Raw genomic sequence first — 115,343 nt, 5'->3', positions numbered from 1 at the left:
TGGTATGTTGAGGTAAAATTTCCTGCAAACGTGTAAACGTCAGCTGTTCATTTAAGCTAAAAATTGCACGTTGCTTTAGCGCACTGTCTTGAGGTTTTTCTCTATTTTCCAAGCCCTTAACCGCCATCAAGAGAAAGGAAATCAGTATCAAAACCCCAATCAAAATATAAATTGTCATTATTCAATCCTTAAAATCATTTTTATAGTTGTTTCGGCTTCATGCCAATTTTTTCATCAAATCAGTATATAACACGCTTTTTTATTTAAGCATTCAATTTATGAAACTACATGCAACACTCACAAAACCATCATAGAAACAGACGTTTTGTTTCACAAGCTAGCCTTTTGTCTAAGCGCTGTAGCATATAGCAGCGTGCTTTTTATCTTTGTATGTCTGTACTGTATAACATGCTTAAAAAACTATGCAATGCTTAAGCATTTCGATTGTCGAACAATTCCGATGAAATGAAAATACCTATAAAAAAGGACGCAGCAGCGCCCTTTGGTCAGTTCCGAATTAACTTAAGCTCTAGATTTTAGCTTAGATTTTTTCTGTGAAAATGGACGTTTTTCGCCTGTTTCACGAGGTGGCAAACCCGTGTGCTGAGTCAAAATCTGCCCTTTTTTCGGACGATTGCTGTTCTGACCACGGTTGCCAGTTTGACCTGTACGTTTTTGCGAATCACCCGCTACTGTTGAGTTTTTCTTACGTGCAGATTGATATTGCCCTTCTGTGCCTTGCGGTTGATAGGTCGGAATCAAATGCTGTTTAGAATTACCAATCAGATCGGCACGCCCCATTTCTTTTAAAGCTTCGCGTAGCAACGGCCAGTTATTCGGATCATGGTAACGCAAGAAAGCCTTATGCAAACGACGACGCTTTTCGCCTTTTACAATATCTACGTTTTCTGTATAACGCGCCACTTTAGCCAGTGGGTTTTTACCGGTGTAGTACATGGTTGAAGCCGTCGCCATTGGTGATGGATAGAAAGTTTGCACCTGATCGGCACGGAAACCATTCTTTTTCAGCCATAAGGCCAAATTCATCATGTCGTAGTCGGTGGTACCCGGATGCGCAGCAATAAAGTACGGAATCAAATATTGCTCTTTACCTGCTTCCTTACTGAAACGATCAAACATCTGTTTAAAGCGATCATAAGTTCCGATGCCCGGTTTCATCATCTTAGATAATGGACCTTTTTCGGTATGTTCAGGCGCAATTTTCAAATAACCGCCCACGTGATGCGTCACCAACTCACGAACATATTCAGGGTTCAACACCGCCAAGTCATAACGCAAGCCTGAACCAATCAGAATTTTCTTAATGCCTTTCAACTCACGCGCTTTGCGATACAACTGAGTTAATGGCGCATGGTCGGTATGTAAATTTTGGCATACGCCTGGGAATACACAGGATGGTTTACGGCAATTCTTTTCAATTTCTGGGTCTTTACAGTGCAAACGATACATATTGGCCGTTGGACCGCCCAAGTCTGAAATAATGCCTGTGAACCCAGGGGCAGTATCACGAATTTTTTCGACTTCACGCAAAATCGATTCTTCAGAACGGTTTTGAATAATCCGTCCCTCATGTTCGGTAATTGAACAGAATGTACAACCACCAAAACAACCACGCATGATATTGACCGAAAACTTGATCATGTCAAAGGCTGGGAAACGTGCATTACCATAAGCTGGATGCGGCAAACGTGCATACGGTAAATCGAACACATAGTCCATTTCTTCAGTGGTCAATGGAATAGGTGGTGCATTCAACCACACATCACGTTCACCATGCTTTTGTACCAACGCTCGGGCATTACCTGGGTTGGTTTCTAAATGCAGAATACGGTTAGCATGCGCATACAGCACAGGATCATTCACCACCTCCTCAAAAGATGGTAAACGAATCACTGCCAATTCACGTGGTGGCAATTTGTGTTTAATTGCTTTAGAAGCAGGCTGTAATTGAACAATCTGTGTATCTGCATCTAGCTGATCGCCTTCACGAACAATTGGATTGCTGACCAGATCTTTCTGGAAATTTTGATATTGCGCAAGATTGTTACCCTTATCTTTTTCAATCTCACAACCGTCTAAATCTTCGGTCATCACATAAGGGTTAATGATTGGATCGACGCGGCCTACGCTGTCTACATCATTAGATGCAATTTCAACAAATTGAGCTTTAGACGCACGGTTATGTTTATTGATAATAAATGCTGTACCACGTACATCTGTAATTTCGTGGATTTTTTCACCTTTAGCCAAACGGTGCATCACTTCAATAATCGAACGCTCACCATTGCCGTACATCAATAAGTCGGCTTTAGAATCCATTAAAATTGAGCGACGAACTTTATCCGACCAATAGTCATAATGTGCAATACGACGCAACGAGCCTTCAATCCCGCCCAGTAAAACAGGCACATCTGGAAAGGCTTCACGACAACGCTGACAGTACACCGTAGCCGCACGGTCAGGACGTTTATTCGGCTGATTGTCTGGTGAATAAGCATCATCAGAACGGATTTTACGGTCTGCGGTATAGCGGTTGATCATCGAGTCCATATTGCCTGCGGTGACACCCCAAGCAATGGTCGGCTTCCCTAAAACCCGAAAAGATTCCACATTGGTCCAGTCTGGTTGGGCAATAATCCCAACACGAAAGCCCTGCGCCTCAAGCACACGACCAATCACGCCCGATACAAAAGAGGGATGATCAATATAAGCATCACCACAAACTAAAATAAAATCACAGGCATCCCAACCCAGCTGATCCATTTCTTCGCGTGACATCGGCAAAAATGGCGCAGGCTCAAAACATGACGCCCAATATTTGTCATAATCAAACAACGCTTTGGGTGCGGTCTGAGCAGTATAAGCAGTAGACATGGCTGGCAATTCTCGGCTGGGAAATGGAAGATCAGAAGTCGATCAAAGATGAAAGCCGACTATTTTAGCATGAATTCCATTCATCTTGCTTGATTAAAAAACACACAAAATCAGCAAACTATTTTTATATCCTAAGTTTGTATCTAAATAAGAAAAGCATAAACGGCTACGCCGAAAGCAATAATCCTGAATGCTTATCGCAGCGCTGTTGGTTTAAGCTTTAAACGCCACGCACCATAAAGCGCCACACCCAAGACTGCAGTCATCACCCATGTCAGACCAGACCATCCCCATTGTTCCCAAATCAATCCGCTACCACTGCCGAGCAAACTCGAACCCATGTAGTAGCTAAATAAATATAATGATGATCCCACTGCACGATACTGCAGGGCTTGAATCGACACCCAACTACTGGCAGTAGAATGTGCAGCAAAAAAGGCAAAGGTAAATAACACTAAGGCAGCCAATACAACAGCTAAATGTGCAATCGACATCAACCACAATGCAATCAACATGAGGACAATCACCATAGGCAACACACGTTCACGCCCCATACGATTGCCCCAGCTTGCTGCACGCGGCGAACTATAAATACCCGCCAAATAGGCAATTGAAATCACCCCAATCCAAACTTGGGAAAGCTCAAATGGTTTAGCTAGTAAATAATAGCTGATGTAATTGAAAATACTAACGAAACAACCCATCAGCAAAAAGCCCTGTAAAAAAAGGATTCTTAATTTACGGTCTGCTAAATTGGCAACAAAAGCGTCTCTAAACCGCGAGAAGCGAATCGGATACGCTGTAAAGTTTTTCGATGAGGGCAGTAACATATAAAAGGTGATTGCAATCAGTAAATTCAAACCACCAATAATTAAGGTTGCCGCTTGCCAAGAAATAAAATCGACCAAGACCCCAGCAATTAGACGTCCACCCATGCCGCCAATGGCCGTACCCGAAATATACAACCCCATGGCAAAACCAATGTCTTGCTGTCGAATTTCTTCACCAATATAAGTCATAGCTACTGCAGCAACACCGCTCACAGCAATGCCAATAAAAATTCGTGTGGTTAAAAAGAATGACCAGATTGGAAGTAAAGCACTCAGAATTACTAAAATGGCAGCTAAAAATAAAGCCAAAACCATAATGGGTTTACGCCCAAAACGATCTGAAATAAAACCTGTGAAAAGCAAACCGATTGCCAAAGCTACAGTAGAAAATGACAATGGAAAACTACTTTGGGTCGGCGTAACCATAAAAAAATCGGCCAAAATTGGCATCATCGGTTGCACACAGTACAAAGTCGAAAAAGAAGCGAAACCCGCTAGAAACAACGAAAAAAGAATGGCTTTAAATGGCTTGGTACCATACTGAACATGAGATGCTACAGCTAAATCAGACATATTTACTCCAATCACGCGATCAGTATACGCCTGTTTATGCACAAAAATAAGCTCGGTATTTTATCGTTTGCTCAAAATCAGCGTCAGTATCATTCATCACTTTGTCAGTTTTTGCTTACATGCACTGAAGCAAAATGAGGCTAGGCAGTATTTTGAGCTTACGGTATTCTTTAAAGCATAAGGAGACAGGATGTTTCCCAAACTAAAAACAACAATAATAAGTTTGAGCACCAGGATCTTGAGGTACGACAGGAGTTATACCTAAACACGAAATACAAAGAACCCCTGTCAGGATGACGGGGGTTCTTTTTATCTGTATCTTGAATATATAACTTTATCTATCATCGCTTTCTATTTACACACCCCATAATCAAAAAGTCCCCAAACAAGGTTGAGGACTTTTGAACTTAGCACATTACAAGTTTAAGCTTTGGCAGCAACTGCTTTGCCTGCTTTAATTTGCTCAGCTTCATCTTCACTCATAATCAAGGCAACCGCAATTGCAGTGATCAACACTGGCAAACCTACTGCCATAAAGTTGAAGTGTGCAGGTAAATTCATACCCAATAAGCCGCCAATTAAAATTGGACCCACAATCGCACCCATACGACCAATGGCAGATGACCAGCCAATACCTGTTGAGCGTACCGCAAGTGGGTAATATTGTGCCACATAGCTATACAACAACATTTGTGAACCAATAGATGCTGCACCCGCCAAGAATACTAAGATGTAAAGTAAGAATTGATTAGATTGGAAGCCCATGAGGCTCATCACCAATGCACCCATGATTCCCAAGAACATCAATACAGGTTTTAAGTGGAAACGGTCTGCTAAAATACCACCACCCACGATACCAACGACTGCACCTACGTTCATCACCATCATGAACATTAAGCTGTTGTCCATAGAATAGCCTGCCGCCATCATCAGTTTTGGCAACCAGCTGCTGAGTGCATACATGGTTAATAGACAAGTAAAGAACGCTAACCAGAACAATAAAGTATTCACTGCACGACCGCGTTTGAACAAGCTCACCACGTTAGCAGCTTCAGGCACACCAACCTGATACAATTCAAAAGTGGTGTCTTGGGTAATTTTTAAATCTGGTGCTAAACGCGCTACGATTGGACGGGCTTGATCTTGCTTATTTTCTTTGACAATAAAGGTTAAAGATTCTGGCAAGAATTTCCAAATCACAGGCAATAAAAACAATGGGATACCTGCAATAAAGAACATGATTTCCCAGCCAAAACTTGGGGTAAACCATGAGCCAAGTAAGGCTGCCATTACACCACCTACAGCATAACCACTAAACATAGTAGTCACTAAGGTGCTACGCATGGTTTTAGGTGCATATTCAGAAGTTAAGGCCACAAGGTTTGGCATTACACCACCAATGCCTAAACCCGCCAAGAAACGTAAAATCGCAAACTCAGTTGGATTAGAGGCGAAGCCACCTGCAAAGGTTAAACCACTAAACAGAACGATACAGATCATGATGACTTTCTTACGACCAATTTTATCGGCTAAAGAACCAAAAATCATCGCGCCAAACATCATACCTGCCAATGCAGTACTCGCGAGCATCCCCGCCTGAACAGCACTCAAGCCCCACTCATCCATCAATAAGGGTAAAACGACCCCATTAATTGCCAAGTCATAGCCATCAAATAAAATGATCAATAGACACCATGCCACGACATTGAAATGAAATGGTTTGAATTTTGCGTGATCAATGACATCATTCACGTTAATTGCTTGATGTGTCATTCCTCACCTCCTGTGAGTTTGTGTTTCAGTAAGCTTAAATAGCAATTTTTACAGTGAAGACTTTCATTTTTATCAGTCATCCATGCCCACTTTTGCTATTTAAGTAGATTGTGTAACTTTCACACAAAACAAGAAAAATAAAAATTCAACATTAGTCTAAAACCTTTTATTAATTATGGATTTATTATTATTTTAAAAACAATAAAATGTGATTATTCCTCTTAATATTTTCTTTCCCACATAAAAAAACACCCTCAACGTTAGTTGAGGGTGTTTGAATAATGAGCTGGCGATGACTTACTCTCACATGGGTAACCCCACACTACCATCAGCGCGAAGAGGTTTCACTTCTGAGTTCGGGAAGGGATCAGGTGGTTCACTCTTGCTATTGTCGCCAGCACAACTGTTATGGACTTGTTCGGGTCTTAGTTACATTGCTTTTGCTTGATGCTTTTGCATGTAATGCCTTACTTGGTTCCAAATGAGTTATTAACAGGTTGGCTATTGGGTCTGAAGTTTATTGTTTAGCGTTTACTAAATCAAGTTTTTGTTTGATCGTTAGATCAATATGAAATCAATTGATGCTTTATATACAACTGTTTGGGTGTTGTATAGTCAAGCCTCACGAGCAATTAGTATTGGTCAGCTTCACATATCGCTATGCTTCCACATCCAACCTATCAACGTCGTAGTCTTCAACGGCTCTTTAGGAGGCATAAAGCCTCGGGGAAATCTTATCTTGAGGTAGGCTTCCCGCTTAGATGCTTTCAGCGGTTATCCCTTCCGAACATAGCTACCCGGCGATGCGACTGGCGTCACAACCGGTACACCAGAGGTTCGTCCACTCTGGTCCTCTCGTACTAGGAGCAGGTCCTCTCAAATTTCCAGCGCCCACGGTAGATAGGGACCGAACTGTCTCACGACGTTCTAAACCCAGCTCGCGTACCTCTTTAAATGGCGAACAGCCATACCCTTGGGACCTGCTTCAGCCCCAGGATGAGATGAGCCGACATCGAGGTGCCAAACACCGCCGTCGATATGAACTCTTGGGCGGTATCAGCCTGTTATCCCCAGAGTACCTTTTATCCGTTGAGCGATGGTACCTTCCATACAGAACCACCGGATCACTAAGACCTACTTTCGTACCTGCTCGACTTGTGGGTCTCGCAGTTAAGCGCGCTTTTGCCTTTATACTCTACGCGTGATTTCCGACCACGCTGAGCGCACCTTCGTACTCCTCCGTTACTCTTTAGGAGGAGACCGCCCCAGTCAAACTACCCACCAGACATGGTCCTCGTCCCGGATAACGGGACAGAGTTAGAACCTCAACATTACCAGGGTGGTATTTCAAGGACGGCTCCACTCGGACTAGCGTCCAAGTTTCAAAGCCTCCCACCTATCCTACACAAGTAAGGTCAAAGTTCAATGTCAAGCTGCAGTAAAGGTTCACGGGGTCTTTCCGTCTAGCCGCGGGTACACCGCATCTTCACGGCGAATTCGATTTCACTGAGCCTCTGCTGGAGACAGCGCCGCCATCATTATGCCATTCGTGCAGGTCGGAACTTACCCGACAAGGAATTTCGCTACCTTAGGACCGTTATAGTTACGGCCGCCGTTTACTGGGGCTTCGATCAAGAGCTTCGCTTACGCTAACCCCATCAATTAACCTTCCAGCACCGGGCAGGCATCACACCCTATACGTCCACTTTCGTGTTTGCAGAGTGCTATGTTTTTAATAAACAGTTGCAGCGGTACTGGTTTCTGAGGCTGTCAACCGCTCAGGGAGCAAGTCCCATCACCGTCAACAGCGTACCTTCTCCCGAAGTTACGGTACCATTTTGCCTAGTTCCTTCAGCAGAGTTCTCTCAAGCGCTTTGGTCTACTCGACCTGACCACCTGTGTCGGTTTCGGGTACGATTCCAGTGTAACTGAAGCTTAGAGACTTTTCCTGGAAGCAGGGTATCAGCCACTTCACTGTACAAGTACAGCTTGCTATCAGATCTCAGCATAGAGCACCCCGGATTTGCCTAAGATGCATGCCTACTTCCTTTCACCTGGACTACCAACGCCAGGCTGACTTAACCTTCTCCGTCCTCTCATCGCATTACACTGAAGTATTGGAATATTAACCAATTTCCCATCGACTACGCCTCTCTACTCGCCTTAGGGGTCGACTCACCCAGCCCCGATTAACGTTGGACTGGAACCCTTGGTCTTTCAGCGAACGGGTTTTTCACCCGTTTTGTCGTTACTCACGTCAGCATTCGCACTTCTGATACCTCCAGCATACTTCTCAATACACCTTCTTCGGCTTACAGAACGCTCCCCTACCACGCATAATAAATTATGCATCCGCAGCTTCGGCACATAGTTTTAGCCCCGTTACATCTTCCGCGCATACCGACTCGACTAGTGAGCTATTACGCTTTCTTTAAAGGGTGGCTGCTTCTAAGCCAACCTCCTAGCTGTCTATGCCTTCCCACATCGTTTCCCACTTAACTATGATTTTGGGTACTTTAGCTGGCGGTCTGGATTGTTTTCCTCTTGACTACGGACGTTAGCACCCGCAGTCTGTCTCCCGGATAGTACTCATTGGTATTCGGAGTTTGCATCGGTTTGGTAAGTCGGGATGACCCCTAGCCGAAACAGTGCTCTACCCCCAATGGTATTCGTCCGAGGCGCTACCTAAATAGCTTTCGGGGAGAACCAGCTATCACCGAGTTTGATTAGCCTTTCACCCCTATCCACAAGTCATCCCCTGGCTTTTCAACGACAGTGGGTTCGGTCCTCCAGTTAGTGTTACCCAACCTTCAACCTGCTCATGGATAGATCACCCGGTTTCGGGTCTATACCCAGCAACTATACGCCCTATTAAGACTCGATTTCTCTACGGCTCCCCTATTCGGTTAACCTCGCTACTGAATATAAGTCGCTGACCCATTATACAAAAGGTACGCAGTCACCGAACAAGTCGGCTCCCACTGCTTGTATGCATGCGGTTTCAGGATCTATTTCACTCCCCTCACAGGGGTTCTTTTCGCCTTTCCCTCACGGTACTGGTTCACTATCGGTCAGTCAGGAGTATTTAGCCTTGGAGGATGGTCCCCCCATATTCAGACAAGGTTTCACGTGCCTCGCCCTACTCGTCATCATTATGTGTGCCCTTTCGTGTACAGGACTATCACCCACTATGGTTGCACTTCCCAGAGCATTCCACTAAAACACACATAACTTAATGGGCTTTTCCCCTTTCGCTCGCCGCTACTGAGGGAATCTCAATTGATTTCTTTTCCTAAGGGTACTGAGATGTTTCACTTCCCCTCGTTCGCCTTGCAACACTATGTATTCATGTTGCAATACCTACCTTAAGGTAGGTGGGTTCCCCCATTCAGATATCTCCGGATCAAAGGATATTTGCCGCCTCCCCGGAGCTTTTCGCAGGCTATCACGTCTTTCTTCGCCTCTGACTGCCAAGGCATCCACCACATGCACTTAATTACTTGACTATACAACCCCAAACAGTCGTTAATCCCTACAAGTAGGATTAAGACAATTAAATAAATAATCTATGATCTATTTAATCTACAGTTCAAAGTCTCGTGCACTTAAGCACCGTACAGCTTCAATCTAAATTCATATACCAAAACGCTTGATTCAGTTAATTTGCTAGTGCTCATTTCAATTCGTAATTAAACCGTAACAACAAAGCATTACTGTCAATCTTAAATGAAATGAGTTGAACAATTTATTTCAGACTCAATTTTTGCCAATCTGTTAATGATTCACTGCATCCTCGTCGGACTGCAGTCAACTGTGATAAATCACAGAACTTAATAAACCACCAAATTTATTCATTCGATCTTTTATTAAGTTCTGCAATCTTTAGCTTATTCCCGCACTTAATAAGTACGTGGTGGAGACTAGGAGAGTCGAACTCCTGACCTCCTGCGTGCAAAGCAGGCGCTCTACCAACTAAGCTAAGTCCCCAGCTTATCATCTGTGATTCGATGTATCAGATTATAGCCTGCGCACTCACTCACGTTCGTTTGCCTTGCGCTTCGCCTTAAAGCAGTGCTTTAAGTCTTGCTCATGGTGGGTCTGACAAGACTTGAACTTGTGACCCCACGCTTATCAAGCGTGTGCTCTAACCAACTGAGCTACAGACCCTCAGATACATCAATGAAGAACAACTTGTTGTGGATTCTTACCAATCATCAATCTTTCGTTAAGGAGGTGATCCAGCCGCAGGTTCCCCTACGGCTACCTTGTTACGACTTCACCCCAGTCATCTACCACACCGTGGTAAGCGTCCTCCTTGCGGTTAGACTACCTACTTCTGGTGCAACAAACTCCCATGGTGTGACGGGCGGTGTGTACAAAGGCCGGGAACGTATTCACCGCGGCATTCTGATCCGCGATTACTAGCGATTCCGACTTCACGCAGTCGAGTTGCAGACTGCGATCCGGACTACGATCGGCTTTTTGAGATTAGCATCACATCGCTGTGTAGCAACCCTTTGTACCGACCATTGTAGCACGTGTGTAGCCCCTACCGTAAGAGTATGATGACTTGACGTCGTCCCCGCCTTCCTCCAGTTTGTCACTGGCAGTATCCTTAAAGTTCCCATCCGAAATGCTGGCAAGTAAGGAAAAGGGTTGCGCTCGTTGCGGGACTTAACCCAACATCTCACGACACGAGCTGACGACAGCCATGCAGCACCTGTATGTAGATTCCCGAAGGCACCAATCCATCTCTGGAAAGTCTCTACTATGTCAAAGCCAGGTAAGGTTCTTCGCGTTGCATCGAATTAAACCACATGCTCCACCGCTTGTGCGGTACCCCGTCAATTCATTTGAGTTTTAGTCTTGCGACCGTACTCCCCAGGCGGTCTACTTATCGCGTTAGCTGCGCCACTAAAGGATCAAATCCCCCAACGGCTAGTAGACATCGTTTACGGCATGGACTACCAGGGTATCTAATCCTGTTTGCTCCCCATGCTTTCGCACCTCAGTGTCAGTATTGGTACCAGATGGCTGCCTTCGCCATCGGTATTCCTCCAGATCTCTACGCATTTCACCGCTACACCTGGAATTCTACCATCCTCTCCCATACTCTAGCTAACCAGTATCGAATGCAATTCCCAAGTTAAGCTCGGGGATTTCACATTTGACTTAATTAACCACCTACGCGCGCTTTACGCCCAGTAAATCCGATTAACGCTCGCACCCTCTGTATTACCGCGGCTGCTGGCACAGAGTTAGCCGGTGCTTATTCTGCGAGTAACGTCCACTTATCCCAGGTATTAACCAGGTAAGCCTCCTCCTCGCTTAAAGTGCTTTACAACCAAAAAGGCCTTCTTCACACACGCGGCATGGCTGGATCAGGGTTCCCCCCATTGTCCAATATTCCCCACTGCTGCCTCCCGTAGGAGTCTACCGTGTCTCAGTCCCAGTGTGGCGGATCATCCTCTCAGACCCGCTACAGATCGTCGCCTTGGGTAGGCCTTTACCCCACCAACTAGCTAATCCGACTTAGGCTCATCTATTAGCGCAAGGTCACAAGTGATCCCCTGCTTTCTCCCGTAGGACGTATGCGGTATTAGCATCCCTTTCGGAATGTTGTCCCCCACTAATAGGCAGATTCCTAAGCTTTACTCACCCGTCCGCCGCTAGCTCAGTTACCGAAGTAACCTCGCCCGCTCGACTTGCATGTGTTAAGCCTGCCGCCAGCGTTCAATCTGAGCCATGATCAAACTCTTCAGTTAAAATCATTTTGAAGTTTTAATCTAAACTTCCAAATCTGGCTCATCAATTTTCTGACTTAAATTTCGCTCAAATAAACTTCGAGTAATTTAAACCAATCAATCAATGAAATAATTTCGATCAATCAATCAGTAAAAATCCACACAAGTTGTTCTTCATAATCTCTTAATGATCTTCTCAACGCTTCGTCAGCATCAAGCTAGGTCGGCTATATTACGCTTTATTTCTAAAGTGTCAACTGGTAATTTAAATTATTTTAAACTTACTTTCTAAAACCCAACCCAATCAATTTCAATCAAGTCATTGTTTTATCAGAAGTTTTAATCTGCATCACCGCCGATCGATGTGCATTATAGGACAATTATTTTAACGTGCAACACTTTTTTCAAAAGAAATATATCGGGTGTTTATTTTATAAACCCAAAAACATATAAGCTACTGTTTTATCTTATAAATTTATTTTAAGAAAAATCTACTTAATTTTTTAAAACACAAACCTCAAATATAACTCAATGTTTTATATATAATTATTCTTATAAAAAGCAAAAAGCAGAGCCGAAGCCCTGCTTTTGGTTTAAATAAAGTCCAAATTAGAACTTCATACTGATACGCGCCCAGTAGTTACGACCAATATTGTTAAATTGCTCATTCGCAGCAAAACCCAAACCTGCATTACCCATTTTGTTTAAATGCTCGCTATAAGTTTTATCTAGTACGTTATCAACACCCACAGACACATCAACACCTTTACTTAGGTTATAGCTGCCGTTTAAAGATAATATACCAAAACCACTACTCTCTTTCACATCATAGCCCACGATATTACCTTCACGTTCACTGATACGACTTTGACCATCCACCACACGTAATAATGCGCCTAAAGTATATTTATCCTGAACATAGCGCAGGTTTAAACGCCCTTCCAAAGGTGAAATTTGTGGTAACGGCGTATTGTTTGTGGTGTTTTCACCCCACGCATACATAGCACTCACATCTGCCTGTAAGGCATCAGTAAATTGATAACCTATACCAACTTCTGTACCTGCAATGGTGGCATCTACATTTCGCGTTTCAGCTTTATTGTTTTCATTGTACTTGGTCAAGATAAAATCTTGAACCAAACCTGCATAAGCCGATGCCCAAGAACTGAATGCGCCATGTTCATGTTGATAACCCAAATCAAGCTGAAGTGTTTTTTCAGTATCAATACTCTTAAAGGTATTGTCACTACCATTACCTTTAACAGGGCTAAACAATTCCCAATAATCCGGCATACGCTCTACATAACCCAAACCGACATACGTTTTGGCATCATGGTGCGGATGTTGATTTTCCAAACGAATAAAACCGCTTGGTAAGGTTTCTTTACGTTGTTGAGCCGTTTGTACTGCGTCTACTTCGACCTGATCAACACGCACACCTGTAACCAACTTATTATTATCGTTGAGTTGATAGCTCAACTCACCAAAACCACCATAAGACTGAAACTCCATATCTGTTTTAACAGGTGAGTTCATACCTGGCATGGTTGCAGAATACATCCCTTTGCCATGTTTATTATTCTGGCTATCCACACCGGTAATAAACTGCAACTTGTCCCATTCATGAGTGACGGCCATTCGGGCATTTAAAGTACGGCGAGTCACATTCATGGCAGATTTAGCTTCTACCAGCTCTTTAGTCATGTGGTGTTCTGCCATTCCCACTTTACGCAGACTATAATTGTCCATCACGTGATCATTAAAGCTATAGTTCACCTGTGCTTCAATTTTCTTAATCACATCGGTGATGTTTTTCTTTTCTACACGTAAACCCAAACTTTCGCGATCAAATTCAGAACCATCCATCATGCGGCCTGCATAAACCACTTCGGCATCACCACGACCACCTGTCAGCTCAAGCCAAGTATTTTCATCGGGTGTCCAACCTAAAGCGACATCGGCATTCCAACGCTCCCAATCCGAAGGAACAGTTGTACCATTGCCATCTTTATAGCTATCAGCCACAGAACGGTTAGCATTTAAACGAATATATTTCTGCGCATCGCCCGCGGCTGCTTCAATATTATGATCCAAACGACCAAATGAACCCATCAAAACACTGGCTTGCCCACGATAGTTTTGACCTTTACCAAATTGTTCAGGCTTACGCTCAAACAATACCGTTGCTGCCGAACCCGTGTTGGCATATTGCACAGTTTGCGGACCTTTAATCACGGTAATTTCATCAAAACTTTCTGGTGAAATATAAGAGGTTGGCGAATCCATACGGCTAGGACATGCGCCCAAGTTTTCAGAACCATCGGTTAAAATTTTAATACGTGAACCAAACATGCCACGGAAGGTCACATCACCATTGGTACCTGCACCACTGTTCACTGCACTAAAACCGACAATACTTTGTAAATAATCTGCACCATCTGTGGCTGGAATAGGCTGAATAGGTTGTTTTGGATTGGCACGTACCACCAGACCGTTGGCATCATTACCCTGCTGTGCAGTCGCAACAATTGGGGCAAGACTGTGCGCATTGGCAGTCAAAACGGTTTGATCGGCAAACGTACTTGCTGAATAGCAGGCAACACAAACTGCAGCCGCAACAGGCTGTAATAAAAATTTAGGCTGAGCCATTTTATTTCTCACTTAAAGCATAAATACAGTTAGGGTCAAAATAGACCCAAAAAAATCTTGAATTTATGCAAAGTGAGGCGGGGCACGTCCTTGCGGAAGTAAAAAGAGTTGCTGAAGTGCAAACCAAACGTGTTGAAAACGTTTTTGGAATGCCAAAAGGCGCACTTGAATACGATCAAGCACTTCTTTCAGCTCTAATTCAGGTGGTAGGACTAAATTGCCATATACCGTACAGTACTGACATTGATGTGAAGCATCGTGATGATGATGTTCGTTTTGTATCGTATCTTGTTGATCTGTTTGTAGATGTGAGCTATGCACATCATGATCCACAGCAGCCATTGTTTTGTGTGGCAATAAAAGTGCACGCGTGATGGTTTCACAGACTGGGGCAATTTGGTATTGCTCAGGCAGCAAAGGCTGTAAAAATACAGCAATCTGTAAAAAAACTGCAATAAATGAAAGCAGTAAACCACTACGCAACAACGAACGATCTATCCTGAATTTGTATGGCACAAGTATAACAAAGCCTAATCGAAATTGGGCCGATTTTTGGGCTTTGGTCTAAACTTGTGCCTCAAGCCTTCTTGATTGGTCTACGTTTTAACGCTTAACCGCGACTTTTTCTTTCTGGCGCTGACGCACTATTTTTTCAACTTTTTCGCGGGCGCGCTGACGTTTGAGCGGCGATAAATAATCGACAAATAATTTGCCATTTAAGTGATCCATTTCATGTTGAATACAAACAGCGAGAAGTTCATCCGCTTCTAGCGTAAAGGATTGACCCTCAAGGTTAATCGCTTCAATTTTTACGCGTGACGGACGCTCAACTTTGTCGTATATTTGAGGCACTGACAAACACCCTTCTTCATACGGTTGGGTCTCTTCAGTCAATGGGGTAACTTTGGGGTTAATGAAGACCATGGGTTGATCTTTATTTTCAGATAAATCCATGACTATCAGCTGAATATGATGATCGACCTGCGTTGCAGCCAGACCAATTCCGGGTGCGGCATACATCGTTTCAAACATATCTGCTGCAAGCTGACGAATCTCGTCGGTGACTTCTTCGACTGGTTTTGCAATGGTACGCAGACGGGGATCCGGGAAACTTAAAATAGGTAATAAGGCCATGGGACATCCTCACTTATGCCATTGATCAAAAAACCGAATGAAGGAATGCTTCATCAAAAAAATGTGTGTAAGATCGTTATTATAACGCAACTACATACATAATTTTAGGAATTATGATAATGAAAAAGGTTTTGACAGACACATCCTCTTTTCGTGTCTTGGGGTTTAAAAAGCAAGTTTTAGCACTCGCAGTATGTCTCACAGTGGGACTTAGTGCGATCAGTGTGGCTGAAGCAGCACCTGCACGAAACATCAATCCGCCTGCCTTAAAAGCCAGCGCACCAAATGTGTATGTGGTAAAAAAAGGCGATACCTTATGGGATATTTCCAAAAAATTCCTGAACAATCCATTACGTTGGCCTGAAATTTGGGCAAGTAACCGTCACGTAAAAAATCCTCACTGGATTTTCCCGGGTGACCGTTTATTGATGTGTACCTATGAAGGTCGTCCAATTATTGGTAAAGATGAAGGCGATGGTTGTGAAGGTATTATCCGTCGTTATGCAGGCAAGAGCACCAATTTACAACCACAAATTCGAGTGGAATCTTTAAATAATACCATTCCTGTGATTCCACTTGACTATATCAAACACTGGTTAGAGCGCAGCAGCATTATTGCCGCAAATGCGTTACAAGGTACACCGTATATTTTAGGTACTTCTGATCAGCGTGTTTTAGCCGCTAAAGGTCAAAGTGTGTATGCACGTGGTGCAGGTCTGGAAGTAGGTCAACGCTACGGGGTATATCGTGAAGGTGAGCCGTACATGCTAATCGATGCCAATGGTCAAAAATTCAATGCAGGCATTGAGCTCACCCAAGTTGCTGCAGGGATTGCAGTACGTGGCGAAAATGACATCACCACACTTGAATTGACCGATACCTACAATGCCGAAGTGCGTCGTGGTGATCGTGTCTTACCAATTTATGACCCAATGTTGCCAACCCTGTTCTATCCAACGCATGCTGAAAATGTCAGCGCAGGTGGGCAAGTGCTACGCGTGATGGGCTCGATTGGTACCGCAGCAAAACACAGTGTTGTGGCGATTGATCGCGGTACATTACATGGCGTGCAATCTGGTTATGTCTTTAGCGTAACGCAAAAAGGCGAAGTGGTCACCGACCCGAAAACCAAAGAGCGTGTTCAGCTTCCAGGCGAACGCATTGGCAATATCATGGTCTTCAAGAGCTTTGACCACATTAGCTATGCATATGTCTTAGACAGCGAATTGCCTATTAAAGTCGGTGCTAGCCTACAAGCACCGCGTATGGATGACTAAAACGGTTTGAGATGGTGATGTTGAATTCATTCAGCCCACAGCAAATCAACTCCATTTTATTGTGGTATTTGGTTCAACATTCATTGTCCAGTTTTTCCAAACTCGTACAACATTATGGTTCCGTGGCTGCCGCAGTGCAGCCCGAACACCTCCTCACGTGGTCAGATGTGCGCATTCATGCCAACCATCTACAACGTGCCAAAGAATATCTTAGCCCTACAGGGCAGCTTGCCTTTGAACAATGTCTGAATCAACTGCAACAGCAGTGCGATTTTGTTTTAACTCTGGATGATGCTGACTATCCGAATCAGTTACGCCCCTATACCAACAGGCCACCCATTTTATTTGGACAAGGCAATGCACAGGCTTTGTTGCAAGCGCAAATTGCAATTGTCGGCAGTCGTAAAGCCAGCCCGCATGGTCGACAAGTGGCTTATGATTTTGCTTACTATTTAAGTGAACAAGGGTTCTTTATCAATAGCGGTTTGGCACAAGGTATTGATGAGGCCGCGCATCAAGGCGCTTTGCAACATCAACGTACTATTGCAGTCATGGGCACAGGTTTGGACAGCACTTATCCAAGTGCACATCACAGCCTGCGCCAACAGATTGTGGAATGTGGTGGTGCCGTAATTACGGAGTTCTTACCGCACACCAAACCCTTACAGCAACATTTCCCACGACGCAACCGTATTGTCAGTGGACTCAGTTTAGGTGTGATAGTTGCTGAAGCCAGCTTAAATAGTGGCTCACTGATTACCGCAAAATTGGCAGCAGAGCAAGGCAAATTGATATTTGCCATTCCTGGACATATTTATAGTGAATTTCATCAAGGTTGCCATCAATTAATTCGTGAAGGTGCAATTTTGGTCGACCATCCTGAACAAGTGATTGAGGATTTAGCCCTGCCAACCCAATGGCAATATCAACAAAACCAAATTGTGACAAACCCCAATCAGGTCACAGCAGTATCGACAGAAACAGAATCTCCTAGACCACCAACTGAAACAGCGCTTCTAAGCACCACTACAAAAACAACCGATACAACTACGCCGCACATTCCCGAGCATTTATTGACGCTGTATCAACAACTGGATTGGGTCGGACAAAGCATCGACTACTTGGCACAGCAACTAAATTTAGATATTGCCACACTCACCAGCGCATTAATGGAACTGGAACTCATGGGCTTCTGTTTACAACAATCAGGTTTATATCTGCGTTGTCGTCCCCACAAATAAGGTTCACAATAAGCGCCTATTTTCACGTTTCTGTTTAGGTAAAACTCCCATGATTACAACCTCTGTCACCGAAGCCGCTGCATGTCTACTACAAGGACAGGTACTGGCCTATCCTACAGAGGCCGTTTGGGGATTGGGATGTGATCCATATAATCAACAGGCATTTTTGGAAATTCTACGCCTGAAACAGCGCCCGATTGAAAAAGGTGTGATTTTGCTGGCAGGACATCTATCACAAGTGGAGCATTTGCTGCAGGATTTAACCCCAGAAATGCGAGATCGCGTGATTGCATCATGGACGAATACTCATCCTACAGATCGAGCGACCACTTGGTTATTACCCAGCACAGCCGCAATTCCAGAGTGGATTACAGGTCAACACCCCAAAGTGGCAGTGCGCGTAACCAATCATCCTTTATGTATGGCGCTATGCCATGCCTTTGATGGCTTTATTGTATCGACCAGTGCCAATCCTGCGGGACTGGACCCTGCACGCTCTTTGCAAGAAGCAACACAATATTTCCAACAACAATTGCACTACTTAAATGGTGATTTAGGTTTAAGCCAGCAACCCAGCCGTATTTTAGATGCAGAGACTGGGACAGTGATTCGCGCCTAGCTTTAGACAAATTTTAGATAAAAAAAAGCTCAACCATATAGGGATGGTTGAGCATAAAAAGGATGTGTATAAAAACACATCCAGAGGGTTTGAAAATCTTGCTGTTAATGATAACTCACTGATTATGAAAAACAGTAGGTCATTTCCAGTACGTGAATTATGGAGTATTTTAGTCGACTATACAAATAGATTTTTCCTATTAATCCAAGACAAATATTCGATGAAAGATTCATCTTTTTTTCTTAACAATTTAAATTATCTTACTATTTTTACAATTATTTTAGAAAAATTAAAAAAACTGTCATAATTCATAACGCTCAATACTGAATAAATTTTGAATAAAAGGTATTTTAAATATACCTTTAACTGACCAGTAAATAATCCATTAGCTCAACTTTTTGCTTGAATTTGTACACGTGTCTTCATTTGCGCCAACACAATCCCCATTAAAATAATCAATCCACCGATACTGTGATAACTCCCCCACACTTCTGCCAACCAAAAATATGCAATAATGGCCGTAAAAACAGGCATCAAATTCATAAAAATACTGGTGCGATTGGGTCCTAAATATTGAACAGCTAACATCCATACCAAAGGCGCAATAATTGAAGGAAATATACCTGCATACAGCACACTTAAACCATTTTGACTATTTAAGTGATCTAAGCCGAACCATATAATAAATGGAAGATGATAAAGTAAGGCGAATATAATTTGCACATAAAGACTTAGCATGAGCGGCAATTTTAAATTCCATTTTTTTAAAAACACCCCATAAAAGGCGTAAAAAAATACCGCCAAAACCATGAGCATATCACCCGCATGCCCTGTCAGTTGACTGAGTTGACGTAAATCTCCTTGTGCAATTACATACAACAAGCCCAAAAATGAAATCATGCAGCCTAAAACAGCAAATCGTGTGGGAATCTCTTTTAAGATCAGCAACGAAACCAAGACCGTAAACATGGGAATAAATGCATTAATAATGCCCATATTAGTTGCAGTGGTGTAATTTGCTGCGGTATAGCTGAGACCTTGATACAGCACCAAACCAAATGCACTGAGCACTGCCAACTGTTTCAAATGGGGGCGAATCAACTCACGCTGCTGCCAAACTTTTGGCAATATCCATGGTGTCAAAATCAGAAAAGCAATCAACCAACGATAAAAACTGATACTGACGGGTGAAATATACGCTGCAACATAGCGCGTCACCGCAATATTTAACGACCAAATCAATACCGCAATCAATGGCAATAAAATTGCCCAAAATACGCCTTTATCTGACCGTATCATGTATTCATCATCCTTGTTGTACCAAGCAGCATAGCTGCTTTGAGACCTTTTTCTATAACTGATTTGTGATACAAAGTGTTAAAAAAGCCTAGCGTATATTTATGACACTTTTCTCTCAATTTATCCATCAATAAAACAAAATGCAGATACGAATGACATTTTTCTGCGCAATTTCAAGGCTACACAGGTCTTGGTCAATGCCGTAAATTTCTTTGCTTTAAAACTTGCTGTATCCAAAAATTACAGTTACAACAGTAGCGGTAAATACAAATTCTAGGAAGCAACTATGCGCACTTCAGTTTATGACATTGCAGTGAAGACCAATCAGGGTACGGAAACCACATTAAACCAGTATGCTGGAAAAGTGTTGTTGATCGTGAACGTGGCATCAAAATGTGGCTTGACTCCGCAATACGAGGGCTTACAGCAACTCTACGCAGCAAAACAAGCACAAGGCTTAGAAATTTTGGCCTTTCCATCGAATGACTTCTTGGCACAAGAACCTGGCAGCGATGCAGAAATTCAGGAATTTTGCTCACTGAATTATCAGGTGAATTTTCCATTGTTTGCCAAAATTCCAGTCGTGGGTGCAGAAAAGCATCCACTCTATACGGCTTTAACGCAAGCAATTCCTGAACGCATTGGTGAAGGCCCATGGTGGAAAGATTTGGTTGATTACGGCTTAACCCCAAATGAACCGCCTGAAGTGTTATGGAACTTTGAAAAGTTTTTGGTGAATAAACAAGGTGAAGTTGTAGCGCGTTTTGCCCCAGATTTAACTGCAGATGACCCACGCATTTTAGAAGCAATTGAGGCTGAACTGGCTAAATGATTTTTTTATTCAGTATGTGAATACAGTTCATATAGTCTTTAAGTCCATAATAATTCAGCCCCCCTTATCCTCTTGCGGAATATATTCCTCATCCTGAGCCATATATGGCGCAAGAGAAGGGACTAGCAATATCAATTCGACTTATTACTTATGATCATTTTTTCATTTATGAAAGGTGTTTAATACATAGGAGTTTCTTTAAAATTCCTATTTTTTGATTTAGACAAAAATTAAGATTTGTTATCGCTTTGCAACAATCTGTTTTTTATTCATATTTTAGTTTTATATTCATCTTCATTAACCACGCAAAATCTCATGAATATGAAAAATGTATCTTTGATGGCACGACTTCCTTTTGCATTATTGAGTTCTGCCTTTCTACTCAGCGCCTGTGATCAAATGAATACGCCACCACCCCATACAACAAACCAAGATGATTCAAACGTATCATCTAATATCACTGCAAATACAACTAGTCCCCCATTAAGCAGTGGCAATATGTTCTACATTGTGCGCGATGTGGCTGATCTACAGCTCAAAGCAGGTCAATATGTCGAACAACTGAATCAAACCAAGTCTGAGTTGCAAACCGCTGTAGATGCGCAAGATCCACAACAATTACAGATTGCAGCGACTCAATTACAGCAGCAATTACAAGGCTTTAATCAAACACTAAGCAGCCTAGACTTAAAAACACAAGAAATTGATACCATCCGTCAAAACCTATTGACGGCTAATCAGCAAGTTTTGGCTTCGCCATTTTTAAATGGACAAGTCGATTTAAGCAAGGTGGACTTTAAAAAACTGGAACAGCAAATTGGGAATATTCAAGCTGAAATTCTAAAACTGGCGGGGATGATTTTACAAGCTGAGTCGAATCAGCCAACTGAAACCAGCAATACAGCATCTTAAGCAAATATAAGACTTCAATTCCAAACAACATAAAAAAAGCCACTCTTTCGAGTGGCTTCTTTCAATCTTAAACCGACAATTAAAGTGCGCGGTTTTTGATTTTTCGGATGGTTTCCAACTGTGCAGCTGTTTCTGCCAAAGCAGCCAAAGCAGCAGCAGAGTCCAAGTCGCTCTTTTGATTTGCCAACAATTGTTCAGCGTGTTTACGCGCTTCAATAATTGCCGCTTCATCTAAGTTTTCTGCACGAACTGCAGTATCTGCAAGAATCGTAACAACATGCGGTTGAACTTCTAGAACGCCACCAGATACATAGATTAATTCTTCTGTACCATTTTCCAGCAGAACGCGGATTGCACCCGGCTGAAGCAAAGTTACCAGTGGTGCGTGACCCGGCATAATACCGAGTTCACCGCCAGCACCTTTTGCAATTAGCATAGTCACAGTGCCCGAGTACAAAGACTCTTTTACACTTACAACATCACATTGCATAGTCGCCATGAGAATCTCCTAAATTAGAGCTGCTAATTAAAGTTTCTCGGCTTTAGCAATCACTTCGTCAATACCACCAACCATATAGAACGCTTGTTCTGGGATATGATCGTATTCACCTGCTAGAAGACCTTTAAAGCCACGAATTGTGTCTTTAAGCGGTACAAGTTTACCAGGCGCGCCAGTAAATACTTCAGCTACGTGGAACGGTTGAGAGAAGAAACGTTGGATCTTACGTGCACGGTATACAGTAAGTTTGTCTTCTTCTGACAATTCGTCCATACCAAGAATTGCGATAATGTCTTTCAATTCTTTATAACGTTGAAGAACGTTTTGAACTGAACGAGCAATTTCGTAATGCTCAGTACCAACAACTAATGGATCTAACTGACGTGAAGTTGAGTCTAGTGGATCGATCGCAGGGTAAATACCTTGAGATGCAATGTCACGGCTCAATACTACAGTTGCGTCTAAGTGCGCGAACGTTGTAGCTGGTGATGGGTCAGTCAAGTCATCGGCAGGTACGTATACAGCTTGAATAGATGTAATCGAACCAGACTTAGTTGAAGTAATACGTTCTTGAAGAACACCCATCTCTTCTGCAAGTGTAGGCTGATAACCTACTGCAGATGGCATACGACCTAGAAGTGCTGATACTTCAGTACCTGCTAGTGTATAACGGTAGATGTTGTCTACGAACAATAATACGTCACGACCTTTACCGTTCTCATCTTTTTGATCACGGAAGTACTCAGCCATAGTCAAACCCGTTAACGCTACGCGTAAACGGTTACCAGGTGGCTCGTTCATCTGACCGTAGACCATTGCTACTTTGTCTAGAACGTTAGAGTCTTTCATTTCGTGATAGAAGTCGTTACCTTCACGAGTACGCTCACCAACACCAGCGAATACAGATAAACCTGAGTGCGCTTTAGCGATGTTGTTGATCAACTCCATCATGTTTACGGTTTTACCAACACCCGCACCACCGAACAGACCAACTTTACCACCTTTTGCGAACGGGCAAAGTAAGTCAATGACTTTAATACCAGTTTCTAAAAGGTCAGTAGAAGCCGCTTGTTCTGCATAAGATGGCGCTTGACGGTGAATTGGTAAACGCTCTTCAGTTGCAACTGGACCAGCTTCGTCGATAGGGCGACCAAGAACGTCCATAATACGACCAAGAGTCGCTGTACCTACAGGTACAGAGATTGGCGCGTTAGTGTTTGTTACGTTCAAACCACGCTTAAGGCCTTCAGTAGAACCCATTGCAATAGTACGAACTACGCCATCACCAAGTTGTTGCTGAACTTCTAATGTAGTTTCAGTACCGTCAACTTGGAGAGCGTCATAGATCTTAGGAACGCTGTTGCGTTCAAACTCGACGTCGATAACCGCGCCGATGATCTGAATGATACGACCGCCACTCATTGCTGTCTCCTCAATTCAAACTAATAATGTTAAACGGCAGCGGCACCACCAACGATTTCAGAAATTTCCTGAGTAATCGCGGCTTGACGCAGCTTGTTATAAATAAGTTGTAGGCTCTTGATCAGTTCACCTGCGTTATCTGTTGCAGCTTTCATTGCAACCATACGCGCAGACTGTTCACATGCGATGTTTTCAATCACACCTTGATAAACCATAGACTCGATGTAACGAACCAATAAACCATTTAACAGCTCTTCAGCTTCTGGTTCATAGATATAGTCCCAACCGTATTGACGGTTAAGGGTCTTGTTTTCTTCAGCAGCAGCTAAAGGAACAAGTTGTTCGATTTTTTGATTTTGAGTCATGGCATTGACAAAGCCGTTTGACACTAGATAAATACGATCTAACTCGCCTTTATCATAAGCATCCAACATCACTTGTACAGAACCAGCTAACTGTTCAAGACTCGGCGCATCACCAACCTGAGTTGTTGCACCAAGCACTTTACCGCCGTAGTTTTTAAAAAACGAAACCGCTTTTTGACCAATTAAAGCAAATTGAACTTCAATTGACTGCTCTTGTTGCTGCTGAACGTGTTTTACCACTTTCTTGAACAAGTTAATGTTCAAACCACCAGCAAGGCCACGATCTGAAGACACGATGATATAGCCAACGCGCTTAACTGGGCGTTCAACCATATAACGGTGTTTGTATTCAGGGTTCGCTTGTACCAAATGAGCAATTACACGGTGCATATTTTCGGCATACGGACGGCCTTGAGCCATGCGCTCTTGCGCACGACGCATCTTAGAAGCTGCTACCATCTGCATCGCTCGAGTAATCTTCTGCGTGCTTTTGATACTAGCTACTTTGGCGCGAATTTCTTTTAAATTTGCCATACGCTTAACCTAGTATTCGAAAGCCCTTTCAGGCTTCCGAAGGTTGATTCCGTGAACCAAACCCCTAACTAGCCAATGCTAAATTAGTAAGTTTGAGTCGCTTTAAAGCTTTCAATACCTGCTTTGATTGCAGCTTCGATGTCTTTGTTGAAATCACCAGTTTCATCGATTTGTTGCATTAACGCAGCGTGTTCTGAACGGAAGTAAGAGATTAACGCAGCATCAAAGTCTACGATTTTCTTCACTTCTACGTCAGCCATATAGCCTTCGTTAGATGCATAAACTGAAACAGCTTGGTCAGCAATTGAGTATGGCGCATATTGTTTCTGCTTCATTAACTCAGTTACACGTTGACCATGTTCAAGTTGCTTACGAGTTGCTTCGTCAAGGTCAGAAGCGAACTGAGCAAACGCTGCCAATTCACGGTATTGCGCCAAAGCGGTACGGATACCACCAGACAATTTTTTGATGATCTTAGTTTGAGCAGAACCACCAACACGCGATACAGAAATACCCGCGTTCACCGCAGGACGGATACCCGCGTTGAATAATGATGTTTCTAAGAAGATCTGACCATCTGTAATCGAAATTACGTTGGTTGGTACGAATGCAGATACGTCACCTGCTTGAGTTTCAATAATCGGCAATGCAGTTAAAGAACCAGTTTGACCTTTAACTTCACCGTTAGTGAATTTCTCAACGTAGTCAGCAGATACGCGAGAAGCACGCTCAAGTAGACGCGAGTGTAGATAGAACACGTCACCTGGATACGCTTCACGACCTGGTGGACGACGTAAAAGCAATGAAATTTGACGATACGCAACAGCTTGCTTAGACAAGTCATCATAAATGATAAGCGCGTCTTCACCACGGTCACGGAAGTATTCACCCATTGTACAGCCAGAGTACGGAGCAAGATACAACATTGCTGCTGGATCTGCCGCTGCTGCTGCAACAACAGTTGTATACGCCATAGCACCAGTTTCTTCTAGCTTGCGTACTACGTTAGCAATAGTCGATTGTTTTTGACCAATAGCTACGTATACACACTTAATGCCAGAGTTTTTCTGAGCGATGATCGCATCGATCGCCATTGCTGTTTTACCAGTTTGACGGTCACCAATGATCAACTCACGTTGACCACGGCCTACAGGGATCATGGTATCAACTGATTTATAACCAGTTTGTACAGGTTGATCCACTGATTGACGCCAAATTACGCCTGGTGCTACTTTTTCTACAGCATCAGTTAATTTTGCATCAATAGGGCCTTTACCATCAATTGGGTTACCCAAAGCATCTACTACACGGCCTAAAAGTTCTGGACCAACCGGAACTTCTAATACACGACCTGTGCAACGTGCTTTTTGACCTTCTTGAAGGCTTAAGTAGTTACCTAAAACAACGACGCCCACTGAATCCTGTTCTAGGTTCAGTGCCATACCAAATAAGCCGCCGTCGAATTCGATCATTTCACCGTACATTGCATCAGCAAGGCCGTGAATGCGCACAATACCGTCGGATACCATAACAATGGTACCTTCGTTTTTAGCGGTCGCGCTGGTGTCCAGATCGCCGATACGCTGTTTAATGAGCGCACTGATCTCGGATGGATTCAGTTGTTGCATTGCGCTATACCTCAATCTTTTATTAGTTCAGTCTTCGCAATTAAGCTAAAAGACGTGTCCGCATTTTTTCAAGCTTGTTAAGCGCAGAATCATCTATCACTTGGTCGCCTGCACGAATAACTACACCCGCAATTAACGCTGGGTTCACTTCTACAGAAACATTTACTGCTGCAGCGAAACGTTTTTCTAACGCTTGAGCAAGAATTTGTTCTTGGACAGAAGTCAATGGGAATGCTGATTCAATCACAACATCCACAGTATTGTTATTCTGTGATTTGAGCTGTTCGTATTCTGCTTGAATTTCAGGAAGTAAAGCCAAACGGTTATTTTCAGCAAGCAATGTCAAAAAGTTTGACACTGCTGCAGTTTGGTCTTCACCTAAAACTTTGGCAAAAATACTCACCTGCTCAGCAGGCGTAAGCTCAGGGCGATTTAAGTAAGCTGAAAATGCTTCGTCTTGCACCGCAGCACTGAGCAAGTTAAGTGCTGTTGACCAAGTGTCAGTTGCACCTTGCTCAGAAGCGTAAGCAAATGCTGCTTTAGCGTATGGGCGTGCCAACGTCAAGAGTTCAGCCATAATCTGCCTCTCTTAAAGTTTAGCAGCCAGCTGAGTCAGCATGGCATTGTGAGCTTCTGCGTCAACTTGCTGGCTAAGAATTTTCTCTGCACCAGTTACTGCAAGCGCAGCTACTTGTTGACGTAATTCTTCGCGAGCAGAATTGATTTCTGTATCAACAGCTTCTTTCGCTTGTTGACGAATACGCTCACCTTCAGCAGATGCTTGAGTACGCGCTTCTTCTACCAATTGTGCTGCACGACGATTCGCTTGTTCGATCAATTGAGCCGCTTGTGCTTTAGCTGCATCTAATTCAGCTTTCACTTGAGCTTGCGCATCGGCAAGATCAGCTTTGGCTTTTTCAGCTGCATTTAAGCCGTCAGCAATACGACGCTGACGCTCACTAATCGCATTGATTAGTGGTGGCCATACAAACTTCATGCAGAATGCGACGAAAATCGCAAATGCAATCGCTTGGCCAAACAATGTGAGGTTGATATTCATTGCAAATTCCTCAAATAGTGAATTTCGGAATTAAGCTGATTAACCTACAAATGGATTAGCGAAGATGAAGAACAAGCCAATACCAACACCGATCATAGGCACAGCATCAAGAAGACCCGCGATTAAGAACATACGAGTTTGAAGTTGTGGAGCCAATTCTGGTTGACGAGCAACAGCTTCAAGGAAGCGACCGCCTAAAAGACCAAAACCAATCGCAGTACCTAAAGCACCGAAAGCGATCAAGATAGCAGATGCAATTGCAACTAGACCTAAAGTGAGTTCCATGATAATTCCTCAGAGGTTAGGTTTTATACCAAATTAAGTTAAAAAATTGTGTGCCCAACCATCGGTTGACAGTTAGGCAGTACCATTAATGCTTTTCGCTTGCCATACTCATGTACACGATTGTCAACATCATGAAAATGAATGCTTGTAGCGTAATAATCAAAATGTGGAAAATCGCCCAAGGCACAGACAATGCCCACTGGATCCAGAACGGTAATAACGCGATAAGAATGAAGATTAACTCACCCGCATACATGTTACCGAATAGTCGTAGAGCCAATGAAACTGGTCGCGCCAAGAAAGTAGTCAATTCCAACAATAAGTTGAATGGAATTAAAAGCACTTTAGCAACTGGATTACTTGGGTTAAATGGGTTAAGTGCTAACTCACCAACGAAGCCGCCAATTCCTTTTTCACGAATACTATAGAAAATAATTAAGAAGAATACAGAAATAGACATACCTAAGGTAATGTTTGGATCTGTAGTCGGAACAATTTTAAAGTAAACCTGATGAGGATCTACACCCAGCATAGAAGCAATCGCCTGTTGAGCTACATAAGGAATAAAGTCAACAGGGATTAAGTCCATCAAGTTCATGAGGAAAATCCACACGAAAATGGTTAATGCTAGGGGTGCAATTAATCGAGACTTCCCGTGGAAGGTATCACGTACACTAGAATCCACAAACTCGATAATCACTTCAATTGCTGACTGGAATTTGCTAGGCACGCCCGCATTTGCAGCTTTCGCCACGATCCAGAACAAGAAACAGAAGATCAGACCAAGTCCAATAGACCAACCCATTGAATCCAAGTGAATAGCAGTGAACCCCATCTGTTGAGCTTCTTCAGCAGACTCAGCCAACTTCCATGAACCGTCTGGCATTTTGCCATAGGTCATATTGGTCAAGTGATGCTTGATATACTCGGTCGAAGTAAGGGCATGTTCTTCAGCAGCCATAAATCACACCTGGTCAATGTAAAAAAACTAATAGAATAAACGAACATCGCGTGCTGCTTGATATCTCGCCTATTCCTGAAAAACTTTTCAATTTTTGCTGCGTTTAGACTCGTTTTTGAATCGTGACACCCAAAATGGCGCAACCCACGACATGCTTTGAACGAGCATAAAACCACAAAACAATGCCACCGGGGATAACGGCTGTACATTGCTTAAAATTAAAATGAATCCTACGATCACGATTGCAAACTTACCGAGCATTCCTCTATACATGTTCGAAAGAACCTGTCTGGACGCTCGTGCACCTGCTGCTCGAAACGACTGCCATGAAAAATAACAACTTGCCAACCAACAAACACTCGCACCAAGTGCAGCGCTTAAGGCAGCCGTTGAGTCTTTCAAGACCCACGCTATCAGGGCTGAAACTGGAATCATAAATGCTTGTAAGAAGACCAAAGCTTTAGCTAATCGTCGGTCAATCAAGCGACTAGTTCGGCTCATTTTTTTATCCACTCACAGCATTAATGCTTGACAAGTTCAACTGATGATCGTTTTTTATCGCAGGCATTATAGAGTTAGCCCCCTGAACATGCAATCGTTTCCCGACCTTAGTCGTGATTTTTTGCATGTTAGTCTCGGAATTGTCATATTTCAATTTTGTTTAAAAAACGCATCATTTTCGTGCATTTAATACACAAGCCTTGGTTTGCTTGGCCAATTGCTGCCACGCTTGCACAAAATCATCTGCGCCGCGCATGCTTTCATCGACCTTTTGAAACACAATTGGATTCAATTTCATATACTGATTTTTACTGGCATGTCCTTCAGCAAGCAGGCACATTTTTGGATTTGGACGGTGATCGTTCAAATATTTGATTTGAGCAACTGTAGGGGCAATATGCGGATCATTGGTCAATGAACCTGCAAATTCTAAATTTAAGGTACGTTCTAAATATTGATAGGCATCGTGATAAGCCCAATATGGCTGTGCTGCGGTTTGAGTCTGAAATTGACTTGCACTTTTGAATAAGCTCTGCGCGAAGGCACGTGCGTTGTTCCAGTATGCATCGCGATGTTCAGGCATTTGCTGAGAACGCAACTCAGCAATAAAGAAGCCGATACGCACTGCATTGTTTGGATCGAGCCAGACATGACTGTCTACCGTATTTTTTAAGGCTGCGCCACGTTCTGAACGCTGCGGCAAAGTTTTCATAATCCCAGATTCTAATAAGGCAATCGCTTTAGGATTTTGATGTAATACACGTTCTAGCGGTGCTTCATGCGCTTTACCCAACCAAATAATTAAACCCGCATCTTGGATGATTTTTCGATGTGCAGGCGTGAGTGATACATCATGCCCTGTTTGATCTGCCAGTAATAACGTGGGTGTTTCGATATTTTTTGTGACTTTTTGGGCAATCAGATAGATAGGATGTGTAGACACCACCAAAGCCTGCGCCATGCTGACAGTACTGCACAACACCAATAAACAGAAACTAAATAAACGAAACATTGCGACATATCACGAAAAATCGATAAATGTTATAGTATAACAAATTTATAAAAATACCTATGTATAATCGAAACTGATTACGCTTCATGCTAAGATTTACTGTCGTTTTTCTTTTAAAGTTCAACTGGGGTGGCTATGAGCTTATGTTCGCACGAGCATCACAATGCATTACATGGCGTTCACGACCATCACAATGTTCATCAACGTCTTGTCGAAGCTGAGAGTTTATGCGCGGCAGCAGGTGCTCGCTTAACACCGCTACGTAAAGAAGTACTGGAACTCATTCTCAAGGCATCTGCACCAATGGGTGCTTATGATTTATTGGCGAAAATTAAAAGTGAGTCTGATCGTCCTGCAGCACCGCCAACGGTGTACCGTACTTTGGATTTTTTACTGGAAAAAGGACTAATTCACCGTTTGACTTCAATCAATGCCTATATTCCTTGCTGTCATCCACGTGAAGGACACCAAGCGGCTTTTTTGATCTGTACTGAATGTAAAGTCGTTAAAGAAGCTTCAGCGCAAGGTTTATTAGAGCAATTAGATCAGTTGGCAGCCTCTGACCGCTTTAGCCCGCATCACAGCATTATTGAGATTTCTGGAAAATGTCAGCAGTGCAACAGCAAATAACCACTGCACCGCTCATCGCCTTGCACAATATTCAGGTGCGAATAGATGAGCGCGATATTTTAAAAAATGTCGATTTTGAATTACATGCACGTGAAATTGTCACGCTAATTGGCCCCAATGGCGCAGGAAAATCGACTCTAATTAAAGTCTTGCTTGGCATTGTCAAACCAAATGCAGGCAAGCTCGTAAATGCTCGCAAATTGACCTTTTCTTATGTGCCGCAAAAGTTTAATCCTTCACACAGCTTGCCTTTAAGAGTGAAAGATTTACTGGCTTTAGAAAAATGCCCAGACGCAATTAAAGCAGAAATTATCCGCGATACTGGCATTGCCAAACTGCAAGATTCAAAAGTACAACAACTGTCTGGTGGTGAGCGGCAACGGGTGCTATTGGCACGCGCCTTATTACGTCAACCTGATGTTTTGGTACTGGATGAGCCGATGCAAGGACTAGATATTCAGTCCGAAGCTGAACTGTATGACTATGTGCGCAACTTACCGAGCAAATATGGCTGTGCGCTGTTGATGGTGTCGCATGATTTGCAATGGGTCATGCAAGGTACGCATCGTGTGGTATGTTTAAATAAACACATTTGCTGTAGCGGTTTGCCCGAAAATGTACAGCAACATCCTGAATACCAAGCTATTTTTGGAACCAATCGGGTGTTTTATCAACATCACCATGAACACTGCGCCCATGGCGATCATGCCGAGCCTTGTCAGCATGATTCACGTCCTCATATTCACCCTGAACCGGAAGCTTAACCCATGATGGATTGGCTACAATTGCTGTTACCTGCATGGATCATGGGCAGTTTATTGGTATTTTTGACCGCCCCACTTGGCTGTTTAATGCTGTGGCGACGCATGTCCTTTTTTGCCGATACGATGGCGCATGGCACTTTATTGGGTGTGGCAATTGCAGGCGCGTTAAGTTTACCTCTGTGGATGGGCGTGACATTCTTGGCATTATTATTGGTGGGTGTTTTGTGGATTTTACATGATCCACGGTTGCCGAATGATGCATTATTGGCGCTCTGCTCTGCGACCTTGCTCTGTTCAGGTTTGCTCTTTATTCAACATATTCCGAGTTTGCGTCCTGAGTTGCTGAGCTATTTATTTGGCGATTTACTCACCATTTCATGGGCAGATTTACCCGTATTTGCTTTGGTCATTATTGCAGCCTTAGCGGTACTCTATAAGTTTTGGCAGGCTCAAATTCAAATTGCAATTGACCCTGACATTGCAGTCAGTGAAGGTGTGAATGCACAATGGCAACGTCTGATTTTTATGTTGTTATTGGCATTATTTACAGTATTGGCTTTACGTGCAGTCGGCTCTTTATTGATGGGTGCATTGTTGGTGATTCCTGCCTTAACCGCACGTTTATTGGCTCACTCGCCTAAACAAATGGTGATTTGGGCGTTTATTGTGGCGCAAATTGCAGTCAGCGTAGGTTTATGGTCAAGTGCAGGCTTAAACATTTCAACAGGTTTAAGCATTGTGATGACTATGGCGATCATTTTTGCAGTAATTTTTAGCGTGCAAAAAGTCAGAAAGATAGCTTAGTTTTTCGTTAATGAATATCTATATTTTTGTATTGCAGCAATGAGCATTACGACCAAAAATGGCAGTATATACGCTATCCACAGTGCTATATCACTATGAATCACTTGCTGTAAAAGACTCAATTGCTGCTGACTTTCTGAAACAGCATTCCAATCTATCTTTTGTAGATAAAACATTGCATGAATGGCAATCAACAACACAGCCGTAATATTAATCAACACCACACTTTGCCACACCGTATGTTTAAAATAAGTTTGCAAGGCGGCAAATACAAAAGAAAAAATCAAATTGATACTCAAATGTGCCATCAAAGCAATTGGCCAAAACACGCTATCTACTGAAAACTGAATTGCTAATCCAATTGCAATTAAAGTTGAAAAACTTAAAAGCAACATGCTGATCCACCAATGTTGCCAATAAAGTGCTCGCGGAATACATTTTATTTTCAACGTATGTCTCAATCTATTTTTATAATTACAGCGTACACTTTTGTGTAATTGAAGACATTACTGATGCACCAAACTCAACAAAAACGCAGCACCTGCAAACAATGCAGCAAAAGTACGATTCATAAATTTTTGCTGCTTCGGTGATCTTAACAAACGCAAAACTTTTGCAGCCAAGCCCGTATAGCCCGCCATCACAATCAAATCAATACTAATCATGGTCAGTGCCATAATTGCATATTGCGTCCATTGCGGTTTAGATAAATCTAAAAATTGCGGTAAAACTGCCAATAAAAACACAATTGCTTTGGGATTGCTCATATTAACCAGAAAGCCGTACATCACCAATTTTCCAGCAGATTTGCGCGTCAACTCATGCTGAATTTCAATCGACTGTGCAGGCGCTGCCCATTGCAAATACGCCAGATACAACAAATACGCCACACCAAACCATTTCACAATCAGAAATGCCCAAGGCGTAGTGGCAAACAAAACCCCTGCCCCCGCAGCGACAATTGCAATTTGCAGCAATAATGCCAACTGCAAACCAATGGCATTCCAGTAGCCATGTCGAAAACCATAGTTCAAACCACTCGACATCGATGCTATTGCACCTGCGCCAGGTGAAACACTAATCACCCAACAGGCTAACATAAACGCTATCCAAACTTGATAAGACATATATCGCCGCTTTTCACAAGACAGCACATTATATGATATTTCACTTAATCTCATGACTAAAAACGTGGAATAAAAGTCGGGTTGAGGCTATTAAGCCTGCATACAATCAGGCACAATAAAGTCAACTTTATAGAAAACAACAAATTTTCAGGAGCTATACATGACTGCCCAATCAGTAATTTTGCCACTACCTTCAGATCATGCTCGCTTTCTTGTACTACGTTTAAAAGACTTAAGCATTGCTGAGTTAAAAGAAAAATTGGCTGACTTGTTTAGCACACGGGATCGTTTAATTACCCAACATCCACATGCCCAAATTAAAACTGGCGTCGCTTTTGGTCCTGAACTGTGGGCACAACTCTATGAGCAATCTCCAGATGGTTTTAAACAATTACAACCGATTCAAGGGGCGTACCCAATGCCTGTCGTGCCTGCCGATGTGATTATTCATCTCGCTAGTGCCCGTTCAGATATTTGCTTTGCGCTCAGTCAGGCCTTTTTTGAAGGGATTCAAGACAAAATTGAAGTCTTGGATGAACGGGTCTGTTTCCGTTATTTTGATGGACGCGACATGACGGGATTTATTGATGGTACCGAAAACCCACAATTTCCAGATGATCGTGCCGAAGTTGCACTTTTAGGGGAAGATGCAGGCGTGTTTGCCGATGGTTCTTTTATTTTTGCACAGCGCTATTGTCACGATTTAGAAAAATGGAAAAAGCTCAAAGTCGATGCCCAAGAACACGTGATTGGACGCACCAAACTGGAATCGATTGAATTAGACGAAGATGTACAACCTGAAAATTCGCACGTTTCACGTACAGTCGTTGAAGATGATGCAGGCGATGAAATGGAAATTTTGCGCCACTCTTTACCTTATGGTGATGGCAAGGGCGATCAGGGTTTATTCTTTATTGCTTATACCAAAGATTTGAGCATTATTGATGCCATGTTAGAACGTATGTTTGGTACTTCAGGTGATGGCATCCATGACCGTTTATTGCACTTTGTGACTGCTATGGATGGCGCATATTACTTTGCCCCAAGTGAGGAGCTACTAGAAGAAGTCTTAGAAGACTGATCTGTCATCAGTATGGAGTCGCATAATATCAGCGACTTCATACTATTTGCCTGTGTTTCACAAGCCTATCTATAAAAGCTGTTTCAGCAATATAATTTTTCAAATAAATAAGCCTCTACCTAAAATTTATCTTACATCCTCTTGGTCTTCATATAACTGAGCACTGATTCATCGGGGAAGTATTAACATTTGGTTCGATCCCGCTACGCATAAATATGCGCCATCAAAAGGCAAATAAGGATGAAATCAAACCTTCACTAACGCACTCTCCAATGCTGCTTAATGTTTTAATCCTTATTGGGCCTGTCTTTACCTGTGCTTACTGGATTTGTAAAAAGTCTGATTAAATTTTTGCGGCTTAAATAGGACAGCGCCAGATTAATGCATGCTTTGTAGAAGACAAAAGCATATTGATATTGCGATCAGCTACCAAAAAAGTAGAGATGGGCTGCATATATGCAAGGACTCTACAAGCTTTAAGTTCCTAGGTGAGGTGGGTATTACCCACCTAAGCCAGTACAGCAAAGAGTGAACTTTGCATGGTTATGCTCGTTGCTATTTTTATCGTGGCGCTATCTAACTTGGCAATTATCTAGAGCGTAAAATGAATAAAGCAATAAATGGAATTTGCATTTATCAGCTTGTTAAGCAGTGATTTTGATGATCCTCTCTCTAACTATTGATGATAAATCAACAAACATGACACATTACGTTACTCTGCAATAAAGACAATCTTTAACCACTATGCTACAACTGAGTTGTAACGTCAAAAAAGGGGATGTGAAGAAATTTATTGTTTTTTATCAAACTTTTTTTATTTTACTTGGTCATCTCAGCTTTCTACATAAAAGGGTCATCATTAAGTTTTAGCATAATAAAAGCATGCAAATGCCTTACATATATAACTGCTATTCGGGAGCGAACATGAATAACAGCCAAAATTATGTCAAACAAATTAAAAATGCTAAACGTGGAGGATACACGCCTACCATCGCCAAAGACATCAACAAACATAAGATTCAAAAAGCCATTCGCCTAATTGAACAATGGAGAACGCTCGCAAATGAACTTAAACCACAAATGCAACTGGATATGGCCTTTACCTTAGAGGAATGTGCACAAGATTTAGACCGCATCTTAAGAAGTAAATAATCGCTTTTTCACACTTTACTTCAAGTTATTATCTTCCTTGAGCCCACTCGCTGGGCTCATTTCCTAAACCTTCTGTGTAATTTCCTCATTTGTAATATGCAAAACACTGCATACAAACTCCACAAAAATGCTATAGCTTGCATTGAACGGTTACTTTTTAGCTTGCGCACAGGTAAAAATTCTGTAAAATTCTTTACACAACGCCGGCATAGCTCAGTTGGTAGAGCAACTGACTTGTAATCAGTAGGTCCACAGTTCGAATCCGTGTGCCGGCACCATATTCAACCTCATAAGTTTCTAATTTATGAGGTTTTTTGTTTATATACGTATATTTTATCTCACTCATTCTGCCCGAATAGCCAAAATTATTCAGGACTTGGTAGGTGAGATTTAAAGCCAATTATGAAAATCCAAACACTGAAAACCTTCATCATCTATCAGCCGATTACGATTGATTAAGCTTTTTCCGCACTCACCTGCACATATTTAACCCAACCATCTGCATAGAGCTTGGCGCATAAACGTGCAGTCATGGCAATTTTAAACCAATCTACATCTCGCGTTTGCACTCGATGCCTGAGATGCTGATTCACATAATCAGCAAAACCTGCTAGAACCTGGGCCGATAAATCTTCCACTTGAATCTGTTTAAATTCAAACTGTGCTAAGACTGCCCGAAGCTGACTTTCAGACATTAGATCTTTAAAATTGACATCGGCAGATTTTAATAAGGCACGATATTGCAACTGTTTGAACACATGCGTTGGCGCTTGCTCTGCCCAAATTAAATAATGAAAGCCCATACGTCCGTTTGAATTCAAAACTGCACTAACCTGACTTAAAAAGGAATTCAAATGACTGTGATATGCGGCATCGATACAAAACACCACATCAAAACGGGGTTGTGGAAAAAGTGCTTGTAAATTTAAAAATGAAGCAGCATGAATTTTAATATTTGAATTTAAATGTTGTCGAATCGACTGCACATGATGATCTTGTAGCTCAATAGCCTCAAGCTGTTGTACTTGATAGTGTTCTAACCAGTATTTAAGACTAGCACCTTGCCCACAGCCTAAATCCAACACAGCATCTTTTGAGTTTAAACAGACTGCTGCTGCCAAATGCGCGGCTAAATTTTGACATGCAGCAGGATAATCATATCCCACTGCATCTGACCAATAACCTAGATTGCTCCACGGCAATGCGGAAGTATCTCCCAAATATGCCGCATGAATGGCATATTTATGTTTTGGAAAATGCGGTCTTATTGCCTGTTGCCATTTCATACTGACTCAGTCTAATTCAGTAAAGATGAATAGACTTAATAACCTAATTGTGGCGCAACCTCAACTTGTGGTTTTAAATCAATAAACGGTAATGGCGCACCAAAAATTTCTGCAATATGCATGGCTGAGGTCACTGCAGATTCTAAAATAGGCAAACCATCACACGACCATGAACCACAGAAGAACACTTTACGATTGTCTTGATGATGCCGTTGCTGCAACTCTTTGTTTAATGCCACCGTCTTTGAATCCACTACAGCGCGGGTTAAAGTCACCGTTGAAATGATCTTTTTCGGATCAATTGGTGTGACTGGACGCCATGTTTGGAACACTGGAGATTTGCCGACCAACGTTGGTTCAATCGAGTTAAGCCATACCGTAAATTGCTGACGGGTAAATTTACGATCCATCATATAACTTAAAACTGACCAGTCTTTACGTTTTGGCGGCATCACCGTTTGATCGGTGTGAATCACCAAATCACCCTGCTCGAATTTGAATTGTTTAAGCAATTCAATATCTTCAGAAAATTGTTGATTATCTAAGAAGTCTTGAACTTTAGTGGTTGGCGTTGCAATTACCACACGGTCAAATGTTTGCGACTGACCTGCAGAATTTTCAACAACCACACCATCTTCTTTTTGATGAACGCGAGTGATCGCTGCACCACTTTCAATATTAATGCCTTCAATCAACTTATCAACTAATGCGGGCGTGCCACCTTGTAAACGCAATAACGCATCACCATCAGTTAATTGGCGTAAAAACACCAATAATGGTTTTGCTGGCCATTCGCCAATGGTCTTAGGATCACAAGTACAAATGGTATAAAGCACTGGCATCACTGCACCATGCCAAAACACTTCTTCAATCTCGTTGCGGTTGATAAATTCCGCAAGGGTGATGTCTTGGTTCTTGGATTTAAAAAATTTAGCAATAGCTGTTTTTAACTGCAACATGCCTTTCACTAAACGCCAGCCGTATTGCTGAATTCCTTTACGGTTGTTAATGATGGGAAAATTACCAATACGAGTACGACTTGTGGTCAACCAAGTTTCGGTTCGGTCTTCAAATAACCAGCTGCACGCCATATAAGTACGCACAGGATAAGTTTTAATGCCTAAATGTGTGGCCAAGCTGAGGGTGTTTTTCCACAAATGTGGATTCATGACCCGTAACGGCGCATCAATTAAACCATCTTCAAATTCGATGCTATGACTGTCCATTCCACGACCAGGCAGCGCCTCAAAAATTGTAATGTTATGCCCTGCATCTTTAAGAATTCTTGCGGTAGCCAGTCCAGCCATACCACTACCGATCACTGCGATATCCAAACCGATCATCCATCTTTTTACATACTTTATGAAATTATGAACCATGCCTAAGAAAAATGAGCTATTAAAAACTACCAGATTGTGTACTTTTCACAGAGAAACAACACAAAGAACATTGGCTATATGATTACATTTTTTAACAATCAGTAGCTGCTTAAATAAGCCTTAGAATTTATTCATATTATTTCCTTAATTCCATAAATAGTGTTCTAAACCATATAGATAAATTAACCATTTATATAATTTTCGTTTTACAAATAAATCTCTAAACGCTATGATAGTAGGCACAAAATTAATAACTAAATCACAAATAATTATCATAAAGAATATGATCAATCCGCTAAAACTAGAAATTTGACAGCGCCAGAATAACAAAAGCCTCAGTCGGGACATCGACATGAGGCTTTTTTCTTGGCTAAGATTTTTTAAAGCTTAACCCGCTTGATGTTGAACGGGAATTTCACCGAACTTATCTTGATTAAAATCTTCAAAAGCTTGAATGATTTCCTGCTTGGTATTCATGACAAATGGACCATAGCCTTGAATAGGTTCATTTAGTGGCTTGCCTGTCAGCACTAAAAATTGCGTATCTTGCAGTGCTTCAAGCTGAATTAACGCTTCGCCATCTTGAGCAAACAAGACCACTGAATGATCTTGCACAAGTTGGCTGCCATTGACTTGCACTTCACCCGCCAACACCACCAATAAAGTATTGTGATCTACAGGTACAAGCAGCGCTTGGGTCTGTGTAGCTTTCAATTGCCCATCCCAAACATTGACAGGGCTAAAGGTGCTGGCAGGTCCAGATTGCTCGATGTACTGACCTGCAATAATGCGTAAATGCCCCGCCTGATTTTCAAACTCAATTTTTGGAATATGTTGAGATTCAATGGCTTGATAGCGTGGAGTCGTCATTTTATCCGCGGCAGGCAAATTGACCCAAAGCTGTACCATTTCAAACAATCCACCTTGTGCTGCATAGTCTTTGGAATGAAACTCCTCATGCACCACACCAGCACCTGCTGTCATCCACTGCACATCACCTGTTTTGATGGTGCCACCACCGCCTGCCGAATCTTTATGCGTCACTTCGCCTTGATAGGCAATCGTTACCGTTTCAAAACCACGGTGTGGATGTGAACCCACACCATGCTGTGCCGTAGTTGCATCAAAATGATACGGCGCTGCATAATCCAAGAGTAAAAATGGACTGATCGCCTGACCTAAACGGTCATAAGAAAATAGATTCTTAACGGGAAAGCCATCGCCCACCCAATGCATGTTTTGGTTGCGATATAAACCGATTATTTTTTTCATGTGTTACACCTATTGCTAGGGGAGTAGATGCATTGATCTTAATCGTTCATCACACCCCAACCTAGTGCAAATTCGGCATACAGCATTGCAAGAATAGAATACTCGTTCCGAAACTGAGGCTACACATGCTCAAACACATCATGGACATAAAAAATCCAGAAACGAAGTTCTGGATTTTTAAAATTGAGTGTAATGATTCGATTAGATTTTACCGACCAAATCAATAGATGGTGCTAGGGTTGCATCGCCTTCTTTCCACTTGGCAGGGCAAACTTCGCCAGGGTGTGCATGCACATATTGCGCTGCTTTCACTTTACGCAACAATTCTTGCGCATCACGACCAATACCGCCTGCATTAATTTCTACAATTTGGATTTTACCTTCAGGGTCAATCACGAATGTACCACGATCTGCCAAACCTTCTGCTTCAATCAGCACGTCAAAGTTTTTAGCCAAGGTCCAAGTTGGGTCGCCAATCATTGGGTATTGAATTTTTTTGATTTCTTCTGAAGTGTCGTGCCATGCTTTATGGGTAAAATGCGTGTCTGTAGAAACTGAGTAAATTTCCACACCGATTTTTTGGAATTCAGCATATTGATCGGCCAAATCTGCAAGTTCAGTTGGGCACACAAAAGTGAAATCTGCAGGATAGAAAAACACCACTGACCATTTGCCAATAAAGTCTTGCTCAGATACTTCAATAAATTGACCATTGTGGTAAGCAGTTGCGTTAAATGCTTTGACTTGGGTATTGATTAAGCTCATGGATAATTCCTCATTTCATTTCAGGGATTGCTTATCTTGTGTAGCTAGAATACGAAAAACCAATTAATCGGTAAAACAGTGTTTTTTTATAAAAATAATCGGATTTATGAATCAATAATCCTATCATAGTATGAAATTTAATCGAGAAAATAGATATTTGCTGTATATCCGCATAAAAAAACCCTTTGTCGAAACAAAAGGTTTGGAGGATGATTTTCCATTTTAATCAAATGATTAGACTAAAATGGCAAATCATCATCTAAATCTGCTGGTGCAGTTGCGGGCGCAGCTTGTGGCTTCGGTGCAAAACCACTCGGGTTATTATTGGCATAGCCGCCACCCTGATTTTGGTTAAAACCGCCTTGATTTTGATTCGCATAACCTGTGGCTGGAGCTTGGTTATTGTTAAAACGTGGTTGAGCAAACCCACCATCTTGCTGGTCAGATTGTCCACGGTTCGAAGAATCGAGCATTTGCATTTGATCACCACGAATTTCAGTGGTGTAACGCTCTTGACCGTTTTGATCGGTCCACTGACGTGTACGCAATGAACCTTCAATATATACTTTAGAACCTTTGCGTAAATATTGCTGTGCAATCTCGCCTAAACGGTTATGTAAAACAATGCGATGCCACTCTGTTTGCTCTTTACGCTCACCTGTGTTTTTGTCTGTCCAGACATCACTGGTTGCGATAGAAAATTGAGTGAGAGAACCCCCATTTGGGAAAGTTTTTGTTTCAGGATCACGACCTAAAGTACCCACCAATATGACTTTATTTACACCACGCATTAGATGTTTTCTTCCTATTTGTTTCTATTATTTACTTTATAAGAGTTATGCTTAAATGGCTACCTCTTTCCCAAACAAGTGCGTTAATTGTTGTCGCGCAGCATCATCAATATGCTGTTTATCAACCTTTACATACGCCACTTGTTGGTCAGACATCACCACGACCTCTTCAATACCACGAATTGCCAATAACTGAGAAGTCCATTCATCTGTTTCTCGATTCTCAGGCAAGCGCAACACCAAAGACGAAAGATAGCGCGGCTGCGCCAATCCAAAACTAACAAGCAGCCAAATTATAGCAATCGCAGTCAAAATACTCCAACCCATTGCGGTGTGGTTGAGCATCAATAATTGCCCACCAATCATCCCACCAAAGAATGCTCCCAAAAACTGACTGCTCGCATTCACACCCATCGCGGTGGCTTTAGATTGAATTGGCGCAACCTTTGACAACCACGAAGGTAGTAACGCTTCCATAACGTTAAAAGCAATAAAGAATAAGCCCAAACCCAATAAAAGGATGTACTTCGATTCAAACCCAAAAATCAGCACCAACAGACCTAAAATAATACCTGCAATGGCGGTCAGGAAAATGCCACGCATTTTGCGATATTTTTCTGCCAAAACAATGCTTGGAAATGCCACGAACAGACTGACCAACAACAATGGCAAATACACCCAACCATGATGCTGCAAAGGAATATCGGCAAATTGGATTAATTGCGAAGGTACATAAATAAACATGGCAGTCAGCAATAAATGTAGGGTAAATACCGACACATGCAGGCGGTTTAAATCTCCCATTTTCAGGACTTGCTTTAACTGCGTGATGTAGCCTTGCTGAAAATTACGATGATGACGGGTGACTTTAGGCACCAATAACAGCATGAGAATTGCTGCTAGTCCCATTACTGTAGTCACCCAAAACAGCCCTGAAATACCAACCAGACCTGTCAGCCACGGCCCTAAACTAAAGGCCACCACAAAGGACATGCCAATACTCATACCCATCACCGCCATGGCTTTCATGCGGTTCTCTTCACGGGTCACATCGGCCAATAATGCCATCACCACAGCAGATACAGCGCCACCACCTGCAATGGCACGGCCAATAATCACGCCATAAATGGTGTCGGACATGGCAGCAATTGCACCACCTAAAGCAAACAGTAATAAGCCCAAAACCACCAATGGCTTACGGCTATAACGGTCTGCAATCAAGCTAAATGGAATTTGCAAAATGGCTTGAGTAAGTCCATAAACACCAACAGCAAGACCAATGAGTGCAGGAGTTGCGTATTGATATGACTGCCCTGCCACTGAAAATACAGGAATAATCATGAACAAACCCAACATGCGCAATGCAAAAATACTGCTTAAAGCAAAGGTCGAGCGGCGTTCTAAGGCATTCATCATATCAACCGACTAAAACTAAATAATTTTGAATTTGCAGATATCCTACAACATTCAGCTTAAGGATGCTGATTTTTCCAGATGTTTATTCCCCAAGCTTTCGATTTCAATAAAAAAGGGCACAACGTTGTGCACCCCAATTTGCATTTTATACGGTCTTAGTCACGGTATTCCTCTATGATTTCGCAACAATATAGTAACGGACATCTGCATAGACTTAACCCGCTTTTGCCTGACGCTTTTTAAATTGAATGGATGCAATCACTGCCCAAACAATAAAGGCAACACCAATTAGACCTGTCACCACTTCTGGCACATGCAAGCCTGTACCGCTGGCAATCATAATAAAGGCTAAAGCACCAATCGCGTAGTGCGCACCGTGTTCAAGGTAAATATAGGCATCCAAGGTGCCTTTATCGACCAAATAAATCGTCATCGAACGCACGAAAATTGCACCAATCGCCAAACCTAACATGATGATCACCACGTCAGAGGTGATTGCAAATGCACCAATGACGCCGTCAAAACTGAACGAGGCATCGAGTACTTCTAGATATAAAAATCCGCCAATACCTGCTTTCACCACGCCTGTTGGTACGCCATTTTCATCATGACGTACGGCATTGCCTTGTTCATCGACCTCTGGTTCACCGCCTAGCATGTGACTCAGCACTTGTACGCCAATATAAATCACGATGCCCCAAATACCCGCCATCGTGACCACAAGACGTTTATCTTCCACCACGTTTGCCGCCATGATTAACAACGTCACCAAGGCCAAAAATACCGACATGGCAGGTACGCTTGCCAGATTGCTCAAACGACGTTCCAACCATCTAAACCAGTGCGTGTCTTTTTCATCATCCAAGAAAAAGTTGAGGAAAACCATCAACAAGAATGCGCCACCAAATGCCGCAATTTCAGGGTGATGTGCCATCAGTTTAGCTGAATATTGCTTCGGATCATTCAATGCCAGTTGCACCACTTCCATCATGCCCATATCGGCGGTGACCGCCACAATGACCACAGGGAAAATTAAACGCATGCCAAAAACAGCAATGATAATCCCCACGGTTAAAAACAGCATTTTCCAGAAATGATCCCAACCGCGCAGCACCGACGCATTCACCACCGCATTATCAAACGACAACGACACTTCCATAATCGCCAAAATTGCGGTAATGGTTAGTGCGGTGAGCATGGTTTGCACACCTGCTTCTGGGCCATGGGTATAGCCCCAATATGCAGATAGCGCAAGACACACAATCGAAAATACGATTGAGAAACCAAAATGTTTCATCATGAGAAACGACCTATCACTATATTTTGATCTGAATTCTTCATCTGCCGAATTTGTACCAGCAACACAAAGTACAGTTTTATTAAGCTTTAACAGATGCAAAAATTCTGAAAGTTGAATTGCCCGAGTTTTAAATCGGATAAAAACTGAGAATGTAAAATTTTATGTTGCAATTATGACGCTTTTTTCTCAACTTCGGCAAAATTCTTCGTATGATTTTTGGTTTCCCGATCAGATACAGCGACAACCGTACTTTCCGTTCCCAAACTGCTATAGTGAAATGCAACGACATATAGGAATTTAGGATGCGCTTTTCTCAAGATGCTTGGCAACGTAACCTTGCCCTTTATCACAAGACGCTCGCGTTACCGTTTAATCAGGAATTGGCTCAAGGCACCTTGAGTAAAGCTGCCTTTGCGCATTATGTGATTCAAGATTCACATTACTTAATTGCTTACGGGCGCGCGCTGGCCGTCTGTGCAGCCAAAGCTTTTGATGCAGATGATATTATTCAGTTCGCAGATGCAGCCAAAATTGCAATTGTGGTGGAACGTACCTTACATGACAGCTTTATGCAGGAGTTTGATATTTCCAAACAGGAATTTGAAAACACTCCGCTGACTCTTGCCTGCCATCATTACACCTCTTATTTAGTCGCAACCGCATGGTCGGAAAGCTATCCTGTGGTATTGGCATCACTACTGCCATGTTTCTGGATTTATGCCGAAGTTGGTAAAGATATCGTCAATAACTCTGCACCGAATAATCCGTATCAGGCATGGGTCGATACCTATTCAGGCGAGGAGTTCCACACTGCAGTCAATAATGTGATTCAAACCATTGACCGTGTTGCTGCGCGCTGTGATGCCGATACACTTGAAAAAATGCACCACGCTTACACCAAAGCCGCAGAACTGGAATGGTTATTTTGGGACAGTGCCTATCATCAACGTCAGTGGCCAGGTTTAGATCAAGTTTAACTGCCGCCCTCACACACTGTATGGCGATCACTCCATACAGTGCGACAAGCCATGACCGATAAAGCATGAAAAATAACACTTGAACAATTTTCATGCGCTATCATATATAGGTTTTTCATTTGCAAAATATCGAGATTTTTTATGAGCCAAAGTCATATCCGTATTCGAGGTGCACGTACCCATAACCTAAAAAACGTGAACCTTGATATTCCACGCGATAAATTTGTGGTCATTACGGGTTTATCTGGTTCAGGAAAATCTTCACTGGCATTTGATACCCTCTATGCAGAAGGGCAACGTCGTTATGTCGAATCACTTTCTGCCTACGCACGCCAGTTTTTATCGCAAATGGAAAAACCTGAAGTCGATTCGATTGAAGGTCTAAGCCCTGCAATTGCTATTGAACAAAAATCGACCAGTCATAACCCGCGTTCAACCGTGGGGACCATTACCGAAATTTACGACTATTTGCGTTTACTGTATGCACGTGTTGGTACACCGTACTGCCCTGAACATGATTTACCGATGGTCGCGCAAACCGTTTCAGAAATGGTCGATGCTGTAAAAGCACTAGAAGAAGGCACTGCCTTAATGCTCCTCGCGCCAGTAATTCGTGAGCGTAAAGGCGAATACGTGCATCTGTTTGAGCAACTACAAAGTCAGGGTTTCGTACGCGCCCGAGTGGATGGCGAAGTCATGGATATTGACCCACCGCCAGAACTCGACAAAAAGAAAAAACATACCATTGAAGTGGTGGTAGACCGTTTTAAAGTCCGAGATGATTTGGGCAACCGTATTGCCGAAAGCTTTGAAACTGCGCTGCGTTTAGGTGGCGATTTAGCCATTTTATCGTGGATGAATGCGGAACAACCTGATCGTATTTTTTCAGCCAAGCACTCTTGCCCACAGTGTGACCGTGCCGTAGCAGAACTTGAACCACGCCTGTTCTCATTTAACAATCCTTTTGGCGCTTGTCCAACGTGTGATGGTTTGGGGACACGTAGCCATTTCAGTGCGGAAAAACTCATTCCAAACCCTGAACTGTCGATTAGTCAGGGCGCTATTCGCGGCTGGGACAGACAGCGTCCGTATTATTACAGCATGCTAGAAAAAGTCGCGGCACATTATGAACTGTCACTCGACACGGCATGGAGTCAGCTCGACAGCGCGACCCAAAAGAAATTTCTGTACGGTACTGGCAAAGACAAAATAGACCTGAGTTATACCGATGAACGTGGGCGCCACCATAAACGTGTGATTGCGTTTGAAGGTGTGTTGCCACATTTAGAACGTCGCTACCGTGAAACCGAAAGTAATTATGTGCGTGATGATTTGGCGCAGTATTTATCTAATGCGGCCTGTGATGCCTGCGGTGGTTCACGTTTAAATGAAATTTCCCGTAACGTTCGCGTGAAAGACAAAACCATTGCCCAAATCACTCAAATGTCAATTGGCGATGCCGAAGACTACTATCAAGGCTTAAATCTTGAAGGCGCCAAAGGTGAAGTCGCGGATAAAATCTTTAAAGAAATTCGTGAACGTCTGCACTTTTTAGTGTCGGTGGGTTTGAATTATTTGAGTCTGTCACGCTCTGCCGAAACTCTTTCGGGCGGTGAAGCACAGCGTATCCGCTTGGCATCTCAAATTGGTGCAGGGCTTATGGGCGTAATGTATGTGCTAGATGAACCTTCAATTGGCTTGCACCAACGTGACAATGACCGATTGCTAGAAACCCTAATTCGCTTACGTGACTTGGGCAACACGGTGTTGGTGGTAGAACATGATGAAGATGCGATTCGTGCCGCCGACCATATTATTGATATTGGTCCAGGCGCAGGTGTGCATGGTGGACATATTATTGCCGAAGGTACTTATGCAGAACTGGCCGAACATGCAGACTCACTCACAGGGCAGTATTTATCGGGTAAATTAAAAATTGAAGTGCCGAAAACACGTACTCAACCGCCACATCCTGAACAACAAATTAAACTCATGGGCGCAGCAGGACACAATCTAAAAAAAGTGGATCTCACTTTGTCTTTAGGCGTGATGACTTGTGTCACAGGCGTGTCAGGTTCAGGAAAATCCACCTTAATTAACCGCACTTTGTTGCCTTTGGCTGCAACTCAATTAAATGGTGCCACCACCTTAAACGCAGAAAAATTCGACTCGATTGATGGTTTGCAATATTTAGATAAAGTGGTGGATATTGACCAAAGCCCGATTGGGCGAACGCCACGCTCGAACCCAGCGACCTATACAGGTTTGTTCACTCCAATTCGTGAACTGTTTGCACAAACGCCCGAAGCCAAAGCACGTGGGTATGCAGCAGGACGCTTCTCCTTTAACGTCAAAGGGGGACGCTGCGAGGCCTGTGAGGGTGATGGCATGATTAAAGTTGCCATGCACTTCTTGCCAGATATGTACGTGCCTTGCGATGCCTGTCATGGTAAACGCTATAACCGCGAAACTTTGGAAGTCAGTTATAAAGGTCGCAATATTTCTGATGTTTTGGAAATGACCGTTGAAGATGCCATGCATTTCTTTGATGCCATTCCTGTGATTCATCGTCGTTTAGAAACCTTAAATCAGGTGGGCTTGGGTTATATTCGCCTTGGACAATCTGCCACGACGTTATCTGGTGGAGAAGCACAGCGCGTGAAACTTGCGCGTGAACTGGCCAAGCGAGATACAGGCAAAACCCTGTATGTACTGGATGAGCCGACCACTGGTTTGCATTTCCATGACATTGCCAAATTGCTCGATATCTTGCATGAGCTACGCAATAAGGGTAATACCATTGTGGTGATTGAACACAATCTAGATGTGATTAAAACTGCAGACTGGATTGTCGATTTAGGTCCTGAAGGCGGTGCAGGCGGTGGACAAATCATTGCCGAAGGTACACCTGAAGCTGTCGCAAAATCTAAAGTTTCGCACACGGCAAAATTCTTAAAACCAATGCTGAAAGGCTAAAACAGATGATTGCAGTTTTTGGCTCATTCAAATTTAAACCCAGATTCAGCGTAAGGTTGCGCTGAATCTTTCAAGCTAAGCTTTTTTCATTTCGGAAATACCAGAAAGCCTGTGATTGTGACTTAGTCACTAGCAACAGCATTGCGCCCAAGTGCTTTGGCTCTAAATAAATGTTTATCGGCCTTTTTGAACAAGCTACTCCATGATGCAGCACCCACCGCCACGCCCGCACTGACTGATATTTGAATATAATCATTTAGTTCTGGAATAAAAAATTCCTGATTCACAATATGACAGCGCAATTTATCTGCCAAATGTAGCGCCTCAGTGAATTCTATTTGCTCAATCAAAACCAAAAACTCATCGCCACCATAACGCACCACCAAGTCTGAAGCACGGACATGCGCCTTGAGCGTATCGGCAATACATTTTATAGCTTGGTCACCCACCACATGCCCGTAGGTATCGTTAATATGCTTGAATTTATCCACATCCAAAATAATCAGACCAGTTTTGGTCAATTTTTCAGGTCGATGTTCCAAATATTTGATGTATTCTTCAAGTGCCAAACGGTTGGAAACACCCGTTAAAACATCGGTATTGGCAATATTACGCAGCTGAAATTCTAAAATATCACGTTGCTCTAGGCGTTGTTTTAGTTTTTGAATGGCCTCCAAAAGTGTTACTTTGTCTGGATTTTGCGTACCATGAGCTTCATCATCATAAGCTGCCAAGCGCAAAATTTGGTTGCGTGCCTGAATTAAAGGAATAAATACCTTCGAACGCGCATAGACCATGGTAAAAATAGCAGCCATCAAAGAAATTAATGCGACCACCAAAGTTAAAACAAGTTTTTGCTGCGCTTTGATATAATCTTTTTTAGCTAAGTTCAAACTATAATCTAACAAGTAATTTTGTAAGTCGACCACGGTGCTAAATTTATTCACCATAACTTCGGTCAATTGTGTGCCTGTCAAAGAATAAGCTTCATCCTGTAAGCTCTGCTCCATCAGCTGCTTTACGATTGGAATCCCTTGATCTAAAAACTCAGTCTTTAAGCGATGATGTAAAGCTGTATATTCAGGCACTTTATGTGCTTCAGGCAAAATCGTATGCACCAAGTCCCATAAATGATAAGCTTGACGCTGGTTTTGTAAGGAGTTAGCTAAGTTTTCCGCGGGAATTTTTTCACCAAAAGTGATGGCAGCCATAATATTCGATGCGACTCGCCCAGCTTGATCACGCAATTCCGATAAAATAAAAATCACACTATAATAAGTTGATGCACGCGAATCTTTGCCCACAGAATCTAGCATCACATGCTTCAATACATACTGAGAACTATCCCAAGCAGCAAACATTTTCTGAATCGCATGATCCAATTGAGCTGAACTGCGAGAAGACTGAGGAGTTGCAGCATAAGCATCTACCGCATCACGTCCCTCTTTTAACGAAGATTTTAATTGAAGTGACAAATGCTGCGCATGCGGAATAAAACCCTTGCTTTTGAGTAGTTGAGTAGTTTCTTCGATTTGCTGATCAACATTAGCCCGATAGCGTTTTAATTCTTCAATATATTCTGCTCTTTTCTCGGGCGTACTCGACATGACTTGATTGGCTGGCGCACGCTCACGTGAAATATTATTGGTCAGCTCAGCTACATTACGCAAAACAGAAACTTCGATTAAAGCTCGCTCAGCTCTTTTATAACTTTGATAACTATTCACAATTGAAGGAACAGAAATAAAAAGTAATGACACGATAATAATGATCATCGAAATGCACAATCGCTGACTGATATGTTCTGAGCGCAACTTCATCATCATGCTAAGTTTCACCTACGTCATTATTACTGTGCAAAATCGTGAACTTGATCACCAAATCGGCGCCTATATTACATGAATACCCCTTAAAATACTTACCAAAAAGATAATTAATTCAGTTAGATTTTAGTTTAAACGGCAAATATGGCAGCTAAATTGGGCTAATATTTCAGACCTGTCTGACTCGATCAGCTCACTCAAGAAAACTTCCAAGCGCATACCCATGAGCCATTTGCTTAAAACGACAAATACAAAATAATGGTTCAACATGCAAAAAATATTTTACAGATGCAACATTTAGGTGCATAATGCACCTCATTAGGGCGAATTTAGTTTTTACTCAGCAGAAAACTAAATTTACCCGCATATTTGGCGCAAAATCCCAGTTTTTGAAAGAAAACTGGGATTTTTTTATGGGGTTTAATTTTTTACACAGATATATTGCACTGTATTGGTGCGGTAATAAAATGACACTGCTTTTTTAGTTGCAAAAAAAACCCAACCTTGGGGAAAGTTGGGCAGATAAAACGAAACATTTATGGAGAATTAGATCATACTACGAGATCAAGCAAGCTCAAGATTTGAAAGATAAATTACGAGATAAGTTACATAATTTTCAAACCTGACTTGAGTAGTAGGTCTTCATGCTGCAATTATGAAATAAATCACAGTTATTGTAAAGCTTAGCTAACTAGTCTGATTTATTTTTATACAAATATTAAAATTTAATGTGACTAAACTCACATTAATTCAAATATTCCACTCAAATTCAGTCTAAACAAGCCTTCTTTATTGCTTGTTTTTTACCCAAATATCATGATTTCACCCTAAAACAGGTGAATTTTTCCGTTATTCTTCACATTCCAAGAATTATTATTAAAGATAATTTCAATAAAACTGATCGATTAATCCAATTAATGCTTTGCTTATTATTTCTACTTTTGTTGCAAAAACGAACATATCGACTTGTTATCCATACAGTTTTTAGGTTGACAGCAAAAATTTTATTTGAATATTTTTTAAACAACAAAGTCAATTGGACTTAATTCTTAAATAAAGTCCTTTTAGTTCATTGACTTAATAATTTGTTACACTAAAATGATCAATGTTTCATCCATTTTTAACAAAACTGGTAACTATCATGAAAAAACTCGGTTTAGCCACTGCATTATTATTAGCCATGACCGGTGCTCAAGCGTACCAATTCGAAGTTCAAGGTCAATCTGAATACATCGACAATACAGTAAATGATAAGAATTTCACTGGCGCTGTTCAAGGTACTTACTACTTCAAAAATGTTGATGCGACTAAAGGTCCATTGGCTGAAGCTGCGTTCTTAAACCAAGCTTCTAACTTCTCTTTAGCATACAACTATGGTGAATACGATGTAGATGCTGTAGATGAAGATTTCGTATCTCATGTTTATGGTGCTAAAGCTGAAGCGTATGTACCAACACAATTGGTTCCTGTTTATGCTAGTGCAGCATATAGCCACACCATCACAGATGGTAAAGGCGGTCAAGACAATGACAATGGCGACCGTTATGCTTTAGAACTTGGTGCAGTTGTAGCGCCTAACTTCTTGGTTGCGGTAGGTTATACAAGCGTTGCAGATCAAGATTCTTATGACGCTTTCAATATCCTTAGTAATGGTGTTGCTAAAGCAGCGCTTGAGTCAGGCACAATCGATCAAGACCAAGATGCAATCACTGCACGTACAAAATATGTAGGCGCAATTGACGGCACCAATATGGCTGTTGGTTTTGAAGCAGGTCTTGTATATGGTGAAGATACTATGTACAACTTAAAAACTGATCTTTACTTAACACCAGCACTTAGCGTGGGTGCTTCTTATGCAGAAACAAGTGCTAATACTGATGTCGATTCTGCTTGGGGCGCGAACGTAAACTACTTCATCACTCCTGCAGTTGCTGTAGGTGCTAGCTATGTAAATGCGAATGCTGTTGGTGTAGCTCGTGACACTCAAACTGTTGGTGTAAACGCTAAATTCCGTTTCTAATTTCACATTAGATACTGAAGTTAAAAAAGACGCTCATCTGAGCGTCTTTTTTTATGCCTGAAATATTTCATGAAAAAATTGAACTGCTATTTCACTCAGATGAATCATCATGGTGATGATGCGGTAAATGGCGAATGTATTGCAATGCGATTAAACGTGACACGATCAATGCCAAATACATCACGCCACAGAACATTTGCAACATGGCAATCACCCGTGCTTCTGGGCTGATTGGTATAAGATCAGATAAGCCTGTCGCAGACTGCAAACTAAAACTTAAAAACAGTAAATCCAACCAGCTTTGTAAACCTGCAGCATTTGGGTTCTGAAAACTTTGCGGAATCAGAATCTGGCAAATGCTATATAAAAAGGCAAATCCCCAAGCGATTAAGGTAAACACCGCTGCCGCAGCAAACAACTCATCTTTGGTTAAGTAACGGTCATGGAACATATAGCGCAATAAACCATAAGCGGCACTAAAATATGCTGCCGCTTCACAGGCATGACTCATCACCAAAACAAGAGGATGACGCACACCCAATAAAATAAAGAACGAAAAGAACAAAGCTGCATAAACAAAACTGAGGCCTAAAACACTCAACATTGGCGTTTGTCGAATCACTTTGGCAATGAGCAGCAACACCAATACCCCCACCATCCAAGTGATGACTTTGTAGGGCATGTTGTGATGGGAAAAGAGTGAAAGTAGCAAAATCACAAACTGCAAAAACAACAGCCATGCTGAAGGCAAGACCTGAAACCTTTTCCAGACATTGTCTAATATGTACATATATCTGCTGCCTATTCTTTTTATATTGCATCCAACATAGCAGCTTATTTAGTCATGTAATGCAATCACTCTGTATCAAAATTGCATATCTCAATAACCGTATCCATAAATACTCAAAATATTTATCGGTATGCTTACCCTAGCCAACAGACAGACATAAAAAAAGTCCCATGACTGGGACTTTTTTATAGTGTTTCAGACCTTAGTGGTCAGATGCACCTGAGATACCAATACCAGTTTGTGAGCGTACGAACTGTGCATCGAATGCTTTACGTTCAGCTTGTGCTTGCGCAGAGTTGTCAGTGATAGAGAACAACCAGCAGCAGAAGAATGAAAGTGGCATTGCAAAGATCGCAGGACCATTGAATGGGTTGATTGGTGTGTCAGAAATTTGCAGCGTATCTACCCAAACTGCTTTAGACAATACAATCAAGGTTACTGCTGAAACTAAGCCTGCTACCCCACCAATCACTGCACCGCGAGTCGTTAAGCCTTTCCAGAACATAGACAATACAAGTACTGGGAAGTTGGCACATGCTGCTACAGAGAATGCTAAACCGACCATGAACGCAACGTTTTGTTTCTCGAAAAGAATACCCAAGATCATTGCGAAGATTGCTAAGCCTAAAGTTGCAATTTTAGACATGCGAAGTTCAGATTCAGGTGTCGTTTGACCTTTCTTGAATACGTTAGCATACAAGTCGTGAGAGATTGCTGAAGCACCAGACAATGTCAAACCAGCAACTACCGCAAGAATTGTTGCGAATGCTACTGCAGAAATGAAGCCCATGAACAAGTCACCGCCAACCGCATCAGACAAGTGCACCGCAGCCATGTTGTTACCACCAACAAGTTCTAACTTGCCAGTTACTGCCATTTTCGCAACATCAAGGAATTGTGGGTTGTTTGATACATAAAGGATCGCACCAAAACCAATGATGAAGGTTAATAGGTAGAAGTAACCAATGAAACCTGTTGCTACAACTACTGATTTACGTGCTTCTTTCGCGTCTTTTACTGTGAAGAAACGCATCAAGATGTGTGGTAAACCTGCTGTACCGAACATTAACGCCAGACCAAGTGAAATCGCATCAATTGGATTAGACGCTAATTTACCAGGACCCATAATGTTTGCAGCATCTGCCAAGCTCAAGTCATGTACTTTAGAGAAGACTTGGATCGATTGCTCGAACATGTTCGTGAAGCTGAAGCCCACACCTTTCATTACCATGAAGGCCATGAAAGTTGCACCTGAAAGTAACATCACCGCTTTGATGATCTGTACCCAAGTTGTTGCCAACATACCACCGAACATTACGTAAGCCATCATGAGTAGACCCACGATTACTACTGCCAGGTTGTAGTTCAAACCAAAGAGAAGTTTGATTAACTGACCCGCACCTACCATTTGTGCAATCAGATAGAACGCAACCACAACAAGCGAACTGAATGCTGCAAGGGTACGTACTGGCTTTTCAGATAAACGGAACGAGACCACGTCAGAAAGGTTATATTTCCCTAAGTTACGTAAACGTTCAGCAATCAAGAACAATACGATTGGCCAGCCCACCATGAAGCCCAGTGAGTATAGCAAGCCATCAAAGCCTGACATAAACACCATTGCAGAAATACCGAGGAACGATGCTGCTGACATATAGTCACCTGCAATCGCTAGACCATTTTGGAAACCAGAAATACCACCGCCTGCGGTATAGAAGTCCTTCGTGTTCGTGGTTTGCTTCGCTGCCCATTTAGTAATGAACAAAGTTGCGCCAACGAAAATCAAGAACATAATAATTGCTGGCCAGTTGGTTGGCTGCTGTTCTGCTGCACCTAAATCTGGTCCTGCAAATGCCATACCTGACATAAATACAGTAGACACAGCCAGTGCTTTCAATGAATTCCATTTCATCTTAGTGCGGTCCTTTCTCATGTGTAATTGCTTCAACTTCACGCATCGCTTCTTCATTCAATTGGTCAAGTTTGCTATTTGCAATTGATGCGTAAACCGCACATAAAATGAAAGATAAAACGATAATGCCCAGACCCAGTGGAATACCCCAAGTCGTCACACCGCCAGAAATTGAACTCAATAAAAATTCTTTGTTATAGCCCACTAAAAGCATAAAACCTACGTACACAAACAACATGATTGCTGTTAATGTCCAGCTTAGGTTACTTTTTCTGCGAACCATTTCTTTGAATTTTGGGTTTTGTAGAATACGTTCTACTTGTACCTCATCCATAACCTGCTCCTTAAAGCGCCCTGCCTTAGGCGCAAATTTTTAATTCGAATTATTTCGAACTTAAAATTAACAATGTTGAGCCTCATTTGCAATTTAGACTTTGGTCGCTAAAAAATGATCAACCTCAGCGCAAAGGCTATGGAATAGGCTATCATAGCCCTATTGTCGATACTTTTAAGGCATCATGAACAGCTGGCTCATTATGGGGGTTTTAGCCCTCTATATCGCATTACTTTTTATTTGTGCTTTCTATGGGGAAAAACATGCCAGTCGTTTAAGCTCACGTGGGCGCATGCTCATGTTCAGCTTAACTTTAGGGGTGTACTGTTCATCATGGACTTTTTATGGCGCAACGGGCGCAGCCGTTCGTGAAGGGATCATTTTTTTACCGATTTATTTAGGACCATTACTGTTTGTCGCTGTTGGTTATGATATTTGGCGACGTTTAGGTCGCGTACGACAACACCATGCCATTTCATCTATTGCTGACTTTGTTGCCGCACGTTATGGGAAAAGTGGACCTCTGGCATCACTGGTCACAATTTTGGCAGTGATTGCAATTATTCCTTATTTGGCTCTGCAATTACGTGCAATTGCGCTTAGTGCCGCAGTGATTTTGGATCAAAGCAATAATGTCGAAAGTACCACCAATGCGGTGTTATTCCTCACAGGTTTATTGGCTATTTTAGCGATGCTATTTGGTACCCGACAAATTGCCAATACCGAACAACACGGCGGTTTAATGCTCGCGGTTGCCTTTGAATCCTTTGTCAAATTATTTGCCCTTCTTGCTGTGGCTTTCTTCTTTATATTTGAAGCGCCCGACAATATTCACCAAATTGCCAATGATGTCTCTACTACCTTTCATGAAGTGCAGCTGTTTGGGGTGCCTGAAACCTTCTGGGTGCAAACCTTATTGGCGGCCTTAGCGATAATTTGTTTGCCGCGTCAGTTTCACGTTGCTGTGGTCGAACTGCGCGATGAAAAACATATTCGAGGTGCGCGTCGTTGGTTTGCCGTTTATCTGATTTTAACCACCATTGCGATTGTTCCCATTGCCAGTTGGGCTTTGCATGCAGCTCCGCAATATTTAGCCATCCCCGATGTGGCGGTATTGTCTTTACCACTTAGCTATAACCAGGACTGGCTGACGCTGTTAGCGTTCTTGGGGGGATTCTCCGCCTCGACAGGCATGCTGTTGGTATCTTCGGTAGCCCTGTCAATCATGCTAAGTAATGACCTGATCATGCCTGCCTTGTGGCGCATGGGCATTTTTTCACGCCATGACAAGCGTTTGCCTTTGGTGTTGAAAGTCACCCGACGCATTTGTATTTTAGCGGTGATGCTGCTTGGCTTCCTGTTCTTCAATTTCTTTAACGATATTGATCAGCTTTCTGTGTTTGGTTTGCTGGCCTTTAGTGCAGTGGCGCAATTCTCCCCTGCCCTGATTGGGGGGTTATATTGGCGTGGTGGCAGTAAACAGGGCGTTTATGCAGGCTTAATTGTTGGTTTTGCGATGTGGGCCTATACCCTGCTACTTCCGACTATTTTACGCAGCCTGCCAAGTCAGTTCAGCGAGTTTACCCGTGAATTTTTATTGCTGGGGCCTTTGGGCATCAACTGGTTACGCCCTGAAGCCTTGCTTGGCTTTGAATCTTTTGCACCGCTCACACACGGGGTCGTTTGGGCGCTCGGTTTAAATATATTGTTATACATTTGGGTGTCACGTATTTTTCGCCCAAGTGTGGCAGAACAAATTCAGGCCGAAAGTTTTTTTTATTATGAGACCAAACCTTTACCAACTCAGAACATGAGTAATGAGGTCAGCTATTCACATCAGGATGTCGCACGATTAAAAGTAGGCGATTTAATCACACTTGCAAAACGCATTACAGGCGAATCTCCAGCCAGACAAGCCTTTGAGCAGTTTAGTCAGCAAAATAATGTGGTGCTGAATGAAAACGCAAACGCCAATGGCATGTGGTGGCGTTTCACCGAACAATATTTGGCAGGCACCATTGGTGCGGCATCTGCGCGTACCTTACTCACCACCGCCATGGTCAATAATGGACTCGCTTTAGGGCAAGTTGCGAACATTCTTGACCAAGCCTCGCAATGGCAGCGCTTTAACCAAAACCTAATCATGACCATGATTGACCACATGACCCAAGGCGTGAGTGTGGTCGATGAAAATATGTGTTTGGTGGCATGGAATAATCAATACCTTAAATTATTTGATTATCCTAAAGATATTGTCTATGTCGGTTGCCCAATTGCCGACTTGATTCGCTATAACGCAGAACGGGGTGAATGTGGCCCGGGCTCGATTGAAGAACACGTGCGTAAGCGTATTCACTGGATGAAACTGGGCAGCGCACATGAATTTGAACGCATTCGTAAAGATGGTCGTGTGATTCAAATGCGTGGTAATCCAATTGAAGGTGGTGGTTTCGTGACCACCTTTGCCGATATTACCTCCTTCCGTGAAAACGAAGCGATACTTGAAGCACGGGTACAAGATCGCACGCAACAATTGGCCGATGCTTTGGCCGAGCAGCAATTGGCACGCGAACAAGCCGACAAAGCCAATATGTCCAAAAGCCGCTTTATTGCCGCTGCCAGTCATGACTTATTACAGCCGATGCATGCGGCACGCTTGTTCAGCACGGCTTTAGAACAAAGCATTCAATCCGATGAAGACCGTAAAACCTTACAGCAACTGGATCGTGCCTTGCATGGTGCAGAAAGTATGATTTCGGCCTTGCTGGATATTGCCCGTTTGGAAGGCGGTACGATTCAGCCGAAACGTCAGGCTTATCCATTACATGACTTACTGAGTGATTTAAGCTTGCAATTTAAATCTATTGCGGCACAACGTGGCATTGAATTTCGTGTGCATGATGTACAGTTCTGGATTGACACTGACCCGCAATGGATTCGTCGTATTATTCAAAACTTTGTCAGCAATGCGCTGCGCTATACCGCCAAAGGGCGTGTGGTGGTTGGGGTATTACGTTCTGCAGAACAACTACAACATATTCGGATTGGGGTGTGGGATACAGGTCCAGGTATTGCCGAAGAACAACGTATTAAACTGTTTCAGGAATTTGAGCGTTGTGGACATACTTCACCTTGGGGTGAGCAAGGTCTAGGTCTTGGATTGGCGATTGTGCATCGTATGACCCGTTTATTGAACTACCCTGTGCATGTCTATTCAGAATTGGGCAAAGGCTCATGCTTTATGATTGAAGTGCCGATTGTCGAAGCACCAAAAGTGGTGGCGGCACCTGTGCAAGTGGTGCCATTGAAATCCAAAGCCTACAAGATTTTATGTTTAGACAATGATGAAACCATTTTGGAAGGTATGGCGACTCTACTAAGTAAATGGGGCTATCATGTATTTAAAGCCACCGAACCTGAACAAGCAATTGAGTTGATTCAACGTGAGCATATTCAAGTTTGGTTAATCGATCAGCACTTAAATGACGATAAAATCGGTTTAGATTTCATTTTGGAACATCGTCAGGCTGATGTTCCTGTGGCGTTAATTACAGCAGACTCTGATCCAGAATTGCCACAGCGTTTAAAAGACCTCAATATCATCCTGCTGAAAAAACCGTTAAAACCAGCATCACTGCGCTCTTGGTTATCGGGTCTGAAAATTTCAGCCACTTGATTCAGCTATCTGGCTTTGGTTTAATTTTGGCGTTCATCTCTCAGAGATAAAACTGCGATGAGCGCACTAAACTAGTTACATTTTCTGGTTTGGTTACATTTAGCAGTCTGATGACAAGACTTCACTTTACATAGTGAAATATAGGTACAGTGAAAATCCAACACATGTGCTGTGAATATTGACAGTAATTGACCTGATCCGGCACATCAATTGACCAAAGCTTTCAAAAACACTCGGTTCTAATTCGATACAATTCACATTAAATATCATGATCAGATTCACTATGGCAAAGCCTTACGAAGTTGTAAGCAAATACACCCAAACTTGCTTACAATTTTTTTAATTGGCGATTTTATAAAGGCTTTTCCAAGCGGACTCGCTCTTATTAGACTTTAGTCTTATACACTCGTTGATGATCTACGCGCATAACTAAGTACAAGAAATGATCAGCGCGTTCATCTCTAAACCACATCCAAATAAAATGCTCGCCCCATCAGCGTTGATCGACCTATTTTCACGTTTTAGGAAGAATCTCATGAATACCGTGAACTCTGAACAGCAGCTTGCAGAACAAACACAGCAACTCCATCGTCAATATGGCGTGAATGCGATTTTGCCCGAAATTCATTGGGATCGTCTGTTTCAAAACAGCAAGCTCCAAGCTCCCCACCTACAAGCACTAAATACCCTGTATCAAACCGCAGTGCCCTTAGCCCTGCAAGTTTTTGAGGAACTCAATTTTGATGTGTTTCGTCCTGCCGCATATCAACCACAAGGTTTAGGTCTGTTTGACAAGCTTGCAGCACAAGAGCAGCAATTACTGGATGTTTTGGAACAAGAAGCAGAAGGCTTAGATCAAAGCACACGCCAACATATTTGGAGTATGTTATTACGTGGTGGTGCTGTATTGGTCTTTAAAGCATGGTTAGGCAAAGTCAAAACAGATGAAGCACAACTCGATACAGCTCAATTTGATGAATTGTCCGATTTACTGTTCATTAAAACCGCACCTTTTGAACTGGCCGAACGCTTAAAGGTCGATGCGCATGCACCCACTGAACATATTTTTCTACTGTATGGCAATGACGTATATTTAGACCGTTTTAATAGTCTTGAAACTGCAGCCTTATTTGTCGATTTAGGCGTGTACGATGCTGCGTTTTTAAGCCTGAGAGATGACCGCGTTGCGAAATACCTGATTAGACAAGGCTATGTCAGTGAGCAACAAATTGATGAGTTGCAATGTGCCTTAAATCCTTTGAATTGTGCCGATTTAAATCCAAAGCAGAACTATATTGCTTAAGGTCAGTTGAAGACTTAGATTCCAAATGATCACATCACACATCCATTACCGTTCCTAATAAAACAAGGCGTGCAATTGGCACGCCTTGTTTTTATTTGATTAACAATACGAATTGATTTTTGCTTAAAACGTCACACGCTTATAATCACGATATTCAGGCTTCCAGAAATTCGCTTCAATTGCCTGTTGTAAAGCTTCGTCATCTAACACAGGTGCAACGCCTGCATCCATTGCTGCTTTTGCCACCTTAAAAGCAATAAACTTAGAAACTTGCTGAATTTCATTTAAATCTGGCAACAAATCTGCATTCGGGTCTTTTAGCAATGGTGAACAATCTGCCAAAGCATTACTTGATGCAATGAGCATGCTATCAGTCACCCGCGTTGCACCTGCAGCAATCACGCCTAAACCAATGCCCGGGAAAATATAAGAGTTATTGCACTGCGAAATATTATAAATTTTGCCCTGATAATTCACTGGCTCAAATGGACTGCCTGTGGCAATCAGTGCCTTACCTTCCGTCCATTCCAAAATATCGGCAGGAAACGCTTCGACTTGTGAGGTTGGATTCGAAAGTGGCAATACAATTGGACGCTCGCAGTTGGCGGCCAAAGCTTGAATGATCTCTTGAGTAAATAAACCCGGTTGCCCAGACACGCCAATCAACACGGTTGGTTTAGCATGCTGAATCACATCCAATAATGAAATAATGCCTTCTGCATTGCCCCAACCTGTGACACGTTCCGTGCTTTGTGCCAGTTTGCTTTGGAAGTCGAGTAAGTTCGGCTGATTATCGGTAAACAAGCCATAACGGTCTACCATAAATATGCGAGCGCGCGCTTCAGCATCGCTTAGACCTTCGACCACCATTTGCGCCACAATTTGCTCGGCAATACCACAACCTGCCGAACCTGCGCCCAAAAAGGCAATGGTTTGATCTTTCAATTGTTTGCCTGCAGCCCGTGATGCTGCAATTAAACTGCCCACAGAAACTGCTGCCGTACCCTGAATATCATCATTAAAACAGCAAATTTGATCACGATATTTGTTTAATAACGGCATGGCATTTTTCTGAGCAAAATCTTCAAATTGAATTAAAGCCTTTGGCCAGCGACGTTTCACCGCATCAAGCACTTGATCAACAAATTGATAATATTCCTCACCATTGATACGCGGCTGATTCCAGCCCATATAAATTGGGTCATTCAGCAATTGTGGGTTATTGGTACCAACATCGAGGGTAATGGGCAAGGTATAGGCAGGGCTAATACCACCGCAAGCGGTATATAAAGACAGTTTCCCAATTGGAATGCCCATGCCACCAATGCCCTGATCACCCAGACCTAAAATACGCTCTCCATCTGTAATCACAATCACTTTGACATTCTTTTTATTGATGTTTTGCACAATATCGTCAATGTGGGCGCGGTCAGGGTACGAAATAAAAATACCACGATGACGGCGATAAATATCGGAAAAACGCTGACATGCCTCACCCACCGTTGGGGTATAAATAATCGGCATCATCTCACTCAAATGCTGCTCGATTAAGTGATAAAACAGGGTTTCATTGGTGTCTTGAATATTGCGTAAATAAATATGTTTGTTGATGGCATCACTAAAAGAACAATATTGCTGATAAGAACGCTGGGTTTGCTCTTCAATATTTTCAATTACATGCGGAATTAAACCATGCAGGTTAAAACGAGTACGTTCTTCTTCAGAAAATGCAGAACCTTTGTTTAATAAAGGCAGTTCTAAAAGGCTGTTGCCAGCATAGGGAATATATAAAGGACGTTTTTGCTGCAGATTTGCGGTGGTCATTGTTCATCTCATTTTAATCAGTTGCGAATGGCGCATGGATTGAGATACACCATCAGACATCTGACTAGCTTAGCTCCTTTTGCAGTAGAGGAGGCATTTAGAAGTTTGATAACCAAATCTGAATGATTTTTATTTCTGATAACCGTATGTTTTTGAGTACTACGTTCTTTGAATCAACCTAAACAGAGAACAGATCACGATTATTTCGGTGGCTGTAAAGGTGACATATCGACAATCAGGCTAGCGAATTTACGTACCATTGGCAAAACAAACAGCACCACTGGAAAAGCAAATGCCCAAGAAATCATCCAGTTATTGAACCAGAGTGCAAAAAAACCATCCATCCAGCCTAAATTACGAATCATATTGATAAAGGAAATGATGCCACTCATCAAACACGATAAAAAGAAAGGAATCACCACAGTGGTCCATTTCATAGGTAACTTGGGTACATTGCCAAAAATCATTGCACGTTGTTTCATGCCATCGCCTTTTGCCTGACGTTATTGGCGGATACTATGCCATGAATTGCTTAGAGAAAGGATGATTTTTCAGGCAATCTATTTCTTTAGATCCACCCACCGCAAAATTCGATAAAGCATACAATTGCATTCCCCTAAAGCCCCTGAAATTTGCTATATTTAGCGTTTTTCTGCACATCTATTTTTCGACTCAATATGAATACGGCAATACAAGCAGCGCTCGAGCATGCAGTGCAATCCCTTCAAGCTGAAGGTGTACTCCCATCTGACTGGAACAATACGAGTAATTTAACCCGTACCAAAGACCGCAGCCACGGCGATTTCGCATCGAATATTGCCATGATTGCCTCTAAAGCTGCGGGTATGAAGCCGCGCGATTTAGCCGAAAAAATTCTTGCTGCTCTGCCTGAAGTGGCGGATATCAGCAAAGCAGAAATTGCAGGCCCAGGTTTTATTAACTTCTTTTTAAATGCCGATCAACGTTTTAGCGTTTTAGATCAAATTCAAGCACAACAACAAAATTTTGGTCGCAGCCAAATCAATGCGCAAAAACGTATTCAGGTCGAATTCGTTTCTGCCAACCCAACTTCAAGCCTGCACGTAGGACATGGTCGTGGTGCGGCTTATGGCATGACCGTTGCTAACTTACTTGAAGCGACAGGTGCCAAAGTTGAGCGTGAATACTATGTCAACGACGCAGGCCGTCAAATGGATATTTTGGCGACTTCGACTTATTTACGTTATTTGGAACTGGCTGGACAAACTCTAGTTTTCCCGAAAAATGCTTACCAAGGTGACTATGTCAAAGACATTGCACAAAGCATTTTAAAACAAGATGGTGAACGCCACGTTCGCCCTGTTGCAGATGTATATCACAATGTACCTGAAGATGTGCAATATGCGGCAGAACCCGATGCCGATGGCAACAAAGTAGTGCTATCGGGCGATAAAGAAAAACACATTGATGGTTTGATCTTCAATTCACAAAACCTTTTGGGCAATGACTATCGCGTGTTCCACCAAGCGGCCTTGAACGCCATTTTGGCCGACATTAAAGATGACTTGGGCGAGTTTGGCGTGACCTTTAACCAATGGTTTAGCGAAGCATCATTGACTGAAAAAATTGATGAAGCCCTGCAAACCCTGGACCAACGTGGTTATCTGTACGAACAAGACGGCAATATCTGGTTTAAATCAACTGAATTTGGCGATGAAAAAGACCGTGTAGTGAAACGCCGTAATGGTCAAACCACTTACTTTGCTTCAGACATTGCTTATCACCTAAATAAATTACAACGTGGCTATACGGACCTAATTGATATCTGGGGTTCAGATCACCACGGTTATATTTCACGTGTAAAAGCGGCGATTGACGCGCTCGGCTATGACTCGAAAAAACTCACCGTGCTGTTGGTGCAGTTCGTGAGCCTATGGCGTGGCGGTGAGATGGTGCAAATGTCATCTCGCTCGGGTCAATACGTGACCTTACGTGACTTGCGTAAAGAAGTTGGTAACGATGCTGCGCGTTTCTATTATGTGATGCGTAAATCTGAACAACATATTGACTTTGACCTAGACTTAGCCGTTTCGCAAAGTAAAGACAATGCAGTGTACTACATTCAATATGCACATGCGCGTATTTGTCGTATGCTCGAAAAAGCGGCGGCATTACAGCTCAATTTTGATGCTGCCGAGGCACGTCAATTTGCTGCAAAACTTGAGCTAGATGCTGAAACTGAAATTTTAGCCAAATTGGCAGCCTACCCTGAAATTTTAGTGCGTGCTGCCAACAGCCACGAACCGCATCAGGTAGGTAACTACTTGAAAGAATTAGCTGCCTTGTTCCATGGTTGGTACAACGAGCATAAAGTGCTGAATGATGATACAGCCTTGACTCAGGCGCGTTTATTGCTTTCAGTTAACGTGCAACAAGTCTTGCGCAATGGCTTAGAGTTATTGGGCGTTTCTGCACCTGAAACGATGTAATTCACTGAGCAACACGTTGAGGGTCGTAAGACTGAAAATTGATGCTTGAGATCGTGATCTCAACACTGATGTGTTTCTCGCTTTGCAATGCTTGAACTTTGCAAAGCGATTCTTTATCTTGATCGTATGTTGCTTAAATTTATTCAGGCAACATACAAAATAAAGTGACCCAAAATAAGTTTCTGGTATTGATGACAATAAAGAGGTTTCCTCGTGTTTGGAAAAACGCAACGCGGTGTATCTGAGCGCCCCAATAAGCCCAAAAAACCACTGATTCCTGCGTGGTTAGGCACGCTCGTGGTCGTTTTAGTACTGTTGTGTTTTGCTGTGGGTTTAATGCTTTGGAGACCGTGGGCACCTGTGCAACCTAAGGGTCAAATCAGTTCAGAGCATTATCAAGAAGATACCAACAAAGACTATCGTTTTTACGATTTGCTACCTCAGCAACAGGTCACGCCTATTCCTGAGCAAGCGGTTCCTGAAACACAGCAACAAAAGAGCGTAGTTATTGTTGAAGCACCTGCTGCGATAGAAGCAACAGCTGCCAGTGAAGCCGATGTTGGTTTAACCGAAATGCCTGCTCCTGTGGTCAAAGCCAGCTATATTTTGCAAGTTCGCAGCTACACCGACCCAGATGCTGCCGATGCACGTCGTGCTGAAATTATTTTGAATGGTTTATCTGCTGATGTAGTGAAAAGTACCGACGGCGGCGAAACATGGTATCGTGTGATTTCAGGGCCTTATGACTCAGCAGAAGCAGCAGTGATTGCCCAGCAGACTCTGCAGCATAGTGGCATTGATTCGATTGTAGTGAAACGCTAAGCCTGGTGCGGTTATCAATAGATTAAAATCACTTAAAAAAGATACCACGGCATCTTTTTTAAAGGATACAAAATCTTATACGCATAAGAAACATCGCGAGTGTTGTTACAATAATTGCTGCTCACGTTCGCGTGCAGATTGAAATGCAGGACGCTTTTCTACACGTGCCAAATATGCTGCAATCTGTGGATAACGGTGCCCTGTACGACTTTGCAGTGCCTGAAGTGGGAAACTCATTTGAATATCAGCAAAAGAAAAATCGCCTGCAAAATAATCATGTTCGGACAGATAAGCTTCCAAATAGGCAATATGATCTTTTAAACGAGGTTGAATAAATCCTGCTTTAATACCTGCACTAATTTTGTTTGCTACTGGTCGAACTAACCATGGCACTTGCTGTGGCACTTTGGTCAATACCAACTGCATTACTAACAATGGCATTAATGAACCTTCGGCATAATGCATCCAGTATTGATAGGCTTGCTGTGCAGAAGTCTGCTGCGGTTGAAACTGCGCTTGCAAATCATAATGCTGCTGCAAGTATTCCAAAATTACTGCAGATTCTGCAATGGTCTGCTCTGCATCAGTTAAAATTGGCGCTTTACCCAATGGGTGAATCAGCTTCAATTCATTGGGCGCACTAAAATTGGGCTGACGGTGATAAAACTTGATATCATAGTCTAAGCCCAGCTCTTCAAGGGCCCATAAAATGCGGAAAGAGCGGGATTGATCAAGGTGGTGTAAAGTAATCATAAAACGTCCTATTTTGTTTTATTGCCTATGTTTTTGAGTGATTGTACGCTTATATTTGAATCAACATTATAAAAAAAGATCTGTCCTAGAGGGCTATTTGTAAGAGATGGATTCAACCTATGTTTAACCAAACTCAGTACGAGTCTCCATACTGCGTAAATGAGCCTCAACTTGAAATTTGCTAACATCTAATCTCTTATGCTGTGATTACATACGCAAGGTAATCATAGTGCAGGTGAGTAGAGCTCTACAAAGCAAATCATAGCAGCGGGACCTATATCAGGATCACCCAAAGACTCAGGCCCATCCACAATAAATTGATGCTGTCCGCTTTACAGTAGTTGACTTTGCTAGGCTGTCTCTAAACTGTGTAGCTGTACTTTTCCAATCTTTGTCAGCTGCTTTCCCTCTTTCAAACTACTTTACTAAAATTTATCCACTGGAGCGTAAAACCTCGTGGTTCAGCACGAGGATATAAGCGACTGGAGTAAACCATATTAACGACACGAAATGTCTTTTTAAATACTTGTACTATAGTCACTATTAAGAAAAATATTGTTAAAATAATTGGATGAAGACACTCAAATTACGCATAAAAGACAAACATTGCAAGGTGCTAAATCAGTTAGCATCCGAAGTAAATTTTGTCTGGAATTATGTCCTCTGTACACGACAAAAATAGATAACTCATTGAAATAATGTCACAATAATTGTTTTCTAACGACGAATACTATGACACATCTCAATGAGTTATATCTTATCTTAAACAAATCTCTAAAATGGAACAAGTCACATTTAAAGTGCTTTGCGCTCATCATGCTTGTGATTATTTTAAAGCAAACATGTAATCTTTCTTCTGCATCTAAAGCCTTGCCCATCAAGTGCTTACCACAATCATTTTATCGACGTATGCAGCGCTTCTTTGCAGGTCAGTATTTTGATTATCGTCAAATTTCTCAGTTGATTTTCAATATGTTTTCATTCGACCAAGTGCAACTGACTTTAGATAGAACCAATTGGAAATGGGGAAAACGAAATATTAATATCCTGATGCTCGCAATCGTTTATCGTGGAATAGCGATACCTATCCTTTGGACATTGCTTAATAAACGTGGAAATTCAGATACGAAAGAGCGTATTGCTTTGATTCAACGCTTTATAGCCATTTTTGGTAAAGACCGTATTGTGAATGTGTTCGCAGACAGAGAGTTTATCGGTGAGCAGTGGTTTACATGGTTAATTGAACAAGACATCAACTTCTGCATTCGTGTTAAAAAAACTTCATTGTCACCAATCATTTAGGAAAGAATCATAAAATTAGTGATTTATTTCGCCATCTTAAAGTTGGTCAAATTGAATGTCGTAAACGACGGATTTTGGTTGGTCGGGTGAAACTATATATAAGTGCACTACAGTTAGAAAATGGAGAGCTTTTACTCGTCGTTTCTCCTCAGTTTAATGCCAATGCTATTCAGGATTATGCATTACGCTGGGAAATTGAAACCTTATTCAGTTGTCTCAAAGGACGCGGGTTTAATCTTGAAAATACGCGCTTGACAGACCCTAGACGAGTGAAAAAATTGATTGCGGTGTTAGCTATAAGCTTCTGTTGGTGTTACTTAACGGGTGAATGGCAACATGATCAAAAAAAAGCGATAAAAATAAAGAAGCATGGACGACTCTCAATGAGTTTATTTCGCTATGGTTTAGACTATGTTCAAATGGCGATTCAGCGTTTAATTGGTTTTGGGAAAAAAGAAGAGTTTAAGGAAATTTTGGCAATTTTAAGAAAGCAGAATCCTGATAGGATAAGGGTTCTGTGAAATTTGTCGTGTACAGAGAATTATGTCAATGATTTGTGTTTTAAACATCTTCAAAGAAAACAACAATTCTTTTCAGCATACGATATTGCAAAATACACCAAAGGCACATCGAAAGAATGCAACTTGCACAGTCAAACTATTCAGGCAGTGACAGAAGAATTGGTCACAAGACGCAAGCAATTCAAAAAAGCAAAACTAAAATGGCGTGTCAGTAATAAAAAATCAGCTAGACGTTCATTAGGTTGGATACCGTTTAAAAAGGTTGCAATCAAATATGCTGATGGCTATGTTCAATATGGTAAACATCAATTTAAACTATGGGATAGTTACGGATTAAGTAAATACAATATCAAAACAGGCTCATTCGTAGAAGATAGTCGTGGACGTTGGTATGTTTGTCTTGTTATAGATTCACCAAAGCAAGCTAAGCCAACGTCAAGCAAAGCCATAGGTATTGATCTAGGTTTAAAAGATATTGCTACCTGTTCTGATGGTACAGTCATTTCAAATCCTAAGTTCTATCGCAAGTACGAACAGAAATTAGCTGCTGCTCAACGAGCAAAAAATAAAAAGCGTGTACGTGCATTACACGCTAAGATTGCAAACTGTCGTAAAGATCATTTGCATAAGGCAAGCACTATGCTTGTCAAAGACAATGCACTAATTGTTGTAGGTGACTTGAGTGCAAAAAAACTTGTAAAAACCAAGATGGCAAAGTCTGTTTTGGATACAGGGTTTTCTGCGCTAAAAACCATGCTCAAGTATAAATGCGAGAACGCAGGGGTATGGTATGAAGAGGTCAATGAAGCCTATACCACCCAGACTTGCTCGTGCTGTGGCTCACGCTATAGTAGTCCGAAAGGTAGAGCAGGACTTGGAATAAGAGAATGGCAGTGTGTGGAGTGCGGTACGCTCCATGATCGGGATGTAAATTCCGCACTGAATATTCTTGCGCTCGGACATGAGCGTCTAGCAGTAGGAATCTCCGTCCTTTAGGTCGGGGAGTATGTCAACTCGATGCCCGAATTCTTGCGGGAAAAGTCGGTGCTTCTAAACGTGGTCCGTCATAATCTGGAATTGAACCAAAACGCGGATCTTGATTGACCCATTGCTCCCGAGCAAGTTCTAATTCTTCATGGGTTCTTCCGACCAAATTCCACCATAACAAAATGTGCGACTCAAACGGCAAACCACCTAAAAGTAATAGCCGTGCACCTGCATGGACATGCAATTCAATTTCAGTCAACCCAGGTTCAAGCAGTAACATATTTTCATCGGTCAGTTCATGCCCATGCAATGTTGCTGTTCCGGCTAACATCATCAAACCATATTCAAATTTAGGATTGAGTGCTAAACAGGTTTTACTCGATATGCTTGCGCTAATATCCACCCCGAGCAAGTCACTATGCACGCGTACAGGTGATGTCGTCTTTAAAAATTCACCCACCAAAATGGTAAATTCCAAACCATCTTGGTGTACCACAGGCAAGTCAGGGTAATGGTCAAAGCGCGGTGCCATATTGCGCTGATCATCAGGTAATGCAATCCACAACTGAGCGGTATGCATACGGGTTTCAGTTTCAGGCGCAACTTCAGTATGCGAAATGCCATAACCTGCGGTCATTAAATTGACCTGTTTCGGACGAATCAGCTGCTTGGTGCCCAAACTATCGGTGTGCATGATTGTCCCTTCAATCATCCAAGTAAAGGTTTGCAGACCAATATGTGGATGTGGGCCAACATCTAAACCTTCACCTTGCGGAAAACTCACAGGGCCTGCATGATCTAGAAAACACCATGCGCCAATCATGCGTTTATGTCGACTCGGTAGGGCACGTTTGATTAAAGTCCCCTGTCCAATTTCAGCATTACGCAGCGGAAATTCCTGTATAAATTGCTTGACGTACTTGTCGCAATCGTCTGAATTGGAGAGCTCGGTATAGTTGCTATTGCTCATCCTGTGCTCCTTAAAGCTAAAGCTTTTGATTCTTTTACTATTAAATACGCTAAATTGATACTCAAGGGCAAGACCCTATTTGTTGCACAAGTACGTGTTAATCAAATAGATGACTGAATTGTCAGTTTTGACCGAAAATTTAAAAAAATGCAGAAAATACCCAAATTTAGGGAGGTCAATTTTTCAACATTTTGGGCATAATTTGGGTGTGAGTTGTTATTTTGGGTAAATCTCGTAATGTCTGTGAAAGCTCGAATGGGACAACAGTTTCATTCGAAAGTTTTAAGCGACCAAGAAGCTTCAGCCAAATTATTAAAAGTGACCGAATGCGATCTGGAAAACCGACAGGCAATTGAAACAGCATTGCAGCACCCGACTGCGCCTCTCCCACCAAAATTTGAACCCCACTTTGACCAATACCAATATTTACATCAACGTCGTTATTTACGTCAGGTCAATTACATTGGGCAAATGGTTTTCTTACTGTATTTCTTTGTCGATTATTTTGTGATTCCAGACGTCAGTCTGCTTTCAGGCATTATTCGTGTGTTTGCCGTAACTCTTGCATTGGTAGGTAATTATTTTTGCTTTAAATATGTCAAAGACATTCAGCTTTTAGATTTAATCTTACCCATCAGCGCCACACTGTGTTGCGGTGTCTGGTTTTATATTTTGTCGCAATCACACAGTCCATGGGTCGGCTACTATCTTTATGCTGCGGTTATTTTTGTGGTGATGGCCAATCTGTGTATTCAGGTACGTTTCCGACCTGCACTGTATAACTCATTGCTCATGAGTGTGCTGATTTTTCTAAGTGCCGTCTCCTTAACAACCCTACAAGATGCACTCATTTTTATGGTGGTCTATATCCCCATGTGGCTACTCAGTTTGTATATTAGCTGGAGCAATACCCTCAATGCGCGCCACCACTTTTTACGCAGTTTGCTGGATGACTGGAATTTCCATACCCTGCAAGCCTTAGCCCATACCGATGAACTGACACAACTGAATAACCGTCGGCAATTTGTGCACATGGCGGAACATAAAGTTCACAAATGGCCTAAATCGAATTCGAGCTGTTTATTGATGTTTGATGTAGATTTCTTTAAACACATTAATGATACCTATGGGCATGATGTTGGAGATCGGGTGCTGCAAAATATTGCTGAAATTGCACGTAAAGAAATGCGTCGTAAAGATATTTTGGCACGCTTTGGTGGCGAAGAGTTTATTGCTCTGCTCAGCGAAACCAGTTTAGATGAAGCAATGATGATTTCTGAGCGTTTAAGACAAAAAATTGCACAGCATCAAATGTGTATAGGCAATAAGTGCTTTAATTTCACCGTGTCGATTGGTGTATCGAGTTTAAAACCACAACAAACTGACTTACAACTGTTGATTAAGGAAGCCGACCTCGCACTTTACCAAGCCAAACAAAGCGGACGTAATTGCGTGATCAGTTATGATGTAGGAATGTCTGAGCCACCCGAACCGATTTTAAAAAAAGAAGTTAAATCCTGAATGATCTAATTGATATAAAAAATGAGCACATTACGTGCTCATTTTTTGGGTTTCTGGCTAGAGTGCGTTTAAAAGCGGTGCTTAACCCTGTTATCACATGGATCTTGCGCCTATTTTAAAAGCAGTGCTTCGTGAAGTCCCAACTGTCGCGGGCATCTTGCACCCATTTAAAAAGCCGTGCTTTAAAATGGGTTCATGGCGTAATTCAGGCACGAAGCAGTGCTTCGTGCCTGAATTACTCCCATTCAATTGTTGCAGGTGGTTTAGACGATACGTCGTAAGTCACACGTGAAACGTCTGCAATTTCATTCATGATACGGGTAGAGATTTTGTCGACTAAATCGTACGGTAAGTGTGCGAAACGTGCTGTCATAAAGTCCACTGTTTCTACGGCACGAAGTGCAATCACCCATGCATAACGACGACCATCACCCACGACACCCACAGATTTCACAGGCTGGAATACTGCAAATGCTTGTGCCGTTTTGTCATACCAACCACTTGCACGCAATTCCTGCATGAAAATGTCATCGGCTAAACGTAAAATGTCTGCATATTCTTTTTTCACCTCACCCAAAATACGCACGCCCAAACCTGGACCTGGGAATGGATGACGGTAAATCATGCTGTGTGGCAAGCCTAGAGTCGTGCCGAGTTTACGCACTTCATCTTTAAATAAATCACGTAAAGGTTCAACCAATTCAAAAGCTAAATCTTCTGGTAAACCGCCCACGTTGTGGTGTGATTTAATCACGTGTGCCTTGCCTTGTTTGCTGGCTGCAGATTCAATCACGTCTGGGTAAATCGTACCTTGTGCCAAGAATTTCACGCCATCGAGTTTACGTGCTTCTTCGGCGAAAACTTCAATAAATTCACGACCAATGATTTTACGTTTTTTCTCAGGATCAACTTCACCTGCCAACGCGCTCAAGAAGCGTTGTTCTGCATCGGCACGAATCACGCGAATACCCATGTTTTCTGCAAACATTTGCATCACTTGATCGCCTTCGTTCAAGCGTAATAAGCCGTTGTCTACAAACACACACGTTAATTGATCGCCAATGGCTTTATGCAACAATGCAGCAACCACAGAAGAGTCTACGCCACCAGACAAACCTAGCAATACTTTTTCATCGCCAATTTGCTGACGTAATTGTTCTACGCGCAGGTCGATGATGTGTTCTGGTGTCCATAAACCGCGACATCCACAAATTTGATGTACAAAGTTAGACAATAATTCTGCACCTTTAGCAGTGTGTGTCACTTCTGGGTGGAACTGAATGCCATAGAAACGTCGGGTTTCATCAGAAATCATTGCCACTGGGCAGCTTGGCGTGCTTGCAGTAATTTGGAAGCCTTCTGGAATGCGTGCCACTTTATCGCCATGGCTCATCCAAACATGCAATTGGTTTTCACGGTCTTGCAAGTTACCAATCAGTTTGTCACGTACCAAAATATCCACTTCGGCATAACCGAATTCATGCACTGTACCTGCTTCAACTTTACCGCCCAATTGTTCTGACATGGTCTGTAAACCATAGCAGATCCCCAATACAGGTACGCCTAAGTTAAATACAATTTCAGGTGCACGTGGACTACCCGCTTGGTGAACACTTTCAGGTCCACCCGATAAGATAATACCATTTGGATTAAATGCACGAATGTCTGCTTCCGACATATCGTAGGCATACATTTCAGAATATACGCCCGCTTCACGCACACGACGCGCGATAAGCTGACTATATTGCGAACCGAAATCCAGAATCAGGATACGATCTTCAGTAATTTGAGTATTGGTAGTCATGACAAACAACTATGAAAGGCAAACGAATTAAGCGCGCTATTCTAGCATTTTTCCACGCCTTGCGCACACTATTCAGACAATGCTGAATCTGGATATTTTTTTCTATAGATGATCCGCCCAAGTGAGATTGATCCTAGCCAAAATAATGGACAGCACGTCCCTCTAAAGATAACGTAACTTTAATCTTTGGAGATTCAAGAAATGGCTAAACGTTTTAGTCCTGAATTTAAACAGCAAGCGATTGATTATGCACTTTCAAACTCCCATGAACCTATAGCTGCAATCGCCCAGAAATTAGGTGTGGGTTATTCAACTTTAGACAAATGGATTCGTGAAGCCAATCCAGTAGGTTCAAGCAAACGTCAACTTTCACCAGAACAACAGCGGATCTTAGAATTAGAGAAAGAAGTCAAACAGCTCAGGGAAGCCAATGACATCTTAAAAAAAGCGCATGTGTACTTTCTGACAGATCATGCCAAGAAAAGTACACGGTAATTCAAGATCTGGATGTGAATGAAGTCACTGTATCTTCTGCCTGTCAATGCCTGGGTGTCAGCACTTCAGGCTATTATGCCTGGCGAAAACGCCAGGCCAATCCAGCGCAGAAATATAATGATTTAAAAGCCGTATATTGGCAGCATCATGCACGATTGGGTGCACCTTCATTGGTACATGACATGCATGATTTAGGTTACAGCATGAGCGAACGAACCGTTGGAAGAATGCTTAAAAAGCTTGGTTTATGTAGCAGGATTGCACGTAAATACAAGTATACGACTGATTCAAACCATCGTTTGCCTACAGCGCCTAACTTGTTGGATCGTCAATTTACGGTCAATGAACCCAATAAGATCTGGACAACGGATATTACCTATATCCGTACTAAGCAAGGTTGGCTGTATTTGTGTGTGATGCTGGATCTATTCAGCCGTCGTATTGTCGGTTGGCAAACCAGCCATCGAATAGACCGTCAATTGGTGTGTGATGCGTTTCATTATGCAATGGCTCGTCAGGGGTATCCAATGGGTGTCATGGTGCATTCGGACCAAGGCTCACAGTACTGTAGTCGTGATTTTAGGGCGCTATTATTGACGAATAACTGCGTTCAAAGTATGTCACGCAGGGGAAACTGTTGGGATAATGCAGTGACCGAAAGCTTCTTTCATACATTGAAAGGTCATGTGGTCCATGGCAGTGTGTTTGCCACTCGAAAAGAAGCGAATACAGTCTTGTTTGACTATATTGAGATTTATTACAATCGGGTCAGAAGGCATTCCGCAAACGGCTGGTTAAGCCCAGAAGCCTTTGAACAGAAATATTTTAAGAATTTAGAGGGATTTGTTGTCCACGATACTGTCTAGGATCAGATAAACTGTTGCATTTTTAGAACACAGCCAAGAATGTAATTAATTACTCCTAAATTCCTCTAATAATTATTTACTTTTTATACTGACTTTCAACGTCTAGACTGCTAGGATTTGAGCACACTTTCGCTTGTTTTTTCCCATGGAACTGATTGATTTTATCTTGCACGTCGATGAGCATTTGCTCGAATTCATCACCCAATATGGGGTATGGATTTACGCTATTTTATTCCTGATTATTTTTGTAGAAACAGGCTTGGTGGTTATGCCGTTTTTACCTGGCGATAGTTTATTGTTTGCGGCAGGCGCACTGGCTGCATCGACAGGAGTGATGGATCCTTGGATTTTGGGTATTTTACTGTTTACTGCTGCGGTACTGGGTGACACACTGAATTATCATATTGGTAAATATATCGGACCACGGGTTTTTGAACTGGAATCACGTTTTATCAATAAAAAACATTTGATCGAAACCCAAAAGTTTTTTGAGCGACACGGAGGAAAAACCATTATTTTTGCGCGTTTTGTGCCTTTTGCGCGTACCTTTGCACCCTTTGTAGCAGGTGCGGGCAGCATGAATTATAAATACTTCCTGACCTATAACGTGGTTGGCGCTTTTTGCTGGATCGCGTCGTTTATTACACTCGGTTATTTGTTTGGCAATATGCCAATTGTGAAAGACAATTTCACCTATTTAATTTTCGGCATTATTATTTTAAGTGTTTTGCCTGGGGTGATTGGTTTTATTCGCCAAAAACTCAAGAAAAAACCTGCTTAAGTTGTATAACTCTGTGGGCAAGCCTGTTGAACAGCGCTGCCCTCATCTATTCAAAACAAGTGAGATGATTGTTCAGCTCAGCAAATTGAGCTCTAAATCTTTAGAAAAAACGTGCTACGACAGGCAGCATGCATACCACCAACAGCAAAGCCGAGCCTTTATATAATAAATCTGCCGTTACTTTATTGGTTTCTAGCGCCAAAACAGCCCGCCCAAAAGACATCCAAAATAACGCTGTCGGCAATAAAACCAGACCGAATAAGAGATAGACCATGGCAAAATTGGTCGGGTTATCCCAAGTTTCTGTAGGAAAAATACCTGCAGCAAATAACAAGGCCTTCGGGTTTTTAAAAGTCGAAAAAAATAATTGTGCGGGGCGAATGGTAGAGTGTTTTTGACAATGTTGCTCTAAATGCGACTGCTTCCATAAATGAAAAGCCATCCAAAATACATAGCCTGCACTTAAAACATGCAGAATATCAATCAAGTAAGGCCAAGTTGGCGCACTCAAATGAATGAATAATGCCCACAAACTAATAGCATACATATAACCAAAAAGCTCTGCGGGAATCAGCAGACTGGTTTTGGCAATGCCCTGTTGATGCGCTGAACTCGCCAATAATGCATTGGTCGGTCCAGGAATCATCAAGACCGCGATCATTGCTAGGACAAAGAGCCAACTTTCAATCATAAACACCAGAGCATGCAAATCAAAAATAGGAGCACACCTTATATGAAAGCCATTGAAAATGACAAGTTTTTCTATCTGGCAGGACTGACCCAAGGGTGTAAATAGAACAGAAAATAAAATTAAGTTTTTGTTTTTAAAATATTAGATTGAGATCAACCTTGAATTATCTTGCTACATTTTTTAAGCAATGGTGCTGCACAAATGGCAGCACCACGGACGAAATATTCGCAAATCCTAAAATTTAAGATGTTACAGGTTTGGGCTTAACAATAATCGGGCAAGCTTTAAATTTTGCTGCTTGTACAATGGCTTCTTGTTCACCTAAAAGACGTGCCAGTTCTGTTCTTTTAGTATTGGATGACTGTCCCATATTGACTGAAACACTCGGTGCAACGCCCCAACCGCCACGGCTTCCCCAACCACCGCCTAAACCGATACCTACACCAACACCTGTACGTTTCGGCGCTTCGACACCGCTTTCAATATATTGCTGAATACGGTTATATTCGCTTTGTAATTGTTGGCAATTCAAAGCCTGATAATGTGTAGGCGACACATAGCTAGGTTTCACTGTGGTCGCACAAGCCCCCAGCAATAAACTACTTGCCGCGACAAGACCAATTGCAAATGTTTTCATGTCTACCTCTGTATCACGCTTGCTCAATTTCATTGAACAACGATTGATAGGCCTGCGTCAATTTATGATCTGTTGCCAAATGAATTAATGGCAAATTTTTATGATGTGATTCTTTCATCAACACCGAAGGCGGCAACATGCTATTCAAAACAGGTAAACCTTCATCTTTAAGTTGCTGCACCACTTCACGCGGTAACTTGGCCTGTGCTTGATATTGATTCACCACAATGCCTTCAATTTGCAAGTTTGCATTGTGGTCATCCTGAGTTTCCAAAACATTTTCAATCAAGCTTTGTAAGGCACGTTTAGAAAAGACATCACAGTCAAAAGGAATGAGCACCCGATCTGCCGCAATTAAGGCAGAGAGCGTAAAAAAGTTAAATGCAGGTGGGGTATCAATAAATACACGGTCATATTGATCGGACAATTGTTGCAAGGCATCGCGCAGTTTGTAAATTTTATGTTTCGATTCAAGTGCGTGTGCCAAACCGCCCAATTGCGGACTCGCAGGGATTACATCCAAATTTTTAAATGGCGATTGATGCACATAGGCTTCTAAACCTTTGCTGCGGTTTTTTAAAATTGAGCCTAAAGCATTGCCTAATAAGCCTTTGGATTGATTTGCACCCAACACTTCTTCAAAGTAATTTTCGATGTTGGGTTCAAGCGCAGGCTTGTCGGCAGAATAAGTGGCATCATCACCCAATAAATATTGGCTGGAGTTGGCTTGCGGGTCGAGGTCAATCACCAATGTTTTTAAACCCTGATGCGCACTGATTGCAGCCAAATTGACGGTAATACTGGATTTTCCAACACCACCTTTCTGATTAAACACCACACGTGTGCGCATTGTCGCCCCTCGTTGAATGACTTCAGTTCTTGTTATATGTTCAGTTTAACCGACCCGCTATGATTGTTGGCACATAGTGTCTAACAATCCTTAAACTTGCCCTAGCCAAAACTTGGTTTAAGCATAACCAAACCTAAAATGGCAATGAAAGCAATCAGGGCCAGTCCCCAGCCAACACGGCGCTGCACCAGCAAAATACGCTCATCTTTTTTATACGCTTTAATCAAAGAAGAAAGCATCACAAAAAATAAAATAATTTTGGCATAAAACCAAGCTTCGACCTGAAAATCCTTCAGAAATAAGGCAATGACTCCTGTCACCACAATCAGCGTGAGTGCCGAATGCTGCAAAGCTACAAAGACTTTCCATGCTTTAGGGTTTGGAGAGTGGTTCAATGTACCTTTAAATAAAGTCATGGCACGCACCACAATCACCAACAGCAACAAAGCCACTGCAGCAACGTGAATATTGTTCAGCATTGATAAATTTTCCATCTATAGCCTTCCCTTACGCATCTTTTGGTGCATGTGCACATTCAGGGCTTGACGTATCTTGGCCTTGCCACTCAGAGGCAACAAAGGCATGAATCGCAAGCGCATGAATTTTATTTGGCGCGAGTAGATCACCCACAGCGGCATAAATTTTTTGATGACGTTGTACCGAACGTAAGCCCTGAAAAACATCACTGACCATCACCACTTTAAAATGGGATTCTTTTCCTGGGAAATAACCGCCATGCCCTGCAGATTCATTCACAACTTCTAAATGACTTGGATTTAAAGCAGCTAAGCGTTGCAACAATTGTTGTTCTAAACTCATGATTGTATTTCCCAAAATGGTTTAAAGGCTGCCTAGCAGTATAACTGCGTTCTATACAATTCTCAGCACTTTGGCAGAATCATTCGTGCTTGGTGCTGTTACAGCGTGTTTTTCTACTTAAATTTGGCGATCTCATCGCCAGTTGTTCTAAAAAATGTCGTTTATTTATGCAATTAAGCTAATTTTTTGCATAAATGGATTGACCCTATTTTTGCATCATGTATTATACACCGCATGCGGGAATAGCTCAGTTGGTAGAGCACAACCTTGCCAAGGTTGGGGTCGCGAGTTCGAGTCTCGTTTCCCGCTCCAGATTCTAAAAGCCTCAGTTGAATGACTGGGGCTTTTTTATTGTTGTTTTATTCAATATTTTACTTCATAAGAAATTTTTATACTTAAAAAAGTAAGTTTACAAAAGTGCTCTTTCAAAACTGTGAACAAAAAACCGTGTAGATGATGCTCCAAAGTATCAATCATACAAGATAAAAAAAACTCCAAAACAAAAGATAGTATTAGCTACTACTAAGTGGCTTATGTTAAACAAGATCAGCTTGCCTAGATCCTAAATATTGATGCCGCGGAGCCTGTTAATAATTTCTGTCATTGCTTCTTAATAAAAAAGCAACTAATATGCTTCTTATACCACCAAAAAGCAATAAATATGTCTACACTAAATAAGTCTTTACTACAGCAAGTCAAAAAAAGACGAACCCTATTGGGTTTAAAGCAAGTTGATATGCAATCACGTACAGGCATTTCAAGACAGCAGTACCAAAAACTGGAAAGTCAAGGCAATCCTCGATTAGATACCTTAGAAATTATTGCGGCAGGACTAAATGCTCAACTGATGCTCATCCCAGATGATAAGGTTCATTTGATTAGACAATTATTGAATGATGAAATTAAAGTCACTATTGAAGATCAAGATGACTTAATGTCTAACCCATGGAAAGGTCTTCTCGGAGGAGAGTAATTAACTATAACTAAAAATATAGACAAATATTTGCATAAGTTCTCATTTTGTCTATGTCGATTCAGTAGTGGCAAGGTGGGTATTTATTAGAGATTTAAATGATTATCTTTTGTATTTTAGGTGAGTGTCTTGGTATATTAGCATCCATATCTATTGATTATCCAATCCCTTAACCTAGGCATGACTTTGTGAAATTAACACGCATTCATCACTGTAAAAACTTGAATGTGCAAAAGTACAAACAGCTTGAGAAACAAGCTGTTTTACTTGGTCGTATTCGTAGCGAGGTGTGGGCTAAATATGGTGCTATTTCAGGTTTGAATATCAGTGACAGAGCTATTCGTGATGCGTGGATGAAAGAAAGTCGTGACTTTGGTGTTTCTGCAAATGCGTGGAAAGAAACGCTACGTGATTGCATAGGTGATATTAAAGCCTATCGAGAAGCATCAAAAGACAAAGTAAAGCAGGCGATCCGAAAACGCACCTCCTGTAATAATGAACAAAAAAGACTATACACCTTGCTTAAAAAAGATGAATGGATGACTGATAATTTCCTCCATCGTCAAATGCGTAATCACTTTAAGCATGGTGTTAATCACACACATAATCAAATTATTGTTCGTGCGGATATGTGTAAAACTTTTGAGTTAAATGGTCAATGTTGGCTTAAAGTGCCGAGTCTAGTCCCTCGACAAACCATTAAAATTCCACTAAACACCACTGTTGATTTTGCGCCACAAGGCACACTTAGAATCATTCTAAAAAACGGTAATGTTGAAGTTCACTCAACTTATGATGCAGTTGAAACACAGGATTGTGGTCAGGAAACCGTAGGTGTTGATAAAGGTTATTCAGAAGCCTTTGTGGATTCTGATGGTGAAGTATATGGCAATGGTTTAGGTAAATTGATCTCAAGTGAATCAGACTACCTAAATCAAAAGTACAAACGTAGAAATAAGCTCAGAGCGATTTCTAAAGCCAAACCGCATAAGAAACAGAAAATTGAGTTAAATAATCTAGGTCGAAAAAAACTAGATAAGCGACAAGATACTCAAAAAGCAAAGCTCAAAACATTAATATTTACAGCAACTCACAAGTTGGTTGATAAAGCCAAAGTGATTGTTGCGGAAGATTTAACATCCCCAATTCAAAGTAAACGCAACTATGGCAAAAACACCAATAGACGCTTAAATACATGGGCTAAAGGTTTGTTAGCTAATGCCCTAACTTCTATATCTCACCGTAGAGGTTCTACGGTGCATCTAGTCAATTCTGCATATACTTCGCAAAGTGATTCTTTCTTGCATGGCCTTTTAATAGGTACACGTAAGGGAGATCGTTTTCACCGTTTCAATGGGGAAGTTGTGCAAGCTGATTGGAATGCTGCGAGAAACGTGCTTGCAAGATTAAACGACAATGAGATAAGTCGTTATACGCCTTACAAAACTGTAAAGCGTATATTGCAAGAACGGACTGACCGCTACAAGTCGGAACTGACCGACTCAGGCTCTAGTTACACGCTTGGCAACAAGACATTAACAGAGTGCGAATTAGTCCTTGACTATGTTTGAATACATTTTAAGGAACAGGAACCATGAATACTGTTGCAGTCCTGAAATTAACATTACATCACGTTGTCGTTGGATACTTGGCAGGATTTCAGAGCGGAAAAAATATTCTGGTTTTCACAGATTCTTTTCACTTGGATCAGCAACGTCCGACCTTGAGCTTGCTTACTTCCCCTTTATATCCTCAAGCGGATAAGATTTTAGAAAAGACCTATGTTACACATCAGCGCTTACACCCCTTGCTATCAAATCTGCTACCAGAAGGTGCATTACGCGAACTCATAGCACAAAGCCTCAAAATACATATAGACAATGAATTTCAGTTATTGGCAGCTTTAGGTCATGACTTACCTGGGGCACTGATTGCAACCCCAGTAGATCCAGAAGAAATCCCAGATGGAATAAAATTTAAGCTTCAGATCTCGAATCCAGATCAGATATTAAAACAAGAGATTCGGACAAATAATAAGTTTTCCTTGGCTGGCGTCCAAATGAAGTTTTCCATGAAAGCCAAAGATGGGCGTTTTACATTAGCACAGGCAACGGAATCCAGCCTACTCGGTGATTGGATTGTCAAAACTCCTTCTACCAGACATGCTTTTGTTCCGCTGAATGAATACTCTATGATGATCCTTGCCAAAATGGTCGGAATAGATATCCCAGAGATTCGTTTGGTAGATATGGCACTCTTACAAGACCTTCCACCATTAAATCTACCCCAAGAGCAATATGCTTTTGCAATTAAGAGATTCGATAGGCAGAGTACTGCTAATACTACAGAGCTTATTCATATTGAAGATTTTGCTCAGATCTTTGGTTCATATCCACACCAGAAATACAGCACCACAAATTATGAGCAGATCGGTAAGATCATTTATCACTATTCAGATAACAAAATTTTTGATATTCAGCAATTTGCCAGCCGTTTACTCGTCAATATTTTACTCGCCAATGGAGATGCACACTTAAAGAACTGGAGTATGATTTATCACGATAAAACAACGCCAAGATTATCCCCTGCATACGATATATTGATGACAAGTGTATATATTGAAAATGAGCGTCATTTCGCCTTAAATCTTGCCAAAAATAAAGATTGGTATTTAGCTGAGATGAAACACTTTGAACAATGGGCTGAAAAAGTCGGTGTTCCATGGCGTGTTATTGAAAAACAACGTAAGCGTCCGCTGAACACACCTTATGAATTCATCCTATAAGCCTTAATTTAGTCCCCACTTAAAAACAAGTGGGGACTAAAATTTATGACTACAAATCACCAGACATCCATCGCATCTCTTGCGAAAAAACGAAGAACATACAGTGCTGAATTTAAACAGCAGATCGTTCAGGCTTGTAAAGCACCGGACGTTTCAATTGCTTCAGTCGCTTTGCAACATGGATTGAATACAAATCTTGTATCCAAATGGATTCGCTTAATTGATGCTAAGCCAGGGAATGATCGCTCACCACTACCGAATAAACCTGCATTTATTGCCTTATCTTGCTCTGCACCATTAGATCCTACTCCTACTGACATGTTAACGGTTCAAATTACTTTACCCCACTCAAAAGCAGAAATTGGCTTGAAATGGCAAGTATCAGAAATATCTGCTTTAGCAGAATTACTCAAGGCACTTGCAACATGATCCGCATTGATGAAATCTGGCTTTCTACCCAACCTCTGGATATGCGAGCAGGGATGGATACGGTCATGGCGCAGATTATGAAAGCCTTTGGCTACATTAAACCGCATTGCGCCTACCTGTTCTGTAATAAACGTGGCCATCGCATGAAAGTGCTGGTACATGATGGACTGGGCATCTGGCTGTGTGCCCGGCGGTTGGAACAGGGCAAATTTCACTGGGCTAAAGTTCACCAGGGTGAAAGCGTAGCCCTCAGCCCGGAACAGTTACAGGCACTGATCCAGGGTTTGCCTTGGCAGCGCATTGGACGACAGCAAGTGGTCACAATGCTCTAAACTAGCTTGGTCCATTCTGCTATTCTCCAAATGTTGTATTTCATTCTTCTCATGACCTCAGGCATACTGCGGTCATGAATACGCTGCCTGATTTAAGCCAACTGACCCATGAACAACTGCTGGAATTTACCAGACAGTTGGCAATGCAGCATCAGTCTCTGGCACAATCAAATCAAGAATTAGAAAAATCAAACCAACAATTAGATACCAAAGTTCAGCATCTTGAAGTATCCAATCAGCAATTAGATGCTCAAGTTCAACATCTTTCCATTCTCAATCAAAAATACGAGCATGAACTTGCGCTGTTTAAAAAGCACAAATTCGGCAGTAAAAACGAACATCTCACTGCAAAACAAATCCACCTGTGGGATGAAGCGGTTGAAGAAGATATTGCCGCGGTTGATCTAGAACTGGAACGGCTGAATGCAGATAAAACCGATGCAGTGACACACAAAGCCAAAACCAATAAACCTAAACGTCGACCACTGCCAGATCATCTACACACCATCCGTATTGAGCATGAACCTGCATCAACCCAATGTGCTTGTGGCTGCCAACTTCGTCGTATCGGCGAAGATGTCAGTGAAAAACTGCATTTCAGACCGGCACAGTTCTATAAGGAACAGCATGTGCGTGGTAAATGGGTCTGTGATCAGTGTGACACCCTGACTCAGCAAGCGATGCCCGCCTATGTGATTGATAAAGGCATTGCTTCACCTGAACTGCTCAGCCATGTTTTGGTATCGAAATATGCCGATCATTTGCCGCTGTACCGTCAACGTCTGATCTATCAGCGGGCGGGAATCGAACTTTCTAGATCAACTTTATCTGACTGGATAGGTCGCTGCGGTGTAGAACTGGAACCTCTGGCCAATGCCTTAAAAGAGGTGGTACTACAACAGCAGGTGCTGCATGCAGATGAAACACCGGTCACCATCATGCGGATGGGTGAGAATGATAAAAAACCGAAGAAAGGTTATGTCTGGGCCTATGCCACTACACAGTACAATCCAGTTCAGGCGGTGATCTATGACTTTCAGGATAGTCGTTCAGGCCAGCATGCTGCAGAGTTCTTGAAAGGCTGGCAGGGCCATCTGGTCTGTGATGATTACAGTGGTTATAAAGCACGCTTTAAATCAGGCCAGGTCATAGAGGTGGGCTGCATGGCCCATGCACGTCGTAAATTCCATGAACTGCATGTGACCGGGAAAAGTCAGGTCGCTGAACAGGCCTTAGTGCTGATTCAGAAACTGTATGCGATAGAAGCAGAACTCAGGAAAAAGACCGATGGTACAGCGGAAGACCGCCGCGAATACCGACAACAGCATAGTCAACCGGTGATGCAACAACTGTATGAATGGCTTAACCAACATCAACTGACTGTGCCATCGAGTTCTCCAACCGCCAAGGCCATCAATTACACTCTGAAGCGTTGGCCAGCTTTAAGCCGCTATCTGGATGATGGCAATCTACCTATAGATAATAATTGGGTGGAAAACCAGATGCGACCTTGGGCGTTGGGACGTAAGAATTGGCTATTTGCAGGTTCGCTGCGCAGCGGTCAGCGAGCAGCCAATATCATGACATTAATCCAGTCAGCAAAGCTGAATGGGCTGGATCCGTATGCCTATTTAAGTGATGTTCTGAAAAGGTTGCCGACACATAAAGTGACCCAAATAGAAGAATTACTGCCACACCGCTGGAAATCCGACCAAAATTAAAAAATAGGTATGGGATTCAGCGGACGCTTACAAAACAACTTCACGCGATCATGGACAAAGCACGGTCGGTATGGCCAGTGCTATTACTAGACTTACCTATGATTTCTGTTCATAAAGAAAAATTAAGAGAACATTGGAAAAAATTGCATCCGGACTTTCAGATACTTACAGATGATTAGGGTAATCTGAAACCAAACTAAAATTTCTCAAACAAGTTCATCACGTCATTTTCCGTCAGTTTCGCTTCGCCTTCATGATCTGTACTTAGAATAGAGTGTGCCAGTTCTGCTTTATTTTGCTGTAAGGCAAGAATTTTTTCTTCTATGCTTTTATTAGTAATCAGCTTATAGACAAATACCGGCTTGTCCTGTCCAATCCGCCATGCACGATCTGAAGCTTGATCTTCAGCAGCAGGGTTCCACCATGGATCATAGTGAATGACCGTATCTGCGGCAGTTAGATTCAAACCGACCCCTCCTGCTTTCAGACTGATTAAAAATACCGGCACTTGTCCAGACTGAAACGCTGTAATGACTTCATCTCGCTTTTTGGTCTTTCCAGTCAGCTTCACATAGCCAATTTCTGCGTGATGGAACTGTTGTTCAATCAGTTCCAACATTGAGGTAAACTGAGAGAAGATAAGAATTTTTCGCCCCTCTTCCACCATTGGAACGACCATATCCATCAACTGTTCAAGTTTGGCAGAATGCGCCTGCCCAATTTTCACTGAATCCAGCTTTAGTAAGCTAGGATGGCAGCACACCTGACGTAGCTTCAGTAAGGCATCTAAAATTTGAATTTGACTACGTTTAAAGCCTTTTTCTGCCACAATTTTCTGAATGCTTGCCTGCATCGTGGCACGAACAGCCTCATATAACTTGGATTGCTGGTCATTCATATCAATATTGACTTCAATCGTGGTTTTTTCTGGCAACTCTTTGGCTACGTCAGTTTTCAAGCGACGTAAAATGAAGGGCTTAATCCGGTTGACCAACTTTTGTCTTAACTGCTCATCACCGCGCTTTTCAATCGGATGACGGTACTTTTTATTAAAAATTTCTTGTGAATATAAAAATCCTGGCATCAGGAAATAAAATAGTGCCCACAGCTCACCCAAATGATTTTCCATAGGTGTACCGGTTAGACATAGACGATGTCGCGCTGTTAATTGCCGTACTACCTGTGCAGCTTTGGCGCGCGGATTTTTGATATTCTGCGCCTCATCCAAAATGAGTTGATGATATTCATATTGCTTTAGTTGCTCTTCATCTCTCGCCAGAAGCGGATAGGTGGTTAACACAATATCATAGTGCGGAATCTGCTCAAAATACTGATGGCGATCGGGCCCCTGTAGCAGCAATACCTTGAGCTCTGGGGTAAATTTCTCCGCTTCTTTGAACCAGTTATGCATCAGCGATGTGGGTGCAACAATTAAGGCGGGACTATCCTGCAAATATCCAGCCTGCTTTTCCATGAGTAAATGGGCTAAAGTTTGTGCTGTTTTCCCCAAGCCCATATCATCTGCCAGAATCCCGCCATGCTGGGTTTCCCTTAAAAACTGTAACCAGCCTAAGCCCTGCTGCTGGTATAGACGCAACTCCCCCTGAAAACCTTGTGGTGTCGGCAGTTGTTGCTGATAGCCTTGTTTGAATTTATGTACAAATTTCTGCAGGCGATCACTGACCTGCCATGTCATCCCAAGATTATGCTGCAATTCTAATAATTGACTCGCATCATAGCGATCAATACTGCGCTCTTCTTGCTGTAAAATGCTCTGCAGATGCAATAATACCGGCTTAATATCCCTAGCGGATAGCGCCAAATCAGGTTGATCAACTGCAGTTTTCACGGTGAAAATTTGACTGTCATGCAGATGAATAAAAGTCCGCGGATCAAGTAAATCAGGATTTACTCGCACCAAAGCTACGAGCGCATCAAGTAAATTATAAGAATTGCCTGCACTGTCTTGAACCGTCGCCCCGATATTGAACCAGTCCTGCTGGCCTTCAGATTCAGTGATAGAAATATTTAAATTTTCAACATATTGCAGGTTAAAGGGGCTGTTTTCCAGATGCTCTATCTGCCAGCCCATCAACTCAATTTGATTGATGGGCATCAGCTGTTTGATCCAGTCTCCATAGAAAGCAAAAACCATAGAATCGAGACGTTGTTTATCCAGTTTTAATTGCTGGTCATAACTAAGATCTTTCACCCACTTCAGTGATTCGACCAATAGCTGTAAACGCTGGATTGACTGTTGTTCCTGAACTAAGTCCCGAAGCTGTCGCACCATTTTGTCATGCTGCTCACCAATGAAACTGTCACCTGATGTACCTGCTTTAATTCGCCCGCCTGCATAGGAGAATTCAATTTCAGCACAAACAGATTCTTCCCATTTCCAATCAAATTTATCTAAAACACCGAAGCGTAAAATTGGCTGGGGACTACCCTCAAGGACATCAATATGCTGAATAGACTCGGGCTGAGGCAGATTTTTCACGTCTGAATATTGATGAGTCAGTTTCTCAAACTCTGGCAAGAGCATAGATGGAAGATCAGGCATCTGTAAAAAATGGTACAGAAGATTTGCCGTATATTCACCATATAACTGGCCCACCGTGTTCTGTTGAATATCCACATAACACGGTGGCTGGCTAGCGAGAATTTGGATATGTGGATTTGATTTTAAATCGAGTCGAATATCACCATTGACCAATTCAATATTTAAATGCTCTGTCTGTTTGTTTACACCTTGTTGCCAGATCAGTTCGATGTGATAGCCTTGTTCTGACCATTGAAGTGCAGTATGGCTCTTTTTTTGCCAGTACACATCGCCACTTTGAATAAAAGATTTGAAATGCTCCAATAAAATTCCAGAGATATCAAGATTGCTTTGATAAAAACGTTCGTCACTGTTTATTTTGGCATAATAATAAATCTGGTTAAATAATTGTCGTTTTTGTTCAGGTAAAGTCAGATGCTTTCTGGTGATATTTTCATATTGGGTATAATAACTTTCCCCCGCAATTGAGCCGTTTTTATTGCGTCTGGCCTTCTGAACATCAACTGTCAATTTCTTTAAGCTGACAGACTGATCTAACAGGTAAATTAAATAATTGTTTGTTTTGACAGATTGCTCTGGTTCAGTCTGTTGTAAATACCGTTTAAAATCATTCAACCAGCGCTGTGCCTGATCATCCCCCCGTAGGCGTTTTGTGATTCCCTGCGGGGATTGAGAGTCAGCATAACGCTGCTGAAATTCCTGGCGATATTCCTGAAAGAATAACCGCGCTAAAGCAGCAGCATGTTTACAGTTATATCCAACTGGACAAGTGCAGTCGTCATCGATTAAACGGTCTTTTTGGGGATTATAGGTAATTGCAGTATCGTAATAATCTGTCCCTTCAATTTGGGCATACATCGTAACCCCGTCTTTTTCCTCAAAGAACTCAATCGTTTCCCTATCAATGCGTTTAGCATAGCTCAGACTGCGCTGAAGAGTTGCTGTACTAAAGCGAGATAGAAAATTGATCAATGAGGACATAATTACCAGACACTAAAAATGTTTATACAATTATAACGGACAAAGGTATCATTTCAGAATAGTAGCCGAACGGCCCAACCTGAGCATAACTTGGATTCACTCAAAAGGAATATTGTAAATAAAGACTACTTTTTGCATAAACATTCAAAGCCAAACCTCAATATGTCTACATCATCACAGCATGCATTTCCCACACATATTGACTGCGCATCAATTGCTTTAATTGTTTAAGGTCTTGATATTTTTCCAGTATCTCTTGCGCTCGAGCTAATTTTTGTTGAACATGTCGATAGTCTTGCTCATATTTTCGATACAAATCCTGCACTTTAATTTTACGGTTAGAATATAAAAACTGACTCCAATTAAAAGAGTAAATAATGTCATCCACTTGCATTTGCAAAGTTTCTAACTGTTCTTCTAAAAGCAGGTTATACGCTTTTAATTGTTGATTGGCGAAAGACAAATTATGCTGCTGACCCAACTGAATTTGCAAATTTAACAATGTCAATAAATCATTGGCTTCATAAGCCTGATTGGCTTGCTGCATCAATACGGTTTTTTCTTGTTTTTTCTGCTCATCTTGCTCACGATCTGGGTGAATCCACGCTGTAATTTTTAAGTAAATCGCTTTAATGGACTGATTTGCTAGTTTCTTGGCTTCTTCACGCTGTTGCTGTTTTTTTGCTGCTTTGGCTTTTTCACGGGCAATTTGCTGTTCGGCAAAAGCTTTTTGCGCACTACTCAACTGACTTAAAAAATCCAGCTCCTCTTGTTCTTGCATTTTTTGTTCAAATTTTTTTATAAAGTCATCTAAATCTAATGGATCATGCTGAAAATCAAAAAAATCTAAATCTAGGTCATATTCTTCACAAAGAAAATGCTTCAAACTTTCTAGCTTGAGCTGTGCCAAGCGCTCTTGTTCAGACTCATCATGTTCAAAACTATTTTGTTCACATTGTTCAACATTTTCGTCTTCTGACTCTGTTGCTGTTTTAGCTTCAGATCTTAAATCCACATCATCTGTGTCTAGCAATTCAATATGATGCCCATAACTGTTCAGCAATTCTGTTAAAAACTGAACTTGTTCGGTAGACATCTGCTGCGAATCCAAAAGTTGTAAACTGAGTTGCTCAATTTTTTGATCCAGCTTAGTTTGCTGGGCTGCCGTCACTTTTTGTTGTTTTTGCTGAAGCAATTGTTGAATTTGCTGAAATATAACTTCACGCAATTGCGCATAAGTCGGTAAAATTTCACGGCTGGCACGTGCCTGAATATCGGCTTGTGCGGTCTGCCATTCATTCAAACGTAGCTGTTCCTGCTCAATTTTTTGGCATAATTTCTGAAATTTTTTCTGTGGCGCAGAAAGTTTCTGCACTGGCTCTAAAGTACTTTTCTGTAATTCCATCTTCAATCATATCGAACACATAAGTCTGAGCCGTATTTTAACCAACTTCTTACTCATTAAAAACATCTTTGCCCATCACCACATCTTTTCTCATCCATAGTCTTTGACCTGAAACATCTTCAAGCAATTGATCTTCCATTCTATACAGCACATTACACACAGTTCGATTATCATAGGCAGCAATACGATTTTTCCAAATATTTAGGACAATACATGAGCACATTAACCTGTTTTAAAGCCTATGACATTCGCGGAAAATTGGGCACAGAACTCAATGAAGACATCGCCTATAAAATTGGTCGTGCTTACGGACAAATTTACCAACCTAAAACCGTTGTAATTGGCTGCGATATTCGCCTTAGCAGCGAAGGCTTAAAGCAGGCCACCATTCGTGGTTTAAATGATGCAGGGGTCAATGTGCTCGACTTGGGAATGACAGGCACAGAAGAAGTCTATTTCGCAGCCTTTCATTTAGACGTGCAAGGTGGCATTGAAGTAACTGCCAGCCATAACCCCATGGACTACAACGGCATGAAACTGGTACGTGAAAATGCACGTCCGATTAGTGCCGATACCGGCCTAAAAGACATTCAGGCTTTGGCAGAATCGGGCGAATTTACCCCAGTTGAGCACAAAGGTAGCACTCAAAGCTACAATATTTTGCCTCAATTTATTGAACATTTAATGACGTATATCGAGCCTACCAAAATTCGCCCAATGAAACTGGTCATGAATGCAGGCAATGGCGCTGCAGGACATGTGGTCGATGCAATTGAGCAAAAATTCAAAGCTCTGAATATCCCTGTTGAGTTTGTCAAAATTCACAATGATGCCGATGGCACCTTCCCCAATGGTATCCCGAATCCAATTTTAGTGGAAAACCGTGACAGTACCCGCAATGCCGTATTAGAGTATCAAGCCGACATGGGCATTGCGTGGGATGGTGACTTTGATCGCTGTTTCTTGTTCGATGAAAAAGGCCAGTTTATTGAAGGCTATTATATTGTCGGCTTATTGGCACAGGCATTTTTACTCAAACAAGCAGGCGAGAAAATCGTACATGACCCACGTTTAGTCTGGAATACCTTTGATGTGGTCGCTCAATATCAGGGTGAAGCGATTCAATCTAAATCTGGGCATGCCTTTATTAAAGATGTAATGCGTGAACACAATGCTGTTTACGGCGGTGAAATGAGTGCACACCACTATTTTCGTGATTTTGCCTATTGTGACAGCGGCATGATTCCTTGGTTATTGGTGCTTTCTGTGTTGTCTGAAACAGGAGAATCGCTATCGAGTCTGGTCGAAGAAATGATTGCCAAATTCCCATGTTCGGGGGAAATTAACTTTAAAGTGGCCGATACTCAAGCCACCATCCAAAAAATCTTTGAGCATTATGCTAGCCAAAACCCAGCAATTGACCAAACCGATGGCGTGAGTCTTGACTTTGGTACATGGCGTTTTAATGTGCGTGCGTCAAATACCGAACCTTTATTGCGCTTAAATATTGAAAGCCGTCGTGATCAAAACCCACGCCCCATGCAGGACTATGTGGATGAGTTGACGCAACTCATTCAAGCTTAATCTGAAAAATCAAAGCAATATAAAAATGGGAGTAATTAACTATAACTAAAAATATAGACAAATATTTGCATAAGTTCTTATTTTGTCTATGTCGATTCAGTAGTGGCAAGGTGGGTATTTATTAGAGATTTAAATGATTATCTTTTGTATTTTAGGTGAGTGTCTTGGTATATTAGCATCCATATCTATTGATTATCCAATCCCTTAACCTAGGCATGACTTTGTGAAATTAACACGCATTCATCACTGTAAAAACTTGAATGTGCAAAAGTACAAACAGCTTGAGAAACAAGCTGTTTTACTTGGTCGTATTCGTAGCGAGGTGTGGGCTAAATATGGTGCTATTTCAGGTTTGAATATCAGTGACAGAGCTATTCGTGATGCGTGGATGAAAGAAAGTCGTGACTTTGGTGTTTCTGCAAATGCGTGGAAAGAAACGCTACGTGATTGCATAGGTGATATTAAAGCCTATCGAGAAGCATCAAAAGACAAAGTAAAGCAGGCGATCCGAAAACGCACCTCCTGTAATAATGAACAAAAAAGACTATACACCTTGCTTAAAAAAGATGAATGGATGACTGATAATTTCCTCCATCGTCAAATGCGTAATCACTTTAAGCATGGTGTTAATCACACACATAATCAAATTATTGTTCGTGCGGATATGTGTAAAACCTTTGAGTTAAATGGTCAATGTTGGCTTAAAGTACCAAGCCTAATCCCTCGACAAACCATTAAAATCCCATTAAATACGACTGTTGATTTTGCACCGCAAGGCACATTAAGAATTATTCTAAAAAATGGCAATATTGAAGTTCATTCAACCTATGATGCAGTTGAAACACAAGATTGTGGTCAGGAAACAGTAGGTGTTGATAAAGGGTACTCAGAAGCTTTTGTGGACTCTGATGGCGATGTATATGGGAGTGGTCTAGGCAAGCTGATCTCAAGTGAATCAGATTATTTAAATCAAAAGTACAAGCACAGAAACAAGCTCAGAGCGATTGCTAAAGCTAAACCACACAAGAAACAGAAAATTGAGTTAAATAATCTAGGTCGAAAAAAACTAGATAAGCGACAAGATACTCAAAAAGCAAAGCTCAAAACATTAATATTTACAGCAACTCACAAGTTGGTTGATAAAGCCAAAGTGATTGTTGCGGAAGATTTAACATCCCCAATTCAAAGTAAACGCAACTATGGCAAAAACACCAATAGACGCTTAAATACATGGGCTAAAGGTTTGTTAGCTAATGCCCTAACTTCTATATCTCACCGTAGAGGTTCTACGGTGCATCTAGTCAATTCTGCATATACTTCGCAAAGTGATTCTTTCTTGCATGGCCTTTTAATAGGTACACGTAAGGGAGATCGTTTTCACCGTTTCAATGGGGAAGTTGTGCAAGCTGATTGGAATGCTGCGAGAAACGTGCTTGCAAGATTAAACGACAATGAGATAAGTCGTTATACGCCTTACAAAACTGTAAAGCGTATATTGCAAGAACGGACTGACCGCTACAAGTCGGAACTGACCGACTCAGGCTCTAGTTACACGCTTGGCAACAAGACATTAACAGAGTGCGAATTAGTCCTTGAGTATGTTTGAATACATTTTAAGGAACAGTCAAAACTGACTCCCATTTTTATGCTCTAAACCTTGTGGCTGAGTGTATAGCTAGAATCATTCATCTTGACGATAACCATTCGGATTCTGCTTTTGCCAGTTCCAACTATCGGCCAACATATCTTCTAAGCCATATTGTGGAGTCCAGCCCAATTCTTGCACGGCGCGGCTATTATCTGCAAAAGAGGTTGCCACATCGCCTTCACGACGTGGTGCAAACTCAAATTGAATCTGCACACCATTGACCTGTTCAAAAGTATTCTTCACTTGCAGCACCGAAATTCCATTGCCCGTACCAATATTCCAAGCACGGCAACCCTGAGCAGTCAAACGGTTATTCAGGGCACATAAATGCGCATTGGCCAAATCGACCACATGAATATAATCGCGCACACCAGTACCATCGGGCGTGGCATAATCCTGCCCAAAAATCGACAGTTTTTCACGACGCCCTACCGCCACTTGTGTCACATAAGGCATCAAATTATTTGGAATACCTTGTGGGTCTTCGCCAATGCAACCACTTTTATGTGCCCCCACAGGGTTAAAATAACGCAATAGCGCAATCGACCAACGTGCATCGGCAAGGGCTGCTTTTTGTAAAAGCTGTTCCACAATCAGTTTGGTATAGCCATAGTTATTGCTTGGCATGCCCGTTGGCATCTCTTCATGTAACGGCGAAATATTGGCTTCGTCATATACTGTAGCCGATGAACTAAACACTAGTTTAAACACATGCGCGCGTTGCATCGCCTGCATCAAGCTAATTGAACCCGCAATATTGTTATCAAAATAGCTCAGTGGAATTTGTTGGCTTTCTCCCACTGCTTTGAGTCCTGCAAAATGAATCACTGCATCAATTTGATGTGCAGCAAACACAGCATCCAAAGCAGCAGCATCACGAATATCACCCTGAATAAACTGCAAGGTTTTGCCCGTCAGTTGCTGCACCCGCGCCAATGATTCTGCCGAGCTATTGGATAAATTATCCAGCACCACCACGCTGTGCCCTGCATTCAGCAACTCGACACAGGTATGTGAACCAATATAGCCGGCACCGCCTGTTACTAAAATATTAGCCATCTATTTTTCCTAATAAAATTTTTAATAAACCTTGAGTCGATGCATCGAGTGCCGATAAGTCCTGTTGCTGCCCATTTAAAATAGGCAAGAGCTGATTGGCAATTTCTTTGCCTTTTTCTACACCCCATTGGTCAAAAGGATTAATATTCCACAGCACCGATTGCACAAAGACTTTATGTTCATATAGAGCAATCAACATGCCCAAGCTATACGGATTGAGTTCTTGCAATAAAATACTGCTACTTGGCTGATTACCACTGTACTGCTTATATGCCGCTAAGCCATCTAATTCCTGCTGATCTAAAGCCTGATTGCCAAAGGCCAAAAGCCGCGACTGTGCCAAGCAGTTGGACAAGGCCAAATGGTGCTGCTCCACCAAAGCCTCAGCATTTTCCGCATAGGTAAATTGATTGGCATTATAACGCTGCACAGGGGCAATAAAATCACAACTGACCGCATGCGTCCCTTGATGCAACAATTGATAGAACGCATGCTGTGCATTCGGCCCGACCTCACCCCAAACAATCGGGCAAGTATCGACGCTCACCGCCTCGCCATTACGTTGAATCGACTTGCCATTCGATTCCATTTCTAATTGCTGTAAATACGAAGCAAAGTATTTTAAACGTCCATCATAAGGCAAGACCGCATGAGTCTGAATATTCAGGAAATTATTATTCCACACCCCCAGCAAGCCCATCAGCACTGGGATGTTCTGATCAAATGCAGCCGTTTGAAAATGCTGATCAACCGCATGTGCACCTGCCAAAAACCGCTGAAAACCCGCAACGCCAATGGTCAGGGCAATCGGTAAGCCAATACACGACCATAACGAATAACGACCACCCACCCAATCCCAAAGCAAGAGCTGATTTTCAGGACAAATGCCCCACGCGGTCATTTTATCTGCTTTGGTGGATACCCCAATAAAGTGATGTTTCAGAATTTGCGCGTGTGTGCCCAAAGCCTTTTCTAGCCATTGTTTCACAGTCTGCGCATTGGATAAGGTATCAATGGTGCCAAAAGACTTGGACGAAATAATAAATAAAGTGGTTTCAGGACGCAGACGATGCAGCAATTCAGATAGCTGGCTGCCATCCATGGTGGACACAAAATGTACATTCAGTGGTTTTTCAGTTGCCACTTTAAAATCAGATAAGGCTTGAGTCACCATCAACGGGCCTAAATCTGAGCCACCCACACCAATATTGACCACATCCTGAATCACTTCACCCGTGGCACCACGGTATTGGCCTGCATGGATTTTTTCAACCAAGGCATACATACGCTCAAGCTGGGTATGCACTTGCTCAGTCAATGCAGCGTAAGCATCGGTCTGATCGGAAGCACTTGCTGCTGGGCTGATCGCAGGCAAACGCAAGGCCCAATGCATCGCATCGCGCTGTTCGGTATAGTTGATTTTCTCTGAGCCAGTTGCTGTTGAAAATAAACGTTGAATCCACTCAGCAAGCTGACTCTGCTGTGCAAACTGAACCAGGGTCTGCAACACCTTGGCATCAATCCGATGCTTGCTATAGTCAAACAGCACACTGTCCAAAGCCACCGAGAAACGCTGAAAACGCTGCGGATCTTGAGCAAACAGCTGATTTAAATGCAGCTGCTGAAACTGTTGTTGTAATTGTTGTAACTGCGACAAAGCATTATCATTTGGGGAGATCGAGCTTTGCGTCTGTGGCATTGTGCTACGAATCATTAGCGACCAACTCCCATATAAGCAAAACCTTGTGCCTTCACAAATTCAGGATCATAAATATTGCGACCATCCAAAATCAGCGGATGCTGCATCTGCTGCAACAAAGTTGGATAATCCAAACTCCAATATTGTTTCCACGCGGTCAGCACACATAATGCCGATGCACCTTCGACGGCTTGATATTGGTCTGTACATAAAATTAGATCATCGCGCTGACCATACTGTGCCACAATTTCAGGCAAGGCTTGTGGGTCATGCAATTTGACCGTCACACCCTGCGCCCACAACGCAGGCAACATCACATGAATGGGGGAATGTTGCACCCGTGCGGTATTTTCTTTAAAGGCTGCGCCCCAAATGGCCACAGTTTTGCCGTTTAAATCGCCCTGATAATAATTCCATAGCTTTCTAAACAAGAGTTCTTTTTGTTGTTCGTTAATGTCCCAGACCTGCGCCAACAGCTGACTTTTCACCCCTGTGGTGGAGACGGTACTGGCCAAAGTCTGAATATCATGACTAAAGTTTTCACCACCAAACCCCGCACCAGGATACATATACGATGCACCAATACGGCTATCTGCCGCCATGCCTTGACGTACATGTTCAATATCAATCCCGAGTTTTTCTGCCACCACTGCCAAGTCATTGATATAACTGATACGGGTTGCCAACATGCCGGAAATACTCAGTTTGGTAAATTCGGCATCCAACACGGGCATAAACAGATATTGCTGCGCACGTGGAAATAAGGGGCGGAGTAATTCTTTGAGTTTGACTTGCGCACGTTCATTTTCACAACCCACCGTGAGTTGCTGTGCGCGGGTCATACTTTGAATGGCATTGCCCTCTTGAATCATGTCGGGCAAATACATCCAGTCATCTTGTGGCAAGATTTTTTGCAGGCGCTGTGTGCCATTTAAGCCCAAAGTCGAGGCATTGATCATCAGTTTAGGATGAATAATCGGACGTTGTTGCAACTGCCCCAAAACGGTTAAGGCGTGAGCTTCTTCAGTCGGGTTCAAACTGAGTAGATACACATCCACATCTAAAGGCAATGCAGCAAAATCACAATAGTGTAAAAAGCCCTTGCTGCATTGTTGTTCTAATAACAGACTCAAGGCTTGATCTTGAAAGCTCAGATGTTGCTGTTCCAATGGATGGGCAGCATCCTGAAAGATATCGCACCAATAGACTTGATGCCCACATTCTGCCAAGAGTGCAGACATCACGCCTGCATAGAGGGTTTTACCAAAGACTGCGACTTTCAAAATGTGTTCCTGTGTATTGGCTGATGCTGTTTATTTCACGTGGGTTCCTCCCTGAGCAAGAGTTTAAGCACTGCTTTAAATTCTTGCGTAAGAAGGGAGGCTAGGAGAGATTTTCTAATCTTCCCCCCCTTAATCACCTTTATGACTCAATCTTTAACTCTTGAATCAAGGCTTTAAAATCATCGCCTAATTTTGGATGATCGAGTCCATAATGCAACACTGCTTTTAAGTAACCCAACTTGCTGCCACAGTCAAAAGTCTGACCTTGCATACGGTAAGCTTCCACCACGCTGTTTTGTTGCAACATGGCAATCGCATCGGTCAATTGAATTTCATTACCTGCCCCTTTAGGGGTGTTTTCGAGCAAAGTCATAATTTCTGCAGGTAAGACATAACGCCCCACCACCGATAAATTAGAAGGTGCCGTGCCTACTGCGGGTTTTTCGACAATGCCCTGCATCACGGTACTTTCGCCTTCAGCAGGTGCTGCAGCTACATCGACAATACCATATTGATCGACCAAATGAACTGGCACTGCCTCGACCATAATCTGTGCAGCGTTGCTTTGCTCAAAACGCTGAATCATACGCGACAAGTCATTTTGTGCAGCATCATCCTTTACCAAAACATCGGGTAACAGTACCGCAAAAGCGTCATTGCCTACTACAGATTTGGCACATAGCACCGCATGCCCTAAGCCTAAAGGTTGTGGCTGACGTACACTCACGACACTGACATGGGCAGGTAAAATTTCGGTAATTTCTTGGAGCAAATCCAGTTTTTGTTTTAGTTCCAAAGTGGTTTCTAACTCAAAGTTACGGTCAAAGTAATTTTCAATGGAGGCTTTAGAGGAATGGGTCACCAAAATAATTTGCTCAATCCCTGCTGCAACTGCCTCGCGCACTACATATTCAATCGCAGGACGATCGACCACAGTCACCATTTCTTTTGGAATAGATTTACTGGCAGGTAAAAAGCGGGTGCCTAAACCTGCAACGGGTAAAATGGCTTTTTTAATCATTTCAGATACCTAATTTCACACAAATTTTTTAGTTAAATTTTACTCATCAGCAAGTTGAACTGACTTACTTCAACTTAGTTTTTGAAATTTAGTTCACCTTAATTTCTGTCCCACGGACATAACCATCCACATAGTGTTCAAGCTGTGCTAAAGCCCAGTCAATATCACTTTGAATTGCAGTTAAGTCATGCATACGCTCGAACACCATCAGCAATTCATCCAACGGATACATTTTTTCATAAGAACGTAAAATACGACTGTGCTGGGTCACTTCGGTATTATCGGCATCAATCAACAATTCTTCATAAAGTTTTTCGCCTGGGCGTAAGCCTGAATATTGAATTTCAATATCACCTTCCTGACTGCCTGTTTCCCGCACTTTTAAACCACTCAGTGCAATCATTTGACGGGCCAAGTCCTGAATGCGTACAGGTTCACCCATATCCAGCAGAAATACATCGCCCCCCTGACCTAAAGCACCCGCCTGAATCACCAATTGCGAGGCTTCTGGAATGGTCATAAAGTAACGGGTGACTTCAGGATGAGTCACGGTAATGGGCCCACCTTTGGCAATTTGCTGTTTAAACAACGGCACCACCGAACCCGATGATCCCAAAACATTCCCAAAACGGACAATGCTAATTTGGGTCTGATCTTGCGCTTCTGCCATCGCCTGACAATACAATTCTGCCATACGTTTAGACGCCCCCATGACATTGGTTGGACGCACGGCTTTATCAGTAGAAATGAGTACAAAGGTTTCTACCCCTGTTTTGACCGCTGCATTTAAGCTAAATGCCGTACCAATCGCGTTGTTTTTCAAACCTGCCAAAGGGTTACATTCTACCAAGGGTACGTGTTTGTAAGCAGCCGCATGGTACACAGTTTGAACCCTATACTGTTCCATCACTCGCTCTAGTTTGGCCTGATCGAGCACTGAACCTAAAATCGGGATAATCGTGACATCGCTATTTAAGCGTAATTCTTTGTCAATGCTGTACAACGCAAATTCGGTCAGTTCATAAATCACCAAGGCTTTGGGTTTATTTTTGACAATTTGGCGACACAGTTCAGAACCAATGGAACCACCCGCGCCTGTGACCAAGACCATTTTGTCTTGAATATTTTTAGCCAACAGTTCGGGTACTGGCGGCACAGGGTCACGCCCGAGCAAGTCAATAATATCAACTTCCTGAATATCCGATACGCGAATTTCACCATCGACCAGTTTGGTCAGTCCTGGAATTTCGGTAATTTTAATATGTGCAGGTTCTAAAAATGTGACGATCTCGCTTTTACGCATGCGTCCGACAGAAGGCAACGCAATCAAAATTTCATCAATATGCTTTTTCGGCATGACTTTTAATGCTGTTTCTGCATCATAGACTTTTAAACGGCCCAACTGTTGCCCAGTGAGTGACGGATTATCATCAATAAACAACACGGGTAAGTGTTCATCTGAACGATATAAAGCCGCTGCAATTTGCTGCCCTGCATTGCCCGCGCCATAAATCGCGATGCGTTTTTTTTGTATATCGGCCTGTAAATAAGAACGCACGATAAATCGAATAAAGCCACGGCTAAACCAAACCCATGCGAACATGAGAAATCCGAACATGAGCGGAATAGAGGTAGGGATAAAGGCATCGGTAAAGTAAGCCAGCGCATACAACCCTGCCACAGTCAATGAAGTGCCCAACCCTAATTTGACCATAAACAGTTCGCTGTAGGTACGCACAATAAAGCGATATACTCCAAAAATAAACAGCGATACAACGGCAATTACACTTGCCCATACCGAACCAAAAGCCAAGTTGGGCACCACTTCTGCGCCTAGGTCAAACTGGCGAATGGCATAACATAGCCACAGCAAGACAGGAAATACACAAAAGTCCAGCACCATTAAAAATGCAAGTTTGACTAAGCGGGGGGATTCAACAGCAGGTTCGATAATGGATTTCACGGAATAAAGCTTCTCAATTTTTTACTGAGGATCGATTGGATAAGACATCTTAAAACAAGCCTCAGTTCACACTATTTTTATAAAAGTAAGATATATGACTTTGCAATATTTTACTCTATTTTCGATTTAAAGATTAGATGAGTCTATCGCGCTGCAATAGCCGAATGATGTAAAGCTACAACAACCAACCTAACTTAGCCCTTTGCGCCCTATCGCAATATGAAGATCACCACATGAGGGCTGCATCACAAGTATGGCTTAGCTTGCCATCTGTTGTATCACCTGCTGAATGGCTGCAGTGGTTTTTTCTATGCTGTCATTGCTTAAATTTGGATGAACCAAGAACATTAAACTGGTTTCGCCCAATTGCTGTGCATTGACCAAACGCTGTACAGGTCGCCATGCTGTGCCATCAAAGGCGTGTTCCAAATATACTTCTGAGCATGAACCACTAAAACAAGGTATATTCAGGGCATTCATTTCCTGCATGATACGATCACGTGACCAACCTGCAGGTAACTGTTCGCTATTGACCTGCACATAGCACTTGTAGTTGGCATGTACATAGTCGCTGTCTGGGTAATGCACAGTAAAATATGGACTGTCTTGAAAGGCTGCCAAAATGCGCTGTGCATGCTCGGTACGTTTTTGTGTCCATTCAGGCATGCGCTGTAATTGTATACGTCCAATCACCGCTTGCATTTCCATCATGCGCCAGTTAGTACCAAATGAGTCATGTAACCAGCGAAAACCTGGTGGATGTTGTTTGTGATAAATGCTGTCGTAATTTTTACCATGGTCTTTATACGACCACATTTTTTTCCATAGGTTTTCATCGTTGGTGGTGACCATTCCACCTTCGCCACCTGTGGTCATAATTTTGTCCTGACAGAACGACCACGCACCAATATGTCCTATTGAACCTGCAGCTTTGCCTTTGTACATCGCACCATGTGCCTGTGCACAGTCTTCAATCACATACAGACCCTTTTCTTTTGCCATTTGCATAATCGGGTCCATATCACACATCCACCCTGCCAAATGCACACAAATAATGGCTTTGGTATTTGGAGTCAGTACCGCTTCAATGGTACGGGCAGAAATGTTTTGTGAATCGAGTTCTACATCTGCAAAAATGGGGTTGGCACCTGCTGTCACAATGGAGCTTGCCGAAGCTAAAAAGGTGCGTGAAGTGACAATCACGTCATCACCCGTGCCAATGTTCAAGGCTTTGAGTGCAACATCTAAAGCGACAGTACCGTTAGCAAGTGCCACGGCATATTGGGTTTGCGCAAATTGGGCAAATTCTTTTTCAAATTCGCGGCACTCTTGCCCTGTCCAATAGTTGACTTTATTCGACAGTAAAACTTGAGATACGGCATCTGCCTCTTGTTGAGTAAAGCTTGGCCATGGTTCAAATGCAGTGTTAAGCATACTTTATCCTAGAATATTAATCGTATTCGTCTTGAAATTAGTTCTTTTTCAACAGTCGCGCAGGGTTACCAACAACGGTCACACCTGCGGGTACACTTTTAGTCACTACTGCGCCCATACCAACCACCGCACCCCGACCAATAATTAAAGGTTGGTCTGGTGTACCTTGTTTTATCACCGCACCCGCACCAATGTAGGCATGGTCATGAATGTGAATATTGCCATTACACTGAACACCTGGGGCAAAAGTTACAAAGTCACCAATCACGCAATCATGTTCTACATAGCTATACAAATTGGCATGAAAGCATTTACCAATTTTTATATTTGAGGTAACGCTCACAAAAGGACTGAGTGCTGCACCTGCAGCAATTTCAACCTCATCCATCAGCACTGCATTATCTGCCTGAACACTCCAGAGCTCAATTGCATCTTGTTCAAGTTGTATTGAAATTTTTTCACGTACTTGACTATTGGCAATCGCAATTAATACATGTTTTTGAGTCGCAGGGTGTGCTTTAAATGCCGCATAATTCATGGCTCGATGCGAATTGATTATGGTTTCTGCAACTAAGCTATCATCTATAAATACGATTTCAGCAGGATTTCCCAAACGCTTTAATTGGGCTCTTGCCACTGGCATCAAGCTACGCCCACAGCCTGAAGCACCATAAATTGCATATAGTTCAGTCATGCTCTTGATCCGATTTTGTACCTGTAAATTTAGTCATAGTCGCTTCACCTTCTGCACTAATATCATCCTTCGCAATCACTTTCTGTACAGTTTTCAACATTATTTTAAAGTCCAATACAGTTGACTGGTTTTCGACATACCATGTGTCTAATTTGAATTTTTCTTCCCAGCTAATGGCATTACGTCCATTCACTTGTGCATGACCCGTCATACCTGGACGCACATTATGGCGCTTTGCTTGTTCTTCATTATATAAAGGCAAATATTCCATAAGTAATGGACGTGGGCCAACCACGCTCATATCACCTTTTATGACATTCCAGAGCTCTGGCATTTCATCTAGACTGGTTGAACGCAACATTTTACCGAATGGTGTTAGGCGCTCACTGTCTGGTAATGGATTGCCTTTTGCATCCACAGCATCTTTCATGGTGCGAAATTTAATCATTTCAAAAGGTTTGCCGTGCAACCCAGGACGAACTTGGCGGAATAAGACTGGTGAACCTAAGTTTTTCTTCACTTTATAAGCTACAAAAGCATATAAAGGAGAAAGCAGAATGAGGGCGATAGAGGCGATCATAATATCGAGCAGACGTTTCAATTTAATCACCAAAAATTGCTTTAAATAACTTTTTAGATATTTGAGTATAACTTAAATAATTCACTGCAAATTCATGACCATTTCTACCCATCTCTAACCTTGTTTCATCACTTAGATGATAAAGTTTTAAGATTGCTTCACAAAGTAGTTGTGAATCGCCTGATGGAATTGAAAAACCACTCATAGATTTCTCAATCAAGCATCCTGCACCGGAATATGCATGTACAATTGGTTTTCCCGAATATAAGTATTCAGGCACTTTATTAGGAGCGACTCCAAATCTATACAGAGATATGTTTTGAGAACCAATAAAACAGACATCAAATAATTCAATTATTGACTGAACCTGTTTTTTAGGAATTGGTTCAATAAAAGTAACATTCATCAAACCATTATTTTTAACTAAATCTTCTAATTGCTTTTTGTCCTTACCTCCACCTACCAATAAAAAATGAATTTCTGGATAGTCTTTAAGTAGATTTGCAGCTTCTATTAAATTATCAATTGCATTTGCTGTACCAATTGTACCTGTATAGCCAATAATGAACTTATCTGTAGGAATCTGACTTATCACGTCTTCAGATAACGGTTCTTTATTTTCAACTTCCGGTATCGAAATTCCATTTGGTATCCAATGGAATTTATTTTTATCCATTCCTCTAGATACCATATGTTCTACAGCATTAAATAGATTAGAAAAGACAATATCTGATTTTTGATATGCTCTATCTTCTATCCATTGCATAAGTTTAATAAAGGGATGTTTCTTTGAAATCCCTCCAAGCTCTGTTAGTGTTAAAGGCCAAATATCCCTAACCTCAAAAACGAAAGGAACTTCAAATTTATTTGCTAAATTTTTGGCGCCCATATAGCCTATTAAAGAAGGTGAAGAATAGATAATTACATCTGGCTTCTCTATTTTCAAAGATGCTAATTTTCTTAATTTCCATGAAAATTCAAACCAGTTCAATACTCTTCTACGACTATGCGCACCATCATAGGCTGGTAGCTTTACCCAAATGAAATTAAAATTGTCCTCAATTTTTTCAATAAGAAAATTCTCTGACAGGTTCTTTGATACTCTTAATAGGTGGTGTGAGTTAGAAGCTATCACATACACTAAATGCCCTTGTCTAGCTAACTCCTGAGCCAAGTAATAATGACGACCACCCAGCCCATATTCTGGCGTGGAAGAATATTCATTGATAAACCAAAAAACCTTTCTCATTTTTAACGTTTCACTAATTTTTTTGCAGGATTTCCAGCAACAATTGAATCGAATTCAACATTTTTTGTGACAACAGCACCTAACCCTACAAGTGCATTATCCCCAATTTTTAGTTTTTGATTAATAGATGCATTGGGCGCAATCCAAGCATTCTTTCCGATTTCAACGCTACCGCTTACCTCAGCGCAAGCTATAACAAATGCACCATCATGAATTATTACATTGTGTGCAATATGAACTAGATTATCTATCTTAACTTGATCATGAATGACTGTATCAGAAAGTGTCCCTCTTGCGATCGCAACACACGAACCCACTTCAACATTCTGGCCAATTCGTACCCTACCTAAATGAGGAAAACGTACGATATCATTGCCAATACGCTCAAATCCAAAACCATCACTACCAATTGAAGCACACGATCTAATTCGGGAGTTATCACCAATTATTGTACCTTTATGAATCACAACATTTGGTTCAATAACTACATTTTTTCCTATATAGCAACCTGACTCAATAACAACATTTGCCCCAATGACTGCTGTTGGATCAATGATTGATTCTTCATTGTACAAATCAAATCCAATATTTTCATTCAACCAAGCTAAAACTTGAACAAAATGGGTTCTAGGATTTTCAGAAAAAATAACTTGAGCATTATCTAAAACTTGATTTGAAATCAGAATAGAATTATTTGGCACTTCTATATTTTTATTACAAAAAGCTAAGCTGCCTTCTAAATAATTATTTAAAGGTGAAATAGACTCTATTAAGTAATCTTTTTCAGATTTCCATGCTATATCTAATTTTTCAAAAACTGCTTTTATTGAAACCTTTGACTTTAATTTATAACCCATCTTATCACCTCAAAACATTCAGCATATTTATGATTAACTTGTAGCCCACGTGTATAAGCCAATGAACGGACGAACTCTTCTGACATATAAGGACGATGTGCTTGAGAAGCATATTTTTGTAGCGCATTAACTTTCGCCATGACATGAGCTTCATCTAGTTTTACATACAAGTGATTTTTAAAATCAAAACTATTCCAAATAAGCTCATAACCTAATATGGTGGTATTCTTAAAAGCCCTAATACCTTCTTGCATTATAACCTGATGATCTTGATGTACATCAGATGTAGATGGTATTAAGACTAAATCAAAGTTATTTTCTTTACGGATTTTGATTAAATCATCCAATATTTCTTGTCTATGTAAATCAAAGTTACGAACTGGGTAATTTTTAACCACCAAATCAGAAATACCTAACTCTCCAGTTGCCAAATGTACTTCTTTAACTAAAGTATCTCTAGGAAAACCATCAGGTAATGATTCAGGTGCAGAAGAGAAAGCTACATACTTTATATTCGCACCTTGTACAGATAATTTTGCAATAAAACTGCCCGCCCCTAACTCTCCATCATCAGTATGAGGAGCTAAAACTAAAATACTTTTAAAATTCATCAATTAATAATTCCTAGAATGTTTGAGTTCAATGGTTGCATTAAATGCATTTACCATTTTTTTTATACTAACAGGCCATAAATAATTTTCTAAAACATACTTTTGTCCGTTAGCTCCTAGTCTTTGAATAAGTTCAGGATTTAAAACTAGCTTACTTAATGCCTCAGAAGCCTCATTAATATTTTCGCTTTCAACAATTAAACCTGTATCTTCATGAACCACTACTTCGGCTAAACCACTTACATTAGAAACAACAACAGGGCATTGATTCAATCCCGCTTCAAGGATCGCCACACCAAAACTTTCGCTTCTACTTAAAGCAACATAAATATCAAGTTTTGCTAACTCTTCTGGAACTTGCTCATGATTAACTTGTCCAATAAATTCAACCAAATTATATATATTTAAACTTGCAGCTAATGCTTGTAATACCTCTAATTCTTGCCCGCCACCAACAATTCTTAACCTAAGAATTTCAGCCAATTGAGGATGAGAAGCTTTCAATTTATTATAAAGAATAGCAAACGATTTAATTAGCAAATCTATGCCGTAAACAGGTTTTAGGGATTTTACGGTACCAATAACAATCTTATCTTCTGACAAATAGCCTGATGCTGAGTAATTTCGTTCTTTATAAAAAATATCTTTATCTATACCAAATGGGGTAATAAAAATGGGTTTTTTTAAGGCAACCAGTTTATTAGTTTCTAAAGCCATACAATGACTTGTTGATGCAATTGCATCCGCTGCTAATAAATTTTTATTCACTAGCCAGTGATGAATAAATGATTTTTTAGGAAATAAATAAATATCGCTTCCCCATACAGACAAAACATAAGGATGATAGTTAACTAAACGTGCAGTTGTCCCATAACCACTTGCATAATGAGCATTTACAATATCAGGCTTGATAGCTAACAATAATTTTTTTACTTGCGCTACAATTAAAAAATATCCCAAAACCCCACGATTAGGCAGTTCATAATATTGAATACCTTCGTTAAGTTTATGCATTAGAGGATGTTGACTAATAAGATAAACTTCAAGTCCAGCTTCCTGCAATCCATTTGCCCAACGGATTGTATGTATACTATTAGCTCCAGAGAGGATTACTATTTTCAAAATAAATTTCTCAGCGTTGAATATTCTTTTCTCTTAAAGAGAAAATCAAATAAATAGTAAATATAAATAATAGTCTTGGATCCAAAGTGAATGAACTAGGCCATGCTATAATTAGTCCAGCAAAAACTGTCAGACATAACAAAAAATCAGGAAAATTTTTATTTTTATTAAAAACAGAGGTAAGAAAATACAAATAAAATACAAATAAAAGCATCAGAGAAAAAGCACCATAAACTCCTAAATAAAATGCATACTCATTATCCAAGGCAGTTGCATTAGGTACTAAATCTTTGCCATAACCGAAAAAAAACATTATAGGATTAGAAAATGACAAATCCAATACTGCATCCATTTTCTCCACTCTAACCTTATAAGAATTACGAGTTAACCCTTCCTCGAATAAGGAGATAAGATATCCAAATTTATTTAAAAATTTATAAAATATGACTCCCATCCCTAAAATAACATTAAAAAAAACAAAAAAAACATAAAAATTTAATACTTTTCTTTTATCTATAATAAACAATATAACCAAAGAAAACAGAGTCACTAAACTTATTGCAACCAAACTAGTTTGGGACTGCGCAAAAACAACACTAACAGCACATAGCAACATAAATATAATATTTATTGATTTTCTTTCCTTAAAGAACAAAAAATTTGATAAAAAATAAACATATAAAATAGTAAACATTGCACCATTATTTCCAGGACCAGTACTCAACCCAATTGCTCGACTGGAAATAATTAATGAGTTTTCTACTTGTAATTCTGAACCATATATTCTAGATAAATTCAAAACTGACTCAAAACCTAAATACTGAAGGCAGCAAATTATTGTTACTACACTAGTATAAGAGCAAAATAAAAAATAAATATTTTGTCTATTAATATTAATTGCTCTATAACATAATAAAAAAAGCAGTGTTGGTAAAAATCTAAATATTTCCGTAGCATTCCTAAAAAAATCAGAACCCAAGTATATTGAGCTTACAAATACATTAAAAACAATCAAAACAATCAATATTAAAAAATATCTAGCATAAAAACTTATATTTAGCTTTACTCCATTAATCAATATTAGCAAGCTTGCACCCCCTAATAAAACAAAATGATAAATATTGTAATATTTTGTCGGGAAAAAAAGTGCAAAAAAAATAAGAATTAAAAATATTATTTTATTTATCATTTTCTGCTACCAACTCAAAATAAATAAAAATAAAATTAAGTATATAATCAAAAAACAAATAAGATTAAGATAAACCATTTTAAGACATACCCAAGTTTTTTAAAGCAGTCTTTAAATAATAACCTTTTTTAATCTTATCATTTTCTTTATTAATTGAATTTTCATTCCAATTTTTATCTAAAGAATTTAATTCATATAGGCTATTAATACCCTTTCCTAAAAATTCCTTTTCAATTTTAGCAAATATATAACATTCATTCCAAACAATAAGTGGTATTTTATTGCTCAAATAAAATGAAGTTTTATGAGGTAAATTTATATGTAAATATTTTCCATAATTTCCTGAACACGTTTCAATTGATTCTCCATCCCATATAAGGCCAAACAAAATACCTCCAAAGTAATTTATCCGTGTATCTGCATCAAAAGATCCAATATAATTTACATTATCTTTTAATTCTATATTGTTATCAAAGTTATCGCCCATTAGAAAAAATCTCACATCACTAACTTCGCTAAGTTTTTTTAAGTATCCCGCTTTATTTTTATCTAAATTTCCAGCAATTAATATATTACATTTAAAATTTTTAGCTTTCTCTGATAAATCAATTTTCACTACTTTTGATGGCTTATTAGCTACATAATAATCCCATAACTCTAAACAGGCAATTTTCTTATTTTTAATACCCAATTTATTTTCAATATAATCTTTCATAGCATCATTTAAAGATATAATATAATCAGCATATTTAAGATCCTGTGCTTCAATACTTGCATCGTTTTTAAGACGTATACTTTCAAGATCGTGAATTAAAAATATTGTTTTTACCCTCTTAATTTTTTTATAAAATTTCAAGATATTTCTCTGCCCTATATTGTGTGGGTACTGCACAAAAAGAATACTTTCCTTTTTGATTAAAAAGGAAATAAAATAAAGTTTACAATTACTAGTAAAAATTTTAAAAAATATTTTTAGAATTATAATACTTTAAAGACTTATAGCCTTCTTCTTTCAAAAAATAACTAACATCTAATCTAGCTTTTCCTCCACCTGTCTTCTCCCTCAAAGTCGAATGATTATCCCATGAGTAATAATTCATTTTTTTCCTCGCTTTAAAACTATTAACATTAGTATGAGAATATATGCTTCAACTAAGACCGCTAAAACAGCAGCTCCAACAACACCATACCCATTAATAATTGGATAAATAATTAACAATGTAATTAAACATGCACTAAACCAAATCTTATTCAATGCTTTTGAATAACCTTTAGGGATTAAGGCTTGTATAGAAATCACACTAGAGAGTCCAACTAGCACGGGCATTATAGTAAATATATATATAACTGAATATATATTTGGTAAATTTTCAGCATTCAAAAATTGAATAATATCATCTATAAAAGTGAATAAGATAAGACTAGCGATTGCAGTTATTATAAATGTAAAAGCAATTGAAATTTTAAGCAATCTGTCACTCTTCTCAATATCATTTTTCTGTAAGAAAGAAATTCTTGGAAAAATAGCCCTACTTATTGGATTCAATATAAATCTTATTGCCTTTTGAATTCTATCTGCAACTGAATAAGTTGCAACAACAGTACTATTAGTTACTAGGCCCAATATTATTGGAATAGAATTAGTATACAAACTAATCCAAACTTGGGACGTAAATAAAGTAAAACCATCTTTCAGGGATATTACTATATCTGAAATACTTATTTTTGTTAATTTATATCCTTTTTTATATAAAAAACAAAAACAAAGGCTACCTGAAATTAAATTATTAATTGACTGAAAAAACAAAGCAACATCTAAATCATCACTACTATTTACAAATAAAAATATACAACTAAAACAAAATATTTGACTAACTAATTGTGTTAATGCAACAAACTTTAATTCCTCAAGTGCTTGCATCAACCAAATTGGAAAAATAACCGTACCAGCTACGGCTATAAAACCTATATAAAGAAGGTCAAATTCACTTTTAAGGTCATCAAAAATTAATACGCCAGCACTTAATATTAATAAACACACCATTAATAACAAAAGCTGTGAAAAAAAATAACCACTGAATAATTTATTTACCAGAATTACTTGCTTTCTTATAGGTGAAATTTTATTTACTGCAGACCATTGAAAGCCATATGTTACAACTACAACAAAGTATTGTAAAACTAGCTGGACAAATACTATTTTACCCCACCCTGAAGCACCTAAAGTTTTTAACAAGTAAGGTATTAATAATAAGGGTAAGATATAATTTAAAACCTGCACAAAGCTTAATGCAAAAATATTTTGCATTAAGCTTGAATTGATTAATTTTTTTAAAAATAGCAATTTTTTTACCTTAGATTTATTTTACCTGTTCCCTTAGTCCGTTTACAATTAGACTTTGATCATGTTTTTCTAAATATGGATGCATCGGTAAACTCATTACACGTTCAGCAATTGCATCACCAACAAGTAAAATAGCATTTTCATTAGCAACAGCTGGTTGTTTATTCAATGGAATTGGATAATGTACAGCAGTTGGAATACCTTGTACTTTTAGCTTTTCCTGAACCTCACTGCGGTAGTCTACTTGAATCGTATATTGCGCCCAAGCACTCGTATTATACGATTCAATAAATGGTGTGCTTAAAATGCCCACTTCATTTAATAATTGAGTATATGTTTCCGCTACACGCTGACGTGCTTGTATTTCATCATCCAAAATTTCTAATTTGGGTAACAAAATTGCCGCTTGCAAAGTATCTAAACGACTATTTACCCCAATACGAATGTGATGATAACGACGATCTTGTCCATGACGGGCAATTTGACGGATCACTTTTGCCAGTTCTTCATCATTGGTAAAGATCGCTCCACCATCTCCATAGCAGCCCAAAGGCTTACTTGGGAAAAAGCTGGTACAAGCTACTGTACTCAAGTTACAGCTTTTACGGCCTTTATAAGTCGCACCAAAACTTTGTGCAGCATCCTCGATCACAGGAAGATTATATTTAGCAGCAATGGCGTTAATAGCATCAAAGTCAGCACATTGACCATATAAACTGACAGGAATAATCGCTTTAGTGCGGGGTGTAATCGCAGCTTCGAGCTTTTCAACATCCAGATTATATGTTTTAGGGTTTACATCCACATATACAGGCGTTGCACCCAATACAGCCACTGTTTCAGCTGTTGCAATATAGGTAAATCCTGGGGTGATCACTTCATCACCCGGGCCAATCCCAAATGCCATTTGTACAATTTGCAAAGCATCCGTACCATTCGCACAGGTAATACAGTATTTTGCACCCACATATGCTGCCAGTTTTTCTTCAAGTTCTTTAACTTCAGGACCAAGAATATATTGGCCATGTGTTAAGACATTCTGAATCCCTGCTTCAATCTTATCCTTAAGACGTGCTTGTTGTGCTTTTAAATCAATAAATTCAATCATGCTGCCGCCTGCTCTTTGGTCACAATCTTACCATTTAAGCGATAAATTGCCCCTGTGTGTTCACACGCAACTTGGGCTTCACCTTCTAAAGGTAAATCTAACTGCTCGCCAAATTCACTCATCCAGCCAATTTGTTTTGCAGGAACACCGACCATCAATGCATAGGCAGGTACATCTTTATTGACAACTGCACCAGCACCGACAAATGAATATTCACCAATGGTAATACCACAAACAATGGTACAGTTTGCACCCAAAGTCGCACCTTTTTTTACAAGTGTATTACGGTATTCGTCTTTACGTTCAATCAGTGAGCGTGGATTATATACATTGGTAAACACCATGCTCGGCCCACAAAACACCCCTTCTTCAAGAGTAACATTGTCATACACCGAAACATTATTTTGTACTTTGCAATGATCGCCTATCACAACCTTATTGCCTACGAAAACGTTTTGGCCTAAAGATACCCCTTGTCCAATTTTGGCACCGCCACAAACATGCACAAAATGCCAAACACGAGAGTTCTCACCAATTTGAGCACCCTCATCGACAATTGCACTTTCATGTTGATAAAAACTCATCGTGTTCTGCCTTATTATTTTACTTTTACTAATAGAGGGTGTGGGTTGCTCGGATTTTCAACAATTGGCGCAACACGGATCACTTCAACCGTTTCAATTGCAGCACGGTTTTCTTCTACGCCATAGCCCTTACCAGACAAAATACGTTGGTAACTTTGGGTGTGTAAGTCTGTAAAACCACCTGAAAACTCAAGCTCTTCATTTTCAATGGTAATACTACGGTAGGTTAATTTCTCACCTTGCACCGCATTTTCAGGTAAATTTTTGGCATCAATAGACAAGAACCAGCGTACACGGGCACGTTCATACTCTAAATAACCCGATGCGGTTTTTTCATCACGATAATGCACTTCATTTTTCACAATTTTGCCAAAAATAAAATGCAGCATGTCATAAAAATGCACACCAATATTAGTTGCTACGCCACCCGACTTATTATCTACTCCCTTCCACGATTTTAAATACCACTTACCACGTGAGGTTAAATAAGTTAAATCTACATCAAAAATTTTACCTGCAGGTGCAGCCTGAACTTTATCACGCAACGCGATAATAGAAGGGTGCAAACGTAGCTGTAAAATCGAGTTTACTTTTGCACCATACTGTTTTTCATATTCAGATAAAAGGTTTAAATCTTCTGAATTCAATACCAATGGCTTTTCACAAATCACATCTATGCCATTTTTTAAGGCATATTTCATGTGTGGCGCATGTAAATAGTTTGGTGAGCAAATCGCAACATAATCTAGCTTTTCACCTTTGAGCTTTTGATCCTCTACATAGGCTTCAAATTCTTCAAATTCGGTAAAAAACTCAGCGTCAGGAAAGTGGCTGTCCATAATACCAACAGAGTCGTTAACATCCATTGCGACTGCCAAAGTGTTGCCTGTTTCTTTAATGGCTTTTAAATGACGTGGTGCGATATAACCTGCAGCACCAATCAGGGCAAATTTTTTCATATTTTTACTACAATCTATTTTGGGTGAATCTTATAAACGGAATACGGTAAAACCTTGTGCTGTCATTTCATCACGGTTAAACAAGCTTTTTACATCGGTCAATACAGGTTGTTCGGCTTTCACATAGGCACGTAACTGTTCAGGACTCAAAGCACGAAACTCATTATGTCCCACAGCAACCACTAAACTGTCCACAGGGTGTTCAGCATCCACCTGAACCAAGTCAATTCCATATTCATGTTTAACTTCTTCGGCATCGGCCCAAGGGTCACACACTGCAACCTTAATGCCCCATTGATCGAACTCTTTAATTACATCTACAATTTTACTGTTACGAATATCTGGGCAGTTTTCTTTAAAAGTGATGCCCAAAATACCAACAGTGGCTTTGGTTACATCAATATTATTTTTCACCATTCTTTTAATGGTAGCACGTGCAACATAACGTGCCATATTGTCATTAATGCGACGACCCGCCAAAATCACTTGCGGATGATAACCAACTTCCTCTGCTTTATGGGTTAAATAGTACGGATCGACCCCAATACAATGCCCCCCCACCAATCCTGGACGGAACGGTAAAAAGTTCCACTTACTGCCTGCGGCTTCCAACACATCTAAAGTATCAATACCAATACGTGAGAAAATCACCGAAAGCTCATTCACCAAAGCAATATTTAAATCACGCTGAGTATTTTCAATGACCTTAGCTGCTTCCGCTACTTTAATACTCGATGCTTTATGTGTACCCGCAGTAATAATGCTGGCATAGACTTGATCTACAAGGGTGGCAATTTCTGGGGTACTACCACTGGTAATTTTTTTAATTTTAGTCAGGGTATTGACTTTATCGCCTGGGTTAATACGCTCTGGACTATAACCTGCAAAAAAGTCCTGATTAAACTTTAAACCAGACACTTGTTCCAATACTGGAATACACACTTCCTCTGTAGCCCCTGGGTATACCGTAGACTCATACACCACGACATCACCACGATTTAACACTTTACCCAATGTTTCACTGGCTTTTATTAAAGGAGTTAAATCAGGGCGGTTCACTTCATCTACAGGCGTTGGCACAGTTACAATGAAAAAATTACAGCTACTTAAGTCTTCTAAGTTAGCTGAATAAGTCAGTTGCGTTGCTTGTTTGAGCTCTTCTGGAGACACTTCTAAAGTGTGATCTTGCCCACTTTGTAATTCTTGTATGCGTTTTTGATGGATATCAAAACCAACCACTGGCAATTTTTTTCCGAATTCAACTGCCAAAGGTAAACCGACATAGCCTAAACCAATAACGGCAATTTTTAGCTCAGAGAGTTGTAGCATTTTAGCGCCTTTAAATTTATATCTGTATTTTATGAAGAAAGAATCTTTCGGCAGGAATACTAACAGAAATTTATGAAATTTCTATTATGATTTGTGCTCAAATTAGTTGAAAGATGCATCAGTGTGTAGTTTTTGTGAATATTCCACTTTTTAAATTTTGAGTAAATTCACAATTTGCGATTTTTATCACTTTGCGCAAAGAATTTGACAGAATCTGCAAAATGATTACAAATTGCTATGTACCTATTTGACAAGTTCGGTAAAATGGCGGCAATTGATTTAAAAGATTTTAAAAAATTAATAATGGAATCTCGCGTGCGAAACTTTCAACTTGCTGTTTTATTGACATGTGGCATTGCCACTACGGGGTGCGCTGTCACCTCTGGTTTACAAACCTATGACTTACCAAATGAAGGGGTCTATACCACCGACTTGGGCACAGCGGTCAATGTGATTAAACTCACCCAAGACTCAATGCTTGCGGTGCAGCCTGCAGTTCACAATATTCAACAAGACTATGCGCATTTATTTCATACACCACAGCGTCAATACACCTTAAGTTCAGGTGATATTCTCTCTATTTATTTATGGGCATATCCTGAAATTACACCACCAACCAATACCATTAGTAACGAAAAAGCCGTTGAGTCAAATGGTTATCAAATTGACTCACAGGGTTATATTCAGTTTCCGATTATCGGGCGTTACAAAGCTGCAGGTAAATCTTTAGCGCAAGTGAATCGTGAGTTGCGCGGTCAATTGGCACGTTATTTAAAAACCCCAGACGTGATTGTACGAGTCTTGTCTTACCAAGGGCAGCGATACTCTGTACAAGGCAATGTCATGAAAGGTGGGCAATTCTATTTAAACGATCAACCTGTCAGTGTCTATACCGCACTGGGTATGGCAGGCGGGGTCAATGCCCAACAAGGTGACAATACTTCTATGACTTTAGTGCGTCAGGGGCGTAGCTATCAACTCAATACCGTAGAGCTGGAAAAAGCAGGCTTGTCATTGCACAACTTACTCATCCAGCCGAATGACACCTTGTATGTCAACAACCGTGAAAACCAAAAAATTTATGTGATGGGTGAGTCGGGTAAAAATCAATCGCTCCCTATGCGTGATCAAGGCATGAGCTTAAGCGATGTATTGGGTGAAAGCTTGGGCTTAAACCCACTGTCTGCCAGCCGCAGTAAAATTTATGTGGTCCGTAGCCAGCCGAATGCAGCACATACCGAAGTCTATCATATGGATTTAACCAGCATTGCCGACTTTGGCTTAGCCAATCAGTTTAAAATGCGCAGCAATGATATTGTCTATGTCGATGCTTCAGGCCTGGCCCGCTGGCAACGTGTCGTGAATCAGATGATTCCGTTCTCTAGTGTGCTTTATCAACTAGATAATTTGGGGAACTAATGAAAATTAATCACATTTTGGTGGTATGTATCGGCAATATTTGCCGTAGCCCCATGGCAGAATACTTTTTAAAACAGCAGTACCCACACTTACAGATTGAATCTGCAGGTATTTCAGGCTTGGTGGGCCATGCAGCCGATGACAAAGCCCGTTTATGTATGCAACGTCACGGCATTGACATGAGTCCACACGTGGCAAAAAAACTCAATGCAGACTTAATTAAAAAAGCCGATTTAATTTTAGTCATGAGCCAAAATCAGCAAAAGCATGTAGAACAAACCTGGCCCTTTGCCAAAGGCAAAACTTTTAGATTGGGGCACTGGCAAAGTAAAAATGTGGCCGACCCTTATCAGCACGATCAGGCCGTATTTGATGAGACCTGTGCGTTAATTCAAGCCTGCATTGCCGACTGGAAAAAATATATCTAGTTTATTGATATTCTAGTTGTTTTTAAAATTCTACTTTTTTGATATTTAAACTATGAGCCAAACCGCCAACACCGAAGATACCATTGATTTAAAGGAATTATTTTTTTCCTTAATCGCACAATGGAAAATGATTACCCTTTGCGTTCTACTCAGTATCGTCTGCGCTTTACTATATTTAAGAACCACACCAGACACCTATGCAGTAGATGCTTTGGTACAGGTCGAAGATAGTAAAGGGGCCTCTGCAGCGTTATTG

General features: G+C 41.3%; 93 protein-coding genes, 4 tRNA genes, 3 rRNA genes and 3 pseudogenes (2 of these 103 cut by a window edge). 36 read left to right on the top strand and 67 right to left on the bottom strand.

The window, feature by feature from the left end; all coding sequences use genetic code 11:
* From K1T76_RS00730 to def, 12 genes are all read right to left on the bottom strand, one after another.
* Positions 1 to 178: the 5' portion of a DUF2726 domain-containing protein gene (locus tag K1T76_RS00730; protein ID WP_230243805.1), read on the bottom strand. The gene continues 359 nt to the left of window position 1, outside the view; 178 of the gene's 537 nt are visible here — the first part of the coding sequence; the start codon lies at positions 176 to 178; the stop codon falls past the left edge of the window.
* A gap of 344 nt (positions 179 to 522) precedes the next feature.
* Positions 523 to 2,895 carry a YgiQ family radical SAM protein gene (locus K1T76_RS00725; RefSeq protein WP_230243803.1) on the bottom strand — a complete coding sequence of 791 codons (2,373 nt, stop codon included), beginning with the start codon at positions 2,893 to 2,895 and terminating at the stop codon, positions 523 to 525.
* A 194-nt stretch (positions 2,896 to 3,089) separates the two neighbouring features.
* Complete coding sequence (locus K1T76_RS00720) at positions 3,090 to 4,298, bottom strand: MFS transporter (protein WP_070154782.1); 1,209 nt, start codon at positions 4,296 to 4,298, stop codon at positions 3,090 to 3,092.
* Between the two features lie 423 nt (positions 4,299 to 4,721).
* Positions 4,722 to 6,071, bottom strand: coding sequence for an MFS transporter (locus tag K1T76_RS00715; RefSeq protein WP_070154784.1), 1,350 nt, complete (start codon positions 6,069 to 6,071; stop codon positions 4,722 to 4,724).
* A gap of 284 nt (positions 6,072 to 6,355) precedes the next feature.
* Positions 6,356 to 6,470, bottom strand: a 5S ribosomal RNA gene (gene rrf, locus K1T76_RS00710).
* Between the two features lie 212 nt (positions 6,471 to 6,682).
* Positions 6,683 to 9,577: ribosomal RNA gene (locus K1T76_RS00705) — 23S ribosomal RNA — on the bottom strand.
* Positions 9,578 to 9,982: 405 nt separating this feature from the next.
* A tRNA-Ala gene (locus K1T76_RS00700) sits at positions 9,983 to 10,058 on the bottom strand.
* Between the two features lie 103 nt (positions 10,059 to 10,161).
* A tRNA-Ile gene (locus tag K1T76_RS00695) sits at positions 10,162 to 10,238 on the bottom strand.
* Between the two features lie 59 nt (positions 10,239 to 10,297).
* Positions 10,298 to 11,836, bottom strand: a 16S ribosomal RNA gene (locus K1T76_RS00690).
* Together the 16S, 23S and 5S rRNA genes with 2 tRNA genes alongside form the textbook arrangement of a ribosomal RNA operon.
* Before the next feature lie 588 nt (positions 11,837 to 12,424).
* Positions 12,425 to 14,464 (bottom strand): TonB-dependent copper receptor, encoded by a 2,040-nt coding sequence (locus tag K1T76_RS00685; protein WP_019837184.1) that lies wholly within the window; start codon positions 14,462 to 14,464, stop codon positions 12,425 to 12,427.
* Positions 14,465 to 14,527: 63 nt separating this feature from the next.
* Positions 14,528 to 14,950: a DUF2946 family protein gene (locus K1T76_RS00680; protein WP_442780690.1), complete on the bottom strand. Its 423-nt coding sequence runs from the start codon at positions 14,948 to 14,950 to the stop codon at positions 14,528 to 14,530.
* A gap of 117 nt (positions 14,951 to 15,067) precedes the next feature.
* Positions 15,068 to 15,598: a peptide deformylase gene (gene def / locus K1T76_RS00675; RefSeq protein ID WP_019837182.1), complete on the bottom strand. Its 531-nt coding sequence runs from the start codon at positions 15,596 to 15,598 to the stop codon at positions 15,068 to 15,070.
* 119 nt (positions 15,599 to 15,717) lie between these two features.
* Here def and K1T76_RS00670 point away from each other — a divergent pair, with 119 nt between their 5' ends.
* The 3 genes from K1T76_RS00670 to K1T76_RS00660 are packed head-to-tail and all read left to right on the top strand — an operon-like array spanning position 15,718 to position 18,735.
* Positions 15,718 to 16,875 (top strand): LysM peptidoglycan-binding domain-containing protein, encoded by a 1,158-nt coding sequence (locus K1T76_RS00670; RefSeq protein ID WP_230243802.1) that lies wholly within the window; start codon positions 15,718 to 15,720, stop codon positions 16,873 to 16,875.
* A 17-nt stretch (positions 16,876 to 16,892) separates the two neighbouring features.
* Positions 16,893 to 18,116, top strand: coding sequence for a DNA-processing protein DprA (gene dprA / locus K1T76_RS00665; RefSeq protein ID WP_230243800.1), 1,224 nt, complete (start codon positions 16,893 to 16,895; stop codon positions 18,114 to 18,116).
* Positions 18,117 to 18,165: 49 nt separating this feature from the next.
* The gene (locus tag K1T76_RS00660) at positions 18,166 to 18,735 is read left to right on the top strand and encodes an L-threonylcarbamoyladenylate synthase (RefSeq protein WP_019837179.1); all 570 of its coding nucleotides are present in this window, start codon (positions 18,166 to 18,168) and stop codon (positions 18,733 to 18,735) included.
* A 390-nt stretch (positions 18,736 to 19,125) separates the two neighbouring features.
* Here the strand turns inward: K1T76_RS00660 and K1T76_RS00655 are convergent, their stop codons facing one another.
* Positions 19,126 to 20,034 (bottom strand): DMT family transporter, encoded by a 909-nt coding sequence (locus tag K1T76_RS00655; protein WP_230243798.1) that lies wholly within the window; start codon positions 20,032 to 20,034, stop codon positions 19,126 to 19,128.
* A gap of 286 nt (positions 20,035 to 20,320) precedes the next feature.
* Here K1T76_RS00655 and K1T76_RS00650 point away from each other — a divergent pair, with 286 nt between their 5' ends.
* Positions 20,321 to 20,866 (top strand): glutathione peroxidase, encoded by a 546-nt coding sequence (locus tag K1T76_RS00650; RefSeq protein WP_230243797.1) that lies wholly within the window; start codon positions 20,321 to 20,323, stop codon positions 20,864 to 20,866.
* Positions 20,867 to 21,187: 321 nt separating this feature from the next.
* Entirely contained in the window at positions 21,188 to 21,778 is a 591-nt protein-coding gene (locus K1T76_RS00645) for a hypothetical protein (protein ID WP_442780689.1), read from the top strand.
* 79 nt (positions 21,779 to 21,857) lie between these two features.
* On the opposite strand, the gene K1T76_RS00640 is transcribed toward K1T76_RS00645, so the two are convergent.
* From K1T76_RS00640 to K1T76_RS00595, 10 genes are all read right to left on the bottom strand, one after another.
* Complete coding sequence (locus K1T76_RS00640; RefSeq protein ID WP_004970132.1) at positions 21,858 to 22,277, bottom strand: F0F1 ATP synthase subunit epsilon; 420 nt, start codon at positions 22,275 to 22,277, stop codon at positions 21,858 to 21,860.
* A 27-nt stretch (positions 22,278 to 22,304) separates the two neighbouring features.
* Entirely contained in the window at positions 22,305 to 23,699 is a 1,395-nt protein-coding gene (gene atpD / locus K1T76_RS00635) for a F0F1 ATP synthase subunit beta (RefSeq protein ID WP_004970134.1), read from the bottom strand.
* Positions 23,700 to 23,728: 29 nt separating this feature from the next.
* Complete coding sequence (gene atpG, locus K1T76_RS00630; protein ID WP_180112838.1) at positions 23,729 to 24,598, bottom strand: F0F1 ATP synthase subunit gamma; 870 nt, start codon at positions 24,596 to 24,598, stop codon at positions 23,729 to 23,731.
* An 83-nt stretch (positions 24,599 to 24,681) separates the two neighbouring features.
* Entirely contained in the window at positions 24,682 to 26,226 is a 1,545-nt protein-coding gene (gene atpA / locus K1T76_RS00625; protein WP_019837172.1) for a F0F1 ATP synthase subunit alpha, read from the bottom strand.
* A gap of 40 nt (positions 26,227 to 26,266) precedes the next feature.
* On the bottom strand, positions 26,267 to 26,803 hold the full coding sequence (locus tag K1T76_RS00620; RefSeq protein ID WP_019837171.1) for a F0F1 ATP synthase subunit delta: 537 nt from the start codon (positions 26,801 to 26,803) through the stop codon (positions 26,267 to 26,269).
* Between the two features lie 12 nt (positions 26,804 to 26,815).
* Entirely contained in the window at positions 26,816 to 27,286 is a 471-nt protein-coding gene (locus K1T76_RS00615) for a F0F1 ATP synthase subunit B (protein ID WP_004970142.1), read from the bottom strand.
* A gap of 39 nt (positions 27,287 to 27,325) precedes the next feature.
* Entirely contained in the window at positions 27,326 to 27,571 is a 246-nt protein-coding gene (gene atpE, locus K1T76_RS00610) for a F0F1 ATP synthase subunit C (RefSeq protein WP_000424060.1), read from the bottom strand.
* A gap of 85 nt (positions 27,572 to 27,656) precedes the next feature.
* A complete protein-coding gene (atpB, locus tag K1T76_RS00605; RefSeq protein WP_168419254.1) occupies positions 27,657 to 28,532 on the bottom strand; it encodes a F0F1 ATP synthase subunit A in 876 nt (291 codons plus the stop codon).
* 87 nt (positions 28,533 to 28,619) lie between these two features.
* On the bottom strand, positions 28,620 to 29,033 hold the full coding sequence (locus K1T76_RS00600) for an ATP synthase subunit I (RefSeq protein WP_230243795.1): 414 nt from the start codon (positions 29,031 to 29,033) through the stop codon (positions 28,620 to 28,622).
* A gap of 172 nt (positions 29,034 to 29,205) precedes the next feature.
* Positions 29,206 to 30,045 carry a metal ABC transporter solute-binding protein, Zn/Mn family gene (locus tag K1T76_RS00595; protein WP_230243792.1) on the bottom strand — a complete coding sequence of 280 codons (840 nt, stop codon included), beginning with the start codon at positions 30,043 to 30,045 and terminating at the stop codon, positions 29,206 to 29,208.
* A 135-nt stretch (positions 30,046 to 30,180) separates the two neighbouring features.
* On the opposite strand from K1T76_RS00595, the gene K1T76_RS00590 reads away from it, so the two are divergent.
* Genes K1T76_RS00590 through znuB form a run of 3 tightly spaced genes read left to right on the top strand, consistent with a single transcriptional unit; the run spans position 30,181 to position 32,243 of the window.
* Positions 30,181 to 30,675, top strand: coding sequence for a transcriptional repressor (locus K1T76_RS00590; protein ID WP_230243790.1), 495 nt, complete (start codon positions 30,181 to 30,183; stop codon positions 30,673 to 30,675).
* On the top strand, positions 30,651 to 31,439 hold the full coding sequence (gene znuC / locus K1T76_RS00585) for a zinc ABC transporter ATP-binding protein ZnuC (protein WP_230243783.1): 789 nt from the start codon (positions 30,651 to 30,653) through the stop codon (positions 31,437 to 31,439). Before K1T76_RS00590 ends, znuC begins: the two co-directional genes overlap by 25 nt.
* A gap of 3 nt (positions 31,440 to 31,442) precedes the next feature.
* Positions 31,443 to 32,243, top strand: a complete 801-nt coding sequence (gene znuB / locus K1T76_RS00580; RefSeq protein ID WP_180060360.1) for a zinc ABC transporter permease subunit ZnuB — start codon at positions 31,443 to 31,445, stop codon at positions 32,241 to 32,243.
* Here the strand turns inward: znuB and K1T76_RS00575 are convergent.
* Both K1T76_RS00575 and K1T76_RS00570 read right to left on the bottom strand, forming a co-directional pair.
* Positions 32,240 to 32,638, bottom strand: coding sequence for a hypothetical protein (locus K1T76_RS00575; protein ID WP_136144785.1), 399 nt, complete (start codon positions 32,636 to 32,638; stop codon positions 32,240 to 32,242). The genes znuB and K1T76_RS00575 overlap by 4 nt on opposite strands.
* A 111-nt stretch (positions 32,639 to 32,749) precedes the next feature.
* Complete coding sequence (locus K1T76_RS00570; RefSeq protein ID WP_026438405.1) at positions 32,750 to 33,370, bottom strand: LysE family transporter; 621 nt, start codon at positions 33,368 to 33,370, stop codon at positions 32,750 to 32,752.
* A gap of 160 nt (positions 33,371 to 33,530) precedes the next feature.
* On the opposite strand from K1T76_RS00570, the gene K1T76_RS00565 reads away from it, so the two are divergent.
* From K1T76_RS00565 to K1T76_RS00550, 4 genes and pseudogenes are all read left to right on the top strand, one after another.
* The gene (locus K1T76_RS00565; protein WP_230243782.1) at positions 33,531 to 34,451 is read left to right on the top strand and encodes a Dyp-type peroxidase; all 921 of its coding nucleotides are present in this window, start codon (positions 33,531 to 33,533) and stop codon (positions 34,449 to 34,451) included.
* A gap of 163 nt (positions 34,452 to 34,614) precedes the next feature.
* Positions 34,615 to 34,944 (top strand): annotated as a pseudogene (locus K1T76_RS00560) (transposase); the annotation flags it as partial.
* 431 nt (positions 34,945 to 35,375) lie between these two features.
* Positions 35,376 to 35,603, top strand: coding sequence for a hypothetical protein (locus K1T76_RS00555; RefSeq protein WP_026438111.1), 228 nt, complete (start codon positions 35,376 to 35,378; stop codon positions 35,601 to 35,603).
* Positions 35,604 to 35,805: 202 nt separating this feature from the next.
* Positions 35,806 to 35,881, top strand: a tRNA-Thr gene (locus K1T76_RS00550).
* A gap of 177 nt (positions 35,882 to 36,058) precedes the next feature.
* On the opposite strand, the gene K1T76_RS00545 is transcribed toward K1T76_RS00550, so the two are convergent.
* The 7 genes from K1T76_RS00545 to K1T76_RS00515 form a co-directional block, all read right to left on the bottom strand.
* The gene (locus K1T76_RS00545; protein ID WP_230243781.1) at positions 36,059 to 36,889 is read right to left on the bottom strand and encodes an SAM-dependent methyltransferase; all 831 of its coding nucleotides are present in this window, start codon (positions 36,887 to 36,889) and stop codon (positions 36,059 to 36,061) included.
* A gap of 35 nt (positions 36,890 to 36,924) precedes the next feature.
* Positions 36,925 to 38,232 (bottom strand): FAD-dependent oxidoreductase, encoded by a 1,308-nt coding sequence (locus K1T76_RS00540; RefSeq protein WP_230243779.1) that lies wholly within the window; start codon positions 38,230 to 38,232, stop codon positions 36,925 to 36,927.
* Positions 38,233 to 38,655: 423 nt separating this feature from the next.
* Entirely contained in the window at positions 38,656 to 39,540 is an 885-nt protein-coding gene (locus K1T76_RS00535) for a pirin family protein (protein WP_230243777.1), read from the bottom strand.
* 201 nt (positions 39,541 to 39,741) lie between these two features.
* Positions 39,742 to 40,305 (bottom strand): alkyl hydroperoxide reductase subunit C, encoded by a 564-nt coding sequence (gene ahpC, locus K1T76_RS00530; RefSeq protein ID WP_230243775.1) that lies wholly within the window; start codon positions 40,303 to 40,305, stop codon positions 39,742 to 39,744.
* Positions 40,306 to 40,544: 239 nt separating this feature from the next.
* Complete coding sequence (ssb, locus tag K1T76_RS00525) at positions 40,545 to 41,096, bottom strand: single-stranded DNA-binding protein (RefSeq protein WP_004970192.1); 552 nt, start codon at positions 41,094 to 41,096, stop codon at positions 40,545 to 40,547.
* Positions 41,097 to 41,147: 51 nt separating this feature from the next.
* Complete coding sequence (locus K1T76_RS00520) at positions 41,148 to 42,512, bottom strand: MFS transporter (RefSeq protein WP_230243773.1); 1,365 nt, start codon at positions 42,510 to 42,512, stop codon at positions 41,148 to 41,150.
* A gap of 214 nt (positions 42,513 to 42,726) precedes the next feature.
* Complete coding sequence (locus tag K1T76_RS00515) at positions 42,727 to 43,812, bottom strand: DUF475 domain-containing protein (protein WP_019837154.1); 1,086 nt, start codon at positions 43,810 to 43,812, stop codon at positions 42,727 to 42,729.
* A 302-nt stretch (positions 43,813 to 44,114) separates the two neighbouring features.
* Between K1T76_RS00515 and tenA the strand changes: the two genes are divergently transcribed.
* Complete coding sequence (tenA, locus tag K1T76_RS00510) at positions 44,115 to 44,789, top strand: thiaminase II (protein ID WP_230243765.1); 675 nt, start codon at positions 44,115 to 44,117, stop codon at positions 44,787 to 44,789.
* 141 nt (positions 44,790 to 44,930) lie between these two features.
* Positions 44,931 to 47,765, top strand: a complete 2,835-nt coding sequence (gene uvrA / locus K1T76_RS00505) for an excinuclease ABC subunit UvrA (RefSeq protein WP_230243764.1) — start codon at positions 44,931 to 44,933, stop codon at positions 47,763 to 47,765.
* 122 nt (positions 47,766 to 47,887) lie between these two features.
* Here the strand turns inward: uvrA and K1T76_RS00500 are convergent, their stop codons facing one another.
* Positions 47,888 to 49,591, bottom strand: a complete 1,704-nt coding sequence (locus K1T76_RS00500; protein WP_230243762.1) for a GGDEF domain-containing protein — start codon at positions 49,589 to 49,591, stop codon at positions 47,888 to 47,890.
* Between the two features lie 1,102 nt (positions 49,592 to 50,693).
* Between K1T76_RS00500 and omp33-36 the strand changes: the two genes are divergently transcribed.
* Positions 50,694 to 51,608: a porin Omp33-36 gene (omp33-36, locus tag K1T76_RS00495; RefSeq protein WP_268259872.1), complete on the top strand. Its 915-nt coding sequence runs from the start codon at positions 50,694 to 50,696 to the stop codon at positions 51,606 to 51,608.
* 91 nt (positions 51,609 to 51,699) lie between these two features.
* On the opposite strand, the gene K1T76_RS00490 is transcribed toward omp33-36, so the two are convergent.
* The 3 genes from K1T76_RS00490 to K1T76_RS00480 form a co-directional block, all read right to left on the bottom strand.
* Positions 51,700 to 52,398: an ion channel gene (locus K1T76_RS00490; protein WP_230243748.1), complete on the bottom strand. Its 699-nt coding sequence runs from the start codon at positions 52,396 to 52,398 to the stop codon at positions 51,700 to 51,702.
* A 202-nt stretch (positions 52,399 to 52,600) separates the two neighbouring features.
* Complete coding sequence (locus tag K1T76_RS00485; protein ID WP_230243746.1) at positions 52,601 to 54,310, bottom strand: cation acetate symporter; 1,710 nt, start codon at positions 54,308 to 54,310, stop codon at positions 52,601 to 52,603.
* A 1-nt stretch (position 54,311) separates the two neighbouring features.
* On the bottom strand, positions 54,312 to 54,644 hold the full coding sequence (locus tag K1T76_RS00480; RefSeq protein ID WP_179990591.1) for a DUF485 domain-containing protein: 333 nt from the start codon (positions 54,642 to 54,644) through the stop codon (positions 54,312 to 54,314).
* Between the two features lie 184 nt (positions 54,645 to 54,828).
* On the opposite strand from K1T76_RS00480, the gene K1T76_RS00475 reads away from it, so the two are divergent.
* The gene (locus K1T76_RS00475) at positions 54,829 to 58,320 is read left to right on the top strand and encodes a hybrid sensor histidine kinase/response regulator (RefSeq protein ID WP_230243744.1); all 3,492 of its coding nucleotides are present in this window, start codon (positions 54,829 to 54,831) and stop codon (positions 58,318 to 58,320) included.
* Between the two features lie 535 nt (positions 58,321 to 58,855).
* Positions 58,856 to 59,623, top strand: a complete 768-nt coding sequence (locus tag K1T76_RS00470; protein WP_230243729.1) for a hypothetical protein — start codon at positions 58,856 to 58,858, stop codon at positions 59,621 to 59,623.
* A gap of 123 nt (positions 59,624 to 59,746) precedes the next feature.
* Here the strand turns inward: K1T76_RS00470 and K1T76_RS00465 are convergent, their stop codons facing one another.
* Both K1T76_RS00465 and K1T76_RS00460 read right to left on the bottom strand, forming a co-directional pair.
* Positions 59,747 to 61,447, bottom strand: a complete 1,701-nt coding sequence (locus tag K1T76_RS00465; RefSeq protein ID WP_230243727.1) for an NAD-dependent malic enzyme — start codon at positions 61,445 to 61,447, stop codon at positions 59,747 to 59,749.
* 200 nt (positions 61,448 to 61,647) lie between these two features.
* Positions 61,648 to 61,929: a DUF2798 domain-containing protein gene (locus K1T76_RS00460; protein ID WP_230243724.1), complete on the bottom strand. Its 282-nt coding sequence runs from the start codon at positions 61,927 to 61,929 to the stop codon at positions 61,648 to 61,650.
* Between the two features lie 195 nt (positions 61,930 to 62,124).
* Here K1T76_RS00460 and argS point away from each other — a divergent pair, with 195 nt between their 5' ends.
* Together argS and K1T76_RS00450 are read left to right on the top strand one after the other, a co-directional pair.
* On the top strand, positions 62,125 to 63,915 hold the full coding sequence (argS, locus tag K1T76_RS00455) for an arginine--tRNA ligase (protein ID WP_230243723.1): 1,791 nt from the start codon (positions 62,125 to 62,127) through the stop codon (positions 63,913 to 63,915).
* Positions 63,916 to 64,128: 213 nt separating this feature from the next.
* Entirely contained in the window at positions 64,129 to 64,737 is a 609-nt protein-coding gene (locus K1T76_RS00450) for an SPOR domain-containing protein (protein WP_230243721.1), read from the top strand.
* Positions 64,738 to 64,842: 105 nt separating this feature from the next.
* Here the strand turns inward: K1T76_RS00450 and K1T76_RS00445 are convergent, their stop codons facing one another.
* The gene (locus K1T76_RS00445; RefSeq protein WP_019837139.1) at positions 64,843 to 65,490 is read right to left on the bottom strand and encodes a glutathione S-transferase; all 648 of its coding nucleotides are present in this window, start codon (positions 65,488 to 65,490) and stop codon (positions 64,843 to 64,845) included.
* 732 nt (positions 65,491 to 66,222) lie between these two features.
* Between K1T76_RS00445 and K1T76_RS00440 the strand changes: the two genes are divergently transcribed.
* Both K1T76_RS00440 and K1T76_RS00435 read left to right on the top strand, forming a co-directional pair.
* Positions 66,223 to 67,313, top strand: a protein-coding gene (locus K1T76_RS00440; RefSeq protein ID WP_114318428.1) for an IS4-like element ISAba1 family transposase whose coding sequence is annotated in 2 segments (ribosomal slippage) — positions 66,223 to 66,763 and positions 66,763 to 67,313 — 1,092 coding nt in all. Because the reading frame shifts where the segments join, the coding sequence is not laid out codon by codon here.
* Positions 67,314 to 67,331: 18 nt separating this feature from the next.
* A pseudogene (locus K1T76_RS00435) lies at positions 67,332 to 68,309 on the top strand (RNA-guided endonuclease InsQ/TnpB family protein); the annotation flags it as partial.
* Positions 68,310 to 68,322: 13 nt separating this feature from the next.
* Here K1T76_RS00435 and K1T76_RS00430 read toward each other — a convergent pair.
* Positions 68,323 to 69,270: a pirin family protein gene (locus K1T76_RS00430; protein WP_230243714.1), complete on the bottom strand. Its 948-nt coding sequence runs from the start codon at positions 69,268 to 69,270 to the stop codon at positions 68,323 to 68,325.
* 237 nt (positions 69,271 to 69,507) lie between these two features.
* Here K1T76_RS00430 and K1T76_RS00425 point away from each other — a divergent pair, with 237 nt between their 5' ends.
* On the top strand, positions 69,508 to 70,791 hold the full coding sequence (locus K1T76_RS00425) for a GGDEF domain-containing protein (protein ID WP_230243713.1): 1,284 nt from the start codon (positions 69,508 to 69,510) through the stop codon (positions 70,789 to 70,791).
* Between the two features lie 235 nt (positions 70,792 to 71,026).
* Here K1T76_RS00425 and guaA read toward each other — a convergent pair whose 3' ends face one another.
* Entirely contained in the window at positions 71,027 to 72,595 is a 1,569-nt protein-coding gene (guaA, locus tag K1T76_RS00420) for a glutamine-hydrolyzing GMP synthase (protein ID WP_230243712.1), read from the bottom strand.
* A 201-nt stretch (positions 72,596 to 72,796) separates the two neighbouring features.
* On the opposite strand from guaA, the gene K1T76_RS00415 reads away from it, so the two are divergent.
* Both K1T76_RS00415 and K1T76_RS00410 read left to right on the top strand, forming a co-directional pair.
* Positions 72,797 to 73,956 (top strand): IS3 family transposase gene (locus K1T76_RS00415; protein ID WP_230243711.1). Its coding sequence is split into 2 segments (ribosomal slippage): positions 72,797 to 73,031 and positions 73,031 to 73,956, totalling 1,161 coding nucleotides; the frame shifts between segments, so codons are not numbered across the junction.
* Positions 73,957 to 74,101: 145 nt separating this feature from the next.
* The gene (locus tag K1T76_RS00410) at positions 74,102 to 74,737 is read left to right on the top strand and encodes a DedA family protein (protein WP_019837132.1); all 636 of its coding nucleotides are present in this window, start codon (positions 74,102 to 74,104) and stop codon (positions 74,735 to 74,737) included.
* 100 nt (positions 74,738 to 74,837) lie between these two features.
* Here the strand turns inward: K1T76_RS00410 and K1T76_RS00405 are convergent, their stop codons facing one another.
* The 5 genes from K1T76_RS00405 to K1T76_RS00385 form a co-directional block, all read right to left on the bottom strand.
* Complete coding sequence (locus tag K1T76_RS00405; RefSeq protein ID WP_230243710.1) at positions 74,838 to 75,428, bottom strand: LysE family translocator; 591 nt, start codon at positions 75,426 to 75,428, stop codon at positions 74,838 to 74,840.
* Positions 75,429 to 75,669: 241 nt separating this feature from the next.
* Positions 75,670 to 76,065, bottom strand: a complete 396-nt coding sequence (locus K1T76_RS00400; RefSeq protein WP_004970241.1) for a hypothetical protein — start codon at positions 76,063 to 76,065, stop codon at positions 75,670 to 75,672.
* 13 nt (positions 76,066 to 76,078) lie between these two features.
* A complete protein-coding gene (locus tag K1T76_RS00395; RefSeq protein WP_070155018.1) occupies positions 76,079 to 76,915 on the bottom strand; it encodes a ParA family protein in 837 nt (278 codons plus the stop codon).
* A 101-nt stretch (positions 76,916 to 77,016) separates the two neighbouring features.
* Positions 77,017 to 77,409 carry a SirB2 family protein gene (locus tag K1T76_RS00390; protein ID WP_104852855.1) on the bottom strand — a complete coding sequence of 131 codons (393 nt, stop codon included), beginning with the start codon at positions 77,407 to 77,409 and terminating at the stop codon, positions 77,017 to 77,019.
* Positions 77,410 to 77,422: 13 nt separating this feature from the next.
* Positions 77,423 to 77,734: a BolA family protein gene (locus K1T76_RS00385; RefSeq protein ID WP_104852854.1), complete on the bottom strand. Its 312-nt coding sequence runs from the start codon at positions 77,732 to 77,734 to the stop codon at positions 77,423 to 77,425.
* A gap of 236 nt (positions 77,735 to 77,970) precedes the next feature.
* Between K1T76_RS00385 and K1T76_RS00380 the strand changes: the two genes are divergently transcribed.
* The 7 genes and pseudogenes from K1T76_RS00380 (at position 77,971) to tnpC (ending at position 83,974) form a co-directional block, all read left to right on the top strand.
* Positions 77,971 to 78,046 (top strand) — tRNA-Gly (locus tag K1T76_RS00380).
* A gap of 349 nt (positions 78,047 to 78,395) precedes the next feature.
* Positions 78,396 to 78,707, top strand: coding sequence for a helix-turn-helix domain-containing protein (locus tag K1T76_RS00375; protein ID WP_104852853.1), 312 nt, complete (start codon positions 78,396 to 78,398; stop codon positions 78,705 to 78,707).
* A 227-nt stretch (positions 78,708 to 78,934) separates the two neighbouring features.
* Positions 78,935 to 80,278, top strand: coding sequence for an IS200/IS605 family accessory protein TnpB-related protein (locus K1T76_RS00370; RefSeq protein ID WP_230243709.1), 1,344 nt, complete (start codon positions 78,935 to 78,937; stop codon positions 80,276 to 80,278).
* Positions 80,279 to 80,301: 23 nt separating this feature from the next.
* Positions 80,302 to 81,450 (top strand): annotated as a pseudogene (locus tag K1T76_RS00365) (type II toxin-antitoxin system HipA family toxin); the annotation flags it as partial.
* A gap of 87 nt (positions 81,451 to 81,537) precedes the next feature.
* Positions 81,538 to 81,921 carry an IS66-like element accessory protein TnpA gene (gene tnpA / locus K1T76_RS00360; protein ID WP_004691518.1) on the top strand — a complete coding sequence of 128 codons (384 nt, stop codon included), beginning with the start codon at positions 81,538 to 81,540 and terminating at the stop codon, positions 81,919 to 81,921.
* Positions 81,918 to 82,253 (top strand): IS66 family insertion sequence element accessory protein TnpB, encoded by a 336-nt coding sequence (gene tnpB, locus K1T76_RS00355; RefSeq protein ID WP_171489061.1) that lies wholly within the window; start codon positions 81,918 to 81,920, stop codon positions 82,251 to 82,253. The genes tnpA and tnpB overlap by 4 nt, the downstream gene beginning before the upstream one ends.
* A gap of 74 nt (positions 82,254 to 82,327) precedes the next feature.
* Positions 82,328 to 83,974 carry an IS66 family transposase gene (gene tnpC / locus K1T76_RS00350; RefSeq protein WP_230243708.1) on the top strand — a complete coding sequence of 549 codons (1,647 nt, stop codon included), beginning with the start codon at positions 82,328 to 82,330 and terminating at the stop codon, positions 83,972 to 83,974.
* Positions 83,975 to 84,170: 196 nt separating this feature from the next.
* On the opposite strand, the gene K1T76_RS00345 is transcribed toward tnpC, so the two are convergent.
* On the bottom strand, positions 84,171 to 87,518 hold the full coding sequence (locus K1T76_RS00345) for a DEAD/DEAH box helicase (RefSeq protein ID WP_230243707.1): 3,348 nt from the start codon (positions 87,516 to 87,518) through the stop codon (positions 84,171 to 84,173).
* A gap of 166 nt (positions 87,519 to 87,684) precedes the next feature.
* Positions 87,685 to 88,923 (bottom strand): hypothetical protein, encoded by a 1,239-nt coding sequence (locus K1T76_RS00340; RefSeq protein WP_180005903.1) that lies wholly within the window; start codon positions 88,921 to 88,923, stop codon positions 87,685 to 87,687.
* A 213-nt stretch (positions 88,924 to 89,136) separates the two neighbouring features.
* On the opposite strand from K1T76_RS00340, the gene K1T76_RS00335 reads away from it, so the two are divergent.
* Both K1T76_RS00335 and K1T76_RS00330 read left to right on the top strand, forming a co-directional pair.
* Positions 89,137 to 90,507 carry a phosphomannomutase CpsG gene (locus K1T76_RS00335; RefSeq protein ID WP_230243706.1) on the top strand — a complete coding sequence of 457 codons (1,371 nt, stop codon included), beginning with the start codon at positions 89,137 to 89,139 and terminating at the stop codon, positions 90,505 to 90,507.
* A 223-nt stretch (positions 90,508 to 90,730) separates the two neighbouring features.
* Positions 90,731 to 92,113 (top strand): IS200/IS605 family accessory protein TnpB-related protein, encoded by a 1,383-nt coding sequence (locus K1T76_RS00330; RefSeq protein WP_230243705.1) that lies wholly within the window; start codon positions 90,731 to 90,733, stop codon positions 92,111 to 92,113.
* Positions 92,114 to 92,188: 75 nt separating this feature from the next.
* Here K1T76_RS00330 and galE read toward each other — a convergent pair whose 3' ends face one another.
* From galE to tviB, 19 genes are all read right to left on the bottom strand, one after another.
* Positions 92,189 to 93,214: a UDP-glucose 4-epimerase GalE gene (galE, locus tag K1T76_RS00325; protein ID WP_230243704.1), complete on the bottom strand. Its 1,026-nt coding sequence runs from the start codon at positions 93,212 to 93,214 to the stop codon at positions 92,189 to 92,191.
* A complete protein-coding gene (gene pgi / locus K1T76_RS00320) occupies positions 93,207 to 94,928 on the bottom strand; it encodes a glucose-6-phosphate isomerase (RefSeq protein WP_442780662.1) in 1,722 nt (573 codons plus the stop codon). Before pgi ends, galE begins: the two co-directional genes overlap by 8 nt.
* Positions 94,928 to 96,196, bottom strand: coding sequence for a nucleotide sugar dehydrogenase (locus tag K1T76_RS00315; protein ID WP_230243703.1), 1,269 nt, complete (start codon positions 96,194 to 96,196; stop codon positions 94,928 to 94,930). Before K1T76_RS00315 ends, pgi begins: the two co-directional genes overlap by 1 nt.
* Before the next feature lie 139 nt (positions 96,197 to 96,335).
* Positions 96,336 to 97,217 carry a UTP--glucose-1-phosphate uridylyltransferase GalU gene (gene galU / locus K1T76_RS00310; RefSeq protein ID WP_230243702.1) on the bottom strand — a complete coding sequence of 294 codons (882 nt, stop codon included), beginning with the start codon at positions 97,215 to 97,217 and terminating at the stop codon, positions 96,336 to 96,338.
* 88 nt (positions 97,218 to 97,305) lie between these two features.
* Complete coding sequence (locus K1T76_RS00305; RefSeq protein ID WP_230243701.1) at positions 97,306 to 99,180, bottom strand: polysaccharide biosynthesis protein; 1,875 nt, start codon at positions 99,178 to 99,180, stop codon at positions 97,306 to 97,308.
* A 258-nt stretch (positions 99,181 to 99,438) separates the two neighbouring features.
* Positions 99,439 to 100,614: a DegT/DnrJ/EryC1/StrS family aminotransferase gene (locus K1T76_RS00300; protein ID WP_230243700.1), complete on the bottom strand. Its 1,176-nt coding sequence runs from the start codon at positions 100,612 to 100,614 to the stop codon at positions 99,439 to 99,441.
* Positions 100,615 to 100,651: 37 nt separating this feature from the next.
* A complete protein-coding gene (locus tag K1T76_RS00295) occupies positions 100,652 to 101,308 on the bottom strand; it encodes a NeuD/PglB/VioB family sugar acetyltransferase (RefSeq protein WP_230243699.1) in 657 nt (218 codons plus the stop codon).
* Positions 101,301 to 101,909 carry a sugar transferase gene (locus K1T76_RS00290; protein WP_326845732.1) on the bottom strand — a complete coding sequence of 203 codons (609 nt, stop codon included), beginning with the start codon at positions 101,907 to 101,909 and terminating at the stop codon, positions 101,301 to 101,303. The genes K1T76_RS00295 and K1T76_RS00290 overlap by 8 nt, the downstream gene beginning before the upstream one ends.
* A gap of 1 nt (position 101,910) precedes the next feature.
* Complete coding sequence (locus K1T76_RS00285; protein WP_230243698.1) at positions 101,911 to 103,137, bottom strand: glycosyltransferase family 4 protein; 1,227 nt, start codon at positions 103,135 to 103,137, stop codon at positions 101,911 to 101,913.
* Positions 103,138 to 103,139: 2 nt separating this feature from the next.
* Complete coding sequence (locus tag K1T76_RS00280; RefSeq protein WP_230243697.1) at positions 103,140 to 103,994, bottom strand: UDP-3-O-(3-hydroxymyristoyl)glucosamine N-acyltransferase; 855 nt, start codon at positions 103,992 to 103,994, stop codon at positions 103,140 to 103,142.
* Complete coding sequence (locus tag K1T76_RS00275) at positions 103,979 to 104,605, bottom strand: PIG-L deacetylase family protein (RefSeq protein ID WP_230243696.1); 627 nt, start codon at positions 104,603 to 104,605, stop codon at positions 103,979 to 103,981. Before K1T76_RS00275 ends, K1T76_RS00280 begins: the two co-directional genes overlap by 16 nt.
* A gap of 3 nt (positions 104,606 to 104,608) precedes the next feature.
* Complete coding sequence (locus tag K1T76_RS00270) at positions 104,609 to 105,727, bottom strand: glycosyltransferase (RefSeq protein WP_230243695.1); 1,119 nt, start codon at positions 105,725 to 105,727, stop codon at positions 104,609 to 104,611.
* Between the two features lie 10 nt (positions 105,728 to 105,737).
* Positions 105,738 to 106,916, bottom strand: coding sequence for a hypothetical protein (locus K1T76_RS00265; protein ID WP_230243694.1), 1,179 nt, complete (start codon positions 106,914 to 106,916; stop codon positions 105,738 to 105,740).
* A gap of 79 nt (positions 106,917 to 106,995) precedes the next feature.
* Complete coding sequence (locus K1T76_RS00260; RefSeq protein WP_230243693.1) at positions 106,996 to 107,808, bottom strand: hypothetical protein; 813 nt, start codon at positions 107,806 to 107,808, stop codon at positions 106,996 to 106,998.
* Between the two features lie 204 nt (positions 107,809 to 108,012).
* Positions 108,013 to 109,260, bottom strand: a complete 1,248-nt coding sequence (locus K1T76_RS00255) for an oligosaccharide flippase family protein (RefSeq protein ID WP_230243692.1) — start codon at positions 109,258 to 109,260, stop codon at positions 108,013 to 108,015.
* A gap of 16 nt (positions 109,261 to 109,276) precedes the next feature.
* Positions 109,277 to 110,368 (bottom strand): DegT/DnrJ/EryC1/StrS family aminotransferase, encoded by a 1,092-nt coding sequence (locus K1T76_RS00250; protein ID WP_230243691.1) that lies wholly within the window; start codon positions 110,366 to 110,368, stop codon positions 109,277 to 109,279.
* Positions 110,365 to 110,952, bottom strand: a complete 588-nt coding sequence (gene wbpD, locus K1T76_RS00245) for an acyltransferase (protein ID WP_230243690.1) — start codon at positions 110,950 to 110,952, stop codon at positions 110,365 to 110,367. Before wbpD ends, K1T76_RS00250 begins: the two co-directional genes overlap by 4 nt.
* 14 nt (positions 110,953 to 110,966) lie before the next feature.
* Positions 110,967 to 111,911 (bottom strand): Gfo/Idh/MocA family protein, encoded by a 945-nt coding sequence (locus K1T76_RS00240; protein ID WP_230243689.1) that lies wholly within the window; start codon positions 111,909 to 111,911, stop codon positions 110,967 to 110,969.
* A 30-nt stretch (positions 111,912 to 111,941) separates the two neighbouring features.
* Positions 111,942 to 113,240 carry a Vi polysaccharide biosynthesis UDP-N-acetylglucosamine C-6 dehydrogenase TviB gene (gene tviB, locus K1T76_RS00235; RefSeq protein ID WP_230243688.1) on the bottom strand — a complete coding sequence of 433 codons (1,299 nt, stop codon included), beginning with the start codon at positions 113,238 to 113,240 and terminating at the stop codon, positions 111,942 to 111,944.
* 315 nt (positions 113,241 to 113,555) lie between these two features.
* Here tviB and K1T76_RS00230 point away from each other — a divergent pair, with 315 nt between their 5' ends.
* The 3 genes in view from K1T76_RS00230 to K1T76_RS00220 are tightly spaced (at most 52 nt apart) and all read left to right on the top strand, a layout consistent with a single transcriptional unit that may run on beyond the window.
* Complete coding sequence (locus K1T76_RS00230; protein WP_230243687.1) at positions 113,556 to 114,659, top strand: polysaccharide biosynthesis/export family protein; 1,104 nt, start codon at positions 113,556 to 113,558, stop codon at positions 114,657 to 114,659.
* On the top strand, positions 114,659 to 115,087 hold the full coding sequence (locus tag K1T76_RS00225) for a low molecular weight protein-tyrosine-phosphatase (protein WP_019837353.1): 429 nt from the start codon (positions 114,659 to 114,661) through the stop codon (positions 115,085 to 115,087). Before K1T76_RS00230 ends, K1T76_RS00225 begins: the two co-directional genes overlap by 1 nt.
* A 52-nt stretch (positions 115,088 to 115,139) precedes the next feature.
* Positions 115,140 to 115,343, top strand: partial view of a polysaccharide biosynthesis tyrosine autokinase gene (locus K1T76_RS00220; protein WP_230243686.1) — the start only. 1,983 nt of this gene lie beyond the right edge of the window; the window shows 204 of its 2,187 coding nt (coding positions 1-204); its start codon is at positions 115,140 to 115,142; the stop codon falls past the right edge of the window.

Source organism: Acinetobacter sp. PW68 (assembly GCF_020982655.1).
In the GTDB taxonomy this organism is placed as follows: Bacteria; Pseudomonadota; Gammaproteobacteria; order Pseudomonadales; family Moraxellaceae; genus Acinetobacter; species Acinetobacter towneri_A.
The sequence above is the reverse complement of the archived record's forward strand: the minus strand, read 5'-3'. Positions and strand labels throughout refer to the sequence as shown.

Coding starts and splice junctions, on each gene's coding strand:
- K1T76_RS00225 (WP_019837353.1), top strand. CDS start 114,659: ATGAAAATTAATCACATTTTGGTGGTATGTATCGGCAATATTTGCCGT.
- tnpA (WP_004691518.1), top strand. CDS start 81,538: ATGACTACAAATCACCAGACATCCATCGCATCTCTTGCGAAAAAACGA.
- znuB (WP_180060360.1), top strand. CDS start 31,443: ATGATGGATTGGCTACAATTGCTGTTACCTGCATGGATCATGGGCAGT.
- K1T76_RS00520 (WP_230243773.1), bottom strand. CDS start 42,512: ATGATGAATGCCTTAGAACGCCGCTCGACCTTTGCTTTAAGCAGTATT.
- K1T76_RS00410 (WP_019837132.1), top strand. CDS start 74,102: ATGGAACTGATTGATTTTATCTTGCACGTCGATGAGCATTTGCTCGAA.
- K1T76_RS00475 (WP_230243744.1), top strand. CDS start 54,829: ATGAACAGCTGGCTCATTATGGGGGTTTTAGCCCTCTATATCGCATTA.
- atpG (WP_180112838.1), bottom strand. CDS start 24,598: ATGGCAAATTTAAAAGAAATTCGCGCCAAAGTAGCTAGTATCAAAAGC.
- ssb (WP_004970192.1), bottom strand. CDS start 41,096: ATGCGTGGTGTAAATAAAGTCATATTGGTGGGTACTTTAGGTCGTGAT.
- znuC (WP_230243783.1), top strand. CDS start 30,651: ATGTCAGCAGTGCAACAGCAAATAACCACTGCACCGCTCATCGCCTTG.
- K1T76_RS00570 (WP_026438405.1), bottom strand. CDS start 33,370: ATGTCTTATCAAGTTTGGATAGCGTTTATGTTAGCCTGTTGGGTGATT.
- K1T76_RS00480 (WP_179990591.1), bottom strand. CDS start 54,644: ATGGATGAGGTACAAGTAGAACGTATTCTACAAAACCCAAAATTCAAA.
- K1T76_RS00265 (WP_230243694.1), bottom strand. CDS start 106,916: ATGATAAATAAAATAATATTTTTAATTCTTATTTTTTTTGCACTTTTT.
- K1T76_RS00620 (WP_019837171.1), bottom strand. CDS start 26,803: ATGGCTGAACTCTTGACGTTGGCACGCCCATACGCTAAAGCAGCATTT.
- K1T76_RS00445 (WP_019837139.1), bottom strand. CDS start 65,490: ATGATTACTTTACACCACCTTGATCAATCCCGCTCTTTCCGCATTTTA.
- K1T76_RS00500 (WP_230243762.1), bottom strand. CDS start 49,591: ATGATGATGAAGTTGCGCTCAGAACATATCAGTCAGCGATTGTGCATT.
- argS (WP_230243723.1), top strand. CDS start 62,125: ATGAATACGGCAATACAAGCAGCGCTCGAGCATGCAGTGCAATCCCTT.
- def (WP_019837182.1), bottom strand. CDS start 15,598: ATGGCCTTATTACCTATTTTAAGTTTCCCGGATCCCCGTCTGCGTACC.
- K1T76_RS00375 (WP_104852853.1), top strand. CDS start 78,396: ATGTCTACACTAAATAAGTCTTTACTACAGCAAGTCAAAAAAAGACGA.
- K1T76_RS00545 (WP_230243781.1), bottom strand. CDS start 36,889: ATGAAATGGCAACAGGCAATAAGACCGCATTTTCCAAAACATAAATAT.
- K1T76_RS00275 (WP_230243696.1), bottom strand. CDS start 104,605: ATGAATTTTAAAAGTATTTTAGTTTTAGCTCCTCATACTGATGATGGA.
- K1T76_RS00400 (WP_004970241.1), bottom strand. CDS start 76,065: ATGAAAACATTTGCAATTGGTCTTGTCGCGGCAAGTAGTTTATTGCTG.
- K1T76_RS00670 (WP_230243802.1), top strand. CDS start 15,718: ATGAAAAAGGTTTTGACAGACACATCCTCTTTTCGTGTCTTGGGGTTT.
- tnpC (WP_230243708.1), top strand. CDS start 82,328: ATGAATACGCTGCCTGATTTAAGCCAACTGACCCATGAACAACTGCTG.
- K1T76_RS00285 (WP_230243698.1), bottom strand. CDS start 103,137: ATGAGAAAGGTTTTTTGGTTTATCAATGAATATTCTTCCACGCCAGAA.
- K1T76_RS00615 (WP_004970142.1), bottom strand. CDS start 27,286: ATGAATATCAACCTCACATTGTTTGGCCAAGCGATTGCATTTGCGATT.
- atpD (WP_004970134.1), bottom strand. CDS start 23,699: ATGAGTGGCGGTCGTATCATTCAGATCATCGGCGCGGTTATCGACGTC.
- tnpB (WP_171489061.1), top strand. CDS start 81,918: ATGATCCGCATTGATGAAATCTGGCTTTCTACCCAACCTCTGGATATG.
- K1T76_RS00465 (WP_230243727.1), bottom strand. CDS start 61,447: ATGACCACCGCAAATCTGCAGCAAAAACGTCCTTTATATATTCCCTAT.
- pgi (WP_442780662.1), bottom strand. CDS start 94,928: ATGATTCGTAGCACAATGCCACAGACGCAAAGCTCGATCTCCCCAAAT.
- ahpC (WP_230243775.1), bottom strand. CDS start 40,305: ATGAGCTTAATCAATACCCAAGTCAAAGCATTTAACGCAACTGCTTAC.
- wbpD (WP_230243690.1), bottom strand. CDS start 110,952: ATGAGTTTTTATCAACATGAAAGTGCAATTGTCGATGAGGGTGCTCAA.
- K1T76_RS00335 (WP_230243706.1), top strand. CDS start 89,137: ATGAGCACATTAACCTGTTTTAAAGCCTATGACATTCGCGGAAAATTG.
- K1T76_RS00295 (WP_230243699.1), bottom strand. CDS start 101,308: ATGACTGAACTATATGCAATTTATGGTGCTTCAGGCTGTGGGCGTAGC.
- galU (WP_230243702.1), bottom strand. CDS start 97,217: ATGATTAAAAAAGCCATTTTACCCGTTGCAGGTTTAGGCACCCGCTTT.
- K1T76_RS00645 (WP_442780689.1), top strand. CDS start 21,188: ATGAAAAATGTATCTTTGATGGCACGACTTCCTTTTGCATTATTGAGT.
- K1T76_RS00340 (WP_180005903.1), bottom strand. CDS start 88,923: ATGGAATTACAGAAAAGTACTTTAGAGCCAGTGCAGAAACTTTCTGCG.
- K1T76_RS00660 (WP_019837179.1), top strand. CDS start 18,166: ATGATTACAACCTCTGTCACCGAAGCCGCTGCATGTCTACTACAAGGA.
- atpA (WP_019837172.1), bottom strand. CDS start 26,226: ATGCAACAACTGAATCCATCCGAGATCAGTGCGCTCATTAAACAGCGT.
- K1T76_RS00485 (WP_230243746.1), bottom strand. CDS start 54,310: ATGAAATGGAATTCATTGAAAGCACTGGCTGTGTCTACTGTATTTATG.
- K1T76_RS00575 (WP_136144785.1), bottom strand. CDS start 32,638: ATGTTGCTTTTAAGTTTTTCAACTTTAATTGCAATTGGATTAGCAATT.
- K1T76_RS00685 (WP_019837184.1), bottom strand. CDS start 14,464: ATGGCTCAGCCTAAATTTTTATTACAGCCTGTTGCGGCTGCAGTTTGT.
- K1T76_RS00345 (WP_230243707.1), bottom strand. CDS start 87,518: ATGTCCTCATTGATCAATTTTCTATCTCGCTTTAGTACAGCAACTCTT.
- K1T76_RS00385 (WP_104852854.1), bottom strand. CDS start 77,734: ATGAGTTTAGAACAACAATTGTTGCAACGCTTAGCTGCTTTAAATCCA.
- K1T76_RS00555 (WP_026438111.1), top strand. CDS start 35,376: ATGAATAACAGCCAAAATTATGTCAAACAAATTAAAAATGCTAAACGT.
- K1T76_RS00300 (WP_230243700.1), bottom strand. CDS start 100,614: ATGCTTAACACTGCATTTGAACCATGGCCAAGCTTTACTCAACAAGAG.
- K1T76_RS00470 (WP_230243729.1), top strand. CDS start 58,856: ATGAATACCGTGAACTCTGAACAGCAGCTTGCAGAACAAACACAGCAA.
- K1T76_RS00725 (WP_230243803.1), bottom strand. CDS start 2,895: ATGTCTACTGCTTATACTGCTCAGACCGCACCCAAAGCGTTGTTTGAT.
- K1T76_RS00460 (WP_230243724.1), bottom strand. CDS start 61,929: ATGAAACAACGTGCAATGATTTTTGGCAATGTACCCAAGTTACCTATG.
- tenA (WP_230243765.1), top strand. CDS start 44,115: ATGCGCTTTTCTCAAGATGCTTGGCAACGTAACCTTGCCCTTTATCAC.
- K1T76_RS00515 (WP_019837154.1), bottom strand. CDS start 43,812: ATGATGAAACATTTTGGTTTCTCAATCGTATTTTCGATTGTGTGTCTT.
- K1T76_RS00715 (WP_070154784.1), bottom strand. CDS start 6,071: ATGACACATCAAGCAATTAACGTGAATGATGTCATTGATCACGCAAAA.
- K1T76_RS00600 (WP_230243795.1), bottom strand. CDS start 29,033: ATGAGCCGAACTAGTCGCTTGATTGACCGACGATTAGCTAAAGCTTTG.
- K1T76_RS00590 (WP_230243790.1), top strand. CDS start 30,181: ATGAGCTTATGTTCGCACGAGCATCACAATGCATTACATGGCGTTCAC.
- omp33-36 (WP_268259872.1), top strand. CDS start 50,694: ATGTTTCATCCATTTTTAACAAAACTGGTAACTATCATGAAAAAACTC.
- tviB (WP_230243688.1), bottom strand. CDS start 113,240: ATGCTACAACTCTCTGAGCTAAAAATTGCCGTTATTGGTTTAGGCTAT.
- K1T76_RS00650 (WP_230243797.1), top strand. CDS start 20,321: ATGCGCACTTCAGTTTATGACATTGCAGTGAAGACCAATCAGGGTACG.
- K1T76_RS00490 (WP_230243748.1), bottom strand. CDS start 52,398: ATGTACATATTAGACAATGTCTGGAAAAGGTTTCAGGTCTTGCCTTCA.
- K1T76_RS00640 (WP_004970132.1), bottom strand. CDS start 22,277: ATGGCGACTATGCAATGTGATGTTGTAAGTGTAAAAGAGTCTTTGTAC.
- guaA (WP_230243712.1), bottom strand. CDS start 72,595: ATGACTACCAATACTCAAATTACTGAAGATCGTATCCTGATTCTGGAT.
- K1T76_RS00280 (WP_230243697.1), bottom strand. CDS start 103,994: ATGGGTTATAAATTAAAGTCAAAGGTTTCAATAAAAGCAGTTTTTGAA.
- K1T76_RS00425 (WP_230243713.1), top strand. CDS start 69,508: ATGTCTGTGAAAGCTCGAATGGGACAACAGTTTCATTCGAAAGTTTTA.
- K1T76_RS00535 (WP_230243777.1), bottom strand. CDS start 39,540: ATGAAAAAAATAATCGGTTTATATCGCAACCAAAACATGCATTGGGTG.
- K1T76_RS00655 (WP_230243798.1), bottom strand. CDS start 20,034: ATGATACGGTCAGATAAAGGCGTATTTTGGGCAATTTTATTGCCATTG.
- atpE (WP_000424060.1), bottom strand. CDS start 27,571: ATGGAACTCACTTTAGGTCTAGTTGCAATTGCATCTGCTATCTTGATC.
- K1T76_RS00240 (WP_230243689.1), bottom strand. CDS start 111,911: ATGAAAAAATTTGCCCTGATTGGTGCTGCAGGTTATATCGCACCACGT.
- K1T76_RS00540 (WP_230243779.1), bottom strand. CDS start 38,232: ATGATCGGTTTGGATATCGCAGTGATCGGTAGTGGTATGGCTGGACTG.
- K1T76_RS00430 (WP_230243714.1), bottom strand. CDS start 69,270: ATGAGCAATAGCAACTATACCGAGCTCTCCAATTCAGACGATTGCGAC.
- K1T76_RS00595 (WP_230243792.1), bottom strand. CDS start 30,045: ATGTTTCGTTTATTTAGTTTCTGTTTATTGGTGTTGTGCAGTACTGTC.
- K1T76_RS00405 (WP_230243710.1), bottom strand. CDS start 75,428: ATGATTGAAAGTTGGCTCTTTGTCCTAGCAATGATCGCGGTCTTGATG.
- K1T76_RS00565 (WP_230243782.1), top strand. CDS start 33,531: ATGACTGCCCAATCAGTAATTTTGCCACTACCTTCAGATCATGCTCGC.
- K1T76_RS00390 (WP_104852855.1), bottom strand. CDS start 77,409: ATGGAAAATTTATCAATGCTGAACAATATTCACGTTGCTGCAGTGGCT.
- uvrA (WP_230243764.1), top strand. CDS start 44,931: ATGAGCCAAAGTCATATCCGTATTCGAGGTGCACGTACCCATAACCTA.
- K1T76_RS00250 (WP_230243691.1), bottom strand. CDS start 110,368: ATGATTGAATTTATTGATTTAAAAGCACAACAAGCACGTCTTAAGGAT.
- galE (WP_230243704.1), bottom strand. CDS start 93,214: ATGGCTAATATTTTAGTAACAGGCGGTGCCGGCTATATTGGTTCACAT.
- dprA (WP_230243800.1), top strand. CDS start 16,893: ATGTTGAATTCATTCAGCCCACAGCAAATCAACTCCATTTTATTGTGG.
- atpB (WP_168419254.1), bottom strand. CDS start 28,532: ATGGCTGCTGAAGAACATGCCCTTACTTCGACCGAGTATATCAAGCAT.
- K1T76_RS00395 (WP_070155018.1), bottom strand. CDS start 76,915: ATGCGCACACGTGTGGTGTTTAATCAGAAAGGTGGTGTTGGAAAATCC.
- K1T76_RS00720 (WP_070154782.1), bottom strand. CDS start 4,298: ATGTCTGATTTAGCTGTAGCATCTCATGTTCAGTATGGTACCAAGCCA.